Annotated in this window: 70 protein-coding genes and 2 pseudogenes; 35 read left to right on the forward strand and 37 right to left on the reverse strand. The window is 69.4% G+C overall.

What is annotated here, in order from left to right:
- Positions 1 to 270: sigma factor (locus NJ4_RS08880; protein WP_281178277.1), on the reverse strand; the 270-nt coding region annotated here is incomplete at its 3' end.
- Positions 271 to 409: 139 nt separating this feature from the next.
- Here NJ4_RS08880 and NJ4_RS08885 point away from each other — a divergent pair.
- Positions 410 to 862, forward strand: coding sequence for a carboxymuconolactone decarboxylase family protein (locus tag NJ4_RS08885; RefSeq protein ID WP_067433247.1), 453 nt, complete (start codon positions 410 to 412; stop codon positions 860 to 862).
- Positions 863 to 922: 60 nt separating this feature from the next.
- On the opposite strand, the gene NJ4_RS08890 is transcribed toward NJ4_RS08885, so the two are convergent.
- Positions 923 to 1,606 carry a Crp/Fnr family transcriptional regulator gene (locus NJ4_RS08890; RefSeq protein WP_067433250.1) on the reverse strand — a complete coding sequence of 228 codons (684 nt, stop codon included), beginning with the start codon at positions 1,604 to 1,606 and terminating at the stop codon, positions 923 to 925.
- A 77-nt stretch (positions 1,607 to 1,683) separates the two neighbouring features.
- Here NJ4_RS08890 and acnA point away from each other — a divergent pair, with 77 nt between their 5' ends.
- Both acnA and NJ4_RS08900 read left to right on the forward strand, forming a co-directional pair.
- Positions 1,684 to 4,479 (forward strand): aconitate hydratase, encoded by a 2,796-nt coding sequence (acnA, locus tag NJ4_RS08895; RefSeq protein ID WP_067433253.1) that lies wholly within the window; start codon positions 1,684 to 1,686, stop codon positions 4,477 to 4,479.
- A gap of 29 nt (positions 4,480 to 4,508) precedes the next feature.
- Positions 4,509 to 4,841 (forward strand): cupin domain-containing protein, encoded by a 333-nt coding sequence (locus tag NJ4_RS08900; protein WP_067433256.1) that lies wholly within the window; start codon positions 4,509 to 4,511, stop codon positions 4,839 to 4,841.
- A 5-nt stretch (positions 4,842 to 4,846) separates the two neighbouring features.
- Here the strand turns inward: NJ4_RS08900 and NJ4_RS08905 are convergent, their stop codons facing one another.
- The 11 genes and pseudogenes from NJ4_RS08905 to NJ4_RS08955 all read right to left on the reverse strand — a co-directional run bounded on the left by NJ4_RS08905 (position 4,847) and on the right by NJ4_RS08955 (position 16,699).
- On the reverse strand, positions 4,847 to 6,772 hold the full coding sequence (locus NJ4_RS08905; protein WP_067433259.1) for a heavy metal translocating P-type ATPase: 1,926 nt from the start codon (positions 6,770 to 6,772) through the stop codon (positions 4,847 to 4,849).
- 48 nt (positions 6,773 to 6,820) lie between these two features.
- A complete protein-coding gene (locus NJ4_RS08910) occupies positions 6,821 to 7,054 on the reverse strand; it encodes a heavy-metal-associated domain-containing protein (RefSeq protein ID WP_067433262.1) in 234 nt (77 codons plus the stop codon).
- Between the two features lie 179 nt (positions 7,055 to 7,233).
- Positions 7,234 to 8,532: an MFS transporter gene (locus NJ4_RS08915; RefSeq protein ID WP_157550976.1), complete on the reverse strand. Its 1,299-nt coding sequence runs from the start codon at positions 8,530 to 8,532 to the stop codon at positions 7,234 to 7,236.
- Positions 8,529 to 9,530, reverse strand: a complete 1,002-nt coding sequence (locus NJ4_RS08920; RefSeq protein WP_067433264.1) for an ABC transporter substrate-binding protein — start codon at positions 9,528 to 9,530, stop codon at positions 8,529 to 8,531. The genes NJ4_RS08915 and NJ4_RS08920 overlap by 4 nt, the downstream gene beginning before the upstream one ends.
- A gap of 325 nt (positions 9,531 to 9,855) precedes the next feature.
- Positions 9,856 to 10,410 (reverse strand): annotated as a pseudogene (locus NJ4_RS08925) (ABC transporter ATP-binding protein); the annotation flags it as partial.
- Entirely contained in the window at positions 10,407 to 11,465 is a 1,059-nt protein-coding gene (locus NJ4_RS08930; RefSeq protein ID WP_082748312.1) for a FecCD family ABC transporter permease, read from the reverse strand. The gene NJ4_RS08930 and the pseudogene NJ4_RS08925, both read right to left, overlap by 4 nt.
- A gap of 112 nt (positions 11,466 to 11,577) precedes the next feature.
- Entirely contained in the window at positions 11,578 to 13,944 is a 2,367-nt protein-coding gene (locus NJ4_RS08935; protein WP_067433268.1) for a xanthine dehydrogenase family protein molybdopterin-binding subunit, read from the reverse strand.
- A gap of 166 nt (positions 13,945 to 14,110) precedes the next feature.
- Positions 14,111 to 15,028, reverse strand: coding sequence for a sucrase ferredoxin (locus NJ4_RS08940; protein ID WP_067433273.1), 918 nt, complete (start codon positions 15,026 to 15,028; stop codon positions 14,111 to 14,113).
- The gene (locus NJ4_RS08945; protein ID WP_245644511.1) at positions 15,025 to 16,155 is read right to left on the reverse strand and encodes a cupin domain-containing protein; all 1,131 of its coding nucleotides are present in this window, start codon (positions 16,153 to 16,155) and stop codon (positions 15,025 to 15,027) included. The genes NJ4_RS08940 and NJ4_RS08945 overlap by 4 nt, the downstream gene beginning before the upstream one ends.
- A 4-nt stretch (positions 16,156 to 16,159) precedes the next feature.
- On the reverse strand, positions 16,160 to 16,396 hold the full coding sequence (locus NJ4_RS08950; RefSeq protein ID WP_067433275.1) for a hypothetical protein: 237 nt from the start codon (positions 16,394 to 16,396) through the stop codon (positions 16,160 to 16,162).
- A 105-nt stretch (positions 16,397 to 16,501) separates the two neighbouring features.
- Positions 16,502 to 16,699, reverse strand: a complete 198-nt coding sequence (locus NJ4_RS08955) for a hypothetical protein (protein WP_157550978.1) — start codon at positions 16,697 to 16,699, stop codon at positions 16,502 to 16,504.
- Positions 16,700 to 16,803: 104 nt separating this feature from the next.
- Here NJ4_RS08955 and NJ4_RS08960 point away from each other — a divergent pair, with 104 nt between their 5' ends.
- Both NJ4_RS08960 and NJ4_RS08965 read left to right on the forward strand, forming a co-directional pair.
- A complete protein-coding gene (locus tag NJ4_RS08960; protein WP_067433279.1) occupies positions 16,804 to 17,550 on the forward strand; it encodes a pyrimidine reductase family protein in 747 nt (248 codons plus the stop codon).
- Positions 17,547 to 18,056 (forward strand): flavin reductase family protein, encoded by a 510-nt coding sequence (locus tag NJ4_RS08965; protein ID WP_067433286.1) that lies wholly within the window; start codon positions 17,547 to 17,549, stop codon positions 18,054 to 18,056. Before NJ4_RS08960 ends, NJ4_RS08965 begins: the two co-directional genes overlap by 4 nt.
- A 95-nt stretch (positions 18,057 to 18,151) precedes the next feature.
- Here NJ4_RS08965 and NJ4_RS08970 read toward each other — a convergent pair whose 3' ends face one another.
- Positions 18,152 to 22,819 (reverse strand): family 78 glycoside hydrolase catalytic domain, encoded by a 4,668-nt coding sequence (locus NJ4_RS08970; RefSeq protein ID WP_067433289.1) that lies wholly within the window; start codon positions 22,817 to 22,819, stop codon positions 18,152 to 18,154.
- A 239-nt stretch (positions 22,820 to 23,058) separates the two neighbouring features.
- On the opposite strand from NJ4_RS08970, the gene NJ4_RS08975 reads away from it, so the two are divergent.
- The 5 genes from NJ4_RS08975 to NJ4_RS26910 all read left to right on the forward strand — a co-directional run bounded on the left by NJ4_RS08975 (position 23,059) and on the right by NJ4_RS26910 (position 34,186).
- Positions 23,059 to 24,936: a hypothetical protein gene (locus tag NJ4_RS08975; RefSeq protein ID WP_157550980.1), complete on the forward strand. Its 1,878-nt coding sequence runs from the start codon at positions 23,059 to 23,061 to the stop codon at positions 24,934 to 24,936.
- Between the two features lie 58 nt (positions 24,937 to 24,994).
- The gene (locus NJ4_RS08980; RefSeq protein WP_067433295.1) at positions 24,995 to 28,141 is read left to right on the forward strand and encodes a glycoside hydrolase family 78 protein; all 3,147 of its coding nucleotides are present in this window, start codon (positions 24,995 to 24,997) and stop codon (positions 28,139 to 28,141) included.
- Positions 28,138 to 31,896: a glycosylhydrolase-like jelly roll fold domain-containing protein gene (locus NJ4_RS08985; RefSeq protein ID WP_067433298.1), complete on the forward strand. Its 3,759-nt coding sequence runs from the start codon at positions 28,138 to 28,140 to the stop codon at positions 31,894 to 31,896. Before NJ4_RS08980 ends, NJ4_RS08985 begins: the two co-directional genes overlap by 4 nt.
- 72 nt (positions 31,897 to 31,968) lie before the next feature.
- Positions 31,969 to 33,621, forward strand: a complete 1,653-nt coding sequence (locus NJ4_RS08990) for a bifunctional 3'-5' exonuclease/DNA polymerase (protein ID WP_067433304.1) — start codon at positions 31,969 to 31,971, stop codon at positions 33,619 to 33,621.
- 442 nt (positions 33,622 to 34,063) lie between these two features.
- The gene (locus NJ4_RS26910) at positions 34,064 to 34,186 is read left to right on the forward strand and encodes a hypothetical protein (RefSeq protein ID WP_281178281.1); all 123 of its coding nucleotides are present in this window, start codon (positions 34,064 to 34,066) and stop codon (positions 34,184 to 34,186) included.
- 42 nt (positions 34,187 to 34,228) lie between these two features.
- On the opposite strand, the gene NJ4_RS08995 is transcribed toward NJ4_RS26910, so the two are convergent.
- The 5 genes from NJ4_RS08995 to NJ4_RS09015 are packed head-to-tail and all read right to left on the reverse strand — an operon-like array spanning position 34,229 to position 38,945.
- Positions 34,229 to 35,002 (reverse strand): hypothetical protein, encoded by a 774-nt coding sequence (locus NJ4_RS08995; RefSeq protein ID WP_067433309.1) that lies wholly within the window; start codon positions 35,000 to 35,002, stop codon positions 34,229 to 34,231.
- Position 35,003: 1 nt separating this feature from the next.
- The gene (locus NJ4_RS09000) at positions 35,004 to 35,867 is read right to left on the reverse strand and encodes an ABC transporter permease (RefSeq protein ID WP_067433312.1); all 864 of its coding nucleotides are present in this window, start codon (positions 35,865 to 35,867) and stop codon (positions 35,004 to 35,006) included.
- Entirely contained in the window at positions 35,864 to 36,811 is a 948-nt protein-coding gene (locus tag NJ4_RS09005; protein WP_067433315.1) for an ABC transporter ATP-binding protein, read from the reverse strand. Before NJ4_RS09005 ends, NJ4_RS09000 begins: the two co-directional genes overlap by 4 nt.
- Before the next feature lie 53 nt (positions 36,812 to 36,864).
- A complete protein-coding gene (locus tag NJ4_RS09010) occupies positions 36,865 to 38,262 on the reverse strand; it encodes a sensor histidine kinase (protein WP_067433318.1) in 1,398 nt (465 codons plus the stop codon).
- Positions 38,259 to 38,945 (reverse strand): response regulator transcription factor, encoded by a 687-nt coding sequence (locus NJ4_RS09015; protein WP_067433322.1) that lies wholly within the window; start codon positions 38,943 to 38,945, stop codon positions 38,259 to 38,261. Before NJ4_RS09015 ends, NJ4_RS09010 begins: the two co-directional genes overlap by 4 nt.
- Positions 38,946 to 39,275: 330 nt before the next feature.
- Here NJ4_RS09015 and NJ4_RS09020 point away from each other — a divergent pair, with 330 nt between their 5' ends.
- The gene (locus NJ4_RS09020) at positions 39,276 to 40,217 is read left to right on the forward strand and encodes an alkaline phosphatase family protein (protein WP_082748314.1); all 942 of its coding nucleotides are present in this window, start codon (positions 39,276 to 39,278) and stop codon (positions 40,215 to 40,217) included.
- A gap of 78 nt (positions 40,218 to 40,295) precedes the next feature.
- On the opposite strand, the gene NJ4_RS09025 is transcribed toward NJ4_RS09020, so the two are convergent.
- The 3 genes from NJ4_RS09025 to NJ4_RS09035 all read right to left on the reverse strand — a co-directional run bounded on the left by NJ4_RS09025 (position 40,296) and on the right by NJ4_RS09035 (position 42,740).
- A complete protein-coding gene (locus NJ4_RS09025; protein WP_082748315.1) occupies positions 40,296 to 41,873 on the reverse strand; it encodes an HYR domain-containing protein in 1,578 nt (525 codons plus the stop codon).
- A 233-nt stretch (positions 41,874 to 42,106) separates the two neighbouring features.
- A complete protein-coding gene (locus NJ4_RS09030; RefSeq protein WP_245644512.1) occupies positions 42,107 to 42,523 on the reverse strand; it encodes a type II toxin-antitoxin system VapC family toxin in 417 nt (138 codons plus the stop codon).
- Positions 42,513 to 42,740: an AbrB/MazE/SpoVT family DNA-binding domain-containing protein gene (locus NJ4_RS09035; protein ID WP_067433331.1), complete on the reverse strand. Its 228-nt coding sequence runs from the start codon at positions 42,738 to 42,740 to the stop codon at positions 42,513 to 42,515. The genes NJ4_RS09030 and NJ4_RS09035 overlap by 11 nt, the downstream gene beginning before the upstream one ends.
- A gap of 194 nt (positions 42,741 to 42,934) precedes the next feature.
- Here NJ4_RS09035 and NJ4_RS09040 point away from each other — a divergent pair, with 194 nt between their 5' ends.
- Genes NJ4_RS09040 through NJ4_RS09055 form a run of 4 tightly spaced genes read left to right on the forward strand, consistent with a single transcriptional unit; the run spans position 42,935 to position 49,482 of the window.
- Positions 42,935 to 44,374, forward strand: a complete 1,440-nt coding sequence (locus tag NJ4_RS09040; RefSeq protein ID WP_067433333.1) for a DUF3375 domain-containing protein — start codon at positions 42,935 to 42,937, stop codon at positions 44,372 to 44,374.
- A complete protein-coding gene (locus NJ4_RS09045; RefSeq protein WP_067433336.1) occupies positions 44,371 to 44,949 on the forward strand; it encodes a DUF4194 domain-containing protein in 579 nt (192 codons plus the stop codon). The genes NJ4_RS09040 and NJ4_RS09045 overlap by 4 nt, the downstream gene beginning before the upstream one ends.
- Complete coding sequence (locus NJ4_RS09050) at positions 44,942 to 48,343, forward strand: ATP-binding protein (protein WP_067433339.1); 3,402 nt, start codon at positions 44,942 to 44,944, stop codon at positions 48,341 to 48,343. The genes NJ4_RS09045 and NJ4_RS09050 overlap by 8 nt, the downstream gene beginning before the upstream one ends.
- On the forward strand, positions 48,340 to 49,482 hold the full coding sequence (locus NJ4_RS09055; RefSeq protein WP_067433342.1) for a Wadjet anti-phage system protein JetD domain-containing protein: 1,143 nt from the start codon (positions 48,340 to 48,342) through the stop codon (positions 49,480 to 49,482). The genes NJ4_RS09050 and NJ4_RS09055 overlap by 4 nt, the downstream gene beginning before the upstream one ends.
- Positions 49,483 to 49,578: 96 nt before the next feature.
- Here NJ4_RS09055 and NJ4_RS26915 read toward each other — a convergent pair whose 3' ends face one another.
- From NJ4_RS26915 to NJ4_RS09070, 3 genes are read right to left on the reverse strand one after another with little or no spacing between them, the layout of a single operon-like run.
- Positions 49,579 to 50,097, reverse strand: a complete 519-nt coding sequence (locus NJ4_RS26915) for a gamma carbonic anhydrase family protein (protein ID WP_067433345.1) — start codon at positions 50,095 to 50,097, stop codon at positions 49,579 to 49,581.
- Between the two features lie 56 nt (positions 50,098 to 50,153).
- Complete coding sequence (locus tag NJ4_RS09065) at positions 50,154 to 50,780, reverse strand: response regulator (RefSeq protein WP_067433348.1); 627 nt, start codon at positions 50,778 to 50,780, stop codon at positions 50,154 to 50,156.
- Complete coding sequence (locus NJ4_RS09070) at positions 50,777 to 52,024, reverse strand: sensor histidine kinase (protein WP_217996810.1); 1,248 nt, start codon at positions 52,022 to 52,024, stop codon at positions 50,777 to 50,779. Before NJ4_RS09070 ends, NJ4_RS09065 begins: the two co-directional genes overlap by 4 nt.
- Positions 52,025 to 52,166: 142 nt before the next feature.
- Between NJ4_RS09070 and NJ4_RS09075 the strand changes: the two genes are divergently transcribed.
- From NJ4_RS09075 to NJ4_RS09085, 3 genes are all read left to right on the forward strand, one after another.
- Complete coding sequence (locus NJ4_RS09075; RefSeq protein ID WP_067433351.1) at positions 52,167 to 53,171, forward strand: SMP-30/gluconolactonase/LRE family protein; 1,005 nt, start codon at positions 52,167 to 52,169, stop codon at positions 53,169 to 53,171.
- Positions 53,172 to 53,299: 128 nt separating this feature from the next.
- Positions 53,300 to 54,436, forward strand: coding sequence for an ankyrin repeat domain-containing protein (locus tag NJ4_RS25110; protein ID WP_082748317.1), 1,137 nt, complete (start codon positions 53,300 to 53,302; stop codon positions 54,434 to 54,436).
- Between the two features lie 91 nt (positions 54,437 to 54,527).
- Positions 54,528 to 55,157: a hypothetical protein gene (locus tag NJ4_RS09085; RefSeq protein ID WP_067433354.1), complete on the forward strand. Its 630-nt coding sequence runs from the start codon at positions 54,528 to 54,530 to the stop codon at positions 55,155 to 55,157.
- An 86-nt stretch (positions 55,158 to 55,243) separates the two neighbouring features.
- Here NJ4_RS09085 and NJ4_RS09090 read toward each other — a convergent pair whose 3' ends face one another.
- Entirely contained in the window at positions 55,244 to 56,026 is a 783-nt protein-coding gene (locus tag NJ4_RS09090) for a SurA N-terminal domain-containing protein (protein ID WP_067433357.1), read from the reverse strand.
- Positions 56,027 to 56,167: 141 nt separating this feature from the next.
- Between NJ4_RS09090 and NJ4_RS09095 the strand changes: the two genes are divergently transcribed.
- The 5 genes from NJ4_RS09095 to NJ4_RS09115 all read left to right on the forward strand — a co-directional run bounded on the left by NJ4_RS09095 (position 56,168) and on the right by NJ4_RS09115 (position 60,431).
- Positions 56,168 to 56,836 (forward strand): hypothetical protein, encoded by a 669-nt coding sequence (locus NJ4_RS09095; protein WP_067433359.1) that lies wholly within the window; start codon positions 56,168 to 56,170, stop codon positions 56,834 to 56,836.
- 55 nt (positions 56,837 to 56,891) lie between these two features.
- Complete coding sequence (locus NJ4_RS09100) at positions 56,892 to 57,530, forward strand: hypothetical protein (protein ID WP_067433362.1); 639 nt, start codon at positions 56,892 to 56,894, stop codon at positions 57,528 to 57,530.
- Positions 57,531 to 57,671: 141 nt separating this feature from the next.
- Entirely contained in the window at positions 57,672 to 58,259 is a 588-nt protein-coding gene (locus tag NJ4_RS09105; protein ID WP_245644514.1) for an aldo/keto reductase, read from the forward strand.
- Positions 58,260 to 58,303: 44 nt separating this feature from the next.
- Complete coding sequence (locus NJ4_RS09110) at positions 58,304 to 58,897, forward strand: hypothetical protein (RefSeq protein WP_157550984.1); 594 nt, start codon at positions 58,304 to 58,306, stop codon at positions 58,895 to 58,897.
- Between the two features lie 205 nt (positions 58,898 to 59,102).
- Complete coding sequence (locus tag NJ4_RS09115) at positions 59,103 to 60,431, forward strand: HNH endonuclease signature motif containing protein (protein ID WP_067433371.1); 1,329 nt, start codon at positions 59,103 to 59,105, stop codon at positions 60,429 to 60,431.
- 156 nt (positions 60,432 to 60,587) lie between these two features.
- Here NJ4_RS09115 and NJ4_RS09120 read toward each other — a convergent pair whose 3' ends face one another.
- Positions 60,588 to 61,427, reverse strand: a complete 840-nt coding sequence (locus tag NJ4_RS09120; RefSeq protein WP_067433373.1) for an aldo/keto reductase — start codon at positions 61,425 to 61,427, stop codon at positions 60,588 to 60,590.
- A 231-nt stretch (positions 61,428 to 61,658) separates the two neighbouring features.
- Between NJ4_RS09120 and NJ4_RS26260 the strand changes: the two genes are divergently transcribed.
- From NJ4_RS26260 to NJ4_RS09140, 4 genes are all read left to right on the forward strand, one after another.
- Positions 61,659 to 62,747, forward strand: coding sequence for a hypothetical protein (locus NJ4_RS26260; RefSeq protein ID WP_217996811.1), 1,089 nt, complete (start codon positions 61,659 to 61,661; stop codon positions 62,745 to 62,747).
- Between the two features lie 188 nt (positions 62,748 to 62,935).
- A complete protein-coding gene (locus NJ4_RS09130) occupies positions 62,936 to 63,298 on the forward strand; it encodes an SPW repeat protein (protein WP_067433376.1) in 363 nt (120 codons plus the stop codon).
- Between the two features lie 14 nt (positions 63,299 to 63,312).
- Entirely contained in the window at positions 63,313 to 63,885 is a 573-nt protein-coding gene (locus NJ4_RS09135) for a TetR/AcrR family transcriptional regulator (protein WP_067433379.1), read from the forward strand.
- Positions 63,886 to 64,032: 147 nt separating this feature from the next.
- A complete protein-coding gene (locus NJ4_RS09140) occupies positions 64,033 to 64,815 on the forward strand; it encodes a hypothetical protein (protein WP_067433382.1) in 783 nt (260 codons plus the stop codon).
- Between the two features lie 12 nt (positions 64,816 to 64,827).
- Here the strand turns inward: NJ4_RS09140 and NJ4_RS09145 are convergent, their stop codons facing one another.
- Entirely contained in the window at positions 64,828 to 66,087 is a 1,260-nt protein-coding gene (locus NJ4_RS09145) for an amidohydrolase (RefSeq protein WP_067433385.1), read from the reverse strand.
- Between the two features lie 45 nt (positions 66,088 to 66,132).
- On the opposite strand from NJ4_RS09145, the gene NJ4_RS09150 reads away from it, so the two are divergent.
- From NJ4_RS09150 to NJ4_RS09160, 3 genes are all read left to right on the forward strand, one after another.
- Positions 66,133 to 66,351, forward strand: coding sequence for a hypothetical protein (locus NJ4_RS09150; protein ID WP_067433388.1), 219 nt, complete (start codon positions 66,133 to 66,135; stop codon positions 66,349 to 66,351).
- 10 nt (positions 66,352 to 66,361) lie between these two features.
- Positions 66,362 to 66,598, forward strand: a complete 237-nt coding sequence (locus tag NJ4_RS09155) for a DUF3099 domain-containing protein (RefSeq protein ID WP_067433391.1) — start codon at positions 66,362 to 66,364, stop codon at positions 66,596 to 66,598.
- Positions 66,599 to 66,774: 176 nt separating this feature from the next.
- A complete protein-coding gene (locus tag NJ4_RS09160; protein WP_067433444.1) occupies positions 66,775 to 67,179 on the forward strand; it encodes a VOC family protein in 405 nt (134 codons plus the stop codon).
- Positions 67,180 to 67,226: 47 nt separating this feature from the next.
- Here the strand turns inward: NJ4_RS09160 and NJ4_RS09165 are convergent, their stop codons facing one another.
- Positions 67,227 to 67,790, reverse strand: a complete 564-nt coding sequence (locus NJ4_RS09165) for a GNAT family N-acetyltransferase (protein WP_067433446.1) — start codon at positions 67,788 to 67,790, stop codon at positions 67,227 to 67,229.
- Positions 67,791 to 67,918: 128 nt separating this feature from the next.
- Here NJ4_RS09165 and NJ4_RS09170 point away from each other — a divergent pair, with 128 nt between their 5' ends.
- Entirely contained in the window at positions 67,919 to 69,733 is a 1,815-nt protein-coding gene (locus NJ4_RS09170; RefSeq protein WP_067433395.1) for a cysteine peptidase family C39 domain-containing protein, read from the forward strand.
- A gap of 159 nt (positions 69,734 to 69,892) precedes the next feature.
- Positions 69,893 to 70,999 (forward strand): hypothetical protein, encoded by a 1,107-nt coding sequence (locus NJ4_RS09175; protein WP_067433398.1) that lies wholly within the window; start codon positions 69,893 to 69,895, stop codon positions 70,997 to 70,999.
- 69 nt (positions 71,000 to 71,068) lie between these two features.
- On the opposite strand, the gene NJ4_RS09180 is transcribed toward NJ4_RS09175, so the two are convergent.
- A complete protein-coding gene (locus NJ4_RS09180) occupies positions 71,069 to 72,136 on the reverse strand; it encodes a trypsin-like serine peptidase (RefSeq protein ID WP_067433401.1) in 1,068 nt (355 codons plus the stop codon).
- 190 nt (positions 72,137 to 72,326) lie between these two features.
- The gene (locus NJ4_RS09185; RefSeq protein ID WP_067433404.1) at positions 72,327 to 73,079 is read right to left on the reverse strand and encodes an exonuclease/endonuclease/phosphatase family protein; all 753 of its coding nucleotides are present in this window, start codon (positions 73,077 to 73,079) and stop codon (positions 72,327 to 72,329) included.
- 159 nt (positions 73,080 to 73,238) lie between these two features.
- Here NJ4_RS09185 and NJ4_RS09190 point away from each other — a divergent pair, with 159 nt between their 5' ends.
- From NJ4_RS09190 to NJ4_RS09200, 3 genes are all read left to right on the forward strand, one after another.
- On the forward strand, positions 73,239 to 74,780 hold the full coding sequence (locus NJ4_RS09190; RefSeq protein WP_067433407.1) for a hypothetical protein: 1,542 nt from the start codon (positions 73,239 to 73,241) through the stop codon (positions 74,778 to 74,780).
- Positions 74,780 to 75,730 carry a phosphatase PAP2 family protein gene (locus NJ4_RS09195; protein WP_067433410.1) on the forward strand — a complete coding sequence of 317 codons (951 nt, stop codon included), beginning with the start codon at positions 74,780 to 74,782 and terminating at the stop codon, positions 75,728 to 75,730. Before NJ4_RS09190 ends, NJ4_RS09195 begins: the two co-directional genes overlap by 1 nt.
- A gap of 96 nt (positions 75,731 to 75,826) precedes the next feature.
- Positions 75,827 to 76,651 carry an MEDS domain-containing protein gene (locus tag NJ4_RS09200; RefSeq protein WP_169799232.1) on the forward strand — a complete coding sequence of 275 codons (825 nt, stop codon included), beginning with the start codon at positions 75,827 to 75,829 and terminating at the stop codon, positions 76,649 to 76,651.
- Positions 76,652 to 76,679: 28 nt separating this feature from the next.
- On the opposite strand, the gene NJ4_RS09205 is transcribed toward NJ4_RS09200, so the two are convergent.
- From NJ4_RS09205 to NJ4_RS09230, 6 genes and pseudogenes are all read right to left on the reverse strand, one after another.
- Positions 76,680 to 77,243, reverse strand: coding sequence for a DUF2231 domain-containing protein (locus NJ4_RS09205; protein WP_067433448.1), 564 nt, complete (start codon positions 77,241 to 77,243; stop codon positions 76,680 to 76,682).
- A gap of 116 nt (positions 77,244 to 77,359) precedes the next feature.
- On the reverse strand, positions 77,360 to 78,721 hold the full coding sequence (locus NJ4_RS09210) for an FAD-dependent oxidoreductase (protein WP_174524594.1): 1,362 nt from the start codon (positions 78,719 to 78,721) through the stop codon (positions 77,360 to 77,362).
- A 10-nt stretch (positions 78,722 to 78,731) separates the two neighbouring features.
- Positions 78,732 to 79,664: a 3-carboxyethylcatechol 2,3-dioxygenase gene (locus NJ4_RS09215; RefSeq protein ID WP_067433416.1), complete on the reverse strand. Its 933-nt coding sequence runs from the start codon at positions 79,662 to 79,664 to the stop codon at positions 78,732 to 78,734.
- A complete protein-coding gene (gene mhpA, locus NJ4_RS09220) occupies positions 79,621 to 81,384 on the reverse strand; it encodes a bifunctional 3-(3-hydroxy-phenyl)propionate/3-hydroxycinnamic acid hydroxylase MhpA (protein WP_067433454.1) in 1,764 nt (587 codons plus the stop codon). The genes NJ4_RS09215 and mhpA overlap by 44 nt, the downstream gene beginning before the upstream one ends.
- Before the next feature lie 13 nt (positions 81,385 to 81,397).
- Positions 81,398 to 82,261, reverse strand: a complete 864-nt coding sequence (locus NJ4_RS09225) for an alpha/beta fold hydrolase (RefSeq protein WP_157550989.1) — start codon at positions 82,259 to 82,261, stop codon at positions 81,398 to 81,400.
- A gap of 105 nt (positions 82,262 to 82,366) precedes the next feature.
- Positions 82,367 to 82,613, reverse strand: a pseudogene (locus tag NJ4_RS09230) (hypothetical protein); the annotation flags it as partial.

Consider the following 82,613-nt stretch of genomic DNA (forward strand, 5'->3'; position numbering starts at 1 on the left):
CGCCGGCACCGGCTCGGGCAGCCAGTCGCCGACGTACTGCTCCCGCCGGACGCGCGCCGACTTCAGCACGTCGAGGCAGATCCTGCTTGCGACCCGGGTCAGCCAACCCTGTGGGTTGCCGACCGCCTCGCGCTCCTCCTCGGTCAGGCGGTACCAGCGCAGGTAGGTCTCCTGCACGGCGTCCTCGGCCTCCTCGAGGGTGCCGAGGAGCCGGTAGGCGAGGGCGATCAGTCGGCGTCGCTCCGCCATCACCGCGTCAAGCTCGTCCATCGGGGCTCCTTCGCTGCTCACACCATGGTGACGAGGCACACTGCTCGAGTGTGAGGTCACGACCTCACACTCGTGTGTGCTGTGTCGTCATCACAGGGAACGCCCGCGAACCGCGGGCCCATGAGTACAGGAAGTCATCATGCTGCCGCACGTCAACATCACCAAGCTCTTCCCGGCTGCCTACGAGGCCCAGGTCGCCGCAGACAAGGCCGCCGAGGAGGCCGCCGTGACCGCAGGCCTCGACCCGCTGCTCGTCGAGCTGGTCAAGGTGCGCGCCTCGCAGCTCAACGGTTGCGCCTTCTGCCTGCGCATGCACACGCGCGACGCGCTCGAGAAGGGCGAGACCACCGACCGCCTCGCCCTCGTCGCGGCCTGGTGGGAGTCGCAGTACTTCACCCCGCAGGAGCAGGCCGCCCTCGCGCTCGCCGAACGAATCACCCGGATCGGCGACGAGCACACCGCCCCGGCCCCGCAGATCGACATCGAGGGTGCCCTGGATGAGAAGCAGATCTCAGCGGTCGCCCTGCTGACCATCGTCATCAACACCTGGAACCGGATGGCCATCGCGAGCCACTACCCGGTCGCACCCTGAGCGCGGTTCCGGAGGCAGGTCGGGAGGGCGGCGCAACGTGCCCATCGGGCCTCGAGGGTCCTACCCTCCCGAGCTGACCGTGCGTAGAGACGCGGGATCGAGCAGCTCCATGGACTGACCTGATCCGAGCCGGATGACTCCAGCCTCCTGGAGCGTGGCGAGCCGTCGACTCAGGGTCTCCGGCGTGGTGCCGAGGTAGGAGGCCAGCTCCTTCTTGGTGGTGGGCAGCGTGAAGTCCGCGCGGCCGGCCTCGTCGGCGAGGAGGAGAAGCTGCTGAGCCAGACGCTGGGCGACCGATCGCCCGGTGAGATCGGAGACCATGTGTTCCGCCAAGCCCAAGCGGCCCGACACGGTCTGGAGCATGTGCACCGCCACTCCCGGGTGCTGCCCGAGCAACCTCTTGAACCGCTCCCGGTCGAGCATGCACAGCTCACTCGGCCGCAGAGCGACCGCGAAGTGGTCGGTGGTGGTGTCGGCCAGCAGCGCTGTCTCACCGAGGAAGTCTCCCGGTGACATCAGCCGGAGCAGCTGTTCGGTTCCTGAAGCGGCGAGCCGATGGACCTTGACCAGCCCTTCGTGAACGATGAACAGCCCGGTCCGGTCACCAGGGCCGTAGATGCGTTCGTCACGCTGGTACTGACGCGTCACCACCGCGGAGGCGACGTGATGCTTGGTCGTCTCCGGCAGGCCCGCGAAGAGGGGCACCGTTCGGACGAAGTGCAGTCCGTGGTCATGGCCGTCCATCGGTGATCTCCTTCCGTTCCGCCTCAGTATGCGGCGTCCGTGACACGATGACAGTTCTCTCGCGTCAGGAGTGCGACATGAGCTCGAACAGTTTCGATGCACGCGACCAACTGACCATCGATGGCCAGACCTACGAGATCTACCGGATCGATCGGGTCCCCGGGTCGGCCCGGCTGCCGTACAGCCTCAAGGTTCTCCTGGAGAACCTGCTGCGCAACGAGGACGGCCGGCTCGTCACCGCCGAGCAGGTCACGGCACTGGGGGAGTGGCGTCCCGAAGCCGAGCTGAACACCGAGATCCAGTACACGCCGGCACGGGTGCTGATGCAGGACTTCACCGGTGTTCCGTGCGTCGTGGACCTGGTGGCGATGCGCGACGCGATGACCGAGCTGGGCGGTGACCCCAAGAAGGTCAACCCGCTGATCCCTGCAGAGCTGGTCATCGACCACTCCGTCATCGCCGACGTCTTCGCCCGCTCCGACGCCTTCGGCGTCAACGCCGAGCTTGAGTTCGAACGCAACCAGGAGCGCTACCAGCTCCTGCGCTGGGCACAGCAGTCGTTCGACGACTTCCTGGTGGTGCCACCCGACACGGGCATCTGCCATCAGGTCAACCTCGAGTATCTCTCCCGCGTCGTCTTCACGTCCGAAGGGCCGGCCGGCAAGCAGGCCTACCCCGACACCCTCGTCGGGACCGATTCCCACACCCCGATGGTCAACGGCCTGGGCGTGCTCGGTTGGGGAGTCGGTGGGATCGAGGCCGAGGCCGCCATGCTCGGACAGCCCATGAGCATGCTCATACCGCAGGTCGTGGGCCTCAAGCTCACCGGCGAACTGCCCGAGGGTACGACGGCCACGGACCTGGTCCTGACCGTTGCCGAGTTGCTGCGCAAGATTCGGGTCGTCGGCAAGTTCGTCGACTTCTTCGGCCCCGGGGTCGGCAACGTGCCCCTGGCGACGCGCGCGACGCTGGGCAACATGAGCCCCGAATACGGTTCGACCGGCTCGCTCTTCCCCATTGACGACGAGACCTTGAACTACCTGCGCCTGACCGGCCGCGACGAGCACCAGATCAGGCTCGTGGAGGCCTACGCCCGCGAGCAGGGGCTGTGGCACGACCCCGACCACGTCCCCGACTTCAGCCAGGTCGTCGAGCTGGACCTGGGCACGGTCGCGCCGTCCATCGCCGGACCGAAGCGCCCGCAGGACCGCATCCCGCTGGCCGCGGCCCAACGAGCAGTGCGTGGTCTGCTGGCTGGTGAGTCTCACGAGGCCGCCGTCCAAGGTGGGCTCGACGACGCCTCGGACGACTCCTTTCCCGCCAGCGACCCCATCTCGATCAGCAGCCGGATCGCTCGCGACGAGCCACCCCACGTGATCTCCGACGGCGGGGGAGAGCTGGAGTGGCCCTCCGACCCGGCGGAACTGGTGCTGGAGGGCGACACCATGAGCCTCGACCACGGCGACGTGGTCATCGCCGCGATCACCTCCTGCACCAACACCTCCAACCCGTCGGTCATGATCGGCGCCGCGTTGCTGGCCAAGAAGGCGGTCGAGCGCGGGCTGAGCAGCAAGCCCTGGGTGAAGACCACCCTCGCACCGGGCTCCCGTGTGGTGACCGACTACTACAACAGGTCCGGGCTCACCGCCTACCTGGAGAAGCTGGGCTTCGACCTTGTCGGCTACGGCTGCACCACCTGCATCGGCAACTCCGGGCCGCTGATCCCGGCGGTCAGCGCTGCGGTCGCGGAGCACGACCTCACGGTGGCCGCCGTACTGTCGGGAAACCGCAACTTCGAGGGCCGGATCCACGCCGAGGTCAAGATGAACTTCCTGGCCTCGCCGCCGCTGGTCATCGCCTACGCACTCGTCGGCACGATGCAGACCGACCTGCTCAACGACCCGCTCGGCAACGACACCAACGGCAATCCGGTGTACTTGCGCGACATCTGGCCCACCACAGCCGAGATCAAGACCGTGGTCGATCAGAACCTCGAGGCCGCCATGTTCACCGAGGGCTACTCAGACGTCTACCGCGGTGACGAGAACTGGCGTGGCATGCACATTCCCGAAGGCGATCAGTTCGCCTGGGACGAGACCTCCACCTATGTGCAGCGCCCGCCGTACTTCGACGGTGTGGGGCCTGACCCGGCTCCGGTGCGGGACATCACCGGAGCCCGGGTGCTTGCGCTGCTGGGGGACTCGGTGACCACGGACCACATCTCTCCGGCCGGCGCCATCCGGCAGGACTCGCCGGCCGGCCAGTACCTGGTCGAGCAGGGCGTCGCACCGGGAGACTTCAACTCCTACGGCTCGCGGCGCGGCAACCACAACGTGATGATCCGCGGCACCTTCGCGAACGTCCGACTCCGCAACCAGCTCGTCCCGGGTGTCGAGGGGGGATTCACCCGGCACTGGCCCGACGGCGAGCAGCAGAGCATCTTCGACGCCGCCCAGACGTACGCCGCGGAGCAGGTTCCGCTGGTCGTCATCGCGGGCGCGGACTACGGCTCCGGTTCGTCGCGCGACTGGGCCGCGAAGGGCACCACCCTGTTGGGGGTGCGGGCCGTCATCGCCACCTCGTTCGAACGGATCCACCGCTCCAACCTGATCGGCATGGGCGTGCTTCCGTTGCAGTTCAGCGAGGGTGAGACCGCTGAGAGCCTGGGCCTCACCGGTGAGGAGACGTTCTCGATCGCCGGACTCGAGGGCAGCGACTCGATGCCGGAGCAGGTCACGGTCACCGTCGACGGCGAGGCAGGAACTCGCGAGCTGACCGCCCTGGTGAGGATCGACACCCCGGCCGAGGAGGCCTACTTCAGGCACGGCGGCATCCTGCCCTACGTGCTGCGCCAGCTGCTCGACGACCGATGACGCGAACCCCTTCACAGAAAGGCAGCATCGTGCAGAAAGTGACCCTGACCGCGCTCGCCCGGCACCAGCTCGAGATCGCCCGCAACGCGGCGAGTGGCCGCAGCGGACACACCGTGTTCGGTGGGCACGAGCACCTGATGCGACAGACGATGGTCGCGTTGCGCGCCGGCTCCAGCCTCCAGGAGCACGAGAGCCCGGGCGACGCGACCGTGCACGTGCTGCAGGGCCGCGTGAACCTCGTCGCCGGTGAGGTCAGGTGGAACGGACTGGCGGGCGACCTGCTCATCATCCCCGACGCGCGGCACTCGCTGGAGGCGGTCGAGGACTCCGTCGTACTCCTGACGGTGGCCAAGCAGATCTGACCAGCTCAGGCGTTCTGCAGCAGGCGACGCTCCACCGCTGCGACCGCATCCGGTGACGAGGGGGCGTGGCTCCGGCGGCGCAGCAGGCGCATCGCGTTGACGATGACGACGAGCACCGAGACCTCGTGCACGAGCATCCCGATCGCCATCGTGACGCCGCCGAGCAGTACGCCGAGCAGCAGCAGGACGACCGTGGTGACGGCGATGACGATGTTCTGCCGCATGGTGGCGACCGTACGTCGCGCCAGCGAGATCGCCTCGGGAAGCTTCAGCAGGTTGTCACCCATCAGGGCGATGTCTGCGGTCTCGATGGCGACCGCGGAGCCAGCAGCCCCCATCGCCACCCCGATGTCGGCGGTGGCCAGCGCCGGGGCGTCGTTCACTCCATCGCCGACCATCGCGACCGTGTGGCCCTCACGCTGGAGCTCGAGGACAGCGTCGAGCTTGTCCTCGGGGAGCAGGCCGGCACGGATCTCGTCGACCCCGGTGGCCTTGCCCACCGCTTCGGCGACGAGCCGGGCGTCACCGGTCAACATCACGACCTTGTCGACCCTGGCCGCGTGCAGCTCGGCCACCATCCGAGCCGCGTCACGGCGTACCTCGTCGGCGACGGCCACGACACCCACGACCAGGTCGTCGACCGCGACGATCATCGGGGTCTGACCAGCCGCGGCCATCGACCCTGCCGTGCGTACGGCGGCAGAGGTGTCGGCCATCTCGAACTGTTCGAGGAGCGCGAGGTTGCCGATCAGGACCCGCCGGCCGTCGGTGGTGGCCACGATTCCCTTGCCGGGCACGGGTTCTGTGGCCTCGGGCAGACCGTGCACCGTTGCCCCCTCCGCTGCTGCGGCGTCCAGGATCGTCCGGGCGAGCGGGTGCTCGGAGCCGGCCTCGGCACGAGCAGCCCAGGTCAGCACCTGCGCCCGGTCCATGCCCGGATCCAGGACGACCACCTCAGTCAGCTGGGGGCGGCCCCTGGTCAGCGTGCCGGTCTTGTCGACCGCGACCACGTCGATCCGTGCGGAGGTCTCGAGGAACTCCCCACCCTTGATCAGGATGCCGTCCTTGGCGGCGCGACCGATGCCCGCGACGATCGAGACCGGGATCGAGATGACCAGTGCGCCGGGGCAGCCGATGACCAGCAGCGTCAGCCCGAGCACCACGTCACCGGTGACCAGACCGGCCACCAGCGCCAGCGCCATGATCGCGGGGGTGTACCAGGCCGAGAAGCGGTCCATGAAGAGCTGGGTGGCGGCCTTGGCGTCCTGCGCCTCTTCGACGCGGTGGATGATGCGCGCCAACGTCGTGTCTGCGCCCACCCCGGTTGCCTTGACCTGCAAGAACCCACCCCGCGAGACGGTGCCGGCGAAGACCTCGTCACCGGCGCTCTTCTCGACCGGGAGGGACTCGCCGGTGATGGAAGCTTCGTCGAGCCCACCGGTGCCGTCGATCACGATGCCGTCGACCGGGACCTTGGCACCGTTCTTGACCAGGACGATCTCTCCGGTGGCGACCTGGGCCGCCGGCACCTCGACCTGGGCGCCGTCGTGCATGACCACGGCGACGTCCGGTGCAACGGCGACCAGCTCGGCCAACGCCGAGCGTGTCCGGTTCAGGGTCGTCGTCTCGAGCGAGTGCCCGACGGCGAAGAGGAACGTGACCGCCGCGGCCTCCCAGTGCTCGCCGATGATCACCGCACCGATGGCGGCGACACTGACCAGGAGGTCGATGCCGACGACCTTCGCGAGCAGCGCGCTGACCCCCTTGGCCACGATCGGCGTACCGGCCACCACCGCGCCGGCGACCATCGCGATGTCTCCCGCGGCATCGGTGTCCATGAGGCGGTCCAAGAGGAAGGAGATCGCGATCAGGAGGCCGGCGACGGAGGGGACGGTCCACCTGCCCTCGGTGAGTGAGCGAAGCGTGCTCATGAGTGTTCAGTCCTTGTCGATGTCGCGTCCGGAGTGGTGTTCAGAGCCTCAGAAGGCTGCCGGACTGGAGGTGTAGCCCGCCTTGGCGACGGCAGCGACGAGGTCGTCGACGCTGACCGACCCGTCGTGGTCGATCTCGATCCGCGCGGAGGCGAAGTGCACCTTGACTGCCTGGACGCCTGCCAGGTTGCCCACGCGCTTCTCGATCTTGGCGACGCAGGAGGGGCAGGAGAAGCCCTCGGCCCGCAGGATGGTGTGGGTGACAGTGTCGATGGTGTTCATGGTCAAAGCCCTTCTCGGGTTGCGATCCACCCGCTGTGGGTGATGTCTTCGACGCTATGAGTTCGCGCTGCTCGGCGCCTTGACGCAGATCAAGTCGCGGCCATCGCCGGGTCGACCGCGCTGGATCACCTGGAGACCCTGATGGGGGACTACCCCGTGCGTACCCGGCCCCGGGCCGTTCAGCCTGGGTCGGTCCTGGGACTGCTGACCAGCCCGGCGAGCACAGCCACTCCCAGGACCGCAGCGGCGACGGCGAGGGCGGTCGACGTGCTCCACAGCTCCGAGATCGCGCCGCCGGCGACGGCGCCCAGGGGTGTGCCGCCCCAGGCGATGAGACGGGCCGTCGTGTTCACCCGCGCCTGGAGGTGGTGTGGTGTCACCTGCTGCCGCGCGGTGATGCCGTTGAGCACCACGAGGGTGTTCGACGCGCTCCAGACCAGCAGCACGCCGAGCATCATCGGGTACGCCGGCTCGGTGGCGAGCAGAGCCACCGGCGGTACGCCGACCGCCAGTCCCGCGACCGTGAGACGTCGGGTCGGCACCCAGGCGGCGAGTCGGGGGAGCAGCGCGGCTGCCAGGAACCCGCCCAGCGCCACGACGGTGAGCATCAGCCCGTAGGACTCACCAGCCGTCCGCCCGCCGTCGCCCTGCGCGGCCAGCACCACCAGCAGCGCGGTCACCGCGCCGCCGGCCAGCGAGTTGCCGATGCCGAGCAGGGTGAGGTCACGCACCAGCGGATGCCGCAGCACGAACCTGAGTCCCTCGACGATGTCCTGACGGATCGTCGACCCGGTGCCAGTCGCCTGCCCGGAGCCAGGTGTCGACCCGGAGTCACGCGGCGGGTCCATCGACGCGACCACCCGCAACATCAGGCCCGCCGCAGCGAGGTAGGCGACCGCGTCCACGGACAGCGCCTGGGCAGGCCCGAGAACCCCGACCAGCAGCCCCGCCAGTGCCGGGGCGCCGATGCCGACCAGCGTGGTGCTGGTCCAGATCAGGCTGTTCGCCGCCACGACGCGATCGCGCCCCATGATCGCGGGCAGGGCGCCGAACGCGGCCGCGTCGAACCACACGAAGCAGCTGGCCAGCAGCAGGGCGACGACGAGCACGTGGCCCACCGTCAGAACGCCCAGGGCATGGGCCGCCGGCACGGTGAGCAGCCCGACCGCGCAGGTCACCTGGCTGGCCACCATCACCCGCCGCCGGGGGAGTCGGTCAGCCATCGCGCCGGCCAGCAGCCCCAGGACGAGGTACGGCGCCACCTGGGCAGCCGCGACCATCGATGTCAGCAGCTCGGAGCCGGAGAGGTCCCACACCAGCAGTGATGTGGCCACCGCGGTCACCGCCGAGCCGGCGACCGCGACGATCCGGGCCGCCGCGAAGTGCAGCAGGTCGGGCTCGCGCCACAGCGGCGCCGCCGGACGCGCGGCAGCCCCGCCGTCGGGGACCAGGCCGTCAGCGGCGCGCGCGTCGGTCACGGGTGCAGACCCCGGGCCACCACCTCGACGCCGTCCACGCCGGCAAGGGTCCCGGGCTGGACGAACGAGTTGTCGACGGCGACCAGCCTGTCGTCGCGCACGGCGTCGGTCTCGGGAAAGGTCCTGGCGAGGTAGTCCCTCGTCTCCTGCTCGTGCTCGGGGTTGTTGACGCTGAAGACGAAGGCGTCCGGGTCCTCGGCGAGCACGACCTCGGCGTTGACCTCGGCGCTGAAGAAGTCGGCGAAGAGGCCCTCGTCGTCGGCGAACACGTTCACCCCGCCGGCTCGGCTGAGGATGTCGGTCTCGACCGCGCCGCCGATGGCGTAGAGCGTCCCGGCCTCGACGTAGACCAGTGCGGTGCGGACCGGCTCCTGCTTCCCGACCCGGTCCGTCACCTTCTGCAGGCGAGCCCTGGCAGCCCTCTCCAGCTCGGTCGCCCTCTCCTGGGCGCCGAACACGTCGCCGAGGAAGACCAGGTCGGTGAAGACGTCGGCCACCGTGCCGTCGGAGCGGCGTTCCTCGCACCCCGCCGTCGCGGTGTACGCCGGGATCTCGAGCGCCGCCAGGTCGTCGTACCCGGCAAAGCCCATCTCGGTGTTGAACTCATACTCCGTGCCGCTGAGCACGAGGTCGGGCTCCTGCTTGATCAGCGTCTCCTTGTCCGGCGGCGTGGTCTTGCTGAGGGTCCGCACGGCGCCCACCTCGTCGGCCAGGTTCTCGCTCGTGCCGCCCATCTCGCTCTGTGCCTGGGCGACCACGCGGTCGCCGACCCCGAGCTGGATCAGCAGCTCGGTGATGCTGGGGTGCATGCTCACCACGCGCTCGGGCGGGCTCGGCACGCTCACCTTGCGACCGCAGTCGGTGACGGACACCGGGTAGCCGGCGCCGGCGTGCTTCGCCGCCGAGTCGCTGCGGGCCACGGTGCCGCAGCCGGTCAGGGTCAGGGCCGTCGCGAGTACGGCGAGGCCGGCGACGGTCGTGCGGGGTCGTGCGGTCATGGGTTCTCTCCTGTGGATGGGTCTGCTGATGGAATCAGGCGGTTCTCAGGCGGGGGTACGTCGTACGCCACGGCCTGTGTGACGCGGGTCAGCCGCGTCGGCGCGGGCTGACGGTGATGAGTGGTCGAGCGGTGCGTGGATGGGTCAGCACGTCGCAGGTGACGGCGTACACCTCCTCGACGCGCTCGCTGGTGAGCACCGCCTCGGGGCTGCCCTGCGCGACCAGGCGGCCGTGCTGCAGCAGCGCGACCTGGTCGCAGTACGCCGCGGCGAGGGTCAGGTCGTGCAGCGCCACGAGGCAGCTGATGCCGAGGGAGCGGACCAGCTCGAGCAGCTCGAGCTGGTGGGAGACGTCGAGGTGGTTCGTGGGTTCGTCGAGCAGCAGCAGCTCGGGCTCCTGACACAGCGCCCGGGCGAGCAGCACCCGCTGGCGCTCGCCGCCGGAGAGCGTGGAGAAGTCCCGGTCGGCCAGCTCCTCGCCACGCACCCGCGCGAGGCAGTCGCGGGCCAGGTCGGTGTCGGTTCCGCGGGCACCGCGGCTCCGGCGGTGCGGGATGCGGCCGAGCTGCACCACGTCGAGCACGCTGAGCTGCAGGTCGGTGGCGTGGTCCTGGGCGAGCACGGCGCAGCGGCGGGCCAGATCCCGCGGACGGGTGGTCGCCAGGTCGAGCCCGGCAGTGCGCACGTGGCCGCTGTGGTGGCGCATGGCGCCGTACGTCGTCCGCAGCAGCGTCGACTTGCCGCTTCCGTTCGGACCGAGCAGCCCGACCATCTGCCCGGTCGGCACCTCGAGGGAGACCCGGTCGAGCAGCGCGCGCCCGTCGATGACGACGGACACGTCGCAGAGCTCCACGGCGAGCTCGGTGGCGAGCGCGCTCATGAGCCGACTCCGACCGGGCGACGGCGCAGGAGCCACAGGAAGAACGGGGTGCCGACCAGTGCGGTGACCACGCCGATCGGCAGCTCGCGCGGTGACGCGGCGGTGCGGGCAACGGTGTCGACGACGACCAGCAGGAGCGCCCCGACCAGGAGCGAGACCGGCAGCAGGCGGCGGTGCTCGGCTCCGACCATCAGCCGGCAGACGTGGGGGACGACCATGCCGACGAAGCCGATCCCGCCCGCGACCGCGACGACGCTGCCGACCAGCAACGAGGTCACCAGGAGCGTCTCGACGCGGAACCGGGTGACGTCGACTCCGAGGGAGGTCGCAGTCTCGTCGCCGGTCATGATCGCGTTGAAGTGGTCGACCCGCCACCATGCGTAGCCGATGCCGATCCCCAGTCCGAGGGCCGGCAGGAGCAGCGTGCCCCAGGTGGCCGAGGCGACGCTCCCGAGCAGGAAGAAGAGCAGCCCGGGCAGCTTGCCGTGATCGGCGGTCACCGTGATCCAGCTGGTCGCCGCGCTGAACAGGTAGGAGAGCGCGACGCCGGCGAGCACCAGTCGCAGCGGCTCGATGCGCCCGCCGCGCGAGGCCAGGGAGTAGACGAGCAGACCGGCCAGCACCGCACCGGCGAACGCGGAACCGGAGACCACCAGACCGGGCACGGTGGCGCCGAGCACCAGTCCGATCACCGCACCCAGGGCGGCTCCCGACGACGCACCGAGGAGGTAGGGATCGGCCAGCGGGTTGCGGACGACGGCCTGGAGGACCACGCCGACCAACGCGAGCGTGGCACCGACCAGTGCGGCGAGCAGCACCCGCGGCGTCCGGAAGACCCACACGATCCGCTCGTCGATCAGCGACCACGTGGCCTCGTGCTCGCCGGGCACGAGATGGGCCCAGAGCACGCGGGCCGTGGTGGTCGGGTTGACGGCGATCGGGCCGAGCCCGATGCAGACCACGGCACTGGCGATGAGGAGCAGGAAGAGGCCCGCGACCAGGACGGGCTGCGGTGGTCGGGGGAGCGGCGTACGGCGCAGTGAGGTGGTGGACACGAGAGCACCCTAAAACAAGAATGAGAATCATTCGCAAGTGGGGGTGCTGTGCCGGCCCGAGGGTCGACGGTGGCGCTGTGCCGTGAAGCGCGGGCACACCAGGGTCGGTGGTTCAGACCTCGACGCCGCCGTCGGTGGGCCCCTGGGTGACCTCGAGCGAGTCGAACACGGTCGGCGGCTCGCGCCAGGGGTCGGGCAGGTTCCCGGCTCGCGCTGCCTCGATGGCCCGCCACACCCGCTGCGGGGTGCACGGGATGTCGATGTGGCGGACGCCCAGGTTGCTCAGGGCGTCGATGACGGCGCTCTGCACCGCGGGTGTGGACCCGAGCGTGCCGGACTCGCCGATCCCCTTGGCGCCGAGCTCGTTGAGGTCGGTCGGCGTCTCGGTGTTGGACGCCTCGAAGCTGATCGTGTCGGCACTGGTCGGCATCTGGTAGTCCGCGAAGGTCGAGGTGACGGGCTGCCCGGAGTCGTCGTACACGAACTGCTCCCACAGTGCCTGCGACATGCCCTGCGCGATGCCCCCGTGCTGCTGGCCGACGACGATCGTGGGGTTGAGGATCCGCCCGCAGTCATCGACGGCGACGTGCCGCAACGGGACGACGTGACCGGTCTCGGTGTCCACCTCGACGACCGAGACGTGGGCCCCGAACGGGAAGGTGGCGCCGGCCTGCGGCACGTCCAGGTCGGCCCGCAGGGAGACGCCACGCTCGGCGGCCTCGGCCCCCAGCTCGCGCCAGCTGTAGACGGGTGTGGGAACGCCGGCGACCCGCAGTCCGTCGTCGCCCACCTCGATGTCGTCGGGCGATGCCTCGAGCAGCTCTGCCGCGAAGGCGATCGCCTGCCCCCGCACGGCACTCGCTGCGGCGGCCACGGCGCTGCCGCCGAGCTGCAGCGACCGCGAGCCGCCGGTGCCACCGCCGGTGGACACGACTGCGGTGTCCGACTGGAGGTAGCTGATCGACTCCATCGGTACGCCGAGCCGGTCGGCCACGACCATCGCGAACGACGTCGCGTGGCCCTGCCCGTGGGCGGAGGTGCCCGACATGACGACCACCGACCCGTCGGGCTCGATGCGGACGCTGCCGAGCTCGGTGCCACCGAACCCGGTGATCTCGACGTACGTCGACACCCCGATCCCGAGCTGCTTCACCTCGCCGACCTCGCGACGCCGGCGCTGCTCCGCGCGCAGTGTGTCGACGTCGGCCACCCGCAGCGCCTCGGTCAGTGCCAGCTCGTAGTCGCCGGAGTCGTAGAGCAAGCCGGTGCGCGTGGCATAGGGAAAAGCATCCTTGGCAATGAGGTTGCGGCGCCGGACCTCCTCGGGGGCCAGATCCAGCTCGACCGCGGCCAGGTCGAGCAGCCGCTCCAGCATCGCGGCTGCCTCGGGCCGGCCGGCGCCGCGGAAGGCACCCATGGGCGCGGTGTTGGTCATCACCGCGACACCGGCGTAGTCGACCTTCGGGATCTCGTAGGGGCCCTGCGCCATGATGTGCGTCGGGCCGATCACCAGCGAGCCGCCGAAGCCGGCGTACGCGCCGCAGTCGCCGATGTTCCGGGCCCGCAGCCCGACGATCCGCCCGCTCCGAGTCAGCCCGAGCTCGGCGAACTGCACCTGGCCGCGGCCCTGCATCGACAACATCGCCTCGCTGCGGGTCTCCGACCAGGCGACCGGCCGGCCGAGTGTCCGGGCGGCGGCGACGATGGCGGCGTGGGTGTAGGAGATCCCGGCCTTGCCGCCGAAGGCTCCGCCGACGTCGGGCGTGACCACGCGCACCTGGTCCTTCTCCAGGCCGGTGAACCGCACGAGCAGGTCGCGAGCCAGGTGCGGGTGCTGGGTCGCAATGTGCGCCGTGAGCGCGACGTCGCCTGCGGGCCGAGGGTCGGCGAGGATCGCGTTGCCCTCGATCGGTGCGGTCGCGATGCGCTGGTTCTCGATCCTGGCGCGCACCACGACGTCCGCGCCGGCGAGCACGTCGCCTGCGTCGTCAGGGTGAATCGCGTGAACGGACTGCGCGATGTTGGAGCCCAGCTCGGGGAACTGGAGTGCCGCGTCGGGCGCCAACGCTGCCTCCATGTCGACGACCACGGGCAGCTCGTCGTAGTCGATGTCGACCAGCTCGGCGGCATCGACCGCCTGTGCCCGGGTCTCGGCCACGATCAGGGCGACAGGGTCGCCCACGTAGCGCACGACACCGTCAGCCAGCGGGGGACGACCGACCTTGTCGTTGACCTCCGCGAACGGCGGCACCCAGCGGGAACCGAGCGTCGTCACCGTGTGTACGGCGAGAACACCGGGCGCTCGTTCGGCATCGGCGGTGTCGATGGCACGAATCCGTGCGTGGGCGAACGGGCTGCGCACGAAGATGGCCTGCGCGGTTCCCGGAACCCGCAGGTCGTCGACGTACGTGCTGCGCCCGGTGAGAAGTCTCGGGTCCTCGACCCGGCGGACGTGGTTCCCGAGGATTGAACCGACCATGCACCGGAGGCTATCGGGTCGGGGCTCGGGCTGACCGGCGCAACGAGATCGGCGACCTGAGGTTGGGGGTCCGTCGTCGTCGAGGTCCAGGACATGGAACGTGCTGTCGAGTTCTGGAGCGCGGCGCTCGGCTGTCACCCCAGGGACGCAGAGTCGCACGGCGACGTCACGACGCTGGGCCCGTCCGGGCGATCGCCAGGAGCTCGTGCCGCGGGATCGGGTTGTCCCGGGCGGCGCGACAGGTCAGCTGGAGCTGCTCGTCACCGGGCGACGTACGGACCCTCACCGCCCACCGGGCGCCGCCGACGGTGAACACGGCCTCGGTGACGTCGTCGTCCACCCGTTGCGACACCAGCCGGAGCGCGTCGTCACGGGTCTCGGCGAGCTGTCGGCGCAGGGCGATCTCCGCGAACTGCACGGGCATCGCGTACGACGAGCGCCCCCGCAGGTGGTCGAGGTCGAGCTGCCCGGTGGCGTGGCCGTCGACCATGGCCAGCGCCGAGACCGGCTCCACGCGGCCGTAGTAGAGGCCGTCGGGGAGGACGAGCAGGTTGCCGGCGAACCGGTCGCCACCGATGTGGGAGACCTCCCACGTGCCCTCGGGGTGTGCGGCGGCCAGTGCCGCGACCACCGGGCGTCCGCGTTGGGCGCAGCAGGCGTCGTGTCGTCCGTGCGTGCACACGCACAGCAACGTGCCGTCGTACGCCGTCAGCCCGGGGGAGCGGCCGGCGCCCAGCGCGGCCAGGTCGAGCTCGAGCAGCTGGTGCGGATCGGTCAGCACCGTGCTCTCGACCCAGGGGCGTGACGGGTGGGCGAAGGCGGCGAAGACCCGCATCCCATGGGTGTGCGTGCTGCGATCAGGTCGCCGCACCAGCAACGGCCGGACCCGCGCCGCGCGGGCCGCTCGGGACACGGCGTCACCCAGGCCGTCGGGCAGCCGGGCGTCGCGCAGCGCGTCGACGCCCCACGGCCCCGCGTGCTCGATCAACAGGAACGACCGGACGGTCGAGGCGGTGCCCGCGCCCGGCTCGTTGCGCAGCCCACTGGCCACCGAACAGCGGAACGCCGGGTTGCGTGCGGTCACGTGACGACCTCGAGCAAGCCCTCCCGGACGAGGCGGCGGCAGAGCACGAGCCGGCTCTGCGGATCGAGGTGCTCGGCCAGGTCACCGGGGCCGAGCTCGCGGCGGGCGCGCACCTCGTCGAGTGCGGATCGCAGCCACGCGGGCACGTCCAGGGAGCGGTCGCCGAGCAGTACGTCGATGCGGTCACCCCGATCGAGCAGCACACAGGGGTGCCCGGGACGACGCCGCAGGCGGGTGGTGTCGTTGATCGTGTCGGTGGCGAGCACGTCGCGCAGTCCGCCGGCCAGACGCGGACTGCGGCTGGTCAGGAAGCGACGCACCTCGGCCTCCACCGCCGCCGTGGCGTCCAGCCCACGGACCTGCTCGGCCAGGGCCTCCAGTCGACCGGCCAGCTCCTCGGCGAGCTCCCTCGGGTCGTCGAGGTAGCCGGCGGGCAGGTGCTCATCGGGTACGCCGGCCGCGATGCCGGCCAGACTGCGCTGCACCAGACCGCGCCAGGTGAGCTGGTTGATGCCCACGGTGACGTGCAGCGAGACGGTGTCCTGGGCGCGGGCGGCGTGCGGGGTGCCGGTCGGAAGATACATCGACAGGCCGGGGTCGAGCCTGATGTCCTGGACGCAGTCGGGGCCGTGGACCTGCCACTGCTTGGAGCCGGCGGTCTGGAACACGAACACGTCGTGGGAGTCGGAGTGGACGGCGAAGCCCTGGGCGCCGGGCGGGGTCAGGTAGGCGTTGGCCTGGCACGGGTGCCCCAGCTCCAGCTCGAGCTCGGCGATCAGCCTGGTGATCGGCGGCCAGTAGCGGTGCAGGCCCTGGAACACGATCGTCGCGCCGTCGGCGAACAGGGCGAGCGCCTTGCGCGAGTCCACGAGCCCGGTCAGCGGCTTGCCGGCGAGCGTGGCGCCGCGCGTGTAGGAGGACTCGGGCAGCACGTCGCCGTCCTTGGCAAGGCGGATGGACGGCGTACGGATCGCCGAGGAGGTCAGCAGGGTGTCGGCGTCGTCGAGCGAGAGCAGACCGACCAGCTGGTCGGGATCGGCATGATGCACGTGCACACGCGATGCCCAGACCTTCTCGACGAAGGTCTGGGCATCACCGCTGAGCAGGTCGAGCGCGGATCCGGGCACGGGGTCAGGACGCGTCACCGTCGGTGGTGTCAGTCGCATCGCCGTCCGTGCCGTCGCTGTCGGTGCCGTCACTGTCGGTGCCGTCGGAGTCGGTGCCGTCGGAGTCGCTGGCATCGCCGTCGGTGGTGTCAGTCGCATCGCCATCGGTTCCGTCGGCATCGCCGCCGGGTGCGGGGCCGCTGCCGGTCATCGCGGTGTTCATGTCCTCGTCGCTCAGCGGCTCTTCGGGAGTGTTCGTCATCGTTCCTCCTGTGTGTGCGGTGGCCGGTCGCCCGGGAAGGGCGACGCTCTTGTCCGTGGCGGTACCCGTTGTGGCAGTGCGCAGCCCGGTTCGACCAGCGCGTGGCTACTCCGAGCCCTCGGAGGGCTGGTCGAGGGAGGACTCCGCGTTCTCGCGTTGCACGCCTTCGGGCAGGGGGTCCTGAGGCGGACGGGGCTCGGGGTGGCCGTCGGGATCGACAGCTGGTGTCTCCGGCTCCTCCTCGGGGGCTCCGGGGCCGATGTTCGGCCTGGTCTGCGGGTCGTACTGAGGTGTCTCGGTCATGGAGTCCCGATACCCATCCATCAGCCCGGCATACGTCCGGAGGCCAGGCCGACGACCAAGGAAGATGCCGGGTTCGACGAGCCCGGGGGCCATAGGGTGGGCGAGTGCACGAACTCCAACGCGGCGCGGAGGTGCCCGACGCGCTGACGCCGTACCTCGCGGTCGACCGGTCCACGCCCAAGCACGAGTGCTGGGTGACCGGGCACATGGTCGCCGGGCTCGACGGCACGGCGGCCATCGGCGGCCGGGTCGGTTCGCTCTCGACCCCGCCCGATCAGGAGCTGTTCCGTCGGATGCGGCAGATCGCGGACATCGTGCTGGTGGGTGCCGAGACGGTACGCCGGGAGGGCTACGGCCCCGGGAGGCTCAGCGAGGAGGCCCAGACGGCGCGACGACGACTCGGCCAGTCGCCGGTTCCGCCCGTCGCGGTGGTCAGCCGGAGCCTGGAGTTCGACTGGGACGCCACGGTGTTCACCGGTGCCACCGCGAGCGCCCGCACTCACATCCTGACCTGCGAGGCCGCCGACCCGACGCGTCGAGCGGAGGCGGAGAAGCACGCGAGGGTGATCGTGGCCGGCCGGGAGCGGGTCGAGCCCGCGGCCGCGCTCCGGGCTCTGGCAGACCTCGGCCACCGTGTCGTGCTGTGCGAGGGCGGGCCGAGGTGGCTCGGTGAGCTGGTCGCTGCCGACCGTCTCGACGAGCTGTGTCTCTCGGTGTCCCCGCTGATGGGAGGCGACCCGCTGCCGATCAGCGTGACGCCGCCCGGGGCACCCCTCGCCGGGTTCGAACTGAGGGGCGTGATGGCCGAGGACGACACGCTGTTCCTCCGCTACGAGAGGCAGGAACGATGAGTGAGAGCGCATTCGAGCAGCTGATGGCGTCGGTCGACGCACCCTTGGTCGTGATGACCACGGCGTTCGGCAACGAGCTGGCGGGCTGTCTGGTCGGATTCCACAGCCAGTCGAGCATCACGCCGGAGCGCTACTGCGTGTGGTTGTCGAAGGCCAACCACACCTATCGCGTGGCACTGCGTGCCTCACACTTGGCGGTGCACTTCCTCACCGAGCACGACCTGGGGGTCGCCGAGCACTTCGGCACGGTCTCGGGTGAGGACACCGACAAGTTCGCCGGACTCGAGTTCGAGCTCGACGCGTCCGGCGTACCCCTGCTGGCCGCCTGCCCGAACGCGATGACGCTCGAGCGCATCTCGATCCTCGATGACGGCGGCGACCACGTCTGCCTCACCACACGGGTGCTCACCGCCGAGTTCGGGGGCGAGTTCACCCCGTTGCGGGTCTCCGACGCCATCCAGCTCGAACCCGGCCACGCGAGCGAGGAGCGGGCGATCCAGCCCTGACAGCGGCCCGCCGCCCGGTCTCCGGGCGTCGGTCGCGCAGGCCACGTCGATCACGGCCGAGACGGCTCCCAGTCGCCGACGTCCTGCTCGCCAGCTCAGCGGATCAGCCTGATGCTGTTGATCTCGAGGTCTCCCTGAGAGCTCAGCGGATCGAGCCGGAGCATGGTCAGCGGACTGTCCAGCGCGGGTATCGGCACCAGGTACACGTGCTCACCGCCCGCCTGGACACCGAACCTGACGCTGCTGCCTTCACTCGGGCCCGGTGCGGACTCCGTCCCCCAGAAGAGCTGCCCCTCTCCGTCGATCGACGAGGCCATCGTGATCTCCAGGTAGGCACCCTGCGTGACGTCGAAGGAACCAGCGCCGGGGCCGTAGGCCAGGTTCGGGTCTCCGCCGGTCGAGGTGGCACGGAGCGCTCCGTCCGCCACGGTGAAGTCGGCGAGCTGGCTGGTCGGGGTCCAGCCCTCGGTGTCACCTGCCGTGTTGAACTCCCACCGCTTCAGCGCGGACGAGACGCGCACCTCGGCGCTGTCACCGGCGGCCGGGCCGGCTTCGTAGAAGGCTTCGGCAGCTAGGACGGCGGCCAGGTTGGTCGCGTCGGCCGGCGAAGTGACGGTCACCTGGACGGCGGCATCCGCGCTCGCTGCCAGCTCATAGGGGGCAGTCCGTGGCGTCACTTCCCAGCCCGGTGGCGCGCTGAAGCTCAGTTGCCCGCTCAACGGAGCGTCGGGACGCTGGTTCCGCAGCGTGATCGTCACCGTGGCGGAGTCACCTGGCTGATCGAGGAGTGCGGGCACCGCGTTCATCGAGACGATGCGCACGGGCGACACCACGTCGACGAGCACGCGAACGGGCACCGTCGTCGTGGCCGGGCCGCGGCGATAGCTCATGACACCCTCGACCTCGAGTCCTTGCCCGAGCGGTTGGTCCTCGGCCACGTGGACGTCGAGCGGCAGCTCGATCGACTCTCCGGGGCCGACCTGTTCGGTCACCGTGGTCGGGTCTGCCGACCACCCAGCGGGCAGATCCAGGGAGAGCGTCACGTCGCGAACGGGTTCCGAACCGTTGTTCGTCAGTTGTCCCACGACCCGCAGGGTCGACCCGGGCAGAGCAGGATCCTTCCCGTGGACGAGTGACGCCGAGATGTCATGAAGACGTCGGGCGGCCTCGGACATCGCCGAATCGACCCGCGCCAACGACGTGGTGAGCGCATCAGCGTCGCTGGTGGTGATGGCGCCCTCGGTGACCCACTCGTCGATGAGCCGGCGCAGGCGGTCTGCCCGAGCCTGCCCACTGGCCAACGACTCGGCAGCCAGGTCGGTGTCGCCACCCAGGTACGCCTGGAAGGCGTCCTCCAGGCTCCTCACGAGCTGCCCGGCCTCGACCGGCAGCCGGTTGTGAACCACCTTCGGCACCTCCGGGGAGTCGGCGACCTCGGCGGCCGAGTCCTGGAGGTCGAGCGACCTGGCGGCAGCCAGCCCGAGGTAGCCCCGCACGTCGTCCGACTCGAAGGCATAGTCCCCGGAGCCCACCTCGAAGACCGCCGCTCCGTCCTGCATGCGCACGAAACGGACGCCGGGTGCATCGGCGGCGAGGCTGCCGCCCTCGAAGACGCCCCGCTCGCTGACCGCCGGAACGTGAACCCGCGCCACGGTGTTGGCGGGAACGGTCACGTCGAGGGTGAGCTGATCCTCGGAGACAGTCCGCCACGTCGACCGGATCTCGCCGTACGGCGAGTAATGGCTGATCGTGGCGTGCGTCAGCTCTCCGCCCGGCCGTGGTGCAACTCGGAAGGTCGAGTAGCCGGGTCCGGTCGACTGGATGCCCCCGATCGAGGAGTACATCCACTCCCCGACAGCGCCGTACGCGTAGTGGTTGAAGGAGTTCATCCCCGGGTCCTGGAATGACCCGTCGGGGCGGATCGAGTCCCACCGCTCCCAGGTCGTCGTCGCGCCCTTGGTCACTTCGTACAGCCAGGAGGGGTACTGCTTCTCGAGCAACAGCCGGTAGGCCACGTCGTCGCGACCGACGGCGCTCAGCGCGGGCAGCAGGTGCGGTGTGCCGAGGAACCCGGTGCTCAGGTGCCAGTCCCTGGCCTTGATCGCGGCGACGAACTTGCGGCCGACGGCATCCAGCTGTTCCTCCGGCACCAGACCCATGTCGATCGCCATGGCGTAGCCGGCCTGGGACCCGGTGCCCACCTGACCGTCCGGTGCGATGAACCGGGCGGTGAACGCGGCCCGCACGTCGTCGTACAGCGCCCGGTAGTCGCCCGCCGCCTCGTCGCGCCGGGTCGCCGCGGCCATCTCACTCAGCAGCCGGGCGTCGAGCGCGTAGAAGGCGGTTGCGAGCAGCGTGTTCGGCGTCGGGTCGTTGAGGTTCAACCAGTCACCGATGCCGTGGCCCTCCGGCACGATGCCGTCCTGCGCCACGGCGGTCCAGTGGTCGACCAGGCGGACCATGGCCGACCAGTTCTCGTCGATCACGCTCGTGTCACCGTGGTTGCGCCACAGCGCGTCCGTGACCGTGATGAACCCGTCGCCCCAGCCCGCGGTGGCGACGCTGTCGCGCGAACCCGGCTCGGTGCCCGGCGCGATCCCCGGCATGACGCCGTTCGGGTGCTGGCGCAGCCGCATGTCTCGCAGCCACTTGGTCAAGAAGGCGTACGTGTCCTGGTTGAACACGGCGGTGTCCGCGATGGCGTTGAGGTCACCGGAGTAGCCCAGCCGCTCGTCGCGGGCCGGCGTGTCGGTGGGCACGGACAGGAAGTTGCCGCGAATGCCCCACGAGATGTTGGACTGCAGCTGGTTGAGCATCGGGTCGGACGTCGAGAAGGACGCGGCAGCAGGGTTGTCGGTGCCGACGACGATGCCGGTGACCTCCTCGGCGGCCGGCGGGTCGTCGAGACCGGTGATCTCGACGTAGCGGAAGCCGTGGGAGGTGAACCGGGGGCTGAACTCGACGGTGCCGTCCTTCCCCAGGGTCACCGTCTCGGTGGCCTTCGCCGTCCGCAGGTTGGCGGTGTAGAGCGTGCCGTCCGGGTTCAGCACCTCGCCGTGGCGGATCCTGACGACGTCGCCGGCCTCACCGGTCAGCCGGACCTTGACCCAGCCCACCATGTTCTGTCCCAGGTCGTAGATGGAGACGTCAGACTGAGGATGGGTCAGCTCGACCACGTCCCGTTCCTCCGTGACCCGCGCCGGCGGATCGGTCTGCGCGTGCAGCTCTCCGGGCGATGGCGTGAGCACTCGCGCCGGCGACCAGTCACCCGTCGCGTCGGGTTCGCTCCACCCCGGCACCTGCCGGCGGTAGTCATAGGTCTCACCCATCAACAGGTCTGCCTCGAGCACCGGTCCCGGCGTCGTCGTCCAGCTCTCGTCGGTGCCGACGACCTCGGTCGTGCCGTCCTCGTAGGTCACCTCGAGGCGAGCCAGGAAGGCCGGGTCGGACCCGTAACGATTCGCGCCCACCCAGGCCAGGTGGCCGGCGTACCACCCGTTGCTGAGCTCGGCGCCGATGGTGTTCTCGCCCTGCTGGAGGTGGTCGGTCACGTCGTAGACCTGGTACTGGACCAGCTGGCTGTAGTCGGTCCAGCCCGGGGCGAGCTCGTGGTCTCCCACCCGCTGGCCGTTGATCTCCGCTCGATAGACGCCGAGAGCCGTCGAGTACAGCCGAGCGGAGGCGATCTGCTTGTCGAGCACGAAGTCGCGACGCAACAACGGGAGCGCCTTCTGCTCGGCGGACATCACGCCGTTCTCCACCACACCGGACACCTTCAGCACCCCCTCGCGCACCTCTCCGATCGCGAACGGGTTGACGCCGTCGGAGAAGTCGGTGTGGAACAAGACCTCCTCGCCCTTCGAGACGGTCACCTCGCGGACGTCACCGGACTCCCCGGCGGCGGTCCGGAAACCGATGGTCCCTGACGAGCGCAGCGGAATCGGTCGTGAGTCGATCTGGTGACCGTCGATGCTCGTCGCGGCGACCCCGTCGGAGACATCGATGGTGATCTCGTGCTCGGCGCCGAGACCACCGGGCAGGACATCGTCCCCAAGGGGCACGTCGGCGAGCGCGGCCCAGGTGCCATTGACCCTGCTGTGTGGCCGGAGGCTCGGCGCCCCACGGTTGGACAGCTGCCACATGTAGTTGTTCTGCGAGGCGGCCGAGTCGGAGTAGAAGACGATGCCCAGGGCCTCCTGCACGTTGCTGGTGCGCACCGTGAGTGTGTAGTCACTCCAGTCGACACCGCGCGGCGCGTCAGATGGTCCGCCGATCCAGTGAGCCCCCCAGTCCGAGGCCGACGTCGCGTCGTTCGCAAGCGCGGTCTCGAACCAGTCGGTCTCGCTCCAGGGGCTCATGGTGCCGGAGCCGTCCCACACCCGGACCCGCCAGTGGTAGCGGGTCGTCTCCTCCAAGGCCGGCCCGGCATAGCGAACATTCACCGACGTCGAGCTGGACACCCGACCGCTGTCCCACACGACTGCGTCGTCGAAGCCGTCCGCCGACGTCGAGACCTGGATCTGACGCGCGGACTGCACGATTCCCCGGTCCGGGCCGTGAAGCTGCCACGAGAGGACCGGAGCCTCGACGGGCACGCCGAGTGGGTGCTCCACGTGATTCGTCGAGAGCTCTCCCACGGAGAGGGCGCCGTTGTCGGCGGCCACCGGCGCCGACCTCACGCTGAGGGTCGTGACCAGCATCGCCACCAGCACCAGCAGCAGCACCAGGAATCGCGGGGCATTCCGACGGGACGGGCTGGACATGTGGCCTCCAAGGAAACTGAACCGTTTCAGGCTGCCTGACGCTAGCAGGGAGGGGCTTGGGCAAACAGGGGTCGAGGTGACCGAACCCTGCCAGTTGGGTGTAGGTCGGTGACCTGTTTGAGTTGCGGCCTCCTGAGCCCGGATGGCCGGATCCGGACAGTGCGTTGACGTGACGTCCGCCACACACCTAGCGTGCGATGTGGAATTGAAACGTTTGCATTCTCTCGGAGGTCGACATTGTGTCGAAGGCTTCAGTGCTCGTCGCGGGGTTGTTCGTCGGTGTCCTGACCGTGGCCTTGGCTCCCGGGTCGGCCAGCTCGCACGCCGAGGTGACCGCTGACGATCACCCGCCCGCGAGCACAACGGATCCGGCGCCCGCCTCCTCTGACTTCGGCTACCTGACCGCCACCGATGGCCTCGGTCGCACGCTGCCGCATCACGGCGAGGTGCCCGAACCGAGAGAGGACCGCTACGTCGGCCTCTTCTACTTCCTCTGGCTGGGTCAGCACTCGACCTCGGGGCCGTACAACATCACCCAGATCCTCGAGGAGCACCCCGAGGCAGTGAACGACCCTGAGCATCCCGCGTGGGGTCCTGTGGGGGCGTCCCATCACTGGGGCGAACCGCTCTTCGACTACTACTTCAGCAACGACGCCTGGGTGCTCCGACGCCACGCGCAGATGCTCGCCGCCGCGCAGGTCGACTTCCTCTACTTCGACGTGACCAACGCCTTCACCTACAAGGCGGTCTACGACAAGCTCCTCGCCGTCTTCGACGACGTCCGACGGCAGGGCTGGGACGTGCCGCAGGTGGTGTTCTACACGAATGCCCGCTCCGGGGACACGATCGAGCAGCTCTACGAGGATCTGTACCAGCCCGGCCGCTACCGCGAGCTGTGGTTCGAGCTCGACGGCAAGCCCCTGATCATCGGCGACCCCGACGAGGTCTCTCCCGAGGTCCGCGACTTCTTCACGTTCCGCCGGAACCAGTGGCCGAACGAGCCGATGAAGGAGAACGGATTCCCCTGGATCAGCTTCACCCGGCCGCAGCAGGTGTTCGAGGTCGACGGCGAGCCCGACATCGTCAACGTGGCGGCCGCCGTGCACAACAACTTCCCGTTCAGCGACCAGCCTTTCTACGGCGCCGGCAACAACTGGTCCCGCAGCTTCCACGACGGATCCCTCGACCCGGCCCCGGACGCGTACAAGTGGGGATACAACTTCTCCGAGCAGTGGGAGCACGCGCTCGAGGTCGACCCACGCATCGTCGCGGTGACGGGCTGGAACGAGTGGGTGGCCCAACGCTTCACCGGCGACTTCCCCGGCTGGGACGGCAACCCCGACCGCCCGGAGGACCGCCCGGTCTTCTTCGTCGACCAGGCCACGACTGAGTTCAGCCGTGACCTCGAACCGATGAAGGGCGGGTACGACGACAACTACTACCTCCAGCTGGTCGACTACATCCGGCAGTACAAGGGGCTCGGACCGCAGGCGGCGCCGAGTCGGCGGCAGTCGATCGACATCGACGAGGGCTTCGACCAATGGGCCGACGTGCGGCCGGCCTACCGCGACTTCGTCAGAGACACCCTGCCCCGTGACCACGCGGGCTTCGGTGGCGTCACCCTCACCAACGACTCCGGGCGCAACGACTTCGAGGAGGTGAAGGTCGCCCGCGACGCCCACAACCTCTACTTCTACGCCCGCACCGCCGAGCCCATCGTGGGGTCGGACCAGCAGCGGATGAACCTCTTCCTCAACCTCGACGGCGACGGCGAGAACGGATGGAAGGGCTACGACTTCGTCGTCAACCGCACGGCGGGAGAGGGCACCACCTCGCTCGAGGCCAGCCAGGGCGGATGGGACTGGGCGCAGGTCGGCGAGGTCGACCACCGGGTGTCCGGTGACGAGATGCACCTCGCCATCCCCAGGTCACTGCTGGGTCGTCACGCGCGGGGTCGCCTCCACGTCGAGTTCAAGTGGGCGGACAACGTGCCCGACGGCGGGGACGTCATGGACTTCTACGTCGACGGAGACGCGGCTCCCGACGGCAGGTTCAGCTATCTCTACACCGAAGTGCCCCGGCTGCTCGCGCGGCCGGGTTCTGGCGAGGCGCACTGACGGGAGCGCCGACTCGACCCGCTCATGACCTGACAAACCAACCTTGGAGATACCTCTCATGTCTCGGTTCATCGCCATCATCGCCAGCGTGCTCGCCCTGGCCCTGGGCAACTCGGCACTCGTCGTCGCACCGGCGACCAGCGCCTCCGCGACCGCGCCCAGCAGCGACCTGCGGGTCGGGCAGCTGACCGTCAACGGCACCCACAACCCGCTCGGCTTCGACGACCCGACGCCACGGTTCGGCTGGGTGATGCAGGCCAAGGAGAACGGCCAGGCACAGACCGCCTACCGGCTGCTGGTCGCGACCAGTCCGTCGTTGCTCAAGGCCGGCCGGGCAGACGTGTGGGACAGCGGCAAGGTCGAGTCCGCCGACTCACGGCAGGTGGCCTACGACGGCCCGAAGGTCACCTCGCGCACCCGCTACTTCTGGAGCGTCCAGGTGTGGGACGCCGCCGGCCAGCCGGCGCCGCCCAGCAACGTGGCGTGGTTCGAGACCGGGCTGCTGCAGAAGTCTGACTGGACGGCCGAGTGGATCGCCCACGACGCGAAGTTCTGGCTGCCCACCACCAACACCGAGCAGAGCTACCCGGCGGAGCTGCTCGCCGGCAAGACGCTCGGCCAGACGTTCACCGCGGACCGGCCGTTCGATGCCGCCGCAGGTCGGATGCCGACCTGGAACACGGCCGACTCCGACGTCACCGTGACGCTCCGCCGCGACGGCCCCGCCGGCGCGGTACTCGCGACGCAGCGTCTCGTCGACCACCCCGACAACGGGTGGGGCGAGGTGAAGCTCGACGCGCCCGCCGAGCCGGGCACCTACTATCTCGAGATCTCCGACGTCGAGGGCAAGGTCGGCTGGTGGAGTCACAGCGACGACAAGTACGCCCACGGCACGGCGTACGCCGACGGTGAGCCGGTTGCCGGTGACCGCACCGTCCGGTGGACCCCGACGACGCAGGCGGACGACGAGCGCACCTCCCAGCTGCGCAAGGAGTTCGAGCTCGGCGACGACATCAAGTCGGCACGCCTCTACGTCACGGCGCTCGGCGTGCACGACGTACACCTCAACGGTCAGCTGGTGAGCAAGGACCGGTTCGCCCCGGGGTGGACCGACTACAACAAGCGCGTGCAGTACCAGACCTACGACGTCACCGACCTGGTCCGCGGCGGCGACAACGCCATCGGTGCGCGGCTCTCGACCGGGTGGTACTCGGGCAAGATCGCGATCTATGGCCAGAACCTCTATGGCCAGCTCCCGGGCCTGCTCGCCCAGCTCGAGGTCACTCACGCCGACGGCACCACCGAGACCGTGACGACCGACGACTCATGGCGCAGCACCCGCGGCGAGATCCGCGAGTCGGACATGCAGGACGGCGAGGCGATCGACGCCCGCGAGGCCACGCCCGGCTGGACGACGTCTGGCTATGACGACTCCACGTGGAAGCAAGTGATCCCGAAGACCGGCGTGACCGCGGAGCTCGTCGCCCAGGCCGACCCGCCGGCGCGGGTGACGCGGGAGCTGCCGACGCAGGAGATGACCGAGCCCGAGCCCGACACCTACGTCTTCGACGTCGGACAGAACATGGTCGGCACCGCACGGATCCAGGTGCGCAACCCGGAGCCGGGGCAGAAGCTGACCATCCGCTACGGGGAGGAGATCAACCCCGACGGCACGCTCTACACCGCGAACCTGCGCTCGGCCAAGGCGACCGACACCTACATCGCCAAGGGCGACGACGTCGAGACGATCGACCCGGTCTTCACCTTCCACGGGTTCCGCTACGTCGAGATCACCGGCTACCCGGGCCGCCCGAAGACCTCCGACGTGGTGGGACAGGTGATCAACACCGACGCACCGGAGACCGGCTCGCTGGAGACCTCCAGCCCGATGCTCAACCAGCTGCAGAGCAACATCACCTGGTCGCAACGCGGCAACTTCCTCAGCGTCCCGACCGACTGCCCCCAGCGCGACGAGCGGATGGGCTGGACCGGCGACATCAACGTCTTCGCACCGACCGCCGCGTTCAACATGGACGTCTCGACCTTCCTCGGCGACAAGTGGCTGCGCGACCTGCGCGACGCCCAACGCAGCGACGGGGCGTTCACCGACGTGGCGCCCTTCGTGCCCGTCGTCGGGGCCGGCAACACCGGCTGGGGAGACGCCGGCATCACGGTGCCCTACACGGTCTGGCAGACCTACGGCGACACCGAGGTCATCGACGAGAACTACGACGCGATGGCCGCGTGGATCACCTACCTCACGAACAACAGCACCGGCTACATCCGACCCGACTCCGGTTACGGCGACTGGCTCAACCTCGACGACAACGCCCCACGCGACCTCATCGGGACGGCGTACTTCGCCCACGTGAGCGGCCTGATGTCGCAGATGGCGCAGGCAGTCGGGAAGACCGCGGACGCCCAGGAGTACGCCGACCTCGCCGACGCGGTGGAGCAGGCGTTCGTGAAGAAGTACGTCGCCGCCGACGGAAGCCTGCCCGGCGACGCGCAGGCCGGCTACGTGATCGCGCTGTCCTTCGGGCTGATCCCCGACGACCTCGTCGACGAGACGGCCGACCACCTGGTGGCCAACCTCGAGCGGCACGACTGGCACCTGGCCACCGGGTTCCTCGGCACCCCCGACCTGTTGCCCGTGCTCACCGAGACCGGCCACACCGACGTCGCCTACCGGCTGCTCAACCAGCGCAGCTATCCGTCGTGGGGCTATGAGATCGACAACGGGGCGACCACGATCTGGGAGCGGTGGAACTCGATCGAGCCGGACGGCAGCTTCGGCGACGTCAACATGAACTCCTTCAACCACTACTCCTACGGAGCGGTCGGGAACTGGATGTACCGCAACGTCGCCGGCATCCAGCCGGACCCCGAGCACCCCGGCTACAAGCACTTCACCGTGGCGCCGATTCCCGGCGGCGGACTCACCCACGCGGAGGGGTCCTTCGAGAGCGGCTACGGCACCATCACCTCGGCCTGGCGCCTGGACGACGGCGACCTGTCGCTCGACGTCACGGTGCCCGTCAACACGACGGCCACGATCGAGATCCCCGCCGACGACGCGGTCCTGGTCGACGGCGCCGCGGCGGCCAAGGCCCCGGGCGTCACGTCGGTCGAGCGCGACGGCGACGTCGTGCGCATCGAGGTCGGTTCCGGCACCTACCAGTTCAGCGAGGGGAACGCCCGATGATGCGCAAGAACGTGGTGGGACTGGCGGCAGCGGCGTTGCTCGTCGGTGTGTTCGGGGCCGCGCAGGCCGAGGAATCGGGCGGCGAGAGTCCCGACTGGAACGACCGCACCGGGCGCCTCGACCCGGTCGCGTTCGCCGAGCCGCCGTCCACCAGCCGGCCGCACGCGTTCTGGTTCTGGAACGGCGAGCTCACCGAGGCCGAGCTCGACCGGCAGCTCGACGAGATGCAGAAGAACGGCGTCGAGGAGTTCTTCATCCACCCGCGGCAGGGTCTGGGCGGCGAGTTCGGGGTGACCGAGAACGACTACTACCTGTCCACCGACTACTTCGACAAGGTCGAGCACGTCGTGGAGCAGGCCGCCGACCGTGGCATGAAGGCCTGGCTCTACGACGACCTCAACTGGCCCAGCGGCTTCGCCGGCGGGCGCACCGTCCGCGGCGGTGAGGTGGACGGCCGCACGTTCGAGGCGAATCCGACCTACGTGCCGTGGTACCTGACGCCGGTCGCTGCCGACGTGCCCGGCGGCACGTCGTACGACCAGCCGGTGGCGGCGAAGGACCGTGAGGGCCCGGTCGATGACGAGCTGGTCGCCGCGGTGGCCTACCGCAGGGCCGCCAGTGGAACCTGCGTCACCAACGGGGAAGCCCGAGGGGTCGAGCTCGACGGCTCCTCGGCGCGTGAGCTCGAGCCGCAGGACGGGCGCATCTCGTGGACCGCCCCCGCCGGCGACGGCTGGTGCGTGGTGCAGCTCGTGCAGCGCCCGTTGCTCAACTATCACCCCGACCTCGAACCCGACGAGCCGTACGTCGACATGCTCAACCCGGACGTGACCGAGAAGTTCATCGACATCACTCACGAGGCGTACGCCGCCCGGGTCGGTGAGCAGTTCGGCGACACGATCCCGGGGATCTTCAACGACGAGCCCGGCTTCTACAACAACTTCCCCGACGGTCGTGGCGGCGCGGACTCGCGCGGCTCGGTCGCCTGGACCCCGGGCTTCCGTGACTACCTGACGCACAACGCCGGCCATGACCTCACCCGCGACCTGGCCGCGCTCTGGTATGACACCGGATCCGCGACCACGAAGGTGCGAGTCGCCTATCAGGACGCCCTGTCCGACAGGTACAACGAGGCGCACACGGTCCCGCTCGCCCGCTGGGCCGACGACCACGGCATCGCGTTGATCTCCAACCCTCTGGTCGAGGAGGACCTCGGCAGCCACCGGCTGATCCAGGGCGGCAGCTGGTTCGAGATGCAGCGTGAGTACCAGCTTCCCGGCATGGACCTGATCGGCGGTCTCAACCCGTCGGCGATCACGCCGAAGCTCAACTCGTCGGTGGCGCACCTGTTCGGTCGCGAACGCAATCTCGCCGAGACGTTCGGTGCGTTCGGGTGGGACCTGACGATGGAGGAGATGCGCCGCACCGTTGCCTGGGAGGCGGCCGGCGGCGTGGATCTGATCGACAACCACGCGTTCTACTACTCGACCGACGGCAAGCGGGCCTTCGAGTCGCAGCCGAGCGAGTTCTTCCAGAACACCTTCTGGCCGCGGTTCCACCAGTACGCCGACTATGTCGGTCGGCTGACCGAGCCGGCGCGCGGGGCGACACCGGTGAACCCGGTCGGCGTGCTCTACCCGAGCTCGTCGGTGATGGCCACCGGAACGCCGTGGGACGTGCGTGGCTTCGCCGGCAACGGCTCCGCGCTCGGACCGATCGACGCGTCCTGGACGGGGACCTCCAACGCGCTGCTGCAGGGACAGCTCGACTTCGACTACCTCGACGAGCTCGCCCTGGCCGGCGACGATGACCTCGGGGTCGACCTCGAGGTGAACGAGGGTGACCTGGTGCTGCGCGACCAGCGTTGGCAGACCCTGGTGATGCCGCGGGCCGACGTACTCTCCCTGGAAGCGCTGGACACCGTCGAGCAGATGGTGCACAGCGGCGGCACGGTGGTCGCGGTCGACGGGTTGCCGACCAAGGAGGCCGACGGTCGTGACGCCCAGCTCCGCACCCGGCTGGAGGCGTTGTTCGGAACCGATCCGCGGCACGCCCAGAAGTCCCAGAAGGACCACGGGAGCGGCGGTCTCGCCGTGTTCCTGCCCGACCGCAGCGAGCTCGCCGACGTGGTGAGGGAGCGGGTCACCCCGGGTGTGACCCTGGCCCCGGAGACGTCGGCGGTGCGCGTCCGGCACGTACGCCGCGGGGGAGACGACGCGTTCCTGGCGGTCAACCTGACCGACAAGACGGTGCGCACCACGGCCGACTTCGACGTGGCAGGCGTGCCGGAGCTGTGGAATCTCGACACCGGCGACCGCCGGGTCGCACCGGTCTACAGCAAGGGCGACGACTCGACGGCGGTCGACCTGGACCTGGACCCCTACGAGGCGGTCTGGGTGACGTTCCGGCCCGGTGCCCACGCACCGGGAAGGACACCGCATCTCACCGCCACCAACGCGGCCGAGGTGACGGAGGTGACCGAGGGGTCCGACGGACTGCGGACCACGTTGGTCGCCGAGGAGCCGGGCACCGTCTACGCCGTGGGCAGCCTCGGAGACCGGCAGTACGCCGCGCAGACAGAGGTGACCGACCCGATGGAGCCGATCGCCCTCGGCGGCGACTGGGCCTTCCGGTTCGATGCCGACGGCGCGAGCACGGTGACCCGACCGCTGCGCAGCTGGACCGACCTCGACCCGGAGTTCTCCGGCTCGGGTGTCTACACCCGCGAGGTCGAGGTGCCTGCGGACTTCCTGGCCGACGGGCGCCGGATCCGGCTGGACCTCGGCGACGTCCGTGAGCTGGCGGCGGTCTCGGTCAACGGGGACGCCCCCACACCGCTGGATGCGCGGCCCTACGTGGTCGACGTCACCGACCGGTTGCACCCGGGCACCAACACCATCGAGGTCACGGTCACCAACACCAGGACGAACCAGATCGAGCACAGTGCGCGTGCTTCCGGGCTGCTCGGGCCGGTGAGGCTGCAGCCGGTGCGGGTCGTCTCCCTCGATCTGCAGGAGGGCGCCGAGGTCACGTCGTACGACCTCTCCCTCGACCCGGCCCGGACCACCGTGCTGCCCGGACGGACCGCCACCGTGCGCGCCCGGATCGACGGGGTCGCGCCCGACACGCTGGCCGGAACGCTGACCACGCAGGCGCCGGAGGGCTGGACGGTCGAGCCGGCCAGTGCGCCGGTCGCCCTGGACTCCGACGGCCGGCGGGTCTCGCACGAGGTGCCGCTCGACGTGTCCGTGCCGGCGGACGCCGCGGAGGGCTCCTACGAGGTCACGGTCAGCTTCTCCACGGACGGCGGAGAGCCGGTCAGCCGCACCGTCACCGTGCGGGTGTCGAACGCCTTCGCGTCGTGGGAGTTCGAGACCCCCGGTGACACCGAAGGCTGGTCGGCAGGCAACCAGGTGAGCGAGCTCACCGTCTCCGGGGGCGTGCTGGGCTTCACTGCCACCGGCGGCGACCCGTACGTCGTCGGGCCGAAGGTCGACGTCGACCTCGCAGGAGGTGCCGTCGTCGAGATCACCATGGACTCCTCCGTCTCCGGTCAGGGCCAGTTGTTCTGGGCCACGACCGACGGTGGCTTCGCCGAGTCGCGGAGCGGCCGGTTCGAGACGGTGGCCGGGGCAGGGACCTACCGGGTGCCGATCCCGGCACAGGCGGCCAGGCTGCTGCAGCTGCGGCTCGACCCACTCTCCGGCACCGGAGACCTCGCGGTGCAGACGATCCGGGTGCTCCCGGCCGGCTGAACGCCCGGGGCGCCCGGGGTCCTGCACCCGGGTTCTTCGGCGGCGCCGGTCGGGCAGTGCGAAAGTGTGCTCATGACCCGGATCTCGCTCTCGCGCCAGCCCGGCGAGCGGGTGCTCGTGGTCGAGGGTGCGGAGGAGCGGGTGATCGCGGCGGCCGACCTGGCGGCGTACGTGCGCGAGCGTGAGGTCGACCGACCCCGCTGGGTGTGGGACGACACGGCCCGGTGGTACCCACCGTTGCTGGCCGCTGGGGTGCGGGTCGAGCGTTGCCACGACCTCAGGCTCGGCCACCGCCTGCTCCGACGCGCGCCCGCGATCGACGCGGCCCAGTTGGTGGGGCCGCAGTCGGAGCACTGGGACCGGCTCGGTCCCAGCGTGGAGTCCGATCCGGCGCTGTTCTCGATCGACGACGACGCCGAGCACCTGCGCGCCGACCTCGAAGACACTCGTCAGCTGGCAGCGGTCACGTCGTCGACCGATCCCGCCCGGCTGGGCCTGCTGCTGGCGGCGGAGTCGGCCGGGGCGTTGGTCGCGGCGGAGATGACGTTTGCCGGTGTGCCGTGGCGAGCCGACATCCACCAGCGCCTGCTCAGCGACCTGCTCGGTCCGCGGCCACCGTTGGGCTCCCGCCCACAAGGACTCGAGACGCTGGCCGACCAGGTGCGAAGCGAGCTGAACGCACCGGGACTCAACCCCGACTCACATCCCGAGCTCCTGGCCGCTCTGCGCAGGGCCGAGCTGGAGGCCCCCGACACCCGCGCCTCGACACTGCAAAGGCTCGATCACCCGGTCGTCGTCCCGCTGCTGCGTTACAAGCAGCTCGCGCACCTGTTCCAGACCAACGGCTGGGCCTGGAGCGATGAGTGGGTGCGTGGCGGCAGGTTCCGGCCGTCGTACCAGCCGGCAGGATCGGCCACGGGCCGGTGGTCCTCCAACGGGGGAGGGGCACTGTCCTTCCCGGCTCAGGTCCGGCACGCGGTGGTGGCCGACGAGGGATGGACCTTCGTGGTCGCCGACGTGGCGCAGCTCGAGCCGCGGGTGCTGGCCGGGATGAGTGGCGACCGCGCCCTGGCCCGGTCGGCGAGGGGCGCCGACCTCTATCAGGGGATGGTCGACGACGGTGCTGTTGCCACCCGCAACGACGCCAAGCTTGGACTGCTCGGCGCGATGTACGGCGCCACGAGTGGCGAGAGTGGGCGCATGGTCGCTGGCCTCACCCGGCGCTATCCGGCTGCGTTCGGTCTGGTCGAGGAGGCTGCGCGGGCCGGTGAGCGGGGTGAGGCGGTGCGCACCCTGCTGGGGCGCGGTTCCCCGACGCTGGGGGAGTCGTGGGCCCGGGACCCGGAGGGGCCGCCGACCGATCCCGAGGTGCAGTCTCGTCACCGCCGCACGTTCGGGCGCTTCACCCGCAACTTCGTGGTGCAGGGCACCGGGGCGGAGTGGGCGTCGTGCTGGATCGCGGACCTGCGCAACCGGCTCTGGAGCATGGGTGACGGGGCTTTCATGGCGCGCCCGCACCTGGTCTTCTTTCTCCACGACGAGGTCGTCGTGCACACCCCGCTCGCCCTGGCCGACGACGTCGCGGCGGCGGCCACCGAGGCGGCCGGAGCCGCCTCCGGCCTGCTGTTCCGCACCCTGGGCATCGACTTCCCGCTCACCATCTCGACCGTGCGGTCGTACGCCGATGCAGGCAAGGCCGGGGCCGTGGTTTCCCCTGACGCTTGACGTCCCAGGTCGAAAGGTCAGGCAGCGGCCGGAATGGAGAAGAGCTGGGTGGGTACAGAGGGATCGCGGCCGCCGGCCCGCCGGGGATTCGGCCTCGGACCTCGTGAACGGAGTCTCATCGTGTTGTGGACGATCCTTGTCGTGTTGGTAGTTGTCGCACTGGTGCTCTTCATCCTCGGGCGAGTACGTGGAGGCCGCGGGCTCTGATCCGACGCCCGACCACGCTCCGGCAGTGATCGGAGTCCGAGTTCCCCTGCCGTGGGCCAGGAGCGCTTCGTCGAGTGCTTCCTCAGCGACCCGAGAACCTGATGTCTGTACGCCGCAGCGTGCACGGAGGACAATGAGTCACCAGCCGGGCGGCGGCGCTGGCCAAGGCTGACGGGCTCGAGGTCGACGATCGTCTCGACCGCTATCAGCCGTTGCACGCCACGGGGCCGAGCTGTTGTTCCGGGCCGGGGACCTGGACGGCGCGACCGTCGCCTACGCGCGGGCGATCGAGCTCACCGACAACGTCGCCGAGCGCGAGGCGCTCGAGGCCAGGAGTCGGTGTACTCGTGGCTCGTGACAACGATGGGGCGTGGCTCGGCCCGTAGCCCGGGACTCGCCGTCAACGTTGGACCGGCAGCACCAGCGGTGGCGGTGCCACGCCCGCGGTGGTGGTCACTGTGTAGGTCACGTTCTTGGCCTTCGTCGGCAGTGCCCCGGGCAGGTTCAGTGAATCGGTCGCCTGTTTGGTGAGGGAGAAGTCGACCACCCCGAGGGGACTACCGTCGGCGGTGCCGGTGAGCGTGCCTCTGCAGCCTCCGGCTCCCTCGGCACAGGCCAGGTCCACGCGCAACCGTCCCGAATCGTCCGGGGTAGCGGTCGTGCTGGTGATCCTGACCGCTGAAGGGAAGGTGACGCGTGTGGGGGTGTTGTCGGACTGCGGATCGAAGCACGCGTCGAACTCGTAGACCGGGTTGTTCACCGTCCGGCCGTCCGCGGCGGCGATGGTCTGGTAGCCGATCAGCGAGGAGGGTCCTCCGGCGGTGTAGCAGCTGTTGCTGTGGACGGAGAGTTCGAACTTGCCGTAGCCGGTGGTCGGCATGGGCACGTTGGGGTCGTCCCAGCTCATCAGGCAGACCCATGAGGTGCCGGGTCCGTTCTGCGGCACGCCCGGCCCCTTGTCGCACATCGCCTGTGCGTGCAGAGACTTCGGCGAGATGCCCTTGTGTCCGAGCAGTGCGGCCTGCTGGCTGTAGACGTTGCTGAACGACACGGCGATCGATCGCTCGAGTCGGGGTTTGGTGACACTGCTGCCGCTGCTGGTGGCCCGGGCGAAGAGACCGAGTCCGGCCAGCACGACCACGGTGGTGAGAAGGATGGTGATGATGCGGCGCATGTCAGCCTCCGGTGATGTCGCGACGAACGGTGATGGCCAGGGCCAACCCCAGGGTCAGGACGGTCCACACTGAACAGGCGACGAGCCCGATCAGGAACGGGCCGGTGAACGCCGGGGTGGCCAGGAACCCGTGCCAGGCCTCGTAGGCGGTGGTGGGCAGGTAGGGCCTCAGGGCCTCGGCGCCACCCGTGGCACCGACGAGTTGCATCACCATTCCGATGACAGCGGGTGCGGCCACACCGACTGCGACGCTGCGTGACCACACGGAGAGCAGGATGGCCAGTGCGGTGAACGCGACGGTGGGTGGCAGTGTGCTGAGCCAACTGGCGCTGACGAGTCGCCAGGCCGTTGCCGGCGGCACGAGTTGCCCCGACAGCCCGGTCAAAGTCCCGTGGCCGCCGATCAGCACACTGGACACGATCGTGGAGGCGGCGAGGACCACCAGTCCGAGGATGGCGAAGCCCAGTGCGGTCGTGGTCTTGGCACCGAACAGCGACGCCCGGCTGACGGATCGGGTCATGATCGTCTTCCATGTGCCGTGGTGGTCCTCGCTCGCGAAGATGTCACCGGCCACGACGGCGGTGAGCAGGGGCAGCAGCCACTGTCCCGCGAAGCCGAGCACCAGGAGTGCCAGCGCGAAGCCGTTGGTGGTGGCGAAGCGTCCGAAGAGGGTGTCCTTGGGCGGGTTGCCCTGGGCGTGGATGATCAGTGCGATCGGAACGGGTGCCAGCAGGGCGCCGGCGAGCACGGCTCTGACTCGAACCTGGGCGCGTAGCTTGCGCACCTCGAACGCGAGTGCTGCGCCGAAGCCGGCACGATCCGTGGTGGCCTCGACCCGGCGATGGTCGGTGGCTGTGAGTGTCATCTGCTCCCGACCTCCTCTGCGAGGCCGGGATCCGAGCCCGCATCGGTGAGCATGAAGAACAAGGACTCGAGTGGGGTGCGGGTCGGGGTGAACTGCCGCAGCCGTACGCCGCTGGCGACGACGTCGGCGACCAACTCACCAACGGCCGTGTGTGCGCCGGACGCGATCAGCGCCGAGTGGTCGACGCTGAGGGTGACACCGGGATGTCGGTCGGCGAGCGCAACGGCTCGTTCGTTGTCGTCCGTGTCGAGCAGGTAGCCGGGGTCCGGTGCCATCGCCCGCAGATCAGCGATGCTGCCGTGGAAGGCGACCCCGCCTCGATTCATGATGGTGACGTTGCTGCAGATCTCCTCGACCTCCTCCATGTTGTGCGAGGAGAGCAGCACGGTCAGGCCGCTGTCCGCCAACCGCTTGACGAGGGCACGCATGTCGCGGATGCCAGCCGGGTCGAGGCCGTTGGCGGGCTCGTCGAGCACCAGCAGCTTCGGCTCCCGCAACAGGCTTGCCGCCACCCCGAGTCGTTGCCGCATCCCGTAGGAGAAGCCGCCGACCTTGAGGTCAGCGCGATCGGTCAACTCGACCGTCTCGAGCACGTCGGCGACCATTCCGCGGCGAACACCACCGTCGAGGCGAGCCAGGCCCACCAGATTCTGCCGGCCCGTCAGGTATGGGTAGAAACGCGGCGACTCGATGAACCCGGAGACACCCTCGAGCACTCGGATCCCGTCACGCTCCCAGGTGCGGTCGAAGACCCGCAGGGTGCCCGAGTCCGGACGAATCAGGCCGAAGAGCATCCGCAGGAACGTGGTCTTTCCGGCGCCGTTGGGCCCGAGCACGCCGTACACCTCGCCGGGGGCCACCCGGACCGAGATGTCGTCGACGGCACGGATCTCGCCGAAGCACTTGGTGATGCCCTGGGCATCCACAGCCAGTGACGTGGTCATGGCGACGACCGTAGGGAAACAGACATGAAGCCACGATGAAGGCCGGATCCGGGTCAGGCCGCAGGGAGCAGCACGGTCACGGTCATCGCCGGTGCGTGCTCGCAGGGCACCGGCACGCGTGGGCCGTGGGAGGCGTGGTGCCCGTCGAAGCAGAGTCGGAGCTCGCCTCCACAGCTCACGATCAACGATGCGACCAGAGCCAGGCCCAGCCCGGCGCCGGGGCGCGACCTGGCCTCGCTCGCTCGGGTGAAGCGTCGAGCAGCGGTCGCGAGCAAGTCGGGCGGCATGCCCTCGCCCCGGTCCGTCACCTGCAGCCGGGCCCACGAGCGGCTGGGGTGGTCAAGACGAACATCGAGCGGTGGCGCACCGTGGGCCAGTGCGTTGTCGAGGAGGTTGGTCAGTATGCGTTCGATCGCGAGCTCGTCGAGCGCAACGGGCATGGTGGTGACGAGAGACGTCAGGTTCACCTGGACCGCGTGCCGGGGATCGACGACGCGACGCTGGTCGATCACTCGGGCCGAGGTCGTCGCGAGGTCGCCGGTGCCCGGCCCTGCTCCGGCAGAGCCCAGCCGCAGCAGGTCTTCGGCAAGGTCCGCCAGCCGGTCCACGTCGACCTGGAGTTCGTCGAGGATCCGCTCGTGCTCGGGCACCGACCGTGCTCGGCGTCTGGCAAGTTGGATGCGACTGCCGATCAGGGTGATCGGAGTGCGGAGCTCGTGACTCGCCTCGTTGACGAACTGCCGCTCCCGGTCCAGGGATCGTTCGAGGCTGGCCAGCATGTCGTTGAAGGTGTGACCCAGGCGGGTGACCTCGTCATTGCGGGTGGAGGGCACCTTCAACCGCAGCTCGGTCGCGCCGGCAGCGATCTCTGCTGCCTGTCGGCGATAGCGTTCGACCGGTCTGAGGGCGGCCCTCGCCAAGCGCTCGCCGACGAACCCGGTCAGCAGCAGCGCTCCCAGTCCCGCGACCGCGAGCTGGGCGAGGAGCTCGCGCAGTGCCTCGTCGCGGTGGTCTCGGCGTACGCCGACCAGGACGTAGCGGGTGGGCGCCTCGGAGACCTTGACGACCTCGAGGCGGTAGGGATCCTTCGAGACCGGAAGCAGGTCGCCGACGTCGACAGTGGACGGGCTCGAGCCGACCTCGCGGAGCAGTCGGGCTGAGACCATGGGCGAGGAACCGGCGGGTCCTCCGTGATCGAGGACGGTGCCGTCGGCGCCCAGCACCTGCCACGCCACCCCGGTGGCCTCGGCACTCGATCGGTCCGTCACCGTGCCCTTCGGCCCGACGAGCGGAGACAACGTCCCGGTCGCTCTGGCCAGATCAGTGTCGAGTCCGCGGTCGAGGGCGTAGTTCACCCGCGAGTAGACGAACGCGCCGGCCGCGAGCAACACGACGAACATGGCCGCAGAGAACCCGGCGACAAGTCGGACCCGCAGCGGCAGACGGCTCATCGCGGCGCTGTCGGCTCGAGGCGATAGCCCACGCCGCGAAGCGTGGTGATCGTGCCGGTCCCGAAGGGCTTGTCGACCTTGGCCCGGATGGCAGCGAGGTGCACGTCGATGACGTTGCTCCGCAGATCTGTCTCCCCGTCCCAGACCTCGTCAAGGATCATGAGGCGGGTCACCACCTGACCGGCATGAGTGGCGAGCAGATAGAGGATGTCGAACTCCCGTGCCGACAGGGCAAGGTCAACGCCACCGCGGGCGACCCGGCGCGCCACAGGATCCACCACCAGGTCTCCCACCTGCACGGGCGCCTCGTTGGCCAGGCTGCCCCGACGGTGCAGGGCACGCAGTCGAGCAAGCAGTTCGTCGAGGTCGAAGGGTTTGGGAAGGTAGTCGTCCGCACCGGCGTCCAACCCCTCGATCCGGTCCCGGACGTCTCCGCGGGCGGTGAGCATCATGATCGGCGTCGACGCCACACCCAGGTCGCGCAGCCGGCGGGCGACGCTGACGCCGTCCAGTTGGGGGAGCATCCAGTCGAGCAGCGCAACGTCGTATGCCCCGTCACGAAGCAGGCGGTCATAAGCTGACCGACCGTCGTGCACGACGTCGACCGTCCAGCCCGCCTCCACCAGGGACTCTTCGAGCACTGCGGCCAGTCGTACGTCGTCCTCGGCAACGAGGATCCTCATCTTTGGCTGATCTCCTCAGTCGACTGTGGGGCACCGTCACGGCCCACCAGTTCAAGGTAGTGCTCCCGCGTTGGTCGATGCTCGCAATGCTGCCTTGCCCACTGCTGCGAGACCGTCCAGCTCACCATCGACGGATGCGCATGCCACGCAGTCCTTGGAGACGACACCCTGTTGGTCTCGTGCCATGCGGTCTCGAGGTCGGTCACCCGCGATGACGCAACGGTGGCGATCGACAGGGCGGCACCTTGCCCACCTGTGTCCTGGCCGAGTTCAGGTGCTTGGGCGTAGTTTGCGAACTGACTCGTCTCCGGCCCCGAAAGCAGTGACGCCATGAGGCTTCCTCCCCACCGGCTCACCTCGGCGTTGGTCGCGCTCCTGACCACGATCGCCCTGGCCGGGTGCCAGAACACGACGGAGACCTCGAGCGGCGGTGCGTCGCCGCGAGTGGTGCCGCATGTGGAGAAGGCGGGCAGTGAACCCTTGACCAAGGTCCTGGTCGTGGTCGAGGAGAACCACTCGCTGGACCAGATCCGAGGCGGCATGCCCTATCTGGCTGCCTTGGCGGAGGAGTATGGCTACGCGACGCGCTGGACGGCGTTGATGCATCCGAGTGAGCCCAACTATCTCGCCATCGTCGGCGGCTCGACCTTCGGCGTGACGGACGACGCGCCGCCGTCCGCGAACGCCGACAAGGTCGGTGCTGCGCAGTCGATCTTCGGGCTGGCCCTCTCCGCGGGAAAGACTGCCCGGACCTACGCGGAGTCGATGCCCGAGAACTGTCACGGGGCAGATCACCCGGAGAAGGCCGTCGGGAAGCCGATCTATGCGGCGCGGCACAACCCATGGGTCTACTTCACCGCTGAGCGAGAGCAGTGCCTGAGGAATGACGTGGATCTGAGCTCCTTCGCCGCCGACGTTGCCACCGATGACCTGCCCACCATCGGTTTCCTGGTCCCCGACCTCACCCACGATGCCCACGACGGCTCCCTATCTGAGGCCGACGCGTGGCTGGAAGAGCAGTTGGACCCAGTGCTCCGGAGCGCTGACTTCAGGAGCGGCCGACTCGCAGTCGTCGTGACTGCCGACGAGGATGACCGGGACCATGGCAACACGGTGCTCACTTCGGTGCTGCACGTCGACCTCAGGCACAAGGTGGTCGACGCTCCGCTCACGCACTACTCGCTGACCCGGTTCCTGGCAGAGGTGATCGGCGTTGCGCCCCCGCGGGAAGGGCGCAACGCCGCGGACATGCGCGCGGCCTTCGGTTTGTGAATGCCGAGCTTCCGATGGGCCACCCACCGGAGCACCGCCCCGCTCACGTCAGATGGATCAGGGCGGTGCGACCGACGGCTACATCGGGGGTGGCGGCACCAGGCAGCTCACCGCAGCCGAGGTGTTGCCGAAGGAGTCCACCGCAATGACCTCGGCGTCACCGGTGCCGAAGAGGTGGACGATGTCGCCGGGCATCGACTTCGACCGAGGCTTCCCGCCCGGCGTCTCGGTGTACTTGATCTGCTGCCCAGCGGCGTACGGCCCGAACAGCGTGCCACTGCCGGAGTCGCGGACATGGATCTCAGGGTCCGGGTCGACGAGGTCGGTGGCCCCCAGGGCGAAGAACCCGTCCTGGTTGTGCGAGCGCGGCACCGTGCCGCCGGGGTTGGCGCCTTCGGTGCACGCGACGTCAGGTGGGGTGGTGTCGACCACGGTCATCGTGCCGGTGCCCGAACCCGTGTTGCCGGCCGCGTCGATCGCCGTACAGGTGACGACCGTGGAGCCGATCGCGAACAGCGATCCCGACGGGGGAGCGCACGCCGGCACGAGCGGACCGTCCACGTTGTCGGTCGCGTTCGCGTCGTAGTCGACCAGGGCACCGTCGGGCCCGGTCGCCTCGACGGTCTCGTCACTGACCGTCACCACCGGGGGCTCGATGTCTCGCACCTCGACGTGGACCTGCTGGACGAACTCCGGGCCGGGCAGGTGACCGTTGACCAGGAAGCTGACCTCGCAGTGGAGCGTCGTGCCCTGAGGGGCGTTCGCGGCGAGAGTGATGGTCTCGTCGAAGGAGACCGTCCCGCCACTGGTCACGCTCTGCGACGGCGGGGTGAGAGTGATCGAGACGCCGGGGTCGCACACCGCCTGATGGGTGACCTCGGCGGGCAGGTTCTGGAGCGCGGACAAGATGGCGGCGGAGACCTGGGACGGGTCTGCCGATGCGAGCGTGCCGCCGGTGGCGCTGGTGACCGCGGTGGCCTGGCCTGCTGTGTCCAGCCCGTTCCACAGGGAGCCGTCTGCACCGGGGACCGCGATCGCGATGACGCGGACGCCGGCCGCCTGGAGCGCCGTGGTCGCCGTGGCCAGCGAGAAGCCGGCCGACGGGTCGTGGCTGGTGGAGTCCCCGAACATCACCACCACGGGAGTGCCGTCGCCACGGAAGTCGATCGCCGTGGGGATGTCGCCGAGTGCGCCGATCCAGTCCTCGGGGGCATCGCTGCCACCACCGGAGAGGGGCGTCCAGGCGTTGATGCCGGCGGCGACCGCGGCGGGGTCGCCGGTGAGCTGCTGGCGCAGGAGGAAGTGGCCACTGGAGTCGGCGACGTCCTTGTAGTCCGCGACCGCGAACTGTGCGGTGGGCTGGTCGGCCAGCACCTGGTCGACGATGGATGCGGCGTTGGACTGCACGTTGGCGATGCTGGCACCCATGCTGGTCGTGGTGTCGGCCAGGAAGACGATGTCGGGGTTGGGTGGGATGACCGGTGTCTCCACGGTCTTGGTGATCGTCACGGACTGTCCGGGATCCAGTGCTGTCGCATAGGGCGATGGCGTGACCCCGGGTACGGCGAATGCCGTGGTCGCTGTCCCGGTCAGCAGTACGGCGAAGATCGCCGCCCATGCTCCCCGAGACCGCCCACGACGGGATGTGTGCTCCATGGCACAGCCTCCTCATGAGGTGAACTGACACCCCACGATGGTCCCGCTGGCTGCGCACCACCATGACGCCATCTGCCCATTGCGAGACCCCTGGACGTGCGGCTGCGCGTTCCGCCATGACCCCATCTGGTCATTTCCGACAGCCGGATGGGGCTACTGGCTCGGGGGAAGCGGAGACATCACCAGGCAGGCGGAGTCAGGTGTTCCGCGCGCTGGTCATGAGACCGGCCAACCTACTCAGGGGCACGCACTTCGAGACCGGCGAAGTAGGTCCGGTAGCGACGGGCGTCTCGGGTCAGCAGGCGATGTCCGGCGACGGCCGCGTGGGCTCCGATGTAGAAGTCTGGGAGTGGAGTGACCTGTGCTCCGCCGCGACGGCGGTAGGTGAGGAACGCCTTGCCGGCCAGGAAACCGGCGGAGTAGGGGAGGGACTCCCGGACGAACTGACTGGCCGGCAGCGCGTCATCGAGGTCCTCGATCTGGTCGAAGCCGATCGACACCTCGGCGTACACGACCGGATTGATCACGACGCGGCCGATGTCGAAGGCATCGGCGAGCGCCGTGCTCGACCACTCGGACCAAGCCGGATCTTCAGTCACGACGTCGAGCAGGACATTGGAATCGACCAAGGTGACGATCTCACTCGCCACGAAGCAGTTCCATCAACTCATCGGTGGTCTTGTCGGTGTTGGCGCGCCCGCGGAGCCGGTTGACGATCCGGTTCCCACGCGTGGCGGCGGCCTCGCCATGGACGATCCGCAGAGTGTTGCCGTCCTCGACGACCTGCACCTCGTCACCCTCAGCGAATCCCAGGCGATGCCGTAGTTCGGCTGGGATCGTCACCTGTCCCTTGCTGTTGAGCTTCATCGCGGCCTCCGAAACGTAATACGTGCCTGACGTAATACATGCTACATCTTGGTTCTTGAGAACGGTGGCGAGTCGTTTGTCCAGGCCCCTGGAGATGGCTCCCAGTGCCAGCCTCCAGTGACTTACCGCGTGGTCACGGGTGAGCCTGTCGGTGGCCGTGTCTAGGCTCGTCCCCTACGGAACCGGGAGGACATATGGAGCATGCCGCGATTGACGTCCTGCGCGAGCGCCACGCAGCCTGGCGCCTGCTGCGCGCTGGCAATGCGTCGCTGATCCTCTCGTTCCTGGGCCGGTTCTTCGTGGAGGGCAACCGCGGCGCGACCGCCGCCGGCGAAGTCGCCGCTGCGCTCGATGACGATCTCTACACGCTGAATGCCGCGCTCACGACCGACAGCGGTGAGCCACGCTTTCCCAAGCAGCCAAAGGCCTACCTGGAAGACTGGTCCGCCACCGAGATCGGCTACCTGCGCCGGTTCTATCCCGTCGGTGTCGACGAGGTGCACTACGAGGCGACGCCCGCCTTCGAGAAGGCCTACGCGTGGGTGGAGAGCTTGCGATCGCGCTCCTTCGTCGGCACCGAGTCGCGGTTGCACACCGCCGTCGAGCTGCTGCGGCAGATCGTGCACGGGTCCGAGACCGATCCCGAGTCCCGGCTCACCGAGCTGCGTCGCAGACGTGACGAGATCGAGCAGGAGATCGCGGCGGTGGAGGCGGGCGAGGTCGCCATGCTCGATCCGACCGGCGTTCGCGACCGCTACCAGCAGTTCTCAGCCACGGCACGTGAGCTGCTCTCCGACTTCCGTGAGGTTGAGGAGAACTTCCGTGGCCTCGACCGGGCCGCCCGGGAGAAGATCGCGGCGTGGGAGGGATCCAAGGGTGACCTGCTGGTCGACCTGGTCGGTAGCCGCTCCGACATTGCGGGCTCCGACCAGGGCCGCAGCTTCCAGGCGTTCTACGACTTCCTGCTCTCCGAGTCGCGACAGGACGAGCTGGCCGAGCTGCTCTCCAAGGTCGCTCATCTCGACACCCTCGAGCTCGACCGGCGGGTGCGTGGCATCCACCACGACTGGGCCGAGGCCGCCGAGCGGGCGCAACGCACTGTGCGCAACATCTCCGAGCAGCTGCGCAGGTTTCTCGACGACCAGATCTGGCTGGAGAACCGCCGCGTGATCGACCTGGTGCGGGCCGTCGAGACCGCCGCTCTCGTCGTACGTGACAGACCGCCGACGCGCGGACTCGACGTCGACGAGCCCGGACTCGCCATCGCGCTGCCCTTCGAGCGTCCGCTGTACGACGCCCGACCCAGTGCCGAGGTCGAGAGCCTGATCCTGCCGTCGTACGACGCCGAGCTCGACACCGACCTGCTGTTCAACCAGACGTTCGTCGATCAGGCCCGTCTGGCCGACAACATCCGCGCGGTCGTGCCGCCACGCTCGTCGGCGCTGCTCGACGACATCGTGCAGCTCTACCCGATCACCCAGGGGGCGGCCGAGATCATCAGCTACCTTGCCCTCCAGGACGACGGGCTCGAGGTCGAGTTGGACGACACCGGCGAATGCCTGATCGACTATGAGGACCCGACCGGCCAATCGCGGCGGGCGCGACTTCCGAAGGTGACGGTGCGACGCAGATGAGCGACGAGCACGCAGTGGGCTCTGCGATCATCCGCTTGATGCAGGGCGTGGTCTACAAGGAGGCCGACGAAGACTCCTGGCTCGCCATCGAGCGCCAGGGTGGTGCCGTGCGCGACCACTTCGCGACCATCGGTGTCGAGGTCGTCGTCGGCGACTCCGAGGGTTACGCCTACCTCCGCGCGCGTCCCGACACGGAGGGCGAGGAAGCGCTGCCGCGTCTCGTACGCCGGCGCAGTCTCACCTACAACGTCTCGCTCTTGCTCGTGCTGCTGCGCAAGCGGCTGGTCGAGTTCGAGACCTCCGGCAGTGAAGGCCGCCTCGTGCTCAGCCGCGACCAGATCGTCGAGATGCTGCGCCTGTTCCTGGCCGACTCGACCAACGAAGCCCGCACCGTCGACACCGCGGAGTCCACCATCAAGAAGGCCGCGGAGTTCGGCTTTCTCCGTGCGCTGCGCGGCCAGCCCGACCACTGGGAGGTGCGCCGCATCCTCAAGGCGTACGTCGACGCGCAGACGCTCAATGACTTCGCGGGCAAGCTCAAGGAGTACGCCGAGACGGAGGCCTCGGATGGGTGAGGGACTCTTCTCGAGCGTGGAACTGGCACCCACGGGCCGGGCCGGCTACCGGCTGCACCATCTCGAGGTGTTCAACTGGGGCACCTTCGACCAGCAGGTGTGGCGCCTGACGCCCGCCGGCGACACCTCACTGCTCACCGGCGACATCGGCTCGGGCAAGTCCACGCTCGTCGACGCGTTGACCACACTCCTGCTCCCGGCACACAAGATCGCCTACAACAAGGCCGCCGGCGCCGAGTCGAAGGAGCGCACCCTGCGTTCCTACGTCGAGGGCCACTACAAGTCCGAGCGTATCGAGGCCTCAGGCACGTCCCGTCCAATCGGGCTGCGCACGGGTGGGAAGACCTACTCGGTCCTGGTCGGGGTCTTCGTCAACGACGGCCACGACGAGACCGTCACGCTGGCGCAGGTCTTCCAGCAGCGCGACCGCTCCACGCCGTACCGCTTCTTCGTCACGGCCGACAAGCCACTCACCGTCCTCGACGACTTCTCCGACTTCGGCTCCGACCTCAACGACCTGCGCCGCCGACTGCGAGCCGGCGGCGCCCAGATCTTCGACGGCTACCCGGACTACGCCCGGTCCTTGCGCCGCTCCCTCGGCATCCGGTCCGACCAGGCCCTGGAGCTGTTTCACCAGACGGTCTCGATGAAGTCGGTCAGCAATCTCAATACCTTCGTTCGCGACCACATGCTCGAGCCCTCGGACTCCACCGAGCGGATCCGCGAGATCATCGCCCACTTCGACGACCTCACCAAGGCATACGACGCCGTCAAGCGGGCCCGCGAGCAGCTCGAGGCCCTGGAACCGATCGTCTCCACGGCCACGAGGTATGACGACGCGCTGATTCGTCGCTCCCGCCAGGAGGCCCAACGTGACGCCGTACGCCTCTTCATCGCCGAGACCAGGGCCGACCTGCTCCGTGGGGAGCTCGCCGCCTTCACCGACTCGCTCGGTCGGCACACCCGGCAGCGCGATGAGGCCGGTGAGCAGCTGGCGTCGATCGCGCGCGAGCGTGAAGCGCTGACCGCCGAACGTGCCGGCGCCGGCGGTGATCGCATCGGCGAGCTCGAGCGCATCATGCTGCAAGCCCGGGAGCAGACAGTGGAGCGTCGCAGGTGGCGGGAGAAGTACGACGCCGCGCTGGCCGAGGCCGTCCCCGAAGCGGTCGGCTCCATCGTCGACGCGTCGTCGTTCGCGGAGCTCGCCGGGTCGTTGGGCGGGCGAGACATCGAGGTGGGCCGCCAGCTCGCCGACCTCGACACCCGGGTCGGCACGGTCGCCGGACAGCTCAACGACCTGGACAGGCAAGCGGCGGAGACGCGGGCCGAGCTGGCCAGTCTCGCCTCGCGCACCAGCAACCTGCCCAGCGGCCAGGCCGACCTGCGCGAGCAGCTGTGCCACGACCTGGGCCTGACCGAGGCTGACCTGCCGTTCGCCGGTGAGCTCCTTGAGCTCGACGACGGGCACGATTCCTGGCGTGGCGCCGCCGAGCGGGTGCTGCGCGGCTTTGCCCTGTCCTTGCTGGTGCCCCAGGAGCACTACGCCTCGGTCGCGCGCTGGGTCAACGGACGACGGCTCACGCACCGCCGCAACGACGGCAGGGTCGTGGGCTCCCGGCTGGTCTACGAGCGCGTCGCCTCCCGCCGGGTGCGGCTGCAGCGCGAGACCGGCGCCGGACTCCTGCTCGCTGACTGCCTCGACGTACGTGAAGGACCGTTCGAGGACTACCTCCGCGACGAGCTCACTCGACGTGCCGACCATCGGTGCGTCGAGACCGTGGAAGAGTTCCGTGACCAGCGCCGCGCGGTGACCCGCGAAGGACAGGTCCGTTCGGGCGATCGGCATGAGAAGGATGACCGCACCCAGGTCGGTGATCCCCGCAACTGGGTGCTGGGGTGGCGCAACGAGCGAAAGGTTGCCGCCCTCACCGACCTGCTCGGCACCCAGCAGGAGGCGCATCTCACGAGCAAGGAACAGTTGACCCGGCTTCACGAGGAGCGCACCGTGCTCTCGTCGCGCCAGTCGGCACTCACCCGCCTTGCCGACTACCCCGGGTGGTCCGGGATCGACCACGCCGAGGCCGATGCGCGGGCGTCCGCAGCCGAGGCCGAGCATGCCCGTCTGGTGTCCGGGTCGACGAAGCTGGCCGACATCGAGCGCCGCCTGGCCGATGCTCTCGTGCGGGCGAGCACCGTCGAGAGGGCCCGTGACGACCTGACCGGAGAGATCGGCAAGCTCGAGGAGCGCATCGATCGCGCCGGCAGGGCACTGGCCGATGACGAGCGACTCGTGGCCGAGCGGGAGAGCGACGAGCTTGTCTCGGCCCGGGCGTCGTACGACGAGCTGCGCGGGTTGCTGGGCAAGAACACACCATCCGCCTCCACGGACTGCGACGCCGCCCGCGACCGTCTCACCGGCGACCTGACCCGCTCCATCGAGCACCTCGGTCGAGAGCTGGGCGGCTACAACACCAGCCTGATCCAGGGCATGGGGGAGGTGCTGCGTCGCTGGCCAGAGCTGTGCAGTGACATGGACGCCGACGTCGACTCCCGAGGCGACTTCCTGGCCTTCCACGAACGGGTGGCCAACGATGACCTGCCGCGCTTCGAGAAGGAGTTCAAGCAGCAGTTGAACACCAACACGATCCGCGAGCTGGCTCAGTTCAACTCCTGGCTGCGTCGCCAGGCTGAGGAGATCGACGACCGGATCGACCGGATCAACGAGGCGCTCGGCGCCATCCCCTACAATCCCGGTCGTTACATCAGGCTCGAGAAGGAGCGCACTGTCAACCAGGACGTCGTCGCCTTCCGTGGTGATCTGCGCAATGCCACCGATGACACTCTGACGGCCGAGACCGACCACTACTCCGAGCAGCGCTTCCTCGACGTGAAGCGGCTCATCGAGCGGTTCCGTGGACGCGAAGGGTACGCCGACTCCGACAAGGCCTGGACTCGCCGCGTCACCGACGTACGCAACTGGTTCGTCTTCTCGGCCTCCGAGCGCGACGAGCAGGGGGAGGAGTGGGAGCACTACAGCGACTCCGACGGCAAGTCGGGCGGTCAGAAGGAGAAACTCGCCTACACCATCCTGGCGGCGTCGCTGGCCTACCAGTTCGGCCTGGAGTGGGGTGCCGAGAAGTCCAAGGACTTCCGGTTCGCGGTGATCGACGAGGCGTTCGGTCGTGGCTCCGACGTCTCGACGCGCTATGCCCTCGATCTCTTCGCCAAGCTCGGCCTGCAACTGCTGATCGTGACGCCCCTGCAGAAGGTGCACATCATCGAGCCCTATGTGCGGGCCATCGGATTCGTCGACAACCCCACCGGCACCGCGTCCCGGGTTCAGACCATGACGATCGAGGAGTACCGCGACCGTCGCGACGGACGTGGGACGTGAGCCGAGACTGGTCGACCGTCGATGACGTCGTCGCGAAGATGAGTCGTGTCTGGCAGGACGGAACGCTGCTGCGTCGCCATGCGTCGGGTGAGCCCTTCGAGTCGGTGGCTGTTCCGCTGCGAGGACCGAAGCCCTCGGAGATCGGTGACCGACTCGACGACGTACGCCGATGGGTCGCTCGCCTCGACGAAGGACGCCGCGGCGGCGCCCGCTACGACCTGGAGTGGGGCGACATCGGTGGCCGGCACTTCGGGCGGAACCGGGTGCCGTGTCGGGCGGTGGTCGCGTCGTGGGACCAGGCGTGGACACTGCTGGGGGTCGCACAGGATGTCGCGGCGTTCGATCGGCTTCTGGTAGGGGCCGACAACGACGCGGTGAGAGAGTGGGCGTTGGCCCATCCACACAAGGCGCTCAGCCTCGCAGCCGACTGGCCGGGTGTGCTGGCGGCCTACACCTGGCTCGACGAGCATCGTGATTCCGGCCGCTACCTGCGTGAGATCGACGCCCCCGGGGTTGACACCAAGTTCGCCGAGCGGCACCGGGGAGTGCTGGCCGCCATGCTCGGAGTGTCCGGCACTGCGACGGGCTTTGTCTCGGGCCTGGGGCTGCACAGCAAGCCAGAGTTCATCCGGCTGCGTGTCTCACCATCACTGGGCCTGCCCGCGCCGTTGACCGAGCTGGCAGTGCGTGTCGAGGAGTTGGCCGCATTCGACATCACGCCGACAACAGCGCTCGTGCTCGAGAACGAGATCACCTACCTCAGTGTCGATGTGCCACCCGGCGGGGTCGTGATCTGGGGCAAGGGATTCGACGTGGACCGAGTGGGGCGGCTGCCGTGGCTGGTCGACACGCAGGTCCTCTACTGGGGTGACATCGACACGCACGGTTTCGCCATCCTCGACCGTCTGCGCGCCTGGCTGCCGCACGCGCGCTCCGTGCTGATGGACCGCGAGACGTTGATGCGGCACGGCGATCGCTGGGGCGTCGAGGAACGACCCGCTACGTCCCGTCTGGCTCGCCTCACATCCGACGAGGAAGACGTCTACACCGCACTGGTCGGCGACGAGCTCGGCACCCGGATCCGACTCGAGCAGGAGCGAATCGAGTGGTCATGGGTGCAGACCCGGCTCCGGGGCTGAGGGGTGACAGCCCAGGCGATGACACGCAGCCGACGCCTGGTGGTGCACCGACAACTCGGTCGGAGCGCCTGGTGGAGAGCCCCGAAGAGAAGTCGGTCAGCCGAGGACCGTGCCCCCTCGGTGCAGCTCCCGGTGCGCCTCGTAGATCTCCGCGTTCGTGTGCAGCCGCTCGACCTCCTCGTCGGTGAGCTCGCGGCGTACCTTGCCGGGCACTCCCGCGACCAGCGTCCGCGGTGGGACCTCCATGCCCTCGGTGACCAGCGCACCCGCGGCGATCAGCACCTCGTCGCCGATGACGGCTCCGTTCATCACCGTGGCGCCCATCCCGACCAGCACGTGGTCGCCGATCGTGGCGCCATGGACGACCGCGCCGTGGCCGACCGAGACGCCCTCGCCGAGGATGACCGGCTTGCCCTTGTCGACATGGAAGACGCAGTTGTCCTGCACGTTCGAGCGCGGTCCGATGGTGATCGGCTCGTTGTCGGCCCGCAGCACCGCGCCGTAGAAGACGGAGGATCCCTCGGCCAGGTTGACCGAACCGACCAACGTCGCGTCGGGGGCGACCCAGGCAGAGTCGGGGATGACGGGGGAGCGGTCTCCAAGTGCGATCAGCATGGCGGCAAGGCTACCGACGACGATTCGGCGGCCCTAAGGGCGGAGCGTCTCGTGGTTCAGGCGCGGATGATGCGCCGTTCGATGGCGGCAGCAACGGCTCCGGGACGCGTGTCGACCCCGAGCTTGGTGTAGATGTGCGAGAGGTGCGACTTCACGGTGGCCTGCGACACGAACAGCTCGCGCGCCATCTCCTTGTTGCCCAGCCCCCGGGAGAGCAGCTCGAGCACCTCGACCTCGCGTTCGGTGATGGTCGTCGCGCCCGGCGTCGTACGCCGCACGAGCGTGGCGGCCACCGACGACGCCAGCACCGTCTCGCCGCGTGCGGTCGCCCGGATGCCGGCGAACAGCTCGTCGGGCGGGGCGTCCTTGAGGAGGTAGCCGCGAGCCCCGGCCTCGAGCGCGCGGAGGATGTCTGACTCCGTGTCATACGTGGTCAGCACCAGCACCTCCGGCGGCTCGGGCAGACCGCGAACCGCCGTGGTGACCTCGGCGCCGCCGGGGTGGCCGTCACCCAGGCTCAGGTCCATCAGCACGACGTCGGGTCGGTGCTCCTCGACCGCGGCCACCGCACGGTCGATCCGGTCGGCCTCGCCCACCACAGAGAGGTCGTCCTGCCCGTCGATGAGGGCGCGCAGTCCGGCGCGTACGACGGGGTGGTCATCGACCAGCACGATGCGGATCACGGGGTTCCCTGGTTTCGGGACGGTCGCAGCGCGGCCTGCTCAACCTCGGTGTGGATCGGGAAGCGAGCGGAGACGGTGGTGCCCTCACCCGGAGCGCTCTCCACCTCGGCCCGGCCGTCGAGTCCGGCCGCCCGCTCGCGGATGCCGGCCAGGCCGCGACCACGCGTCCCGGATGCTCGCACGGTGTCGGGATCGAAGCCTCGACCGTCGTCGCGCACGTCGAGCACGACCTCGTCGTGGTGGTAGGTCAGGGTCAGCGCCACCCGGTGGGCATCGGCGTGCTCGCGCACGTTGGCCAGCGCGCCGCGCGCCGTACGCACCAGGGCAGCGGCCACCTCGGCCGGCAACCCGACCGGTGATCCGTCGATCCGCAGCTCGACCGCCGTGCCAGCAGCGGCCTGGTTGGCGGCCCTGCGCAGGGCATCGGCGAGCGCCGTACCGCCCGGGTCGGCGGCGAGATGGTCCGGAGCCAGGTCACGGACCACGCGGCGTACCTCGTCCAGTCCGTCGCGTGCGGTCGTTGCCGCGGTGTGCACGTGCTCGCGGGCCGCGGCCGGGTGGGCGTCCCACGCCTGCTCGGCGGCCTGCAGCAGCAGGTTGATGCTGGAGAGTCCCTGACCGACCGAGTCGTGGATCTCCCGCGAGAGTCGGGTCCGCTCGGCCAGTGCCCCGGTTCGGTGCTGCTCCTCGGCGAGGTCGGCCTGAGCCTCGACCAGCTGGTCGACCAGCTCCTGCCTGGCCCGGGACTCCACGTCGAGCGCACGGTAGGCGAGCACCGTCACCAACGCGATGCCGATCGGTCCGGCCACCTGAACCGGGTCGAAGCCGTCGCTGATCCTCAGCCAGGCGGAGGTCAACAGGCCCGTCATCACCACGACGGTCCCGACCGCCCACCCGAACGGCAGCACCCGCAGAACCGCGAACGCCACCGGCACCGCGCACCACGCGAACGACGGTGCGACCGCGGTCAGGACGCCCCACAGGACGACCATCGCGCCCACCCACACGGTCGGCCACCAGGCTCGCCCAGTGAGAAGTCCCCGGCTCGCGTACGCCGACCCGAGCAGCAACGCGCCGGCGAGTACGCCGACCCCGGTGGCGCCCAGGCCGTGCCGGTCGACGTACCGCACGGCGCAGGTGACCAGCAGCACGAGGAGCATGACCAGGAGCCACTGGTCGAGTCGGTCCGCGGGCGCGAGGATGCCGCGCACGCCGCGGGAGCGGCCGGAGGAGGGACGAGTCATGATGGGCCAAGCGTAGGGACAGCGGCCGATCGTGGCATCAACCGATTGGCTATCGAGGACTGGCCGGCTGCCCGACGCATGCGTGGCATCGGGAGACGCAGAGTGGAGCCATCATGAAGCAGACCCCACTCCAGGAGAGAACATGAACCGCATGTCCAGGCCCGCCACCATCCTCGCCCTCAGCGCAGTGGCCGGCGCCGCAGCGCTGGGTGGTGCGGGCATCGCCTCGGCCGATGGGGAACCCGGGCGCCCCGGCACCTACCACCTGAACGGCGATGCGGTCGATGCCGCCAACCCGGTCGGCTCCAAGTTCGAGGGGATCGGCGCCGACGAGCGTCGCGGCCTGTTCTACGTCAGCGAGGTGACCGGCGGCGAGATCCACCGAGGCTCCGTGCGCGACGCGCAGACGCAGGAGTGGCTGGCCGGCAACGGAACTGACGGGCGCTTCACCGCACGGGGCATCACCGTGGACCGGGCCGGCAACGTGTACGTCGCAGGCGGGCCGAACGGCATCGGCACCGACGGCACCGACAACGGCCGCCCCGACCTGTGGGTCTACGACAAGGACGGCGAGCTGCTGGCCGCCTTGCGGGCCCCGGGCGACGACGCCTTCCTCAATGACGTTGCGATGGGCCCCGACGGAGCGGCGTACTTCACCGACTCCAACGACGCACGGGTCTTCCGCGTGGCGCCGGCGGCGGACGGCTGGGAGGCCACGCTGTGGGCCGACGCCACGGACGTGATCGAGCGCAAGCCGGGCTTCAACCTCGGCGGCATCGTGCTCAGCACCGACCGCAGCGCATTCGTGGTGGCCCAGGGCAACACTGGCCGCCTGTGGCGCTTCGACGCACGCACCGGTGCGGTCAGCGAGGTCGAGACCGGTGGCGCCGACCTGGTCAACGCCGACGGACTGGTGCTCCGGGGCGACACCCTCACCGTCGTACGCAACTTCTCCAGGTCGATCGCGACGCTGCGGCTGGCCTCCGACGGGTCGTGGGCACGCGCGATCCACCAGCAGGCGACGTCTCCGGACCGGGTGCTGACCACGGCGAAGGCGCTGCGTGGCCGGATCCTCTACGTGGACAGCAAGTTCGACGAGGCCGTCGCCTCTGGTCCCTACGACGTCATCACCGACCCGACGCGATGAGGCGCACAGGTCTGGCCACTCTTCCGCTCGTGCTCGTGCTGGGTGCGTGCGGGGGTGGCGGGGCGGGGGAGTCGGCCGCGCCGTCGAGCTCCACCAGTTCCCTGGCATCATCAGGAAGGGTTGACCGCATGGATCAGTCTGAGAAGGGTGCACCGCCGAAGGCAGAGGACCAGGCAGCCCTCGACGAGCAGCTGCGCGACGCGGCCTGGGCCGACGACGTCGCACGGGCGGGACGCCTGATCCGACGCGGCGCCGACGTCAACGCGAAGGATGATTCCGAGCAGTCGGCGTACCTCGTCGCCACCAGTGAGGGTCACCTCGACCTGCTGCGACTCACCCTGCGCCACGGCGCGGACGTCGACGACCTGGACAGTTGGAACGGCACCGGCCTGATCAGGGCCGCCGAGCGCGGGCACGCGAACGTCGCCGGTGCGCTGCTGCAGACAGGGATCGACCGCGACCATGTCAACCGGATCGGCTACCAGGCGATCCACGAGGCGGTGTGGCTCGGCGAGAACACACCGTCGTACGAGACGACCGTGCGAGTGCTGGCAGCCGGGGGAGCCGAGCTCGGCCGCACCTCGCCCTCGGCCGGCCTGACCCCGCTCGAGATGGCCCGCGAGCGCGGGTTCGACCGGCTGGAGAGGATCCTGCAGACCATGACCACCGCGAAGCTCCCGGCCGACCCCGACGCCGCGCTGCTCGACGCCGCCTCGCGAGGTGACGCCGACGCGGTGGCGCTGGCCCTGCGGGCCGGCGCCGACATCGAGGTCCGCGACGGCAACCGTCGTACGGCGTTGCTGCTCGCCGCCACCTTCGACCGGATCGAGGCGGCGCGAGTCCTGGTGGCGATGGGGGCCGACCCGGATGCGCTCGACGACCGGCACGACACCCCGTGGCTGGTCACCGGAGTCACCGGAAGCGTCGCGATGCTCGAGGTGCTGCTCCCGGTCCACCCGGACCTCACGATCACGAACCGCTTCGGCGGTCTGTCACCGATCCCGGCCAGCGAGCGCGGGCACGTCGACTACCTCGAGCGCGTGGTGCAGACCGACGTCGACCTCGATCACGTCAACGACCTGGGATGGACGGCGCTGCTGGAGGCGATCATCCTCGGCGACGGGGGCGAGGCGCACCAGGCCGTCGTACGCATCCTGCTCGAGGCCGGGGTCGACCGCACCATCGCCGACAAGGACGGGCTGACGCCGATGCAGCACGCCGAGAGTCGGGGGTACGACGAGATCGCGGCGCTGCTGCGCGGCTGACCGCCAGGCATGATGCGGGCCGGGCGGCGGTCGTTCCTTGCACTTGCTCAAACCTGTCTCATGGTCGTGCGATGTCCCATAACTTTGGCTCATGCGCGCAATGGGCCTCACATTGGTCGTCGCACTCACGTTCGCTGGGTGTAGTGACGTTTCGCACCGCCACCAGTCGACGGACCCGCCTGATCCGGCCTTCGATCACTCCGCAGAGCCGATGCCCAAGGGCGTCAACGTCGTCAGCAGCCGAGACACGACGAGCAATCGTTTCTCAAAGCAAGGAGACGGCTTCCGATCGGAGAAGGGCGCGTGGACGCTTGTAGGCGGGAGTCGTGCGTACAAGAAGTGGCTTCTTTGCGGCGACGATCCTGAGACGCCCAGCGGTGAGATGTCCATCGCAGTCCCTCGCGGCGATGAGACCTACTTTGTGCGGTTGACGGCCCGCTGGACAGGACGCAGGCTCGCGGAGGTGATCGTGAGCCCCGGGAAGACGACGGTGATCTCGGTCCCGATATGCCAAGTTGGGCGTACCGGGTACGAGCTCTACTACGGCGCGGGGACCCGGTGGTACGGATACAAGTACTTGTTTGGCCCCGAAGGCGCCTACAGTCAAGCGGGCGAGGTGTTCACGTTCGAAAGTGGTACGTCCTGGAGTGTTTCGCTGACACTCCAGCAGGGCGGGAACCTCTCCAGCTCGGGCATGGAGTACGACCAGTTCCTGCACTGACTGGCATCCGGACGAGGTTGGACTGCAGGGAGAACCCGGCGATCAAGAAGGACAGCTGGGCATTCGGCTGGCAAGGCCAAACCAGGTCAGAGGTTGACCTTGATGTCCGCGCCCTTGCGGAGCTCCGCGACCAGAGCCTGCGCCGTCCGGCTCTGCTTGTCCGACTTCGCCTGCTCGACGATCTGGGACTTGACCTTGGCGAACGGCGGGATGGTCTGCTGCTGACCGCCCTGCTTGCCCAGCTTCTTCTGCTGCTGCACGGCGGCGTCATAGATCTTGCGGAGCTCGGCCTCGGTGGGCTTGATGGCGCCGGCCTCGTCCTCGACCAGCTGCTCCACCACGACCTGGGTCTTGACCTGGCTGCGTACGACGTCCTCCGAGGTGCCCTGCTTCTCCAGGGCAGCGAGGAACTGATCGACCGAGGTCATCTGGTTCTGCTTGGCCAGGGCGCTCAGCTCGTCGTCGACATCCTGGTCGGTCGCCGAGATGCCGCGCTTGTCGGCCTCCTGCACGAGGAGCTCGGTCTCCACCAGGCTGTCGGCGATCTGCTTCTTCAGGGCGTCCTGGTCCGGCTGCTCGCCGCCCGACTGTGCCTGCATCGCGGCCTGTTGGAACTGGGCCTCGTAGATCGGGACGAACTCGTCCTTGGTGACCTCCTGGCCGTTGACCTCGGCCACGACGTCCGGGATGCCCTCGAGGTCAGGACCGCCAGCCTGCTGGCTTCCCTCTGAGCTCTCTTGTGAGGTCGGCTCCTCGGAGGTTCCCTTGCTGTCGGAATCCTTGTCGTCGCCACCGCATGCGGAGAGGGCGAGAAGGGCGGCGGCCAGTGTGACGCCGAGGACGGTCTTGGTGCGCTTGGAGTGATTCATCCATGTCGACCATACGGATCGCACCTGAGAAACCCGTCGAGACCCGGGTCTACGTCGTCTGCCGGAACCGGCGTACGACGTCTGCCAACCGGGAGAGTCCGGCCTCTTGACCTGCGTGCTTCCACGATCAACTCTGAGGTCATGGACACTCATCCGGTCGATGCCTCACACCCGTTGCTCACGTTCGGCCCGGTGGAGCTGGTGCGGGTCCAGGTCGGCTATCGCGCCGATCCCGAGGACGCGGCCCAGGAGCAGTTCCTGCTCGATCTCACGGTCCCGAAGTCGGGCAGCGCGGACGGCCAGGGCGCGTTCGACGAGCATCGGGCGCTCCGTGCCCTGGAGCCGGCCCTGCTCGCTGGAACGGACGCACCGCGGCACCACTCCCTGCACCAGCACCGGTCACACACCAGCTGGGGTGCCAGCCCGGGAGTGTTGGAGCTCGGGCTGCTCGTGACGACCGGCACCGAGCCGCGGGCAGCCGGCTCGCAGGCTCGGCTCGACGGTGTGACCCGTGCCTTCCGTGACCTGATGGAGCTGACCGGCCGATCGGAGCAGATGCCGACCACTCGGGATGCCGCGTTCGTCCGGGCCCGACGCGCAGCCGCGACGGCGTACGCCGTGGACTCGGAGAGACTGTCTCTCGGCGCGGAGGAGCACCATGCGGCCGAGAACGTCTGGGCCTTCACGTTTCGCGCGCCCGCCGGTGATGCCTTCGAGGTCCGGGTCGGCTTCGTCGACGGCTACGCCGGCTCGGTCTGGGTGCGGCACGAGCGCCAGCACGAGGTCTCGGACTCCATCGGCTCGGAATGACCTGATGAACGGAAAGTGAACGCCGGGCGGATTTCAGGGGCGTACCCTTGCCCGGATGTCCACCACGACCCCGGCCCTGCGGCTCTGGCACCTGCTGATCGCCGCCTCCGCGTTCCTGGGCGTGACCTTGGCCGCACGTCAGTACGACGTCTGGTGGACGGCCCTGAGCCAACACGCCAGCCTCGCCGCCGGCTTCTGCTACCTCACGCTGAGTGCGGCGGCCCCGGCGACGGGACGCCAAGCGCGCGCCTGGACCTGGGTGCGCGGAGCCCTGGCCACGCTGATGGTGCTCGTTTCACTCGCCTTCCTGGCGATGCAGCACGGCAACCTCCTCGACGGCTACTCAATCTTCGAGCACATCGTCACGCCGACCCTGGTCGTGATCGACTTCCTCGCCGTCGGCAGCGCGGGGCTGCACCTGCGGTGGTGGCATCCACTGACCTGGCTGATTCCTCCGCTGGCCTACCTCGGCTACTACGTGATCGGCGACCTTAGCGTCTACCAAGCCCTTGATCCCGCGCAGCCCGTGGCCTTCACCAGGCACGTGCTCCTGCTGCTCGCCCTCGTCCTCGCGGCTGGCTTCGGCTTGTACGCCGCAGTGGGGCCGGCGTACTCCTCGACGAAAAATCGCTTGGCCGGATGGTCGATCCGGCGATACTGGTGGGATGGCGTGGACGTCGGTGGGGGATCCTGACTCGGCTGCTGTCGCCGGTGCCCCGGACCAACGGCTGCGTGCGATCGTGGCCGAAGGCCTCGCGCCGGCGGTGCTGCGCGAGCAGGCCGACCGCAGCCGGGAGCGGCTCGGCGTGGACCGGATCGACCTCTATACGCACACATCCCGGACTTCTGGCACGACACCCCACTTGTCGAGTCCGTCGCCGGATTCGGGGACCTTGTCGCCGACGGCACCGTGGGTCTGCTCGGGTTGAGCAACTTCTGGGGGTGGCAGCTCGAGCGCGCCCGACGACTGGCGGACGCCGCCGGAATCGCGCGAGCCGACGTGTTCCAGTACCACCACACCTACCTGCGCATGCGCACCGACATCGCCGGCCCGCGGTTCGGGCAAGACGGTGAGTTCGGCACCGCGGACGGATCGATCCTCAGCTACCTGCGTGCGGAGCCCGGCACCACGTTGGTCGGCTACTCGCCGCTCCTCAACGGCACCTACGTCCGGGACGACAGGCGGCTGGACGAGGCCTACGACCACCCGGGTACGACACACCGGCTGGAGGCCCTCGCCAGCGTCGCCGACGAGACCGGCGCGACCCGGAACCAGGTCGTCCTGGCCTGGATGCTCGGAGGCGAGCTGCCCGTCGTCCCGCTGGTAGGTGTCTCCTCGTTGCCGCAGCTCGAGGAGGCGCTGGCTGCGGTCGACCTCGAGCTCACCGATGATCAGCGGCGACGTCTCGACGCGGCCCACTGAGCTCGGGTCTTCAGGCAAGATGGGAGGGGCGAAAGGGGACTCAGTTGCGCGACAGGGTTGGGAAGCGATCGAACGCGAGGCTGCCGGAGAACATCGACCGGGTGCCGGGGCTGGCGGGCCGAGTCGCGCGCGAGTCGGGGACCCCGGACCTGCTCGGCGTGCTGAGGGGACTGCCGGTCCTGACCGTCATGCTGGTGGTGTCTGCCGTGCTGGTGCAGGTCACCTGGGCCCGTGTGGTGCTGATCCTCATGGCCGTGGCCAGCGTTGCCGGCGCCGTCGCCGAGTGGCGTCATGAGACGCGCCGAGCCGGTGCCCAAGCGCAGCTGCACGACCGCATCGAGCGAGTGCGGGGCCACGGCACTCGCGTGCGCGCTGACGTCACCAAGATCGGTTTCGGCGGGCGGTGGCGCTACGGCGGGCCCGAGATCACGGTGACCGCAACGTTCACGACCGCCGCGGGTCGGCGTACGGTCACCGACACCGTGGTCACCGAGCCGGCCGACGCCCCGACGGTGGGCGGCACAGTGCTGGTCTGGTACGTCGGCGACGGCGGGCCCGGCGACGTCTACCTGGAAGTCGACCCGGAGAGCGTTCGGGATCCCGAGGCCGCGGAGCGCTACGACTACGGGCCTCTGTGACGCTGCTGGTCGCTCGGGAGATCAGCTCCGATGATCGAGTTGTGGCGCGTGAATGTCGGTGGTTGCGGGCACTATGAGCGTGAAGGCTCAAACCTGCGGGTTCTGGTCTGGGGACAACTCGCCTCATTTGTCACACCCGTTCACAGTCGTCACCATCTTCGTGCAGGTGGGCGATTAAGGTCGTTTCGGGCGTAGAATTGTGCCTATGACCAGCGGAAACTCTCACCCCAGCATGGGTCCCGGTGCGGGTCCTTTCTCGGGTCCCAGTGCGACCCCGGGCACGCACCCGGTGCTCGCCTGCGTCGCGAGCATCGAGAGTTCGCTGAAGTCGGTCGCCGACGTCAACCCGGCCTTCATGACCATCACGCAGAAGCGCACCGCGCTGCTCGAGCTGACCCGCCTCTCCTCCGAGCTCGAGTCCCTGCGGCTGCGGGTGATCGCGGCCTGCGACGACGTCGCCGAGGCCGACGGCGACCCGAACGTCGCGGCCTGGCTGGGCCCCCGCACCAACACCGGGTCCACGGCGAACCATCAGGCCGAGAAGCTCGCCACCTCCCTGGAGACCACCTGGACCGTGGTCGCCCGGGCACTGGCTTCGGGTGCGGTGAACCTGGAACAGGCCAAGGTGATCGTGGCCGCCCTGGACCGGGTCCGTGACGCTGACGTGCCGCCGGGGGTGATCGCGGCCGCCGAGGCCCACCTGGTCGAACTCGCCACCAAGCACACTCCGAAGGAGCTACGGATCCTGGGCCGGAAGATCCTCTCCATCGTGGCCGCCGAACTGGTCGAGGACGAGGAGCGCAAGAAGGTCGAGGAAGAAGAACGCCGCGCGAACGCGAAGTCCCGGTTGACGTTCAAGAAGAACGGCGACGGCACCGTCGAGTTGCGGGCCACGATGTCGCAGGCCACCGCCACGAGGCTCAAGACGGTGTTGAACTCATGGACCTCACCCCGTCACCAGAACACGGCCGCTGGTGGGGGTGCTGCTCCGTTGACCGATCCCGCGACGGGAAAGAAGATTCCCTTCGACCAGCGCCGCGGCCTGGCGTTCGAGGCGTTCTTGGAGGGCCTGGACCCCGACGCGCTGCCGGTCCATGCCGGCAATGGCACCACGTTGGTGATCACCATGGACCTGGCCGACCTGTTGGCCGGGGTCGGGGTGGGCACGTTGCCTGATGGCAACAAGATGTCGGCCTCCCAGATCCGACGGTTGGCGTGCAACGCGACGTTGGTGCCGGCGGTGTTGGACGGCCAGTCCGAGGTGTTGGACTGGGGGCGTGGGAAGCGGTTGTTCACCGGGCCCCAGATCGCCGCGATGGGGGTCCGGGACAAGACCTGTCGGGCCGAGGGGTGCCCGATGCCGGCCAAGTGGTGCGAAGCCCACCATTTCACCAAGCCCTGGGCCCAAGGCGGCACTACCGACGTCAAGGACGGCAAACTCCTCTGCCCCTGGCACCATCACCGGGCCCACGACGACACCTACGACAAGACCCACCTGACCAACGGCGACGTCCGATTCCGCAAGCGGACCTGAGCCATACCCGAATGGCCGCAGCCGCAGTGCAGATCGGGGCGTCCTCTGGCGCGCCCAGACCTCTGAGACTGGTCTCGACACGGTCGCTGCGCGAGATCGTCAACGACGAAGGAGGGGCGTGATGGAGGCACAGCCAACCCCACACCCTGGGAGCCGTCACATCTCTTCGTGGGTGTTCGGGTCGCCGTCGAAGAGCCGACCGTCCGGGCGACCAAGGGCCGTGATCGCCGCGACCTCGTCGTCGGTGAGGGTGAAGTCGAAGATGGCCAGGTTCTCCTGCTGGCGAGCGGGAGTGCCGGACTTCGGAATCGGCAGCGCGCCGAGCTGCACCTGCCAGCGCAGGATGACCTGGGCCGGCGTCACGTCGTGGGCCTCGGCGGCATCACGCACCGGTGCCTCGTCGAACGGTGCGTTGCGTTTGCCCAGGGGGCTCCACGACTGGGTCTGGATCTCGCGGCTCTCGTTCGTCACCCGCATCTCGGTCTGCGGGAACCACGGGTGCAGCTCGAGCTGGTTGACCGCCGGGGTGACACCGGTCTCGGCGACAATGCGGTCGAGATGCTCGGCGGTGAAGTTCGAGACCCCGATCGAGCGCACCAGTCCCTGCTCCCGCAGGTCGACCAGGGCACGCCACGCTTCGGCGTACTTGTCGACGCTGGGGTTCGGCCAGTGGATCAGGTGCAGGTCGAGGTGGTCGACGCCGAGGCGTTGCAGCGACTCCTTGGTGGAGGCGATCGCGTCGTCGTACCCGTGGTGCCGGCCGGGCACCTTGCTGGTGAGGAACACCTCGTCGCGCGGGATCCCCGAGTCCCGCACCGCCCGGCCGACCTCCTCCTCGTTGCCGTAGTTCACGGCCGTGTCGAGGAGTCGGTAGCCGGCATCGATGGCGCTGCGGATCGCATCGACACCCTCGGTGCCGGTCAGCGTGTGGGTGCCGAAACCGACCGCCGGGAGCGTCGCGCCGTCGTTGAGGGTGAGTGTGGGAATGTCGCTCATGGCTTCAGGTTAGGTCGCTGCAGGCTGCGACGAAACCTGCCCCGGCCACGACGAAACAGGTCCTGGAGCTCTCGGTCTCGGTGTGGCTGGCCGGGTGGCCCGCGTCGACGACCCCGCGGGAAGGGTGCTGAGAAAACGGATAGTGCGAAAACCGAAACGGCGGCCGGTCAGTTCTGGGAGCGTGTTGGCATACCCAAATTGTGGTATCTCGGGATCATCCAGGAGGCCCCCTTGTTCCCGCTTCGCAAGCCGACGTCGAAGTCGGCTCTCATCGCGCTCGGCACGGTCGGCGCACTCATCGTCCTCACGCCGACGACCGCAGTCGCCGCCCGCCTCATCGACAGCTCCGACATCAAGAACCAGTCCATCCAGTCGTGGGACATCGCCCCCGACGGCATCGGCAGGTCCGAGCTGCGCTCGGGCTCGGTCGGATGGGATCAGCTGGACACGCGCACGCGCGCCAGGATCGTGGCGCTGGCCGGCAAGGACGGAAGGAATGGCACGAACGGTGCCGACGGTGAGGACGGTGCCACCGGTGCGAACGGCGCCGACGGTGCGGACGGCCTGAACGGCGCCGACGGCACGAACGGCCTGAACGGGGCAGACGGTGCCGACGGCACGAACGGCTCCGACGGTGCTGATGGTGCGGACGGCGCCGACGGCCCGTCGGCCTACGACCTGGCGGTGGCCAACGGCTTCTCCGGCACCGTGCCGGCCTGGCTGGTGTCCCTGGTCGGAGCGACCGGGCCCCAGGGCGTGACCGGGCCGGCCGGTGAGGACGGAGCGACCGGGCCCGCGGGTCCGGCAGGTCCGGCAGGCCCCCCGGGACCGATCGGAGCCACAGGACCCGCAGGTCCTGTGGGACCGGCCGGGGGAGGGACCGTGCTCAAGGACGGCAACGGCGCCGCCATCGGCAAGATCCAGTCGGTCACGCGCAACTCCGTCACCGTCCTGACCAGCAACGGCTACATGCTCGCCATCGGTTGGGACGGCAGCATCGCTCCGGCGCAGGCCTACTACACCGGCGCCAACTGCACCGGGACCGCGTACCTGAACTCCGGCGGCCCCAACCCGTCGTGGCTCTACGCCAAGACGCTGGTCTACCTGGGCAGCGCGAACACCTTGGCCGTGCCCGCGGCTCTGGATGGCAGCGGCGCCGCAGCCAACACCGGGGTGAATGCGGCCGCCATCGACAACCCCACGTGTGGCACCAGTGTGGGATCCAGGAATGGGTGGGAGCTGAAGCCGACCACGGCCGCCAACACCGGGCTGCCGGCAGGCGTGGTCAACCAGATCGCGACTCCGCTGTCGGTGTCCTGACCAGCGCTGCGCTGAGGGGAGGGGCCAGCCGGCTCCCCCTCAGCGCAGGTCTGGCAGGTGAGGTGAGCCGGATCTGCTTGCGTCACACCCGAGAGATGACCTCTTGACCGGGCGGTCAATCAAGGCGCATTCTGGGACTGGTTGATCCGCCTCAGGACGACGGATTCGGTTGGAAAAGAGGATCAGTCATGCAGAAGTGGACTCGATGGCAGGCCTGGGTGGCGCTGGTGGCGGGCGCATACGCCCTGTTGTCACCGATCTGGACCGACACGGACACGGCCGCGACCTGGACGATGGTGGTCCTGGGTGTCGTGACCATGGCGGTCTCGCTGTGGGCGTTGGCCATGCCGGAGGACAAGATCTCCGAGTATGCGCTCGTGGTCATGGGCGTCCTGTTCATCATCGCGCCGTGGGTGATGGGCTTCGCCGACATCGACGCGATGGCACTGACGGCATGGATCGTCGGCGCGATCACGCTCATCGTCGGTGTGCTCGAAGCGCCGCAGATCGAGCATCGGTTGCACCTGCACCGCGGGCCGATCGCGCACTAGATCGCGCCTCGTCTGTGCCGAAAAACACCGACCGCCGCACCCGCATCCTGGACGCGGCGGAGGAACTCTTCGCCGTCGACGGCTTCGACGCCACGCCGACTGCGCGTGTCGCCGACGCCGCCGACGTGCCGAAGGGCCTGGTGTTCTACTACTTCCCACGCAAGATCGACCTCTTGCTGACGCTCCTGCAGGAGCGGCTCCCGACACCGTCGAAGGCCAGCGTCGCGGACGTCGTACGTCGTGGGGACCCGGCGGCCTCGTTGCTGGCCATGCACCGTCGGCTCGGCCTGGAGGACCACGACTCACTCGTCTTGCGGACGATCATCTTCCGGGAGAGTGGCACGCATCCGGAGGTGCGCGACCACCTGCGCAAGCTGCGCCGATCGCTGGTCGAGCTCACCGAGACGGCCTTGGAGCAGGCCGCCGAGTGGACGGTGGCCAAGAAGCTCCGGCGACAGGCGGCGGAGACGTTCGTGTCGGTGATGCTCGACCATGCCAACGCACGCCGGGCCGGAGGAGCGCTGCCCGACGTCCAGGGTGCGGCAGCGGTGGTGGCGTTGGCGATCGGCGCGCCCACCCCGGCCTGATCCGAGGAGCCGAAGCGCGAGACGGAACCGTTCGCCGAGCAGGACCGTCACACCGCGGTCACCACTGTGGTCACCACTGTGGTCACCACTGTGGTCACCACTGTGGTCACCACTGTGGTCACCACTGCGTCGAGGCGAGGATCCACCATGAAGAGCATTGCTGCTGCGGTCGTCCTGCTGTTCACGGCAACGGCGTGTGGAGCGACTGCTGACACGCCGTCGCAGGTGCGCGACTCGGCTCCGGACAGACCGCTGTCCGATCGGCCGGCCTCTGAGCCTCGAGCCCCGGACGCCCGGGCTGCGCGGGCAGCGCTCGAGTTCCTCGAGGTGCGCCGGGAGTCCGCGGATGTCTTGGGCTCCTTCGCGGAGTCGCTGGAGGACTACCTGCCCGGGCAGCTCGTCGAGATCGACGGCCGCGACCCGGTCCCGCTGGCGCTGGGGGTGGTGCACGGCACGATCCGGAGGGCCGAGCCGTACGCCGCCTACGCGACGGCTGAGCCCGAAACCGACGGAGGTCCCGACGGCGTGCAGGTCGAGTGGGCGGACCCGGATGCGGACTGGCGCGTGATCGCGGTGACCCTCGACATCACTGAGGCCTGGGGCGACGGTGTGCCGCACTCGGGCCAGCTCCGGTTCGCGCTTCCGGACGGTGAGGACTCGGAGTCGTTCATGCGCGGCATCGAGAGCCTCGGCGAGGCCGTGCTCGTGCTGGGCAGCACCCACAGCTCGGACGAGTCGCTGTTCCGTCTGGTCGAGCAGGACGCCGCCATTGGCCTTGTCGACCAGAAGGGCGCGGTGAGGTTCCCGGCGTTCGGGCTCGACGCCGAGGCGTTTGTCCGTGGCGTCGGCACGCTGCCTGCGATCGCCGCGAAGGCAGAGGTGAAGCAGCCGTTGATCGTGGTGAAGAAGCTCAGGGTCGTCAGCCGTTAGTGCCCGCGTCCGTCACCGGGCCAGCCACGCCAGGCCGGCCACCACCAACGCCGTGACGCCGGTGTCGAGCGTGGGCTGCAGGACGGGCGCGAACGTGGGGGAGTGATTGCTCGGGATGTCCTGCGCGATCCGTCCGGCCGCCTCGGCCACGCGATAGAGGTCGGCATCGATCCCGCCCAGACCCCAGTAGGAGTAGGGGATTCCCCACGCGTCGGGCAGCCGGGAGAAGTCCTCACTGGCCGACTGCAGGGGCAGCTCGCCGGCCGCCTCCCCGAAATGCGCGGCGAACGCGGCGGTCACGGCCGCAGTCGCATCGGGGTCGTTGTCGGTCAACGGGTAGCGGTCGAAGAGCTCGAACTCCGGCTCCCGCGGGCTGCCCGATGCCTGGCACTCCGCCACCACGATCCGCTTGATCGCGTCGAGGACATGGGTGCGGGTGCCGTCGTCGTACGACCGCACGTTGAGCTCGATCACGGCCCGGTCCGCGATGATGTTGCTCTTGCTGCCGGCGTGCAGGCTGCCCACCGTGAGGACGGCGGGCGCGGTCGGTGCGACCTCGCGCGAGACCACCGTCTGCAGGCGTACGACGACCATGGCGGCGAGCACCACGGGATCGACCGTGGCGTGGGGCATCGAGCCGTGACCGCCGCGCCCGAACACGGTGACGCGCATGCTGTCCGCGGCCGAGAGCACCGGCCCCATGCGGGTTCCGACGCTTCCGGCAGGGAGTGCGAGCACGTGCTGCGCGAGGGCGACCTCCGGCTTCTCGACCAGGTCGAGGAGGCCGCCGGCCACCATCGCATCGGCCCCGTCGGCCTTCTCCTCGGCGGGCTGGAAGACGGCGACCAGGCTGCCGGCCCACGCTTCCTTGGCGGCGGCGTAGAGCGCGACCGCGCCCAGCAGACTGGTCACGTGCACGTCGTGGCCGCAGGCGTGCATCACCGGCACCTCGGCCTCGGTCTCGTCGGTGGCGGTGACCGAACTCGCGTAGGGCAACCCGGTCTCCTCCCTCACCGGCAGCGCGTCCATGTCGGCACGCATCAACACCGTCGGCCCGTCCCCGTTGCGCAGCACGCCGACGATGCCGGTGCCGCCGACTCCTTCATGGACCTCGCACCCGGCCGTGCGCAGACGCTGGGCCACCAGGGCCGCCGTACGGGTCTCCTGGTGCGGCAGCTCCGGATGAGTGTGCAGGTCGCGGTAGAGATCCTCGAGCGCCGGCCGCTCGGTCTCGAGACCAGCCAGGACGGACGCGACGGGTTCAGTGACCATGCCTGCATCCTTCCCGATGGCCGGGTGCGTTGCTAGGTTCGATCCATGACCGAGTCACCCGACGAAGACCGGATCGACTCCCGTGCCGAGCAACTCCCCGAGGAGGAGCAGGCCGGCGGAGCGGACGACCCTCACGCCCAGGCCGAGGCGATCCTCGAGGAGTCCGACGAGCGCACCGACGACCCTGAGCGTACTCGTCGCGAGTCGACCCAGACCCCGGACAACCCGCCGTCCCAGGCCGACCTGGCCGACGAGGTGGACTGACCGCGGCGTCATGCGACGCCGAGACGACGCGACCCCGATCACCGACGCGAAGGAGTCCCTGTCCCGCCGGCAGGCCCGGCGACGGCGGATCTACTTCGCGCTGATGGGCACCTGCCTCGTGCTGATCCTGCTGGCCTGGAACGTCGTACGACTGTGGTCGGTGCCGGCTGCGGTGGTGATGTCTGCGATCGCCGCGGTGATCCCGCCGGCGGCCGCGATCCTGGCGAACTGGGGCGAGGGCGGCTGAGTGTCACAGCTCCGTCCCGGTGCCGGCGGTGGCCACCGCCGTCGTGGTCACGTACGACGACCCGAAGCTTGACGACACGTCGGGGGACAACGAGGACGTCGTGACGGGCGTATGTTCGGAGTGAGGTGGGCGCGTGGGACGTCGGAATCGCGTACGTCGGACACGAGGAGCAGAGCATGGCAACGGTCAGCGTTCGCTACATCGTCGACGACGTCGACGCGGCCATCTCGTTCTACTGCGACCACCTCGGCTTCGTGGAGCAGATGCACCCGGCTCCCACCTTCGCCATGCTCGGTCTCGGCGACCTGCGGCTGGTGCTGAGCGCCCCCAGCGGTCGGGGCGGAGGCGGGCAGGCGATGCCGGACGGGACGCAGCCAGAGCCCGGCGGATGGAACCGCTTCATGGTCGAGGTCGACGACCTGGACCGGACGACCGCCGACCTGCGAACGGCGGGTGTCCGCTTCCGCAGCGAGATCATTGAGGGGGTCGGCGGCAGACAGCTCATCGTCGAGGACCCGTCCGGCAACCCGGTCGAGCTCTTCTCCCCGAACCGCGAGGAGGCCCGGCTCGCCCAGTCATGACGGGCACGTGCGGGCCCGGCTCGAAGACAGGCTCAGCCGTTGAGCACTCACACGCTGCTGAACGGTGCTGCGTAGTCGAATCGGCCGGTCGGGGTGTCGCCCGAGCCCAGGGACCGGGCCTGGAAGAAGTCGCCCCAGGCCGGGTCAGGTGACTCGACACCCACCTGTCGGGCCGGGACGAAGCCGAACCTGCCGTAGTAGGCAGGGTCACCCAGCAGGGCGACGAGCGACTCCCCGGCCTCGGCCGCCTGGTCCAGCACGGCGCGCACGAGCGCGCCCCCGATGCCCTCACCTTGACGGTTCGGTCGGACGCTGAGTGGCCCGAGGCCGAGCGCCCGCACTCCGTCGACATGCGCTCGGGTGCACACGACGTGACCCACGACCTGACCGTCGGCGCAGGCGATGAGCGAGAGCCCAGGCAGCCACCCTGTGTCCGCACGCAAGGCGACGAGCAGATCGACCTCACCGGGCGGCCCGCCGGGTCGGGTCGGAGGTGCCGAGTGTTCGGCGAGCGAGAAGGCAGCTGCCACGACGGCGCCGATCTCGTCGGCGTCGCCGGCCCGCTCCTGACGAATCACGACCGGGGCAGGGGGTACAGGTGAAGGGCGCATGGTGCAGCGCACCCTAGCCGCGCTGATGCCCGGGGCGCGATCGAGTTGTCGTCGAGTTAGCCCGTCTTGGTGATTCGCCGGGCGCTCGGCGGGACCACGCTGGAGGAGGGACAAGGGAGCGTGCGTCATTGGTCGACGAACGGACCGCGGCCGAACAGGCAGGCAACTACCCGCCGCGCAGGTCGACGATGGTCCGACGTTGCACGACCCCGATCATCGGCGAGCCCGACGAGTGGCTCTTCGACCAGGTGGTCGGCGACCTCATCGCTCTGCTCAACAAGCCCGGCCTGACCCGCGACGACCTGTTCGCCACGTTCCGCGACACGGCCGGTGCGTACGTCGTCCCGTCCCTGACGAACTCGGGTCGCGGGCGGTTCTTCCGAGGCCCCGGAGCCAAGGCTCCCCAGCGGCTGCTCGACGCGAATCCCCAGTCGTGGTTGGAGATCATGCGGGTCAGGGACATCGGTCCGGACAGCTTCTATGACATGTTCAACCTGATGGCCGTGCGCTGGGTGCACCGCTTCGGCGCCAGCCTGCCGGTATTCCTCGCGGCTGACGGGCTGCCGCTCGACGGGGTCGTCCGTGGTCTTCAGTCCGGCCCGGGCATCGTGAGCCCGGTCGGCCTCACCGTCAGCCACGGCCTGGCCTACGACGCGTCCGGCAACCTGATCGCGTTCCCCGAGGTGGGGGAGTACGTCGTCACGAACGGGACTGTCTCGACACGGGTCGACGTACCGGTGGCGACGGCGTTCACCCGGATCGGCCTGGCGTCGTCCGGCTCGATACGTGTCTTCCACGACCCGGAGGTCGTCACGTTGACCGTGCACCCGGCGCAGGCGACCTACCCGGCCAAGCACAAGCAGACGCAGGCGAAGTACGACAAGAGCCTGACCGTGTGCGGCACCTGCGAGAAGTTCGCGTTCGTGAGGCAGGAGGACCTGGAGTCCGCCCCGATCCAGACCGTCACCACCGATCCCGATCAGGCCGGCACCCTGGTTCCGGGACTGCCCGCCGGCCGCTACGTGGTGGCCGGCCACGCGGACACGGGCGTCGTCGTGACCTCCGTGCGTGACGTGGTGGTCGGTCTCGGATCAGTCCGCGAGATCGGGCTCGACCACGGCTTCGACCTCACCCGGCTCGACGCGGACCCGCCGCCGAAGGCGTTCCTGCAGGGCAACATCGTGCAGCAACGGCAGCAGGAGACGCGGTGGTGCGGCCTCTACTCGTTGGCGCACGCGTTCAGCTACTGGGCACCGCAGCGCTACAACCCGCTCGGCGACAACGGGCAGTGGGCAGGCGAGCACATCAAGGACGGCTGGGACTCGACCTGGTTGCACTCGTTCCTCCTCTACGCGAGTGGCGGTCTGATCCCGGCGGTGGTCTCGCTCTTCACCGACGACCCCTCGCCCGGCACCTTGCAGGAGACGATGACGGTCGGGGCGTGGCGCTTCGGGTTCTCCGGCCAGGGCTACGTCTACGAGTCCCTCGGCAAGGACGAGGCGCTCACGCAGCTCAAGCGCTGGATCCACTGCGGCGTCCCGGTGATCGTCACCGTCGACGAACTGATGGACCAGGGCGACGGCCATTTCAGCTCGGAGCACTACAAGGTGCTGGTCGGGTACGACGACCACGCGCACCTCCGCTACACCGACGACGACGGGATCGAGCACCTCAGCGACGGGGCGTTCTACTTCCAGAACTCGGGCGGGCAGGGCGAGACGCGTGACGACGCGGACACTCTCGAGCCGCAGCTGCGGGAGAACCACCCCGACTACGAGCACGTCCCCATCGGGAACGAGGCCGATTCCTACACGGTGTTCTGGGAGAAGTGGAAGACCGGCGGCATCCCGACGTTCAGCGACTCGCACTGGTGCCTGCCCGTCTATCCACTTGACTTCGTGAAGGCCTACGCGCCGAATCCCGACTGGCAGGATCCGGTGTAGGCGCAGGTCCCCCGTCCGGCACGACCATCCGTGGCCGAGGGTTGTCCACAGGCGGGACGAGGGGTGGTTGCGAGGGCGGCGTCCTCGTCGTTTGCTTCTGTCATGTCTCGGAACCCAAGAGGCCCCGGCTTCCGGCGCCAACCCCGCATTGCTGACCAGATGACTCCCGACCACTACGCCTGCGTCAAGAACTCGTGCGCGGCCGAGCGTGCGGGCGACGCCGCGGAGGCGCTCGAGTGGCACCAGGCGGTCCCGATGTTCCGCCGCGGCCGCAACCGCCACCTGATGGAGCAGCTCGTGGCGTTGGGCGATGCGCTGCCCGAGTGGGTCTGGGCCAGGTGGATCGCCTACCAGGCGATGCGGTGCGAGGACGGGGAGACCGGCGAGCGGGTCAGCACGGTCCGCGCTGCGGTGACCGAGGCCGTCCACTGTGACCTGCTCGACGCGTGTCACACCGACGGCGGTGACCCGGTGCAGGTGCTTGCGCGGGTGATGGGGGAGTCCTGGGCCTTCCAGCAGTTCGTGGTCCACGAAGGGGGCGCCCTGGTCTCGTTCATCGACGAGTTCGCGAACGGTCGGCTCGCGGAGCATGCCGAGCTGGCACGCAGCTGGTCCGGCGCGCGCATGGGGCGCTACCGGATCGGCGCCAGCCTTCCCGGTGCGCGCCTGCAGGTGCGCGAACCGACGGGCGAGTGGATCGAGGTGCTCGACCTCGGCGCCCGCTCCTGTGCGGGCCCGCAGGGATGGGTGCTCGGGCGGCTGGTGCCCAGTGGGGTCGACGGTCTGCTCATGTTCGACGCCCCGCCACTGGGTGTCGCCCGGTCACTCGCGAAGCAGATCGCCGACCACGACGACGCCTGGCTCAGCCGGCTGGCGCACGCAGTGACCCGTGGACGAGTGGGCAGTGACCAGCTGGTCCGCGAGGACTTCGAGCTGACCACTGACGTGCAAGAGCTCGACCTCCTCCGGTTCGGGACCACACCCGGTGACCTGCCCAGGATCATGCGGCAGCTGCGTCAGGGCAGGGACGAGATCAGTCGCGCCGCGTTCCGGATCCTGCAACGGGCCCTTGACGGTCACCTGGCTCACGAGGATCACGCCTACGTTGCCGCGGCGGCTCTCAACGCCCACGGCTTCGACGACGTGCGGCGCAAGCTCGCCCGACCCGGGCAGGGCGACACCTGGGCCGCGTGGGCCGGGCGGACCGTCGAACCGGCGCGTGGGCGGCTCCTGTCACTGGCGGAGGTGGGGCGGGCTGCGGCGTGAGGGGCACGACCCGGGCGCCACGCCTGATCCCACGCCAGATCCAACGCCAGCTCTCACGTCGCGGGTGGGTCAGCCCCAGTTCTCGCGCCCCCACCTGCAGAGCCGGCTCAGGCCGTTGCCGCCGGCGAAGAGGCTGTTCTTCTCCTCGAGGAAGTTGTCCTCGCGTCCACTGAGCGTGCCGACGATCTGGCGACCGCCGTTGGTCCAACGACCCCAGAGTGGCCCGCCCGACTGGCCGCTGGCGATGTCGGCCCTGGTCTCGAGCTCGAGCGTGTCGTAGCTGTCACTGTCGTCGTCGTGGACCGAGATGCCCAGCTCGTAGCAGGGTCGCTGGCCCGTGGCGCTGAGGTCGTAGGGATAGCCGGCGTGGCTCCAGACCCGCAGGTCCTCCCAGTCGTCGTCGTAGGTGCGGTAGCCGAAGTAGCCGAGCCACCGGCCGAAGGGCTGGTCCAGCTGGCAGATGGCCATGTCATAGCCGTCCTGACCGACGAACTGCTCCCAGGCGGCGATGCCGATGACGTTGGCGGTCCAGCTTCGGCCGAGGACCGACGTACCGTCGAACATGCCGGGGGTGAACGTCGGGTTCCCGATCACAGGACCACCCGGTGACCAGGAGTTCGCCACGACGTGCGAGGCCGTGAGCACGGTGGACTCCCCGATCAGGGTGGCGGTGCCGCTGCCGCGTCCGGTGTTGAGCTGGCCGACGCGCACCCACGGTGCGCTGGTCGTCGAGTAGACCTGTCTGCTCTCGCCGTCGTAGAGCTGGGTGAAGTTCGCGGGCTCGACGGGCGATCCGTTGAACCGTCGCAGCATGGGCGGGCGCGGGAGGCCCAGGGAGCGTGGCCCTCCCACCAGGGTGTGGGCGTTCTCCGGGCTCCATTCGTCAAGGCTGTGCACCCTCTCGTCGCGGAGCAGGTCGTCCCTGAGGCCGATGCTCCCGGAGGGCTCGGGGTCGCGGTCGGCGGGGGAGCGCAGGCGGTTCAGGTCGAACCAGTCCGGCTCGCCGGGCCGGTCGCCGAGCTGCAGTTCCTCGTCGATGGTGAGCGGCGCCTCCGCTCGCTCTCGTGGGGCCCGGTCCCGGTTCTGATCGCGGTCGTGGTCGCAGTCGTGGTCGTGGTTGCGGCGTCCGGTTGCCATGGTGTCCTCCAGTGAGTACGACGCGGGAGTGCGTCAACGGGGAGGAGCCATCGGCGCGGGAGGCGGATACCCGATCCGGTCGGGTTCATCGTTCTTGGGGACAAGTCGGCGCCGCTTCCGGCGAATCAGCCTGCGCGGCCAGTCTGCGCGGCCAGCCTGCGCGGTCAATCGGCGCGGTCAATCGGCGCGGTCAATCGGCGCGGTCGACCACGACGGCCTTGTGGTCGGAGGCGTTGGTCAGCAGCTGCACCGAGAGCGGAACGCTCGGTCCGTGCACGTCGTCGATCTTGCGTCGCGGCCCCAGCGTGCCGGGGTCGTCGTCACGTCCCTCCCAGGCGGAGGTGAGGCCGGAGAGCCGGAGCCCGTCGAAGTTCGAGTCGCCCAGGGCGTAGACCGTGTGACCGAGTGCGAGTCGCTCATCGACCAACCTCTGCAGGCGCGAGACCTCGTCCCGGTGTCGCTGGGCGAGCAACGGACGGTCCTCGCGATAGACACCGTGGGACTGCACCCCGGGGACGAGGTGGTAGCCGATCAGGGTCACCCGCCGGTCTCGACTGCGGTCGTCGTACGTCGCGACGGTGGCCAGGTGCGGCGGCTCGATGCGGCGCCGGCGAGCCAGGGCGGCATCCGCCCGCCCGGGTCTGCTGAGCCACAGACAGTCGCTCTCCACGAGTGAGAAGCGGTCGCTGCGCGCTCCCACCACACAGTCACCGAGGAACGGCATCGTCCACAGGTATCCCCGGTGCTCGTGGCCGAAGCGCGGCCCGCGCAACAGGCCGACGCTGCCGGTGGCCGCGAGCAGCCGGAACCGCCACGGGTGCCATTCCTGCAGACCGACGAGGTCGGGCTCGTGCTCGAGCACCTGGTGAAGCGCGCGGCGTGCGTCGTGGCTGCCGAGGGCACGATTCACGTTCGCGGTGGCCACGACGGTGTGGGAGGTCACGACGCAACACTGTCACTTCCTCCGACCACTGGCGACCACCACTGGCGAGCACGACTGGCGAGCACGACTGGCGAGCACGACTGGCGAGCGGGGCTGTGCGACAAGACACGTCTGCCTAATTGACCGGCGAAATTCTCGGCATCCGGGCACACTGGGCGCATGCTGCTGGTGGAGAACCCGCCCCCTTCCGACCTCCGCCGGCCGGCGGGGTCCTTGGTGCACCAGCGACCCTGGCTCATTGTCGTGGCCCTGGCCGCGCTGACCTGCCTGCTCGGCTGGGTCCCGTTCATGGGGCGACCGCTGAGTCCCGACGAGAGCGGCCTGCTGATGGTCGCGCGCCAGTGGGGGCCGGGGGACTCGTTGTACGGCAACTACTGGGTCGACCGTCCTCCCGTCCTGATCGCCCTCGTGGCGCTCGGCAATCTGCTCGGTGGTGCGTGGGGGCTGCGACTGCTCGGCGTGATCACGGTCTTCTGCTCGGTGCTGCTCGCCGGACGACTCGGTCGCACGGTCGCACCCGACAGGCCGACCGCGCCGCTGGTCCCCGCAGCGACCGCGGCCGTGCTGCTCGGCACGCCACTGTTCGGCGGGTCGGTGGTGAACGCCGAGCTGTTGGGACTGCCGTTGATCCTGGGAGGGCTGATCGCCGCGATCAACTCCACCAGGGCGCCCACCTCTCGCGAGGCGCTGTGGTGGGGAGTGGCAGCCGGAGCCGCGGGTGCCGGGGCGGCCCTGACCAAGCAGAACCTGCTCGACGTGTTCGTCTTCGGTCTCGCCCTGCTCCTGGTCAGTGTGGTCACCCGCGCACGACGGGGCGTCCGCGGAGGTGTGGCACGGGACGGTCGTCCTACCGAGGCCGCCACCGCCCTGGGCGCGACGGCCGGGGCCGCAGCCGTCCTCGCGCTCGCGGTCGGCGGCGCCGCGGCCCTCGGCACCGGCCCCGCGGAGCTGTGGTCCGCGGTCGTCTCCTTCCGCTGGGAGGCGGCGAGCGTGCTCCTCGAGTCGCCGTCCTCGGGGCCTCGGCTCCAAGTCCTGTTGTGGGCGCTGCTGGGCAGCGGCGCCCCGCTGTTGCTCGGCGTTCTCCTCGTTCACCTGCGCCGCGGCGAGGCCGTCGGGAGCGAGCACGTCGATCTCCGGCTGCCGGCACTCGCCGTGGTGGCGTGGGAGGCGACGGCCGTGCTGGTGGGCGGCAGCTACTGGCTGCACTACCTGATCGGGCTGGTCCCCGGCCTGGTGCTGCTGGCGGCGGTGACCGACCTCCGGGCCCGCATCCGCCGGTCGGTCTCGATCGTCCTGGCGATGCTCACCGTGTCGACGTTGTGCGCGATCGCCTGGGTGGGTGTCCACCCGATCGACAGGTCGGAGCAGGAAGTCGCCTCGTACCTGGCTGCCCGCGCCCAACCCGGTGACACCGCGGTGGTCACGTTCGGGGTCGCCTCGATCCTCGAGTCGGCCGGTCTGGAGAGCCCGTACCCGAACCTGTGGAGCCTGCCGGTGCGGGTGCGCGACGCGCACCTGCACGAGCTCGCGGCGCTGCTCGCCGGGCCCGATCGCCCCACCTGGTTGGTGATCTCCGGCATCGGACTGGGCAGCTGGGGCATCGACACCTCTGCCGCGCAGCCCTACATCGCCAAGCACTACGACCGCATCGACGACGTCGCGGGCTATCGAATCTTCAGAGAGAAGCGGAGCCAGCCCTGATGGCGATCCTGGAGCTGCGGCCGCTCGAGCGCCCGCCGATGCCGCCCACGCGTCCCGTGGCGCGAGCGGGCGCGGTGCTCGGGTACGTCGCCGCGCTGGTGATCTGGATCCATTTCATCGGCATCCCCAACGACCCGGTCGGCGTCCTGCTGTGGTTCTGGCTGTTCACCGTCGCCTGGCACGTCGACGCCCCACGCGAGCGTCATCTCGACTTCGCTCGCGACTGGTGGCGACCGGTGCTGCTGTTCACCGGCTACTGGCTGTTGCGCGGCATCGCGGACAACACCGGCATGCCGGTGCACATCAGCGCGCCCGTGCGCATGGACGAGTGGCTCGGCGGCGGCACCACCCCGACCGAGCTGCTGCAGCACAAGCTCTGCGGTGACCCGTGCATCCGCGACAGCGCCCCGCGGTGGTACGACGTCCTGCTGACCACCGTCTATGCCTCCCACTTCTGGACCGCCCTCTTGATCGGGGGCGTGCTCTGGATGCGCAACCGTGCCGAGTGGCTGCTGTGGATGCGCCGCTACCTGACGATGCTCTACGCCGGTGCGCTGATCTACTTCGCCTACCCGATGGCGCCGCCCTGGATGGCCTCCAAGCTCGGCGTGATCGGCGAGGTCCACCGGATGAGTGGCCGAGGCTGGTCGGAGCTCGGCCTGCACCGGCAGAGCATGGTGCTGATGGGCATGCCCAACAAGGTGGCCGCGATGCCCTCGTTGCATGCGGGCATCGCGTTCCTGGTCGCGTTCTATGCGGTGAGCCGGTTGCGCTCGCACCTGCGTTGGCTGCTCCTGCTCTACCCCGTGGCGATGTCCACTGCGCTGGTCTACGGCGGCGAGCACTACGTGGTCGACACGATCGCGGGGGCGCTCGTGGCCGGCCTGGTGCTGATCGGATGTGCCGCCTTCGAACGCTCGCGCCATCCCACGCACGACGAGGCCAGATGAGTCTCCGGCGGCGGCTCCCCGGCTGCCTTCCTGCGCCGGGCCAGTTCCCCAGCACGTGGTATGTCGATCGCCCTACTCGCGCGTAAAGTTGTGGGCGTGCGGAGAGACGGGCTCGTGGACCTGCCCGGCGACGTCGGCCTCAACGGTCACGCGTGCTGGGCCTATCAAGACGTGTCCGGTGACCTCCGGAACGCGGTTGCCGCCTTCCTCGCCGAAGGCATCGAGCTCGGTCAGCGTCTGATGTTCGTGGGTGGGCCGGAGACCGAGCGCGCGGTGTGCAAGCTGGAGCCGATGGCGTCCTGGGTCGCCGACGGGTCACTGGTCATCGCGCCCTTCGAGCAGGTCTACCCCGGCGGACACAGGCTTCCCAACGACGAGCAGTGGGCGATGTACTGCGCTGTCATCGACCAGGCACTGGCCGACGGTTTCACGGGGCTGCGGGTGGTGGCCGAGGTGACCAGCCTGGCCGCGTCCGACCCGGCCGGGCACGAGCACGCGCACTGGGAGACCTACGCAGACAGGCAGATGCCTCATCGGCCGTTCGCGGCCCTGTGCTGTTTCGATCGCACCGTGCTCTCGTCGCAGGCCCTGGCCACGATCGCGAGCGCCCACCCGATTGCGGATCGACGTCTCGAGGAGCTGGCGCCGTTCCGACTCTTCGGCCGGGGCGACATGATCGCGCTCGCGGGCGAGGTGGACGCCTTCTCCAGCGCGACCCTCGGCCGCCTGCTCGACGCCGAGGACGGCGCGCACGGCACGGTCGTCCTCGACCTGAGCGGGCTGGACTTCATCGACCACACTGGCTTCCGGGTCATCGAGGAGCACTCCCGCAACCTGCTCAGCGCCGGTCGGAGTCTGTTGGTGCAGGGTGAGCCTGCGGCGTTCCGACGCATCGAGTCGATCCGTGACCACGCGCGCTGAACGCATCGGCGTCCGAGGTCGAGACTTCCTACCCCGGGTGTACGTCGAACGCGGGGTGGTGGGTCGACACGTGGCGTGCTGCAGCGAGGTGACCTCCGAGGTAGGCACCAGCGCCGGCGACGGCTGCGCCCAGGAGCGAGAGCCTGGCGCCTGAGTCGGGGTGACCGCGTCGACGGGCGATCCAGGACGCGGCATAGAGGCCGATGGCCACGCCGTTGGAGACGGCGTGGACGAACCCGACTCGCTTCTCCTTCGGGCCGGCCGTCGACCACTCGGCCCATCCCGACCACGCCGTCGGGCCGACGAACACCAGTCCCGTGCCGACCAGGGCTTGCGCCGCCTCCGGCCAACGTCCCCGACCGACGACGTCGAGAACGCTCGCCGACGTCCAGGAGCCCAACGCCAGATCGGTCAACGTGGGATGCAGGGCGTGACCGAGCCAGTCCCCGCGCAGCACCGCTCCACGCGCGCCGGAGCCGAACAGCTTGGTGACGTGGGGCTCGAGCACCCGCACCGGGCGGTCCAGTGCCGTGGTCTCCTCAAGGCCTCGGACCCAGCGCACGATCACGGGTGGTGGCTCGAAGGTGGTCATCGGTTCCTCCTCGGTGGCGTGCACGGTCCGTGCGCCCTCACCTTCACCCTGCTCCGATGCTTGCGGAAGTTCAACGGGTGTGACGGGTTTGGAGCGACCCCACGGGTGCTCCTCGGTCAGCGGGGGAGACCGGCCAGCACCTCGTTGAACGCCTCGGTGCTGGAGGGATGCGTCCAGATGCCGTCGCGCAGGTCGGCGGCCGGTACGTCGGCCCGCATCCCCAACGCGACCAGATTGACCAGCTCCTGGGAGTCGACGCAGAACAGCGTGGCGCCCAGAACCAGTCCGGTCTTCGCATCGACGACGAACTTGATCAGGCCGTGCGCCTCCTCGACGATCTTCGGGCGGGGCATGGCGGCGATCTCGGCGACCTTCTTGCTGAGCACGTGCACGTCGAGACCCCGTGCCCGCGCCTCGGCCTCGCTCAGCCCGACCCGGGAGAGCGGCGGGGTGAGGAACGTCGTGCTCGGCACGCCCACCCGGTCCGTCGTACGCCGGGTGCCGACCCCGACCAGCTGGTCGAGCACGATGCGGTGATCGTCGTAGGAGATATAGGTGAACTGAGGACCGCCGTTGACGTCACCGACGGCGTAGACCCCGTCGGCCGACGTACGCAGGTGCTCGTCGACGGTGATGAAGCCGCGCTCGTCGACGTCGATGCCCGCCGTCGCCAGGTCGAGCCCGTCGGTGGCGGGTGAGCGCCCGGTGGCCAGGAGTACGGCGTCCGCGGGGATCTTCCCGCCCTCGTGCTCGACGGTGACCCGGGTGCCGTCGTCGGTGAAGGCGGTGGCCCGGACCTCGTCGACCACCTCGACCCCGGCGTCGGCCAGGCACGCGGCGACCGCCTCGGCGACGTCCTCGTCCTCGCGGGGGAGCAGACGCTCCGCGGCGTTGAGCAGCGTCACCTGCGACCCGAAGCGGGCGAACATGCCGGCGAACTCCAGACCGATGAAGCCGCCGCCCACGATCACCAGGTGCTCGGGCAGCGGCTCGACGTGCTGCAACGTCGTCGAGTCGAAGATGCGCGGGCCCTCGGCGCCGGGCAGGTCGGGTCGCGCCGGGACCGTGCCGGTGTTGACGATGACGGTCTCGGCGGCGATGCGCAGGCGGTCGTCGCCCGCGGCCACCTCGACCTCGCGTGGGCCGACGAAGCGGGCCCTCCCGTCGACCAGGGTGACGGCGTCGACCTCGTCGAGCATGGCGTGGTTCTTGGCGCGGAGCTTGGCGATCAGTGCGTCACGCGCGCCGACCGCGGAGTCGAACCACTCGGCCGGACCGTCGGAGCCGCGTCGCAACTCGGCGCGGTGCACCAGCGCCTTGGTCGGCACGCAGCCGATGTTGATGCAGGTGCCGCCGTACATCTGGTCGGACTGCTCGACCATCACCACGCTGCGACCCTGGGAGCCCAGGGTCTTGGCCAAGGTCTTGCCCGCCTTGCCCCAGCCGATGACGAGCAGGTCGGTCTCGATGCGTTCCATGGAGCAGAGACTAGCGGGCAGTCATCACGCCGAAGCCGGCGATGAACTCGGGGATCGGGCGGTAGAAGCTGCTCGTGACGGTGTAGTCCCCGGCGGCCCGGAGCGCACTGAACGCGGCCAACCAGGTGCGCACCTCATGGGCGCTGTTGCCGGCGTCGAGCGCCATCTGGTCGGGCGACCAGGCGTCGACCTCCTCGAGGGTGCCGGCCGCCATGATTCGCATGAACTCCTCGTCCCACTCCGGGTTGAGCTCACGGATCGTCGCCTCGCCGGCGGCGAACTGCTTCGCGGTGTCGATGACCCGTTGCTGGCGGGCGTCGCGTGCGGCAGCGGTCGGATGCCGGCCGTCGAGCATCATGTCTCGCTGCGGCTCGGTCGCGGTCGCCCACTGCGGCACCGGCGGATCATGGGACAGCCCACCCGAGCCGAGCACCAGGACCCGCTCGTCGAGGCTGTCGAGGAACCCGCCGATCGCCTCGCCGAGCAGTCGCACCCGACGCATCGACGTGAACGGCTTGGCGACACAGTTGACGAAGATCGGGATCACCGGCTTGGCGGCGATGTCGCCGAACAGGATCTCCAGCGGCTGGACGGCACCGTGGTCGATCTCCATGCGGCGCGAGATGGCGAGGTCGACATCACGGTCGATCACGGCCTGCGCGAGCTGCTCCGAGAGTGCGGTCGGTACGTCGAGCTTCCCGGACTGGGTGCCGTAGTCGCCGACCGAGAGGGACTCGTAGCCGACACAGAACGGCGGCATCAGGTCGTAGAAGAACCCGTTGTAGTGGTCGGGCGCGAACGAGACGACCAGGGTCGGGTCGTAGTCGGCGACGAACGCGCGGGCCCGGTCGAAGGCCTCGTCGACGCCGGCGGTGACGTCGGCCGGCGGGTCGGCGAAGTCAAGAAGCGGGCTGTGCGACATGGACACGAGGGCGAGTGACATCGGAGGCTCCTTCCGTGGCTGAGGGGGTGGCGGACATCGCCTCGAGCACCGCGGCGAGCGTCGCGGAGGTCTCCTGGGCGAGACAGACGGCGGCGACGAAGCGGTCGGGCCGCAGGAACACCACGCCCATCGGTCGGTTGTCGAACCACTGCTTGAGACGTCCGTGCGCGTCACCGATGACGGTGACAGGTGAGTCGGCGTACTCGCGCTCGGCCCAGGCGCGCTGGGTCTCCGGCACGAACGCGACGAGGTTGATGCCGTGGCGGCGTACGACCTCGAGGTCGGCGGCGGTGAGATGACGCGTGGGGTCGTTGCCGAAGGCCGCGATCGTCCACCAGTTGCCGGTGGCCTCGTCGAGGAGTACGTCGTTCGCGGCGGCGGTGTTGACCCGCGGCTGGATGAACTGCAGGCCGACCGGTGAGCGCGAGTCGGGTGCGTCGACGAAGGGGAGCAGCCGGCGTGTGAGCGAGAGCTCGGCGTTGCCCGAGGAGCCGGTGGACTGGTCGACGACGACGCCACGGTCATAGCGGGGCATCGGCTTGAACCGGAGCTCGGTGAACCAGCTCTTCACGGAGGGCACCACGTTGAGCGCGTTGGCCACGAGGTCGCGGACGCGTCCGGCGACCGGGCCCAGCTTCATGATCGAGCCGGCGGTCATGTTGATGTCGATCATGGCCTGGGCGTGTGACCGGCGCTCGGCGTCGTAGGAGTCGAGCAGGCTGTCGTCGCAGGCGCCGGTGAGCACCGAGGTGAGCTTCCAGGCGAGGTTGGTCGCGTCGCGGATGCCCGAGTTCCAGCCCTGGCCGAGCCAGACCGGCATCAGGTGCGCCGCGTCACCGGCGATCAGCACCCGGCCCTGGCGGAAGCTGGTGGCGATCCGGCCGTGGTGGGTGAAGACCCGTTGGTCGATCACGTCGAGCGTGGTGGGGTCGGGGACGTGGTCGGCGAGCATGCGGTGCATGAACGCGGGGTCCTCGACGAGCTCGGTGGGCTCGTCGTCGAACAGCATGAACTCCCACCGGCGGATCGCGTGGGGGAGGCCGATGGAGACGTAGGGGCGACGCGGGTCGGCTCCCAGGTAGACGTTGGGGGTGCCCAGCGGGTCGTTGTTGACGTCGACCACGAGCCAGCGGGTCGAGGGTGACTTGCCCTCGAACTCGACGTCCATCCAGCCGCGGGTGAAGGAACGCCCGCCCTCGGACCCGACCAGGTAGCGGGCCGACACCTCGACGGTGCCGCTCGTCGTCGCGAAGGTCGCGACCACGTGGTCGTCACGGTGGTCGATGCCGACCAGCTCGTGACCGAAGTGCAGGTCGACGTGCTCGTAGCGGGACAGGCCGGCGCACAGCTCGCGGTCGACGAGCTGCTGGATGAACCCGCTCTTGCGCGGCCAGCCGAACTCCTCGGAGGTCGGGTTGTTCTCGACCAGCACCTGGCCGGATCCGTTGACCAGCCGGGCGATGTGGGTCGGCACGGTGTGCTGGCGCACCTGCTCGACCAGGTCCATCGCCTGGATCGTCCGGAACGACTCGTCGTCCAGGCCGACCCCGCGCGGGTAGTCGATCAGCTCGTCGCGGGCCTCCATCAGGGTGGCGCGCTGGCCGTAGCGACCCAGCAGGTTGGCCAGGCTCAGGCCGACCGGACCGGCGCCGACGATGAGGACGTCGGTGTCCAGGGTGGCGGCGTCACTCGCGAGCTCCAGGGAGACGGCGTCCGTCATGTCGGCGCCCATCTCAGCGACCGAGCAGGAAGTCGAGGTGGATGCGGTTGAACTCGTCGGTCTGCTCGTACTGCGGCCAGTGGCCGGCGTTCTCGATCACCGCCAGCGAGCCGTGGGGGATGAGGTCGGCGATCCTGCGTCCCTCGTCGACCGGGCCCGACGGGTCCTTGGTGGTCCAGATGACCAGGGCCTCGGCCTTGATGGCGCGCAGGTCGTCGTCGGTGAGCATGTTGCGCTTGCGGGTCTCGAGGTCCTGCAGGGCCATGTTCATCTCGCAGGCCAGCTTCCACTCGGGCTGCTGGAAGATCTGCTGACGGGTCTTGATCAGGTCGTCGGTGACCATCGCGGGGTCGGCCATCAGCCATTCGAGGCGGGCCTTGACCCGCTCCCACGACGGGTCGTTCGCGGCCTCGGTCGACAGGGTCAGGAGCCGCTCCATCACCTGGGGGTTGGCCATCGTGCCGCCCATCGTGTTGAGCGCGATCCGCTCGACCTTCTCGGGGAACAGCTGCGCGAAACGGGCCGTGACCCAGCCGCCCAGGGACTCGCCGGAGAAGTACGCCGTCTCGGCGCCCAGGGCGTCGAGGACGTGGTTGACCTGGTCGATGTAGTGCGTGATCTCCAGCGGGTGCTCGGGCTTGGCGGAGTAGCCGTGGCCGATGAAGTCGATCGCGTAGGTGTTGAAGTGCTCGCCGTGGGCCTGCAGGTTGCGGGCGTAGGCCTCGGCGTGACCGGTGATGCCGTGGAGCAGCAGCAGCAGCGGCTTGGAGTCGTCGCCGGTGTGCAGGTAGCGGGTCCGGTAGGGCCCGGCCTGCAGGAATCCCTGGCTGAACTCGACCTGGTTCAGGTCGGACCAGACGCTGGTGAACTCTGCCATTTCCATCTCCTCGTGTGCAGATAGCGCATGTAATGACGCGTTATTTACACACAGTATGACGGCCGTCACCTCGGGTTTGTCAAGACCCGCGTGGTGGTCCGCGCGTCAGGCGAGCGCGGCATCGAGGCGGCGTACGACCTCGAGCAGGGCAGGGACCGCTCGCTCGGCGACGTCCTCGCGGTTGGTGATGATGTTGACGCAGGCGCCGGGCAGGCCCTCGTGGCGGGCCAGGGGAGCGGCCACTCCGTAGGCGCCCGGCTCGACCTCGCCGAAGGTGAGCGCGTAGCCCCGGCCGCGGGCCAGGCTGACCGCGTCCGGCTCGCCGAGAGTGGCGGGTCGTCCGGCCAGGAGC

This window comes from Nocardioides jensenii JCM 1364 = NBRC 14755, from assembly GCF_001552535.1.
GTDB lineage: Bacteria > Actinomycetota > Actinomycetes > Propionibacteriales > Nocardioidaceae > Nocardioides > Nocardioides jensenii.

Excerpts from the sequence above, each read along its gene's own strand:
- mhpA (WP_067433454.1), bottom strand. The coding sequence starts at position 81,384 with ATGACGGACGCCGTCTCCCTGGAGCTCGCGAGTGACGCCGCCACCCTG.
- NJ4_RS09160 (WP_067433444.1), top strand. The coding sequence starts at position 66,775 with ATGGCAACGGTCAGCGTTCGCTACATCGTCGACGACGTCGACGCGGCC.
- NJ4_RS09095 (WP_067433359.1), top strand. The coding sequence starts at position 56,168 with ATGGACACTCATCCGGTCGATGCCTCACACCCGTTGCTCACGTTCGGC.
- NJ4_RS09020 (WP_082748314.1), top strand. The coding sequence starts at position 39,276 with ATGAGGCTTCCTCCCCACCGGCTCACCTCGGCGTTGGTCGCGCTCCTG.
- NJ4_RS09005 (WP_067433315.1), bottom strand. The coding sequence starts at position 36,811 with ATGACCACGTCACTGGCTGTGGATGCCCAGGGCATCACCAAGTGCTTC.
- NJ4_RS08950 (WP_067433275.1), bottom strand. The coding sequence starts at position 16,396 with ATGACGAACACTCCCGAAGAGCCGCTGAGCGACGAGGACATGAACACC.
- NJ4_RS08910 (WP_067433262.1), bottom strand. The coding sequence starts at position 7,054 with ATGAACACCATCGACACTGTCACCCACACCATCCTGCGGGCCGAGGGC.
- NJ4_RS09205 (WP_067433448.1), bottom strand. The coding sequence starts at position 77,243 with ATGACCACCTTCGAGCCACCACCCGTGATCGTGCGCTGGGTCCGAGGC.
- NJ4_RS09090 (WP_067433357.1), bottom strand. The coding sequence starts at position 56,026 with ATGAATCACTCCAAGCGCACCAAGACCGTCCTCGGCGTCACACTGGCC.
- NJ4_RS09175 (WP_067433398.1), top strand. The coding sequence starts at position 69,893 with ATGACTCCCGACCACTACGCCTGCGTCAAGAACTCGTGCGCGGCCGAG.
- NJ4_RS09035 (WP_067433331.1), bottom strand. The coding sequence starts at position 42,740 with ATGAAGCTCAACAGCAAGGGACAGGTGACGATCCCAGCCGAACTACGG.
- NJ4_RS08905 (WP_067433259.1), bottom strand. The coding sequence starts at position 6,772 with ATGAGCACGCTTCGCTCACTCACCGAGGGCAGGTGGACCGTCCCCTCC.
- NJ4_RS09150 (WP_067433388.1), top strand. The coding sequence starts at position 66,133 with ATGACCGAGTCACCCGACGAAGACCGGATCGACTCCCGTGCCGAGCAA.
- NJ4_RS09130 (WP_067433376.1), top strand. The coding sequence starts at position 62,936 with ATGCAGAAGTGGACTCGATGGCAGGCCTGGGTGGCGCTGGTGGCGGGC.
- NJ4_RS09045 (WP_067433336.1), top strand. The coding sequence starts at position 44,371 with ATGAGCGACGAGCACGCAGTGGGCTCTGCGATCATCCGCTTGATGCAG.
- NJ4_RS09140 (WP_067433382.1), top strand. The coding sequence starts at position 64,033 with ATGAAGAGCATTGCTGCTGCGGTCGTCCTGCTGTTCACGGCAACGGCG.
- NJ4_RS09010 (WP_067433318.1), bottom strand. The coding sequence starts at position 38,262 with ATGAGCCGTCTGCCGCTGCGGGTCCGACTTGTCGCCGGGTTCTCTGCG.
- NJ4_RS09195 (WP_067433410.1), top strand. The coding sequence starts at position 74,780 with ATGGCGATCCTGGAGCTGCGGCCGCTCGAGCGCCCGCCGATGCCGCCC.
- NJ4_RS09115 (WP_067433371.1), top strand. The coding sequence starts at position 59,103 with ATGACCAGCGGAAACTCTCACCCCAGCATGGGTCCCGGTGCGGGTCCT.
- NJ4_RS08955 (WP_157550978.1), bottom strand. The coding sequence starts at position 16,699 with ATGACCGAGACACCTCAGTACGACCCGCAGACCAGGCCGAACATCGGC.
- NJ4_RS09225 (WP_157550989.1), bottom strand. The coding sequence starts at position 82,261 with ATGGCAGAGTTCACCAGCGTCTGGTCCGACCTGAACCAGGTCGAGTTC.
- NJ4_RS09215 (WP_067433416.1), bottom strand. The coding sequence starts at position 79,664 with ATGTCACTCGCCCTCGTGTCCATGTCGCACAGCCCGCTTCTTGACTTC.
- NJ4_RS08990 (WP_067433304.1), top strand. The coding sequence starts at position 31,969 with ATGACCCGGATCTCGCTCTCGCGCCAGCCCGGCGAGCGGGTGCTCGTG.
- NJ4_RS09145 (WP_067433385.1), bottom strand. The coding sequence starts at position 66,087 with ATGGTCACTGAACCCGTCGCGTCCGTCCTGGCTGGTCTCGAGACCGAG.
- NJ4_RS08970 (WP_067433289.1), bottom strand. The coding sequence starts at position 22,819 with ATGTCCAGCCCGTCCCGTCGGAATGCCCCGCGATTCCTGGTGCTGCTG.
- NJ4_RS08885 (WP_067433247.1), top strand. The coding sequence starts at position 410 with ATGCTGCCGCACGTCAACATCACCAAGCTCTTCCCGGCTGCCTACGAG.
- NJ4_RS09000 (WP_067433312.1), bottom strand. The coding sequence starts at position 35,867 with ATGACACTCACAGCCACCGACCATCGCCGGGTCGAGGCCACCACGGAT.
- acnA (WP_067433253.1), top strand. The coding sequence starts at position 1,684 with ATGAGCTCGAACAGTTTCGATGCACGCGACCAACTGACCATCGATGGC.
- NJ4_RS09210 (WP_174524594.1), bottom strand. The coding sequence starts at position 78,721 with ATGGAACGCATCGAGACCGACCTGCTCGTCATCGGCTGGGGCAAGGCG.
- NJ4_RS08985 (WP_067433298.1), top strand. The coding sequence starts at position 28,138 with ATGATGCGCAAGAACGTGGTGGGACTGGCGGCAGCGGCGTTGCTCGTC.
- NJ4_RS08935 (WP_067433268.1), bottom strand. The coding sequence starts at position 13,944 with ATGGTCGGTTCAATCCTCGGGAACCACGTCCGCCGGGTCGAGGACCCG.
- NJ4_RS09155 (WP_067433391.1), top strand. The coding sequence starts at position 66,362 with ATGCGACGCCGAGACGACGCGACCCCGATCACCGACGCGAAGGAGTCC.
- NJ4_RS09165 (WP_067433446.1), bottom strand. The coding sequence starts at position 67,790 with ATGCGCCCTTCACCTGTACCCCCTGCCCCGGTCGTGATTCGTCAGGAG.
- NJ4_RS09085 (WP_067433354.1), top strand. The coding sequence starts at position 54,528 with ATGCGCGCAATGGGCCTCACATTGGTCGTCGCACTCACGTTCGCTGGG.
- NJ4_RS09180 (WP_067433401.1), bottom strand. The coding sequence starts at position 72,136 with ATGGCAACCGGACGCCGCAACCACGACCACGACTGCGACCACGACCGC.
- NJ4_RS08890 (WP_067433250.1), bottom strand. The coding sequence starts at position 1,606 with ATGGACGGCCATGACCACGGACTGCACTTCGTCCGAACGGTGCCCCTC.
- NJ4_RS09015 (WP_067433322.1), bottom strand. The coding sequence starts at position 38,945 with ATGAGGATCCTCGTTGCCGAGGACGACGTACGACTGGCCGCAGTGCTC.
- NJ4_RS08965 (WP_067433286.1), top strand. The coding sequence starts at position 17,547 with ATGAGTGAGAGCGCATTCGAGCAGCTGATGGCGTCGGTCGACGCACCC.
- NJ4_RS09100 (WP_067433362.1), top strand. The coding sequence starts at position 56,892 with ATGTCCACCACGACCCCGGCCCTGCGGCTCTGGCACCTGCTGATCGCC.
- NJ4_RS09075 (WP_067433351.1), top strand. The coding sequence starts at position 52,167 with ATGAACCGCATGTCCAGGCCCGCCACCATCCTCGCCCTCAGCGCAGTG.
- NJ4_RS09050 (WP_067433339.1), top strand. The coding sequence starts at position 44,942 with ATGGGTGAGGGACTCTTCTCGAGCGTGGAACTGGCACCCACGGGCCGG.
- NJ4_RS08980 (WP_067433295.1), top strand. The coding sequence starts at position 24,995 with ATGTCTCGGTTCATCGCCATCATCGCCAGCGTGCTCGCCCTGGCCCTG.
- NJ4_RS08920 (WP_067433264.1), bottom strand. The coding sequence starts at position 9,530 with ATGACCGCACGACCCCGCACGACCGTCGCCGGCCTCGCCGTACTCGCG.
- NJ4_RS09025 (WP_082748315.1), bottom strand. The coding sequence starts at position 41,873 with ATGGAGCACACATCCCGTCGTGGGCGGTCTCGGGGAGCATGGGCGGCG.
- NJ4_RS25110 (WP_082748317.1), top strand. The coding sequence starts at position 53,300 with ATGGATCAGTCTGAGAAGGGTGCACCGCCGAAGGCAGAGGACCAGGCA.
- NJ4_RS09070 (WP_217996810.1), bottom strand. The coding sequence starts at position 52,024 with ATGACTCGTCCCTCCTCCGGCCGCTCCCGCGGCGTGCGCGGCATCCTC.
- NJ4_RS09120 (WP_067433373.1), bottom strand. The coding sequence starts at position 61,427 with ATGAGCGACATTCCCACACTCACCCTCAACGACGGCGCGACGCTCCCG.
- NJ4_RS08995 (WP_067433309.1), bottom strand. The coding sequence starts at position 35,002 with ATGCGCCGCATCATCACCATCCTTCTCACCACCGTGGTCGTGCTGGCC.
- NJ4_RS09190 (WP_067433407.1), top strand. The coding sequence starts at position 73,239 with ATGCTGCTGGTGGAGAACCCGCCCCCTTCCGACCTCCGCCGGCCGGCG.
- NJ4_RS26915 (WP_067433345.1), bottom strand. The coding sequence starts at position 50,097 with ATGCTGATCGCACTTGGAGACCGCTCCCCCGTCATCCCCGACTCTGCC.
- NJ4_RS09040 (WP_067433333.1), top strand. The coding sequence starts at position 42,935 with ATGGAGCATGCCGCGATTGACGTCCTGCGCGAGCGCCACGCAGCCTGG.